Raw genomic sequence first — 115,343 nt, 5'->3', positions numbered from 1 at the left:
GCTCGCTTCCTCCTTAAAAACCTCACCGTCTGTTAGCTTTAAGCGCTGGGTTGACTCTTCCAAGTCCACGATCAGAGTCCGGATTTTTCCGAACCTTTCTTTCACGACTGCAATTTCGCCATCATAAACCTTTTGCCCATGATCGATGAGAATCATGCGTTCACATAGCTTTTCAATATCCTCCATGTCATGGGTTGTTAAAATAACCGTGATTTTACGCTCATTATTAATCTCTTTAATAAACGTCCTCATTTTCTCTTTGGCTACGACATCCAGCCCGATAGTCGGCTCATCCAGGAAAAGAATTGGCGGATCATGCAAAAGAGAAGCAGCGATATCAGCTCTCATTCTTTGCCCGAGCGAAAGCTGCCGGACAGGTGTATTCAAAAATTCATCCAGCCCCAATATTTCAGTAAAAGTGTCCATATTTTCTTTGTATCGTTTATTGGAAACCTGATAGATTTCCTTGAGCAGCTCAAATGATTCTATTGTAGGCAGATCCCACCAAAGCTGTGTTCTCTGTCCAAAAACAACTCCGATATTTTTGGCATTTTCCTGCCTGTTTTCATAAGGGATAATGCCATTTACCTTAACTCCCCCTGAGCTTGGCACCAAAATACCCGTCAGCATTTTAATCGTTGTGGATTTCCCCGCACCATTCGGTCCAATATAGCCGACCATTTCACCTTTTTCGATGGAAAAGCTGATATCCTTCACTGCTTCCTTTTTAATATGCTCCCGTTTCACAAGGCTCTTCATAGCCCCAAGAAGACCTGTTTCCCTCTTGGCAACCATAAAGTCCTTCATTAGATGTTCAACCTCTATAATCGGCATTTTAACCCTCCTAATCTATGTTATGAACCTGTACTCTTATATCGCTTCAATCCCAGCATCCAAATATAATAGGCAATGGCAAAAAAGACGATTCCGACAAGCGGCGATAAGTAACCCATATTATGAGGGAAAAATGGCGTTTCTTTTTCCAGAAGAACGGCAGCAGGGAAATAGTTCACAAAGCCAAAGGGAACCACAAAGGCTGTAAACCATTGCACAGCCTTTGGATAAATAACCAAGGGATAGTTGGTTAAATTTCTGGCGGGATACATAGCCACCCAGTAAAACTGCTCTGATTTGGTCGTCCAAAACGCAAGGGCGGAAATCATCACCAGCAGCCCTCCCTGGATGAGTATGCCCCCAACAACTGATAGCAGTAAAAATAAACTTTTTCCTAATGTCCAATCCAGCTGAAGCTCAAAGCTGACCCAAATAAAGATCACGATACTGAACAAAAATTGGGCAAAGGAAGCAACATCAAATTTCATCGCCATGAAATGAAAAAACGGATTGATTGGCCTGACAAGAAAGCGGTCAAATGTGCCATTCAGGATGTATGTATCCAGGCCTCTAAAGTGAAAAAATAAAATAATGCAGAATCCCCAAGATAAAATAGCGACTGCAAATAAAAACAGCATTTCGTAAAAATTCCATGAACCCAATTCCTGAAACTGATAAAGCATAATCCACATCGTCACGGCGGTGCCTGCATAAGAAGTAAGCAATCCTACAATTCTCATGACAAAGGCAAAACGATACTGCAGCTGAGCCCGTACACCAGCGGAGATGAGTTTAAAATATAAATCGCAATATTTCAGAACACCCACTCTCTATCCCCCCTGTACAACCACTTTGTGTGATGCCCTGTTCCAGACCAGCCTTAACAGCAGATAACAAACGGCTACCCAAAATAACTGAACTCCAAGGGACAGCAGAATGGCGCTTCCGGAGATTTTACCTATAAAAATGGCGTTTGGTATGTAATAGATTCCTTGAAACGGCAAATAAAGCGCCATTTTCTCAAGCCAGCCCGGAAAAAACCAAAGCGGGATGATCGATCCGGAAAGAAGGGACATCGCAAAATAAAAGATATCGACTATGCCGCCAGTTTCGACCAGGAAAAAGGAAAGCAATCCGAACGACATCTCTATACAATAACGAATCAAAAACCCAATAAATGCTGAAGCAATAAACAATACCCAAGTCTGCCAGCTGTCCGGCAAAGTCAAATCCATAAATATAAACAGGACTGTATATAAGGGAAGCAGCGCTGTAAGAATATAAAACGCGACACTTCCAAAGTCCGCAAACAGATAGCGCAGGGGTACATCAAATGGCCTCATTAATTCCAGGGAAATATCCCCTGTACGAACCTTCTCCTGAATATCCCAAAGCGGGGTACCCGCTCCATTTACCCCTGTTAAAAATTGGCTGACTACAATATAGGTCAGCATCGCCTCAAAGCTGACACCGCCCGCTTCTTCTCTTCCTGCATATAAAGCAGTCCAAATGGAACCCCACATAAGCAGGAATATAAGATTGGAGCCAAGCCTTGACCAGACATCGAACCGATAAACGGCCGAACGAAGAAAAGCCTTCTTCGTGAATGTCCAATATAAACGGAACCTAAACATTCACCCACCCGCTTTTTGATTATTTTGATTATTTTATATTTTAACATAATATGGGAGATGAAAATATGCTTGTTGAAATAATCTATTTTGTGTTTAAAAAGGAGGGAAACGGTGGAATTTAAGAGAAAGGAGTTGGCTTTTTAGAGGTTATGAATTAAAATAACTTTTGGTTTATAAATATTAAGTTGAAAAGGTGAATTGTATTGATTGATGCATCCAGAAAGAAGTACACATCTTCTGAAATATTAAAGTTTGTTATTCCATCCCTTATTGGAATCAGTTTTTTTATGGTTCCGCTAAAATATAACGGGGAAATTACCATCCCGATCGCCATTTTTTCAGGCTGGGTCCAGGAATGGCTCTCTGCTTATCTTCCTGAAATCATGACTTTTATTATTGTTTTGACCCTTCTTGGTACCCTCTTCGCTAAGTTTTTCAAACCAGCTTTCATCGAAAGAAGCCCTTTCTTAAAGAACTTATTCGATGTTCCGGCAATTTGGTTTGCTGCAAGAATACTGGGAAGCATTTTTGCGGTTATGACTTTATTCCAATTAGGGCCTGAACAAGTTTGGTCTGAATATACAGGCGGCTTACTGTTAAATGATTTGCTGCCGATTCTGTTCTCGGTCTTTTTATTTGCAGGACTTTTTCTGCCCTTGCTTTTAAACTTTGGCCTGCTTGAATTTTTCGGGTCACTATTAACAAAGATTATGCGCCCTGTCTTCAGGCTGCCAGGAAGATCATCCATTGATTGTGTCGCTTCCTGGCTTGGAGATGGAACGATTGGTGTTCTTTTAACAAGCAAACAATATGAAGAAGGCTATTACACGAAAAGAGAAGCCGCCATCATCGGCACAACCTTCTCAGTCGTATCTATTACCTTCAGCCTTGTGGTCATCTCACAGGTTAATTTAGGTCATTTATTCGTGCCTTTTTATTTGACTATCACGGCCGCCGGATTCGTTGCAGCAATTATTAGTCCAAGGATCCCGCCATTATCCAGAAAGCCGGATACGTATTATAACGGCCAGGAAGGCGGACTGGATGAAACGATCCCTAAAGGCCACACTCCAGTTAGCTGGGGAATCTCCCAGGCTGTTGAAAAAGCAAAGGGCAATCAGAGTATAAAGTACTTTTTCGAACAAGGTGCCAAAAACATTCTGGATATGTGGATGGGCGTGGCACCGATTGTCATGGCACTTGGTACTCTTGCACTTATCATTGCGGAATATACACCCGTATTTAAGTATTTGGGCATGCCATTTATTCCAATCCTGCAGCTCATGCAGGTCCCCGAAGCAGCTGCAGCTTCAGAAACCATGATTGTCGGATTTGCTGATATGTTCCTTCCATCTGTTATCGGCGCAGGGATCGAGAGCGAAATGACTCGCTTTATCGTTGCCTCCGTTTCTGTTACACAGCTGATTTACATGTCCGAAGTAGGCGGACTGCTTCTCGGTTCAAAAATCCCGGTTTCTTTAAAGGACTTAATCATCATTTTCCTGGAAAGAACCATCATTACACTGCCAGTTATTGTCCTGGCTGCACATATTATTTTTTAAATAGGAAAGGGTATCCCGGCATGAGGATACCCTTTTTTTTGTGCAGAGGCCCGCTATAAAGCACTTTGCAATGTTTATAAGCCAGCAAATACTTCCTGGTAGTTTTCGCTCCAGTCAATCAGCAAAGTAAAAACCAACATTCAGCTTTGCTTTTTAGAAGCATTGGAAAGAGCGGATTCTTCTTAAATCAGTTCCGTAATAAGTCCAGCGCCACCCTCTCCAGCGCCAGCCTGCTACTGATGTCCGTCCGACATATGTCGGGAAGAACCAGAAGCTGCTCCCATTTTGGAGCCATACATAGGTATTGCGAAATAAACAGCCTCTTATTGCGCCCGGATCAACTGCAAATGTTGTGGCCTGCTGCATTTGCGGAGTAAAACTTGGAGGCGGCGCTGTTGGCGCTCCCCCTTGCTGCTGTCCCCCGCCCCCTGGCGGCCCCGGCGGCGGTCCTGGAGGGCCAAATCCGCCGCCTGGTCCTCCTCCTGGAAATATCCGATCATCATAGTAATAGCCTGTCGTATAAGGATAAAACGGATAATTTGTATAATCCATCAATTTATAACTCCTCTCCATTTCCCTCGGTGTAATGTATGCCTATTGCCCAAAATCGTGATTACGTGCTAGACCTTCTCGGAAATCATCAGCAGTTCAGAGCGGATCTTATCTTTAATTTTGTCGACAACTTCAAAATTCATGGCCTCAATATAAATTTTTTCCAATGTGTCACGCTGGGTTTTTGCTTGTGCGAGGTAAGATATCGCTTCACTCATTTTATTTTTATAACGGGTGCTGATGTCTTTAATCTGTTCGGCATATATCTCATCTGTGCCTGAGTTGATGGTGATCTCATACATATCAATAATTTCGTCACCATCTCTATCCGGAAAATATTCGTGAGGTGCCGTGCTATCGAAAATAGCCAAACCAAGCTCTCTCACAATAATCATATCCAGGCTGTGCGGGTCAAAGCCGCAATGGTAGACTTCAATATCAAATCCGCGGTTTTCAGCTTCTGCGGCCAGCTTTTTCAGCATGGTTGACTTTCCGGAGCCCGGACGCCCTTTTATGAAGTACCTTTTCTGAATATCCTCAGTAAGGTTTGGCACAAAGTCCACCGCACCTGTTGGTGTAGCTGCCCCTAAATAACGATGCTTAACAGATGGTGTTTTATTTAATTTCATATTTCCATAGAAGGTCTGAATCAGCTTCTTAGTTAGTTGATCTGCCTTTTGAAAGTTCATATTTTCGATGTAGATTTTTTCCCATTCATCATGAATTTTCAGCGCTTTGGCAAATGTTTCGTAAGCTGTTGCAAATGAGCAGCTAATTTGGCTTGCCAATGAAGTGATTTCTTCTTTCTTACCGGCCAAGGCCCTGGAATCCCAGGCTTCTCCCAGATTGATATACTCATCAACTGCGCCCGGTGCTTTAGGTTCAATAACATGCGGAGCTGTCCCATCAACGATACCAGCTTTTAAAGCTGGAATGATGACCCCGTCGATTGAATGATTGTCAGATGAGCAATGAATGTATTCAAGATCATAGCCTTTTTCAGATAATTCTGCTCCAATCGCTTTCATCAGAGAAGATTTCCCTGTCCCAGGCCCGCCTTTTAAAATAAATAGACGGTCAAGCCCTTGCAGGTTGGAATCAAATAAACTGTGGAATCCCCGCGCAGTATTCCCGCCGGCAAAGTAATTTAATGTCTTCCCAGCCACTCTTACACTTCCTTTCGAAATGCATTTTCATCTTACAGTATGCAAAGGGAGAGGGATGGGTGAATGCCTATGGGAAAAAAGCAGAGAGCTGCTCTATTTTGTTGGTTGATGGTTTATTAGAAGGAGATGGCGATATACACGAAGGTAAAGGGTAACATCAAGTTTTTAATAAGCTGTCTTCGTAAAGATTTATGCTTTTTGAAGGTAAATGTGTTTTAACCACCTGAGTTGATTGTAGCGGAGGGCACTTGATCCTCGAAAATGCATTCGCATTTTCTTCGTGCGGTGTCTATTCAAGGAAGTTTATTCAATGTCCTGCGGGAAGAGAGGGAAGTGCGAGACCCCACAGGCGAAGCCGAGGAGGCTCGCAACCCTCCCCGCGGAAAGCAAGTGCCCGCAGCGGAAAGCAACGGGCAAAATTCCTAAACAAAAACAACAACTTTTGAGAAAAGAGCCTAAAAAAAGAGCGCTAAATCACAGCGATTTAGCACCCTTTACTGCATTTTTTATTCATTTTTCACAAGATCCTCGAGTTTTGCTCCTATCACTTGCTGTAAATCTCCTATTTTCAGCTCCATTTGCATGCCAATCTTACCGCCGCTGACAATGATGCTCCCAAGTTCAGAAGCTTTAGCATCAACATAGGAAGGATATTGCTTTTTCATCCCGACTGGAGAACATCCTCCGCGGATATAGCCGGTAAGCTTCTGGATATCTTTAACCGGAATCATCTCCACCTTTTTTTCACCTGCAGCCTTTGCAGCCTTTTTCAGATCGAGTTCATCTTCAACCGGAATGATAAACACATATACCTGCTTGCTTTGCCCCTGAGCGACAAGTGTTTTATAAACTGCCTTAGGATCTTTTCCAATTTTCTCTGTAACCGAAACCCCGTCTATCTTTCCATCCTGACTGTCGTAGGTGATTAATTCATAATCCACCTTCTGCGCGTCCAGAATACGCATCGCATTTGTTTTCCCCTTAGCCATACCTGCGCCTCCATTGCTTATTTTCCTCATTTTAGCACTTCCCGCCACATTCAAAAAGCATCAGGTGGGATTTGTATCTGGCAGCCCTGGGCGCCCAATCGAAACATATTGAATTTCGTGCTTTTCCGTTTCTTTGACAGAGTAGCAATTTCGGCCATCAAAGAGGAGGGGATCTTTCATGTGCTCACGGTATTTGTAAAGGGGGAACTCTTTGATTTCCTTCCATTCGGTTACGATAAACGCCATATCTGCTTCTTGAATGGCCTCATCAATTGAGGACACATAACTGAGCTTGTCACCGAAAAGGCACTTTCCCTTTTCCATGGCGGCAGGATCATATACCGCTATATTCGCACCTTCATCCAGTAAATCACGAATCAAATCCAGAGACGGAGCCTCCCGGATATCATCTGTATTTGGCTTAAAGGACAAGCCAAGAACAGCAGCTCTTTTTCCGGACAGATTACCTACCAGATTTTTTGCCTTTCTGTATAACGTTTGCTTTTGTCTGTTGTTCACTTCCATAACTGCTCTGAGCATTATAAAATCGTAATCAAATTGGAGGGCCATTTGTTCCAATGCCTGAGTGTCCTTTGGAAAACAAGAGCCGCCATATCCAATTCCAGCATTCAGAAACTGGTTTCCGATCCTCTTATCCATTCCCATTCCAGCACTGACATCCTCGATATTCGCTCCGGATATATCGCATAAATTCGCAATCTCATTGATAAAACTGATTTTTGCAGCTAAAAAAGTATTGGACGCATATTTAATCATTTCCGCACTTCGAAGATCTGTCTGCACTACAGGAATGTTAAACGGCTGATATATTTTCTCTACAATACTTGCAGCTCTCTCATGTCTTGATCCAATCACTATACGATCGCCATGAAAGGTATCGTATATACCAGAGCCTTCACGAAGAAATTCAGGGTTTGAAACCACATGTACAGTCAAGCAAGGCATAACTCTCTCCATAATCAATGCTTCTATTCGTTCATTTGTGCCAATTGGAACGGTGCTTTTTATCGCTACTGTTACGTCTTTTTGAATGTACTCTGCGATGTCCAAAGCAGCTTGCTCAATATTAGCGGTATCCGCAGAACCATCTGCCTTCTGAGGTGTACCTACTGTAATAAAGATGCAATCAGCCTCTCCATAAGCCAAATAGGCTTGATCCGTGAACAATAGACGTTCTTTATCCCTGTTTCTGCTGATCATTTCTTGAAGCCCCGGCTCGAAAATGGGGCACCTGCCTTGATTTAAATCCTCTATTTTTTCTATATCCTTATCGAAACAGATCACAGTATGTCCAACCTCCGCCAAACAAGCGCTTGTGACCAGACCTACATATCCTGCCCCGGCAATGGTGATGTTCATGAAAAGACTCCTTTATCACTCAATAAAAAACAGGATTCTCATATGAGGATCCTGTTTTTATATTACTATTTTATACGATATACGCGCGCTTCATAAGGCTTGAGATTGAAAGAATCAAAATCCTCATGCTTTTCAACAGCGTAGTTATTCAATAAAAGCTGGTCAAATGAAAGCATAAATTCTGATTTAAAGCCTGCTTCCTTGGCTGAAAGGTTCGTAATGACCACAACCTGATCAACTTCGGAAGTGCGGGTATAGGCATAAATCTGCTTATCTTCTTCAAGCAATAAATCATATTGCCCGTAAGTGAAGACGTCATTTTCTTTTTTCAGGCGAATCATTTTTTTATAAAAAGAAAGGATGGAACCTTCATCTTGGGATTGTACCTCCACGTTGATATTCGTGAAGTTCGGATTTAGTTTCATCCATGGCTGGCCAGTTGTAAACCCTGCATTCTCCTTTGTGGACCACTGCATTGGCGTACGGCTGTTGTCACGGGATGATGCCCAAATGATCTCTATGATTGCCTGGTGGGCCATGCCTTCTTCTTTTTTAATGCGGTACAGATTTTTGACTGCCACATCATCATAATCTTCAATAGATGGAAAATGAACATTTGTCATGCCAATTTCCTGCCCCTGGTAAATAAACGGTGTTCCCTGCATTAGGAAATACATGGCACCCATTGATGTTGCACTTTGGTGCCAATATTTATCATCATTACCCCATGTTGAGACAACACGCGGCTTATCATGATTCTCGATGAATAAGGCGTTCCAGCCATCGCCTTCAAGCCCTTTTTGCCAGCGGGTAAGAACTTTTTTAAGCTCTACGATATCAAGCTCCGGGTTTGTTTCTGCATCCCAAAGTCCAAGGTGTTCAAATTGGAAGATCATATCCATTTTGCCTTTTTCTTCACCAACCCAAAGGTCTGCTTCATCAACCGTAACACCGTTTGCTTCGCCTACTGTCATAACGTCATAGTTAGCATAGGTGCGGTCTTTGAATTCCTTTAAGAATCCATGAATGCCTTCCTGGTTCATATGCATATCGAAGGAAGAAACATACTTTTTCTTCTTCGGATTCGGCATGTCAGGGAAGCCTGGGCGCTTTTTAATATGGCTGATTGCATCGATTCTAAAACCATCGATGCCCTTATCAAGCCACCAATTAACTGTATCATAGAGCGCATCGCGGACTTCTTTTTTCTCCCAGTTCAAATCAGGCTGTCTCGTAGAGAAAACATGCAGGAAATATTGTTCCGTTTCCGCATCGTATTCCCATGCGGATCCGCCAAAAATGCTTTCCCAGTTGTTTGGCTCCTGGCCCTTTTTGCCGTCTCTCCAAATGTACCAATCCCTCTTTGGATTGTCTTTGGATGAACGGGACTCTATAAACCAGGGATGTTCATCGCTTGTATGGTTTAAGACAAGGTCGAGAATCAGCTTCATGTCGCGCTTGTGGACTTCGTCAAGCAGCTGGTTGAAATCCTCCATCGTACCGAAGTCTTCCATGATATCCTGGTAATCTGAAATATCATAGCCATTATCATCATTTGGAGATTTGTACATCGGGCAAATCCAAATGACATCTATACCTAAACCTTTAATATAATCAAGTCTTTGAATGATTCCCTGAAGATCGCCAATTCCATCTCCATTTGAATCCTGGAAACTGCGCGGATATATTTGGTACCCGACGGCTTCCTTCCACCAAATCTTCTGCATATTAACACCCTCAATTTATTAATGATTTCTTTGGAGTGCGCAAACGTTTGCATTAAGCGGTATAAAAAAAGCTGCTTGCTATCAGCATTTGCATACTACTACAGTAAGTGTAACGCTTACAATGTATTTTATCAATACCCTTTTCGAGACAAAATTGGGTGGATTTTAAGAGAAATGGTGCTATTAAAACACAATAAAGCCGCAGCTTTTCTATCCTGCGGCTTGCTAAACGAATTAAGCTGGCTCCAATTGCAGCTTGTCCCAATAAGGCTTTAATGAGTGGTAAATAATCTTCTGCATAAAAGCCTTATCCATTTCCGGAAGGAGCTTTTCAGCAAACTCCCAGGCGTTCTCTTCTATCTTTAGGGCTATTTGGTAACGTTCCTGCTCTGTCAAGCATTCGTCGAGCCGTTCAGCCAATTTTTCGAGTTCCTTATCCTCAGCATGGCCAAGTTCATGTGCAAATACAAAAGCAAAGTAATCCAAAAAGTGTTCACCCGAAGAAAATAACTGATAACACTGGTTTTTAATCTCTTCAATGTATAATGTAATTGTGTGCGATCCCATGCTGTACTTGCCGCCAGCTAAACGATTTCCCGGAAAATGATCTTCCAGCTTAACATCCACAAGGCTCCCTGATCTCTCCAGCAACTCCCGAACAACTAGATCCAATCTCTCTTTTTTCAATTCATACACCTTTCTCTATGAGTGTTCAAATAGTGTGCAAATAGATTTACCCGACTTTTTGAACAACCCCCAATAGCTTATAGGCTATTATATGAGAAAAAGGTCAGAAAATAAACCAAGTTATTTACCCTTTCTTAAAGAATATGAAACCTTTATCAGGAAAAAATTAATGTTTTTCCTGCATAAGCGATTTATGAATCCAAATGGCTGCCTGCGATCCCTCTCCCATTGCAATTGTCACTTGTTCAGAGTGGGCTGCGACATCTCCTGCTGCCCAGACGTTTTTTATATTCGTCATCTTTGATCGGGCATCTGTTACAATATGCTTATTTTCCAGGCGTTCGACTCCCAGCTGTTTGGCTAGGCCTGATTTTACCTCGTTTCCTCCAAAGGCAATAAATCCCCTCTCACCTGTTACTTCTTTTCCACTTTCCAGCATAACACCGTTAAATTCGTCACCAACTGCAAGCACCTTTTGAATAGATTTATCAAGATAATTAATATTTTTGCTTTTCATTTTCTCCATTAATTTCTGATCTATCTTCGCTTTTTCATGATTAATAAAAATAAGATCATTCGTCCAATAGGATAAAGTTAAAGCCATATTAGCCCCTGCATTTCCTGATCCGAGCACAATGGTTCGTTTGTCCTTCACCTCATATCCGTCACAATCAGGGCAAACATACACGGAGATACCCAGGCACGGCATTAATTCAGGGAAGGGGGGGATGCGGTCCATTACCCCTGTTGCGAGCAATATCCGCTTGCCGGTATACTTGTTTCCATTTGTGGACTTAACTTCAAAACCTTCTCTAGTCTTTTGAGCCTGCTCAACCTTTTCGAAAGCAAACTCCACCCCAAGGCTTTCCGCGTGTTTTTTCCCAATTTCCCGTAATTCCTGGCCGCTTACACCATCAGGATAGCCCAAAATATTATGATAGCTCCTGCATATGGTGGAGCGTCCATCATTTGAATCAAGAACCAAAACTCTATGCTTATACCTGCCCAGCTGAATAGCAGCCTGCAGGCCAGCAATCCCGCCGCCAACAATCAGACAATCATAAGCCAACTCTATTCCTCCTTTTGTGCCGAATAGGCTGTACCTGTAATTTACCCGGAAAAATTACATCTAAATACAAAAAAGGGAAGTTTCAGTCAATATCCGAAACTTCCCTTTTTTTATTTATTCATATGTGCAAGAAAGCCGCCAAGAAGTGTATCCAAATCTTCCTCGCTTTCCTCTTCAGGTTTATCCTCTGTCTGTTCTTGCTGTTCTCTTCTTGCTTTTTCCCAATCAAAATCAAGCAAGTCGTCATCATTATCCGCAAGCGATTCAGAATGGTTTTCTTCTAATGAAGCAGCCGCTGAATCATATGGTTCAAGATCATGCATGGGCTCCTCCTGCAGATACAACGCCTCATCCAGATTAGAAGACCTGCTGTTCAGGGAGGCAAGCAAAGACGTAGCCCGGACTGGATCAGTAATTAGCTGATAAAGAATGCTGCCCAGCAACGCCTCTGAATGCTCATGCTTTAGCCAATCCCTTTGAACCTTGCTTAGCCCCTTAGGAAGGGGGATGGTAATGGTTTCCCGATCCTTATTCTGGGAACCGCTGACCCCCTGCATTACATACTCCGCAATTTTGCTTGAGAAATTCCGTCTTTCCGTTTCCTTCAGCTTTTGCAAATGCTTCAAAATATGATCAGGTGTATCAGAAGGGACACGAAAGGATATCGATTGTCCTCTCTTTATTTCAGAAGAGGAAGCTTTTTTCATGAAGTATCACCCTAGTTGGCTTTAACAGGTTTTTTGTCCTGGTCTGCCTTTTCTTTATTCGTTCTTCTTGTAAAATCAGAGATCAGCTTATAATAAGCATTTGCCATCATCCAGATGCTTTCTTTTTCATCCTCGAAGAAGTCAATATTATAGCCGTCCAGATTGTTATTTAACGTTTTCAGGTAATCTTTTAAAACGATTGAACCGCCGCCTACAAAGTAGCAGATTTCTGTTTGTGAATTCTTTTGCCATACATTGCGTAGCAGGCGATACTGCTTCTTAGCCAGGTCAAGAAGGATGCGGTCTGTAATATCATGGACGCTTGTCCGGCTTCCTTTTACCATGATGTGGTTGCGGTCATTCTTCTTCGTAATGATCTCAACTACATCTCTGCGGCTGTCGAGCTCAACGCCGTGCTTTGATCTGATTTCTTCGCGGATGGATTCAAGTGCCTCTGAAACACCAAGGTTAAATCCCTGCGCTTTGTCATCATCCACATTGCGGTTTTTAATTACAGCAATATCGGTTGATAAACCGCCAATATCCTGGATCAAAATGCGCTTATCAATTAGATCCTTATTAATAATGTTCAGGTTATTGTCCATTACAAGGTTAATGTAAGCCGCAAAACCTTCAGGATAAACTTTGACTTCATCAAATTTGATGTTTACCTTTAATCCTTGATATTTAGGTGTAACAAGGAACTCAACCTGATGGACAGATCCAAGTAATTTTGAACGATAGCCTGCATCTTTTCCTTCCTTAACTTCACGCAATGGAAGGCCTGTCCCAAGCGTATAGTTTGAATCAATAACATTTCCTGATTTTTTAAAGCCTGTTGAACCCTCTTTCCTTACAGCATCCAGTGCCAATGCGGCAAAAAGCATTACCAATGTCTGATCTTCCTCAGACTTGCTGCTTCCCGGATCAAGCTCAGTAGCGTTGTCACTTTTTGTCGCCAAATGGCCGACACGATAAATTGCATTATTCTCTTTCAGGGCAGGGGAGTGGACTCTAATATGTATACCTTCTAATGGATCCTTGCTGTCCAGCTCTTCAATTCCAATAACCGGTCTATCTTCAACATCTCTTGCAATTACATTTGGTATGTTTAATTCTGCATCCATTTTTCCAAATATCGCTTTTATAGAATCGTTCCCTACATCAACTGCTGCAATTCTTGAATTACTCAATTCACTCAATCCTTTCATTCTCTTTATTAGAGGTGTTTATTTAAGAGTAATCCAGATTACTAGATTTTACAATGAAAGGAGATAAAAAGTAATGAAAGCGTAAAGACGTAAACAAAGTGTAAACTTTATCAAACTTGTTTACAAACTTCGATTACTTGTATACATTTCCGCACACATCTATATATACAGGGTTGCATACACTTTTGAATACAAGTTTACTTTTTTGTATGCAATTGCATTCATATTTGTATTCTTGTATGCATTTTTGTTTACAACCTTAATTTACAATTTTTCTTTCTGAATAAGCGTTATTTTTTGAATTTAATAAGTATTTACTAGGTTCCACGTTCTACTGAATTATTAAATAAGGAGCAGATCCGAATAGGGGAATTAATTTATTAATCAGATTTCTGATTAATCTTATTGCCTACTCATAAACTCGTATGAATAAATTACTAGATTGAACTCTTATGACGAATCCCCCTTCTTCCTGCTTATGCGAATACAAACAAAGCTGTCCTCTTTCTTTATTGATAAGCCTATTCCATAAAAGGATCAGCCTATACCAACACCCTTTCAATATCTAGCAAATATGAGAAAACATCATTTTTTTGGCACTTGTATCAAAGGACAAGTACTCCGAACCTTCAGGCCTCATCTTTGATTTGTTTTTTCTATAATAACTTCTTAATTATTCCGGAAGGCAAACCTGACATATGTCCCCTAATAAGCTAATTAGATTTAAATAAGATGGTGGGGTTAATTAGAATGATTCAGGAAGAGTACAGGTTGAAACTGGACATCGTTATATGTCGAACATTGAAAAAGCTAAAAACTTCACCTGAAGAAGCAGCATCAGTTGAAATATAAAGAGAAGGGGGGAGAGGTGTAATAAACACTTCAGCAAATGACCAGTCTAACTAGGGGGGATCTATCACTCCAGCTCATATTTCGCTTCTATAATATTTCGCTTCTATATTTGTTTGGTCGCTCACTATTTTTTCTTGCTTCTTATTTCCTACTAACGCTCATTTTTCATAATAGGAAATAAAAATGTGAGGACGCCTTGATTAACCGTTTTTCATAAAATATTATCTAGTTTTTAAGGATAAAGAAATAGTGGAACAGATACCATTTTTTGTTTCATAAGGGCTTCCTGTTATAAATCCTGCTTAGTCTTTGCAAAGGATACTGCACAGAAAAGGCGGGAGAGCATGGGATCTTTACCTTTAAAAAATTATCTACAAAAAGACTTTATCCAACTCCAGCTACTAAATATACACTTTTGCATACGTGTATACAAAGGCGCACACTTAGCTTTATACCAATAAGCATACGTTTTTGCACACTTGTTTACATTATTGAATACATTTGTATACATTATTGTTTACTTGCATACAGTTTTGTTTACGGTAAAAAAACCTACTGTTATATCTCCCTTTTTACATATGTTTTTTCTTGCTTAGCACTTTATTATAGAATGAATTTATTCAAAGAAAAAGGACGCCCGTTTAACAATTGCCAGACGTCCTTTTAAGAATTCATTCAAAAATGCATAAATAAATCTGCGCTTTGAGCTTCATTCAAAACCCATTTAATCGGGACCTGCTCAGCAGGGTAAAGAAATTCAAAATTATCATCAATATCTAAATCCACGACATACAGCTGAACACCCATTTCTACAGCAATCCCCAGCAGGTCATGTACAGACGAAACACCAAAGTCACTGACAGCATTTGAAAGATACTCCAGACCATGTGATGGTACGGAGATATATTTTTTATCCAATAGGTTGACGCCTTTGCGTGAAAAAGCCAAAAGAACTTCTGCACCTGAAGAGGCAGCACCAACAGCAACGTTTAGAGGAGGATAAGCTGTTTCCAATTCTTCATGCATGGCGAGTACAACTACCTTCTTTTGTTTCATTAAAATAACCTCCCATCAGTAACTTAGCACAGCATCAGCACTGTACGCGATATCCAGAAAAGTGGCAACGCCGGCAGTTTCTGCCCCTTCTACAAGCTCTAATCCATCTGCTATTAGAACATTCATCTGGCATCCATATAAGTGAATTCCTTTATTAATAGCCTTCTGAATTAAAGCAGCAATATCAGCGTCATGCGTTCTTTCAACAATCTTCACATATCGCTTATCTAAAACCCTTGCACCATCCAAGTCAAAAAAGATCGATATATCATGATCATTCTCTGCAAAATTGAGAGCTTCTTTTAACACAAAAGGAACATTGGAACTTAAGGAAACAAAATAGACTATTTTTTTGTTCGCCATATTCATTCCTTCTTTCTAACTCGATTAAAATACTATTTTTTATTGTAACCATATTTTAAAAAGTTACCTTCACACTTATTATACCCTATTGGGTATAATATAAACCAGAAAAATTGATTCTTATAACCATTTTATGCTTAAAAGTTGTGAATTCACCTTTAAAAGCAAAAGGCCACGCTTCTACGAATTTCATATCACCCTATTAAAAAAGAAAGTTATCCATTTTAAAGCACAAGAGTATTAGGTATAGAAATTAAATATCGTAAAATTATGAAAATATGATAAATTAAACTATTTAATAGTAAAAAATTCCTTTAAAATAGAGATATATACAAGGGAAGGGAGAACAGCTTTATGCACGGCTTAAGAATCTTCATTTTGTCACTTTTTTTTATCTCTATGGCCCTTGCTTTTTCCTCAAAAGGAATCATCGTCGAAAGCCCTGTATATTTAAAAGCGCTGATCATTTATTGGTTTTTTTCAAGCTTGTACCATCATTTGCGCATTCTCAGTAAAAACGGCAGTACCAGTATGGATTATGGAATCAATTACAGTTTATCGATCGGGTTATTTACCGGTCCTTTAGGTTTGTTTATATTTGAAAGCATTTACCGATTTACCGTTTATTTTAATAAAAAGCGCACGAAGACGGCTGATCCAGATGAGTTTGTTCATACGTTTTATAATATCGGTTCCTTTGTGCTAAGCAACTCGATTGCTTTTTACCTGTTCAGCTTTCTATATCCACTTCTCGAGCCAGTACCCTTTGGGTTTTGGATTGTTATGCTTATTCTGATAACCATCACATCCATACTTTCGGACACCTTCTTAATCACCATTTTCACTCTATTGGGAGATATCAAAACTAAACGGGAAGCAATTGATTTTATAAAAACTAGAAGTATACTCGATATGGGAAAAATAGCATTCACAAATGGTTTATTGCTGCTTTTCCTCCAGGAAGAAAAATGGGAAATGCTCATAAGCCTATTTTTCCTAAATTATCTAGTAAGCCGCTCATTCCTTTCAAAATCGCAAATGCTGCAAAATAAGATAGAACGGGATAAATTTGAACAAATGGCCTACACTGACTTTCTAACAGGAGTATACAACCGCGCCTTTATGGATAAAAAAATGTCCGAGCTGAATAAGACAGATGAGCATGTTGGCATTGTGGTAGCGGATATAGATAAATTTAAAAGAATTAATGATAGTTACAATCATGCTGTAGGCGACCATGCAATCAGGCATTTTGCCAATACATTAAAAAGCCATCTTTCCAAGGAAGATTATTTATTTCGAAGCGGCGGAGAAGAATTCACGATTTTTCTCAGAAACCGCAACTATGAGCAGAGCGTTTTATTGGTAGAGCAACTTCGCCAGGGAATTGAAAATAGCAGTTTTGAAGCTGAGTTTAAAGAGGAAAACATATCACTTTCCTATACTGCGTCATTTGGACTGTTTTTCTATAAAGTGAATGAGGAGCTTTCTATCGAAAAAGCATATGTTTATGCAGATCAGATGCTACTGAGAGCAAAGGAATTGGGAAAAAACCGGCTATCTAGCCGTAACGCTCAATCTGAACTATATGGTCATAAAGATGCAGTACTAGCAGAGGTATAATAGATTCTCTAATAGCCGCCGGTTTGGGCGGCTTTTTTATGGGAATAATAAGCTTGTTTTAGAAAAGCGAAAACATAATAATTATTCTGAAAAAATAAATTTCTAGATTAATTTACAGGATAATTCAATTATTCTTAGTAAAAAGTCAATAATAACCATGGTTACATAAAATTTTTTTTGACAATTGGAAACAACGAAAGATATTATAGAATAGCTAAAGGAGGATTATACATGACAGATAATAATAGGCAGAAAATTGTTGAAAGTGTGCCTCAAAAAGGTTTCTTTGGCCATCCTAAGGGCTTGTTCACACTTTTCTTCACTGAGTTTTGGGAACGTTTCTCTTACTATGGAATGAGAGCAATCCTTGTATTTTATATGTATTATGAAGTTTCAAAAGGCGGATTAGGCCTGGATGAAACAACTGCTCTTGCCATCATGTCGATCTACGGTTCACTAGTTTATATGTCCGGTATTATTGGCGGCTGGCTCGCGGATAGAATTTTCGGAACATCAAAAGCTGTTTTCTACGGCGGAGTGCTCATCATGCTTGGTCATATTGCACTTGCTATTCCGGGAAGCCTGGCCATGTTCTTTGTTTCCATGGTGCTCATCGTCTTGGGTACAGGACTTCTAAAACCGAATGTATCCAGCGTTGTCGGTGAAATTTACAGTCCCGAAGACACACGCCGTGATGCAGGTTTCAGTATTTTCTACATGGGTATTAACCTTGGCGGATTCCTTGCACCATTAATTGTCGGAACAGTTGGAATGAAATATAATTTCCATCTAGGTTTCGGTATTGCTGCAGTAGGTATGTTTTTTGGATTATTAGTCTTTATTTTTACAAAGAAGAAAAACCTTGGATTGGCGGGGACATTTGTTTCTAACCCTCTATCCGGTGATGAAAAGAAAAAAGTCTATACCCGAATTGGCTTAGGTGCTCTAATAATTGCGATCTTGGTTGCAATTGGAATCCCTACAGGACTTTTAACAGTAGATACTTTTATCGCACTCGTTGGTATTTTAGGTATTACCATTCCGATTGCATACTTCACCGTTATGTATCGCAGCCCGAAAACAACGGATGTGGAACGTTCACGTATTATAGCGTACATTCCCCTATTTATTGCATCTGTGATGTTCTGGGCAATTCAGGAACAAGGTTCAACGATTTTAGCTAACTATGCGGATAAGCGTACCCAGCTGGACTTCATGGGAATTGATATTTCGCCAGCATGGTTCCAGTCGCTTAACCCATTATTTATCATTTTCTTAGCGCCTGTATTTGCTTGGATGTGGGTGAAGATGGGCGAACGCCAGCCTTCTGTTCCGCAAAAGTTTTCATTGGGACTATTATTTGCAGGTCTATCATTCATCGTGATCCTGGTGCCTGCTTACTTGGGCGGAACCGATTCTCTGGTAAACCCATTATGGCTTGTGCTCAGCTACTTCATTGTCGTCCTTGGTGAACTATTGCTGTCACCTGTCGGACTTTCAGCAACAACTAAATTAGCGCCTGCAGCCTTCTCAGCACAGACAATGAGCCTTTGGTTCCTATCAAACGCTGCGGCACAGGCAATCAATGCACAAATCGTTAAATTCTACACACCAGAAACTGAAATGACTTATTTTGGTGTAATCGGTGCAGCTGCAATCGTACTTTCTATCATTTTATTCCTATTGAGTCCAAAGATTCAGGTATATATGAAGGGTGTACGTTAATACTCAGAAACATAGAAGCCAGAAGAGTGGATGCTCTTCTGGTTTTTTTGTGTTGTAAAAATATTTTCTGTGCCCTGATACTTCCGAAATCATATTAGATATTTAGCCCTAAAAAAACCTCAAAATTTGGTGTATCCCCACCTAAATTTTTATCGAAATTCGATATATTACTACTAGTTTTGTCGTATTGAATTCTTAATATTTACAATATTCAAAAATAAGACTATTATCTAACTGAATACATAGTAACAACCATAGGGGGAATTAAGTTGGCCAAGAAAAACCGAGCATTAAAAGTCTTTTCCAGTATTACAGCCAGCACGATTGTAGCTACCAGTTTATTTGCCGGAAGTATCGCAGGTGGGACATCAGCACCACAGACTGTCTCTGCTGCCACCAAAGTATCCGGGCCAGTTGATTTAGGTATTGCAAACGATGAAAGATTGATTGAAATGCTTAAGAAGGAGGGCAAACTTGCTAAGGATGCAAGCCCCGCAGAAGCTGATAAGGCATTGACGAAGTATTTGAAGGCAAAGAGCCAGTTTACAAAAACAAAGGATAGTCTCCCACAAGGATTAGGTGAACCTCCTAAATCTAAAAAAACCGAATCTAATGGACTAAAGAACGGAAACGGAAATAAGTTAGGGCAAGCTAAGAAGAATACAGTGGATCCTGTAGAGAACGAGAGCTATGACGGAGAGGTCCGTTCCGACAAGGTACTAGTATTGGCTATTGACTTCCCTGATTATGAAAAGAGTTCGATCACTAAAGAAGAGACCGATATGTGGTATGAGGATTATACGCATGAACATTTTCAGAACATGATATTTGGAGAAAATGGATATGAAGGTCCGAATGGCGAAAATTTCATCTCCATGAAACAATATTTTGAACAACAATCCGGGGGAAGCTATACAGTGGATGGTACTGTAGCCGGCTGGTATACAGCTGATAATCCTGCAGCTTACTACGGCGGGAATTACCCGGATGAAAATGGCAGTGATGCACGTCCACGTACTCTTGTATATGAAGCACTAACAAAAGCTGGACAAGATCCAAATGTAGATTTAAGTGAGTATGATGTTTGGGATCGTGATGATTATGATGGAGATGGCGTATACAATGAGCCTGATGGAATCATTGACCACTTAATGGTTATTCATGCCGGTGTTGGTGAAGAAGCTGGCGGAGGTTCTCTTGGGGGAGATGCTATCTGGTCTCACCGCTGGAACCTTGGCAATTTAGTTGCTGTTCCAGGCGGATCATCTAATAGCGATCGCTTCGGTGGTCTGTTAGGTGCTTATGATTATACTATTGAACCTGAAGACGGGGCCGCAGGGGTTTTCACTCACGAATTTGGCCATGATTTAGGGCTTCCTGACGAATATGACACTGTTTACAGTGGAGCAGGTGAAGCTGTTGCTTACTGGTCACTAATGTCGAGCGGAAGCTGGGCTGGCGACGTTCCAGGTACTGAACCTCCTGGGATGAGTCCATATGCAAAGGAAATGCTGCAAGCTCTTCATGACGGAAACTGGTTAAGCGGGAGTACCCTAAATTATGAAGAGGATATTACTAGTGAAGGTACCACAGTTCTTCTGGATGAAGGGGTTACCAAAGGTACAAACAACGATGCTGTTAGAATTGATTTACCTGAAAAATTAAATGTAATGAATACTCCTAAAGAAGGATCCTACGAATATTATGGCGGAAAAGGAGATGAAATTGACCATAAAATGGTGACAACTTTTGACTTAACCGGGGCTACAAATGCAACTCTGGACTTCGATGCCTGGTACAATATTGAGAAAGAATGGGATTACGCAATGGTCCAAGTCTCCACAGATGGCGGAAAAACATGGGAGTCTTTATCAAGTGACAGAACCACAAGTACGCTTGACACCAACGGCTACCCTGCCATTAAAGAAAACCTCCCAGGATACACTGGTTCAAGTAATGGCTGGATTCACGAAACAATTGATTTAAGTAACTATGCAGGGCAGGAAATTCAGCTTCAATTCCGTTCTATGACAGACTGGGCCACTAATTTAGATGGGTTCTTTGCTGATAACATCAAAGTTACAGCAGATGGAAATGAAATATTCTACGACGGAGCTGAAAACGAACCTCTTTTCACTCTGGATGGCTTTGAAAAGCATGACGGTAAATATACTACAAATCATTACTACCTTCTTGAATGGAGATCCCACAACGGAGTAGATGAAGGCTTGAAAAACATCCGCCGTGGGAACAGCTTGATGTCTTATGATCCCGGTCTAGTAGTTTGGTATGTAGATGAATCATACGACAATAACTGGACTGGAGTACACCCTGGAGACGGATTCCTTGGAGTGGTTGATGCTGATCAGCATGCAAACTACTGGAGTGATAATGCTGTAGGTTCTACACGCTATCAGCTTCATGATGCTGCATTCGGACTTGAGAAGACAGAAAAAATGTCCCTGGATTATACAGACTTATTAGGAGTGACTATGAAGGATAACTTTACAAAGCGAAATCCATTATTCGATGATAGTGCTGACTACAGCAACGCTGGATTAGTTGATGCAGGCCGCAAAGTGCCTAATAACGGATTAAAATTCCGTGTCACAGGACAAAGCGATGATGGAACAGTTGGAAAGGTGTTAATCTATAAATAAATATGATAAACCCTGCCTTTAGTTTATAAGGCAGGGTTTATCCTTTTACTTTCTCCACTTCCCCAGCAAAGGCCCATCTTCCCCATAAACAGGATCAAAATCCGGAACCGGTACATTCCGGATTTCCGCAAGGGCTTTTACCCGTTCTTCTGGATCACTTTTATACATATTCGGGCTTCTTCCATCCGGATAAGCACCGACAACTTCGAAATCAGCACTGCTTTCCAGCTTCTTATGGCCTGTCCCTGCCGGAAGCACAATCACATCGCCCTTATGCAGTTCAAAATGCTTTCCCTTACCGCCTCCAATCAGAACCGTTGCATTTCCTGCTTTTACGCCTAAAACCTCATGCGTATTGGTGTGATAATGATGATATTCATACACTCCGCCAGTCCAGCTCCCAGTCCAATTATGGCGGTTAAATGTGGTCTCAATATCAGCCGGATGATTTTTGAACACACCTTTATAAACGATGACTGGCAATGTCGGGTTATTTGGCAGTAGTCCGTCATCTTTTAGCATAAATGTTTGTACTTCCTGGTTCATAGGGTATTACCTTCATCCCGGCTATATCACCAGCTTCTGTTTAGATTACTGCTCTCAAAAGTGTTTCCGCCTTTAATCGTTCCATTTTGGAAGCCTTTATGAAACCATGATTTCCTTTGTTCAGAAGTTCCATGGGTAAAGCTTTCCGGAACGACATGACCCTGTGCTCTTTTTTGGAGGGTGTCATCTCCGACAGCGGTCGCAGCATTCAATGCTTCTTCCAGGTCGCCCTCTTCCAGATAACCCATCCCCTGGGCATGGTGTGCCCATACACCGGAATAATAGTCAGCCTGCAATTCAAAACGGACTAAATACTGATTGAATTTTTCTTCGCTCATCCGCTGGCGCAGAGGCATAATTTCTTCGGTTGTTCCTAAAAGGGTTTGTACATGGTGGCCCACCTCATGGGCAATTACGTAAGCCATTGCAAAGTCCCCTGGAGCCTGGAATTTTCTTTGCAGCTCCTCATAAAAACTTAAATCAATATAAAGCTTTTGATCACCCGGGCAATAAAAGGGACCTACAGCCGAGGATGCTGCCCCGCAGGCAGACTGGACACTCCCTGAATACAATACAAGTGTCGGCTCTTCATAAACTAATCCTTGTTCTTCAAAAATTTCTGACCATACTTCTTCTGTATCAGCAAGTACAACAGAGACGAACTGTGCAAGCTCTTTTTCCTGCTCTGTCTCTTCATATGGAACCGATGTCCCTGAGTCCATTCCTGCCATATTGCCTAAAAGCTCTCCTGGATTGCCTCCTAGAAAGGTAAATATTAATAGGATAATGATTCCTCCAAGGCCGCCGCCAACGAGCGTTTTTCCCCCGCCGCCCATGCCTCTTCGGTCTTCTACATTAGAACTCGCTCTTCTTCCTTTCCATCGCATGATTTATCCTCCTAATGAAAGTATCTATTATGATTGATTTCATTAGTGTATACCCGAAATTAAGTGATTTATTAACCTGCCAGTAATATTCTTAGGACAAAGCTCCATTTTCACTTTAGAAAATAAAAATAAGGTGCCTGTTCGCTAGACAGACACCTTTAAAAATTACATTTGCTCTATTGCTCCGGCAGGATTATACTGCTCTAAATCAATATCCACTTCTTCCCCCATTGCAAGCTTGGCCAGCTGTGCGCCTAGAAACGGCCCTGCGGTAAGTCCTGAAGCCCCAAGTCCATTTGCCAGGTAAAGGCCTTTAAAGCCAGGAACTTCGCCTATAACAGGCAGGAAACCAGGCGTATAAGGGCGGAACCCTACACGTGCTTCCCCAAATGTTCCATCAGCCAGACCGGGTGCAATAGTCAAAGCTTTATCGAAAATTTCATTTAAACCACCAGCGGTTACCCTTAAGTCGTATCCCATTTCATCCTCATGTGTAGCACCCACGACCACCCGGCCGCCGTCAAAAGCTAAAATATACTGATTGTTTGGCGGCATGACAACTGGCCATTTTCCCGTATCCTCACCTTCAAGCTGCAGGTGGACGATTTGGGCTTTTTGCGGCTTTACATCCAAATGTATGCCCAATGGTTTAAAAAGCTCACCAGCCCACGCTCCAGCCGCTACAATCACGTGTTCTGCTTCATAATCCTTTTCATTAGCTTTAACCCCAGTGACTGTATTTCCATCGCAAACCAGCTCAGCAGAGCCATAAACTAACTCAGCGCCATGTTTTTCAGCTGCTCTTAGGAGCGCCTCCCTTAGTTCGCGCCCATTGACGCGCGCCGCACCGCTAACATGGACCGATGCATATTCTTTAGCTAAAGGAGGAAACAGTTCAGAAGTCTGCTCCGGGGAAATCTGTACAATCTCTCCGATTTCGGGTGCATCTTCAAGCCTTTTAACCGCCCTCTCTTCCATTTTCCCAAGCTTATCAGGGTCTGTATGCAGACTGATCGCACCTACTTGCTGATACCCTGTATCCGTCTCGCCGTCCTCCTCGAGCTCTTTAATAAGCGTGTGATAATAGGCCGCCCCACCTTTGGCTAGAGCATACCAGGCCTTATTCCGCCGCTGGGAGAGCCAGGGGCAAATGATCCCAGCAGCTGCATCAGTTGCCTGCCCAGGGTCTTTACGATCAAAAACGGTAACGGCTTTGCCTGCCCTCGCCAAATGATAGGCAGTCGAAGCTCCAAGAATTCCCGCTCCTATGACAATGTACTTTTTCATATGTACTCCTTTTTAAAGCTATGATTATGCACTTATTTTACAGGAGTTAAAAGCAAGGTTCAAAATACACTTATACAAATAAAGGAGCTCACCACAATGTGATAGGCTCCATAAATTGTTTATTTCTTTTTAGATTGACCTTTTAATTTCACTTCATAAGTGAAATCAACTGGACTTTTATCATCGGAAGGCGCTGCATAGGATGTAATCATATAATTCTTTCCGTTTTGGAACAGCTGCCTCAGCTGCAGTGCATTCTCTTCCGTTACATTGAAAGGATCAACCGTTAGAACTTTATAGTTGGTTTTCGCACCTTTTTTATTTCCTACTTCTCTTTCATTAATAAAAGTAACTGTGTAGTTTACATACTGGCTCATTAATTCATTCATGGATTTGAAAGCGTCTGTGGAACTTCCGTCTTGGGTATAACCGATTTCCGGAATTTCAATATTGTCAATGAACCAGCCGCTGTCATTGTGTCCCCAGTCTGTTAAATAGCGGAAAGATACTAGTACCTTCTGGCCTGCATATTCAGTTAAATCAAAAGCTTCCTGCTGCCAATCCACATAATGTCCAGTAAAGCCTGGTACGTTTTCTTTAATTTTTGGATAGCCTTCCTCCACTACATCACTACGAGTGTTTTCGTTGGCAAGGCTTTTCCATGTGTTTCCTCCATCAGTTGAAACTTGGACTACTCCGAAATCCCATTGCTCTTCGATATCTATAAAGTTATCAAATTTCAATGTGGCAGTTTCAACACTAGAAAGATCTGCTTCAAAAATCAAAGCATTATCCGCTTCGTCTCCCGCATTGCCCCATAGAACCTGATTTTCTGAATCCTTTGGATCAGCAACCGATTCCCAAGGAGTTGGAAGGAAGTCAACACCATCAAAAGAAATAGTTCTAATCTTATCCTGGAAATCTAACTCTTTAAAATCTCCGCCCCAAGCAGGCACGCCTTCTTTTTCATAAGTTACAGCCTTGTCAAAGTCTACAGTCATGCCACGCTTTGTACCTTCTTGATCCACTTCAAGGTCACGCAGGTCAATGCTATCAAAATTGTAAACTCCATTGCCTGCTCTTTCATCATCCAAAGTCAGAGCTGTAATAAAGTTCTGATATAACTGAGTGAAATCGAGATTTGACCCATGTGCTTTTAATACCTCATTAACACTATCAATGCCCTGCGTTTCATTCAATGCTAAATCACGGATAAAGTCCTGGCCGAATTTATCGTTCATATACAAAGTAAATAGATAAACCTGTCCATAATCGGCAATCGTTTCAGGGCCAGTCTCTGCTGTTCTATGGTCATCCCAGTTTACTAATGAATTTTCCGGATGGTCTAAATAAAAGTTAATAGAACCGGCATCATGGCCATAACCTCCAAGATACTCAGAGAATGTGGACATACCTTCGTTAATCCACGTTTCTTCAGCACCATCATTGTCAGCATGAATTAAATGCTGGAGTTCATGAATCGTTGTTCCAAAGAAAGTGGATTCCAAGCGAGTTTCCCAGCTGTTTGTATCAATAGTAATGATATTTCTATCAATATAGTTTTCTAGTGTCTGCCAGAAGAAGCCGGCAACAAAGAATGGGTAAGATGGGTCATTATATCCCTCATCTATGATATTGTCCACTAGCATAATCACTTTATCGCTTCCCTCATAGTATCCGTCAGGAAGACCAACCATTCCCGGTAAAGGAGAATGAGAACCATCAAGGCTATCCGGTGTTCCAAAGAAAGAAGTCGCCTTAGGATAGATATTGCTGTCAAACTCATCTCTTAGCTTGTCCACCTGCTCCTGTGTCACAACATGTGCAGGGCGATCATCAGGGAAAGAAAGATCATTTGCTACCCATATTTCAACATTTTCTCCGACACTGCGGAGAGTAAATGTTTTGAAATCTAAGTCCCGATTTAAGAAATACTTAGATCCTCCATCATATGTAAAAGTACTGTCTTCTGAATCAGTTGAACTACTATCAGTTTCTTCAAAGTTTATTTGTGCTGATTGTTCCTTAATAGCTTTCTCAGCCTTCTTCAAAAATGACGGATCCTCTGAAAGACTGTTTAGCTTGCCATCAATATCAACGCGATCCCCATATCTTTCAACATCCCATTTCGGAACTATAGCCGCTTCCACTGTAGAAGGGTTTAATGCCAGTGGCGTTAATAAAGAAAGCGCAAGAGCTCCCGTTGATAGAACAGATAATAGTTTCTTCTTTTCCACAAAACGATCTCCTCTCCATTGAATTGTTAGAATTATCATAACATAGTGAAATTTAACTAATTAACAGCCCTTAGAACCATTTTTCCTAATTTCAGAATAGTAATATATACCTAATTCTAAGGATTCCGAACTTTACTAACGCTACTTATTGAGTTGAATCTTAAAATAAAAAAACTGCATAATGGGCTAAAAAACCCATCATACAGTTTCTCTTAAAACGGCTTATTTGGCTCATATGTCGGCTGCTGATTATTTGCCTGGTACTGCTGGCTTTTAGCTGCCGCATCCTGAACGTTTTCTTCCATGGAAAATTCGGTATCCATTCCTTTTTTAAATTGATCTGCCTGATTTTGAGCAGAAACCACCTGCTGTTCTTCAGTTACTTTATCCGGCTTCTTTGGCATCTATATCTCTCCTTTTTTCGGAAGTATAGATATAGATTTTCCCAAGCGCTAATCACTATGCATCCTTTTAGATTTCTACCTTGGTTCCAACGCCTTCCTGGATTGCTATTTCATAAAAATTCTGCAGCCACAGCGGGGTAAAAGCATGCGATTCCTGCTGATTTGAAAAGTTTATTTCTTCGTCATTTTCTCTGCCTGCAATCTTCCCGGCTGCCAATTCCCCTAGTTCACCGCGGAGCTTTGAGAAACTCCATTTTCCTTCGTTGGCAGGAATGATAAAACCCACGCTATCGATCTCATCCGTCACTAATTTAGAGCTTCTTTATTCACCGTATGCTTCCTAAGGTGAAAGTGCGGGATTGTTTTTGTTATAATCATATTACTTAGTGGAATTTGACATTTATGGAGTGAATACTTTGAATTCAAAAAAAGCACTGCCTCTTTTATTCGCCGTTATGTTTCTCGTTATGGTGGGGTTTGGAATCATTATTCCTGTTATTCCCTTTTATGCTGAAGAATTAGGGGCTTCGCCTACACAATTAGGCTTGCTGATGGCTGTATATTCCTTAATGCAGCTTCTCTTTGCCCCCATGTGGGGCCGCATATCCGACAGAATAGGCCGAAAGCCAGTCATCATGATTGGGATCTTCGGACTTGGATTATCTTTTTTCATGATGGCTTTATCTTCTGAGCTCTGGATGCTGTTTGCCGCAAGAATCATCGGAGGCTTCTTATCATCTGCCAACATGCCGACTGTCATGGCCTATGTAGCAGATATCACTTCCGAAGAGGACCGCGGAAAAGGGATGGGGATTATCGGTGCCGCTGTCGGTTTAGGATTTATCTTTGGACCCGCAATTGGCGGCGTCTTTTCCCGGGAAAGTCTGAATATACCTTTTTATCTGGCGGGAGCTTCCTCCTTCATTACATTTTTTCTCGTCATGGCCGTCCTAAAAGAATCCCTTTCACCGGAACAGCGGAGCAATCATTCTGCTAAACGGACTGGGTTATTAAAAGCGTTGAACGGATCTGTTAGCATTCTGTTTATCCTGCAGCTGTTTGTCTCTTTATCCCTGGCAGGCCTTGAAGCAACATTTGCCTATTTTGCTGCTGAAAAAGCAGGTTTGGGTACTGTTGAGCTCGGCTATATCTTTATGATTATGGGATTCGCAGGGGCCCTTGTACAAGGCGGTTTAGTAGGGAGGATGACGAAAAAATACGGAGAAGGAGCTGTAATCCAAATCGGTATTACGATATCTGCCATTGGTTTTGCTCTAATATTGCTGATAGACAGCTTCGCTACAGCAGCGATTTATTTGACTGTATTTGGTGTGGGGAACGGTTTTATCCGTCCAAGTGTTTCCTCTCTCCTGACAAAGACTTCCCAGACCGGGCATGGCAGTACGACAGGGCTGTTATCATCGTTTGACTCCCTGGGCAGAATTATCGGCCCGCCTTTAGGAGGCTGGCTCTTCACCATCAGCATTGGCTTTCCATATATATCAGGCATCCTGCTATCAGCGATTGCATTTGTCTTATACCGCGTCTATTCCGCTAGAGCAAGCAGCAGCCATACGATCACATCTTAATAAATATACAGAAGGGAGGCCGCATAGCCTCCCTTTTATTCTAGATTTTTTCTTTTTGCAATATCACCTGGATAACATGGCCAGTACCAGTATGTCCTGTCCCTTCCACTCTCTCCTGCTCGCCGTAAAAGAAATGGAGAACCTTATAGTCCCGAATCCATTCAAGCAGGTCTGCAGGATCATATACCATATCAACTCTTTTAGGACCGCCTGTTTGATAGCGAAGCTGGTCCTCTGAGTAAACCTCCAGCATGACAGTTCCTCCAGGCTTTACTACTGAAATCAGCTTTTCAAATACCGTTTTTTGATCCTTTTTAAAAAAGTGGCCAAAAACCATTATCGATGCATCATACTCTTCCGAAGGCACAGGATCATGGATTAAATCCTTCTGTCCTGTTTCTACTCTGACGTTATGGCGCTCCGCCAATTTTTCCGTTTTCTTTAACCCGCTTTGCGTATAATCCCAGGCTGTTACTTCATGTCCCTGTGTGGCAAGAAAAACAGCATTGCGTCCTTCGCCCTCTGCAAAAGCAACAATTCTCTTTTTATCCCCAAGCCGGTAAGCTTGTTCTCTAATAAACTCATTTGGCTCTTCACCATACACATATTCCTCAGCTCCAAACTTCTCTTCCCATTGATTTGCCATCTAATCACTCCTATTTTTTATCTAACCCTATTATAGCCTTACTATTAAATACAATAACCCAATAAGGTATTCTAGAAAGACTTATGGAAATCCTATTGTATAATGGAAAAAAGTCTTTACTGAAAAAGGGAGGAGTACGATGAAAGAGCTGACATCCATGGAAGAAGTTCAGGGATTCATTCAGAATCACGAACTGAGTATTATTTATGTATTAACGGACAGCTGAAGTGTCTGTCATGGTTTGCTTCCTCAGGTCGAGGAAGTATTAAAAGAATATCCACGCATTGAAGCTGGTCTTGTTAATGCGGGCAGGGTAACGGAAATAGCCGGTTTTCTGATGGCTTTTACAGTGCCTGTAATTGTTTTATACCTGGATGGAAGAGAGGTTTTAAGAGAGGCCCGCTTTGTTCCGGTAGAGAAGCTTCGGGAAGATTTGCAGCGGATATATGAAGGGGTTTTCGGTGAATAGCCAGAAAAAAAGGGACTGCCAATGGCAATCCTTTTTTCTGGTTATAGTCAATATAAATGGATATCATCTTTTTACTAATCCATAGACAGCTCATGTTCTATTTATTCTGTTAAGGTATCACACCAGCCCCGGATCAGGCTCTTCCCCCGGCTTCACTTTTTTTGCTTTTTTCCTTGCCCCGCTTTTTGCAGGAACCTCCTTTCTAAATTCCTTTAGAATGGCAAAGGACATGGCAATCAACACAAAAGTCAGCGGGAATGCACTGACAATTATGGCTGTTTGCATGGCATTCAATCCACCGGATAGCATCAGTACAATAGCTGATGCAGATAAAAATAACCCCCAGATGATTTTAACAATGTTAGGAGGATTCAAATCACCATTAGTTGTTTGCATACCCAATACGAAAGTGGCAGAATCAGCAGAGGTTACAAAGAAAGTGGTTATGAGCAATAGTGTTACGATCACGAGAGCACCTGAAAACGCCAAACGGTCGTATACAAAAAATAATGCTGTCTCAAGGCTTTGCCCAGAAATATTCACACCTTCAAAATACTCAAAATAAATCGCCGTTCCTCCAAAAATGCTGAACCAAAAAGCACAAACAAGCGTTGGAATAACAAGTACGGCAATCATGAATTCTCTCACGGTTCTCCCCTTCGATACCCGGGCTATAAAAGTCCCGACAAATGGAGCCCACGCAATCCACCATGCCCAATAAAAAATGGTCCAATCCTGTATCCAGGTTGCTTGCTCTTCATTAAAAGGAGCGAGCCTTAATCCCATGCTGGGCAAGTTTTGTACGTAACTTCCCAAAGTAGTTGTAAAAAGATCCAGCACAAAGCCTGTTGGCCCTAAAATTAAGAAGGTAAAAAGCAGAATAACAGCCAGCACCAAATTTGCATTGCTTAAATACTTTATCCCTCTTTGAAGGCCTGTACTTGCTGATAGGATAAACAGGACCGTTACGATTGCTATAATCAATAGCTGCACTGTAAAGTTATTGGGAACTCCTGCCACATAATTTAGTCCCCCATTAATTTGGGCTGCTCCCAGTCCAAGGGAAGCAGCTACTCCAAAAATCGTGGCAAACACCGCTACACTATCAACAATAATGCCAATGATTCCTTTTGCTTTGTTCCCTAGAAGAGGCGTTAACGTAATACTCATTAACCCTGGCTGTTTCTTTCGGAACTTATAATAAGCAAGGACAAGCGCTATAACAGAATAAATGGCCCATGCATGGAAACCCCAATGCAAATAAGTATATCGTAAAGCGACCCTTGCAGCCTCAGGTGTAGCTCCCTCACCAATCGGGGGACTTGTAAAGTGGGAAATCGGTTCGGAAACTCCAAAAAATAATAAGCCAATACCCATACCAGCACTGAACAGCATGGCAAACCATGTACTTCGTTTGAAATCTGGCTTATCATCATTAGAACCTAATTTAATTTTTCCATACTTGCTAAAAATCAAATACAAAGCAAAGATGAGGAAAAACGTTGCAGATAACTGATAAAACCAGCCAAATGTATCCAGAAAAAAGACTTTGGTTTGATCCATCACTTCACCTAATTGCTCAGGTGCAACCATGCCCCAAATAACAAATATGCTAGCAATAACGAGTGAAATCCAAAATACACTTGTTACTTTTTTCAATGCTGCCAACTCCCTTATACAATTAATTAAGATAATGTTAGGCTTCCCCCAATAAAGGAAAACCATGAATAAAAGCCCAAGCCTCATAACCGAATCTCTACATCAGCGAATATTTTTTGAACCTTCATTAAACTGGTTAAATAAAATGTAGTATTTGAACCGGAACACATTTATTAGCAGCACTGGAGCAATGAAAGTGGTAAATTTAAAATATTTTTCTGGCACCGTGACAATGATAAGTGATATTTCATTTGGGCAAAATGCGGAGGAAGAGGGTTGTTATAAACTAATCTCAGCCGATAATGGTGGCGGATCATTAGTAAACTTTATAGTGTCTCCTTCCACTTATTTTATCGACCAGGCAATGGTTACAATAGGAGACAGGGTAACAGGATATTATGATGGAAATGCACCTGTTCCTCTCATTTACCCGCCGCAATATCGTGCACTTGTCATGGTCAAACATAATCCCTATCAAAACGTAAAAGCAGACTATTTTGACTCACAATTAATAAGCAGCGATGGCCAGCTTAAGCTAAATATTTCTCCAATAACTCAGCCTGTATTAACAAATGGGCAAGCTTTCACAAAAACGATTGCCAACCGGAATTTAATTGTTATCTATGGCCCTTCCACTAAGAGCATTCCGGCCCAAACTACTCCCTATAAGATCATTGTTTTGTGTTTATAATTTATCTTTAATTTTTATATTTACGTAAAAAGGAGGACCAGCAACTGGCCCTCCCTTCTTAAAAATCTTTTTAGCATTTAGATTCTTCTACTCATCATCAATCTCGCCGTCACCAATTTCATCCTCTTCTTCAACATCTTCAACTTGTTCGCCTTCCTCTGGCTTTTCATCATTTCCGCAGCCTGCTAGCGTTAAGAAGGAAAGAGATAAAATAAACATCAATAAAAACTTTTTCATTTTTACACGCCTCCTTTTTCTTAGTATTTTCCAGGCGTCACATGTTATATGTAATGGTTATGACCTATTCTTTTGAATAATTGTGTTTGACTGAGAAAAAACTCTTAAAAGGCTGCAATGAAATGTTTTATTTAAAAGCTGTTTTCGTAAAGTTTGTTGCTTACAAACTAGTTTTAATTACTGAGTTGATTGGAGTGGAAGGCACTTGACTCCTGCGGGAAGAGAGCCTAAGTCCTTCTAGATGATCGCCTAAGGTTTTAACTGTAAATTAAGGATGTGTCATAAATGGATTTTTTTGAAGGACAGCAAACACTTACCACCATAGAGTGGGGGCTTAGGGCTGTCATTGCTTATTTCTTTTTAGTGATTGTTGCAAAGATCTTGGGCCAGCGTGCCATTTCCCAATTAAGGCTGCTTGATTTTGTTATGGCTTTAGTAATTGGAAATATTATTGCCCATCCATTGTCAGATGAAGAGCTTGGCCTTAAAGGTTCTGTTGTTACAACTATGGTGTTAGTTGTACTATATCTGGCTAGTTTATTCAGTATCCTAAAATGGCCGGTAATCAGAGGGCTGGTTAATAATAAGCCAATCAAAGTCGTACAAAATGGGGATATTATTTACAAGGGTTTAAAAAAAGCAAGAATATCAATTGATGTCCTTCTGGAAGAATTACGCGAGAAGAACGTAGACGATGTTAAAAAGGTGGCATTGGCGTATTGGGAAGCAAACGGAAGCATTTCTTATTTTTTAGACCCCCAATATGAACCCATAACACCTGATTACTTACAAATGAAGGCCGAACCATTCGATCTGCCAAGAATCATCATTAAAGAAGGAAAGATAGTTAAAAGAGAGTTGAAACATGTTCAAAAGGACGAGAGCTGGCTGATCTCCAATTTAGAAAGAGTATATCAGACTGAAATTAAAAACGTACTGCTTGCAACCATGGATAGCAAAGGCACTCTTAAGGTCTTTTTATATAATTGATTTTATAAAATGGCTTTTGTCATAAATTCACATCTTTACGTAACACTATTAGAAAGGAGTGGTTACAGTGCTTTTTGAAAGAAACCCCATGGATATAACTGCAACAGAAGTGTCTAATATTTGGGCATCATACTTAAAAAACAGTATGGAATTAAGGTTTTTTGAATACTTTTTCGTCTCAGCAGAGGATAAAAAAATTAAAAAAGTAGTTGAAAGGTTGCTGCATCAATCAAAAAAAAATCTGAATCAACTCGAGGCGTTTTTTAAGAAGGACAAGCTCACGATTCCTATTGGTTTTACTAATGAAGACATAAAGGTCGAGGCACCCAAATTATTTTCCGACACCTTTATATTATATTTTTGCCATGATATTACCCAGCTTTCTTTAAGTACTTATCCAAGTGCACTATCAGAGTGTATCAGAGAAGACATTCGTGATTATTTCCAAATCAGCATAGAATTTACCTTTAAAATACAAAATGAAATAGTAGCTCTCATGTTATCTAAAGGAATTCATTTGAAGCCTCCGCAAATAGATATTGATGATCGGATTGATTTCGCCAAAAGCATAAAATATCTCAATGGTTTTTTTGGAGGATCAAGACCTTTGAATGTTGCGGAAATTGCCAATATATCCAGAATCATACATAGGGCCCAGTTTTCAAAAATGGTTTTTGTCACTTTTAGTAAACTTGCTGTGAGTCCAGATTTGAAAACTCACTTTAGCAAAGGAAGAGACACGATTGAAAAAGTAATAGATTCTCTGCAGGAAATTTTTAAAGAAGAGAATATTGCACTTTCATCTTCAGGAGACTTTAAAATATTTGATGTGGAAATGTCGCCATTCTCCGATAAGCTGATGATGTTTTTTGTGAATACCTGTCTGGGGATTTTTTGTTTTACAATGGTTAACCAGGCTATGTCTTCAAGCTTAAGGTCAGATATAATTCTTAAACTTACTAAAATTACAAATGACATGAAAAAATATTATGGAAAAGGTTTGATTTTATCGATAAAGGAAAATTGGCTCGAACAGCCTCCACAGGCTGTCGATAGGAAGGTGTAGGCCTTAAAAGAAACATAGTAACAGAATAGATGAAATAAAGTGGAGGCTTCGGTGGCCTGCTCTTTTTTCTGCTTCTCATCATGAATGCCAAAGGTTTGCAGCAGCAAAGGATACGGTTTAACATAAAAAATTAGAAACACTTGAGGAGTGATTACGATTAAAATTGCCATAATTGGATTGGGTGACATCGCAAAAAAAGCATACTTGCCTGTTCTTTCTGAAAAAGAAGGAATTGAATTGGTGTTATGCACAAGGAATAGCGAAATTCTGAATGCCATTGCCAAAAAATATAGGATTAAAGAAAAAGCTCAAACCGTAGATGAGCTAATTACAATGGGAATCCAGGCCGCCATTGTAAGTACGGCAACAGAAGCCCATTTTGAAACAGCAGAAAAACTTCTTAAAAGCGGCATTAACACTTACATAGACAAACCCATCTCGATGAATTTTCAAGAGACTGAAAGAATTGTGGAGATTGCCAAAGATAAAGGCAAAATCGCAATGGTTGGCTTCAACAGAAGATTTATACCTAGAGTAAAAGAACTTAAGGAACACGGCAAAGCCAGTATGATTATCATGCAAAAAAATAGATTTGCTTCACCGGACTACGTAAGAAGATTTGTTGTCGAGGACTTTATCCATGTGGTAGATACCCTTAGATTCTTGATGGATACTCCGGTGAAGGATGTTAAGGTAGAGTACATAAAAAGTGGAGAAATGCTTGATCAATTGGTTATACAGCTTATTGGGGTCAGTTGTATTGCGATGGGCATTATGAACAGAAATGGCGGAGTGACAGAAGAAAAAATTGAATATACGACTGGACATCACAAATATGTCGTTGATAGCCTTGTTGAAACCACACACTATCATAATAAAGAAACGGAAATAACGAAATTCGGTGACTGGGAACCTACACTTTATAAGAGGGGATTCTATCAAATCACGGACCATTTTATTGATTGCGTTCAAAATAACCAGATTCCTGATCCATCTATTGAGGATTCTCTCGTTACTCATGAAATTTGTGAGCGGATTGTTGAGTATATAGGGTAAATAACAATAAAACCAGATGGCATGTTGGCGGCACCGGTGTCATCTGGTTTCTTGAGTTATAGATTGTATTAGAGCGCTATGAAGGATTGATATTATTTATGATACGGTTCACCGTGGTTATTTAAGAGGCAAAAAAATAAAAAATTTGAGCTTGGGATGCCAAGCTCTTTTTTCTACTACAATTCTAAAACCTACTTATTAAAGAATCTATGATATCAACCTCAATTAGAGATAAAGGTGAGTACAAGGGTTAAAAGATTTATGTTGTTATTTTCTATAGTCTTCATACGGTAAACCATCTTCATCGTAATCATCCCAATCACATTGAGTACTTAATTCCTCTTTACTTTTCTCTTCTTTCAAATCATATAAATCATCTTTTAATAAATCATCATTATAAGGCTCGTCTCTTTCATAATCTTCATAAGGCACGCCATTTTCATCATAACCATCCCAAACACTGCGAGAATCTAGATAATCCTCATTATCATAAACGTGAGTATTTTTAGGAGCAGCCCTAAAAGTTGCATCTTCCTTTTCACGTTCTTTTCTTTGTTTTTCTAGGTACTCAAGTCGTTCATTTGCTTTTTTATTTAGTTCCTCTAAGTCTGTATTGATATGCAGTTCTACTACGTATATACTTTTTGGATAATGAAAATTCGGTTTCGGTCTAAGAGGTTGTAAAGGATTATCATTTCTTTCCACTCTTTCCAGCTTAGCATATACTTTTATATTTTTTTTTCATTAAATCATGTATTGCATGTTTGTACGAACCTTCTCTAGCAAGGTCTGATTCAACATTTTTCACTAATGGTAAATAACCAAGTTTTAGATTAGTTTTATCAGTTCCAACTCTTGACTGAGATACTCTCGTAATCTTTCTACCGTTGCTGGATTTGTATCATATTTGGAACTATTGAATGGAGGCATGTTATAATCGCAAACTAATTTGATTGGTTCATCAATAGTTAGTGTTTCAAAGATACGTTCAGTATCTGGAGTAACTTCTTCTGAAAAAATATGATCAGCGTTATACCATGCATTTAATTTTCTTTGAGTAAATCTTTTATTAGCTTCTTCTTGTTTGTCTTGAATATAGCTAAAAATGGATTTCAACATTATCTTGAGATTCTCCTTATATATCAATATTAGTGTCCCCTAGAATATGCTAATTTATATTCTAGAAATTAACTTAGTGAACAAATGAAAAATAAGCAATCTATTTCGATAACCCCTTTAAACCTTCACCCAACTCTTTTATAACTCTTAATAATGTAACAACTTCTTTTTCTTTCAGAACCAATCGTTGACCTACTTTATAATTTAAATCATTGGATTGTTTAATATAACGCTCATCTACTATCCCATTATTATGTTCTAAAATATGTCTTCTCTGAAACATGAGATTCATGAAATTCAACTCTTCTTTTGATAACCATGTCCCATACCCACTTCCACAGTAATCATTAAATAATGTACTTCCCTTCTCTACTATTTGAAAATCGTTCACTCTAACTTTCTTTGTTGATAGTTTCATGAATCTTGCTTCAGCATATTTTTGAAAAGCAGAAACAATATCACCTAAGCTGCCCTCAAACATGGATCGACACATTGTTTCAGCTTTGTACTTTCCATACAATTCAGAGAACATAGTTAACATAGCTTGCTTGGATTCAATCATTTTTTGAATAGTATCTAAGGATTCATCAAAGATTTTCTCTGCTGCGTTATTGCCACAACAGGGGCAGAAATAAGCGCTTCCAATAATACTTGACCGAGTTCCACAAATTTCACATATAATTTCTATTTCCCATTCTTCACGTTGACCTATTGGATTATTCTGAAAGGTTATTTTTCTAGTAGGTTTATATGCGATTTTAACAAATTGATTGTTTCGCGTAGATTTTGAGAATTTGTTAAAAGTCTTATTTATTTCACCTTGGAAATAACTCAATGTACAGTTCTCGACTATTTTTTGTATTCCATTATATTGTTCATCCGTGAACCATGCATCTGATGGGGCGGTGTGTCCACACATTGGACAAAAGACCTTTTCATCAGTAACTTTTTCAACCCAATCTTCCATGTGAATTTTAAAAATATATTCGCATTCTTGATTGGGACATTGTCTATCATAATAACCTTTTTCATCAGATAAAACCTCTAATGGTATTTCCATAAATATAACCCCCTTATTAATACCCAATATGTATAGATAAACATTTTAAATAAATCTCTCTTATCTAAAATTTACCATAAATCCTACTAATAGTTATAATATGTACCTCAATATTTATTAAAAGCCATATACCTTATTGTGCTCCATAAATAAGAGCCACCAAAGATTTTCTTAGTGGCTTTTTCATAATCCATTTATTATAACGTTTAAATTGCATATGGTTCTTCCAAAAGTCTACTTTTTTGCCAAATCTAAAAACGTCCCGGTATCTTTAAGAAATGATAACTCTATAGCACCTACTGGCCCATTCCTATGTTTAGCAACGTTTACCTCAATTTTATTCTTGCTGTCACTGTTTCGATTATAATAATCATCTCGGTGTAGTAACAAGATGACATCTGCATCTTGTTCAATATTTCCTGAGTCCTTTAAATCGCTCATAAATGGTCGTTTATCAATCCGATTTTCAACATTACGATTTAGCTGGCTTAATAAAACGATGGGAATATTCAACTCTTTTGCAAGAAGCTTAAGTTCACGTGTTATCTCTCCTATTCGCAAATCATGTCTATTTATAGTAAGATCGGTTTTTATCAATTGGAGATAATCAATAATGACAAGACAATCCTTGTTAGGTTCTTTCCAAAGTTGGCTCCTTATATTAAGACTAATATCATATATTGATTGACTAGACTTATTGTCATTGTCATTAATAATCATATCCCATTTATCAATGATTCCTAAAGCTTGTTCTGCGCGTTCATGTTCATCTTTGGTTAATAAATCTCCACCTTGACGCAATAGCATTAAATCTACTCTCGCTAATGAACTTACCATTCTATAAATTAATTGTTTCTTAGGCATTTCAAGCGAGAAATAAATTACCTTTACATTATTTTTACAAGCATTCATTGCAAAGTTAAGCGCAAGTGCTGTCTTCCCCACAGATGGGCGTGCTGCTAAAATAATCAAGTCTCCATTTTGGAGCCCATCAGTCATTGTATTAAAATCTTTAAAACCAGTATCTATGCCACTAAGACCAGATCTTGGATTGACTATTTCATTATAGATTTCGGATATAACTTCCTGATTAGTAGTGTCTGTACTGTTTTCTTCAACAATTAATTCATTTAAGTTTTTAATTAATTTGGGGAGTAAATCAACGCTGGGATTTTTTTCAAATAAATTACATAATTTCAAAGATTTTCTGATCATAAAAGCTCTTCTCACTAGTTGTTGGTGAAACTTAAAAGTTACAAGACTCGGCACTGATATAGCAAGTTCCGTTAAATAACTCACACCTCCAATTCTTTCTCTTGATATGTCATCCATGTTTGAAATGATTGATACAATATCAACCGGATCCTTTTTGGTATTTAAATCTATCATTGTTTCAAAAATAATTTGATGCTTTTCCATATAAAATTCAAATGGTTTTAGAAATACTTCTTTTACTAAGTTCCCTTCCATCAGAATACTTCCTAAAACAGATTGTTCAGCTTCTATATTAATTACTTCATTTTGATTCGTCGCCTGTAACATTTAAATGTTTCTTCCTTTCTTCAATTTTTTTCAAGAAAGTATTTTCGGGTTTGCAGGTAACCTGAATTTGACTTAAAGTTGGTGGATATTGGCTGGAATAAACATGCTGCCTTAATTTATATAGCACCGGACCATAAGGCATTTTCATTAGATGCTCAATCCAGTAATTAAACTTATCCTCTGTAACATCAAAGTTTTGATAAGCGGATACAATCTCTTTAAAAATAAGAATAGCTTCTTGTTCAGTCATTTATTTTTCACTTCCTAAACTTCTTTTTTTGATTAATACATCTAAAATAGCTTCATTTTTATAAGATTTAGAAGGCTTATTACCTTTTTTTAATTTCTTTTCTTTTTTATTTGTGGATAATCGTTGGTCAACTTCTGGACGGATTTCGGACAACTGCTGGTCAATCTTGTTGTACATACTCCATTTATTAATTGTAATAATGCTAAATTTGTTTGTTGAATGGATAGAAATATAATTATTAGATTCAAATAATTTCAACCATCTCCACAAAGTCCTGCCACTTACCTGATACTTTTTTTGCATATCACGATTAAATTCATTTTCTAGAGAATCCCTGCCTGTAACAAATTGTCCAGCCTCTAAGTTCACTAATTGGTTATCAATCATTATTTCTCGTTCTTTATACGAAGCCTTCATCAAACATAAGAGCCATAGACGGAGTTTCCACGGATCTTGCCAAACTGCATTACTCGTCAGCTTTCGGTAAAGCTTTACATAACCTTCATTCATTTTCTTGTTCCTTTCTAATTTAATTTCAAATATGTTACCTATGAAAATTCAATATTTTAATAGGAGACAAAAAGTTTTTATTTTCAGATTATTTATTGGGATAATAAATTGGATTTGGTAATTTAAGAAAGTATAAAAATAGTTTTCTTGAATTTATAAAAAGAGCCAAAATATGCAAGTGGTGTATTAAAAATTGCATATTTTAGGCTCTTTATTTTTATTCCTTATTTGTTAAAGTATCCATTACTTTAGGGGGGATAGTTGACAAAGTTATGTCTAATTATAGATTCTTACATATGAATAAATTGTATTGTATATTTTATAAAATTGTGGCACCCCTATGGGGGAGGAGGTATTGAATTGAGTCATTATACCTATTCTTTAATGACTACTTGCTTTATAATTAAAAATATTATCGGTATAAATTGGAAAGGACAAAAACATGATTGTACTAAAAATTATCTTCTTAATTATTCTAGCATTTGTGATGATCGCCGTTTATTGGATGTATACAGGACATAAAAAGAGACAAATTCTCTTCAATGGTAATTTAGAAAAATACTATCCCGCTAATCGCTTTAGTGAAAGCAAACGTGTAAAAGCGATAGAAGTGTTAAAACGATTTGATGATAAATACCATTATTATCTTTTTGGTTTTAAATCATTCTTTAAGCTTTATCCAAAATCCCCCTTTAAAAAAAGTAATGACATAGCAGAGGAAATGAAGTACTACAGAAGTGACTTCTTGAATGTTCACGAGCAAGCATTACAAATGATAGGTAAATTATTATTTGTAAAATATACCATTGAATGCCAAATTGAGTACTTCGAAGACAATATCGACTCAGCTGAAGATACAATTGATAATATAAAAAGGGATACTGAAATCAAAGAGTATTTTCCTGAACTTTATTCGATAAGATTAAATAATTTAGATAACTTTGTTCTTCATAATGAAAAGATTATTGACCATTTAGAAGAACAACAAGATAAAATTGAAGATGCTATTGATGAGTTAGAAGAAATAAAAAAGAAATCGTTCTTAAGACGGGTTGGTGAATTTTCTTGGAATATGCTTTCTGCACCAGTTAGACGCATTGTAAATTTAGCTGAAGGTATAATTACAAAAGATGATTCAAAAATCGACAAAAATTTAATTATGCTGATATTTGGAGCTGTTGGTATAGGTCTATTAGAGGAAGCAATCGATTCGTTTGATTTAATAGATGCGTCAGAAGATAATCTAATTAAACAATCTGTATCAGATATAAATAGCTCAAATGGATATCACTTTGTTGAGCCGCATACTCGTACCCTATCAGATGGCAATGTTATTTGGGTAGATGGAGATGGAGATACTTCAATAGATTTGGCCGTAGAAGAAGGCGGCGGATATTACCGTTCTAATCCCGATGGGAATCCAAATAATAACTTTAACAGTTAAATACAAATGCCCTTGCAAGCAAGGGCATTTGTATTTTTCATTTTGTATCTACTGACCTGTAACTTTTCTATAATTGTAAACAAACAACTATCTGCCCACATTTTAAATCTGCTATTTAAACTATTCCTGAGTATAAAAAAATATAATAGCTCCAATAATTAATATCTATAAAAATGATATTAATGGGTGGTGCTATTTAAAATGAAAGTAAAATATGATGTCGACATCAAATATGCTCAAGTAGAACAGTTATATAAAGAAGGAAAATCTTGCACAAAAATAGGAGAAATATTAGGATTGAACCGAAAGAAAGTATCAAAATATTTGCAGGAAGAACTAGGTTATAAGGTTAGAGTTATTGCAGGAAATCACAACAAAGAAGAGATTCACAAAAAGTACCTTGAAGGAGAACAATTATTCATAGATGGTATGTCAATAAATAGAATTTCAAAGCATTTAAAGATACATAAGAAAAGTTTTTCTAATTGGCTGCAGGTGGAAAGAGGACATACTGTTAAACCTAAAAGAGGATTAACAATCGAAGAAAAAGTTAACCAAAAGAACAAAATGGAGTATGCCGAACGGCTTATAAAAGAAGGTCATTCCTTTCATTTTGCTGTTAAAAAAACTAAAGTAAATTACTATAAATTTAAAAATCATTTAAAGGAAAAAGGATATGAACTGTCTTTTTTAGATAGAAAATATAATATATCAGAGAATATCTTTGAAAATATCGATACAGAAGAAAATGCATACTGGCTAGGGCTGCTATATGCAGATGCTTATGTAACAAATGATTGCAGGTACGTTTTAGAGCTTTGTTTAAAAGCTGAGGACTTAAATCATCTAATTAAATTCAGAGAATTTATGAAATCTGATCACCCGATAGTTCCTAAAGAAGTGAAATTAGGAGATAAAATATATAGAGCCTATAGATTTTCAATTTATAGTAAAAAGCTTGTTCTAGACTTAATAAAGCAAGGGTGTTTACCTCGAAAATCATTAATACTGAAATTCCCTTCATCAACTATTGTCCCAGAAAATTTAGTTAGACATTTTTTGCGGGGGTATTGGGATGGAGATGGAACGATTAGCTTTACTAAACTAAAACAACATGGGTATAAATATTGTTCAATGAGTGTAATATCTACAACAGAATTTGTTGAGAAAATTAGAAACACTTTAGACTTACCGAAAGTTAAGTTGAACCCACAAGGTAATGCCTATTCTTTGAGATATACCGGGGCTAATTTCCCAAGTAAGATCTTAGACTTCATTTATCAAGATGCATCAATTTATCTTCCACGAAAGTATGCTCACTATAAAAGTTTCTTATCTGCTAGGATCAAATTTGAAAAGAAACTAAGTGAACAAAAGGAACACAGGGTCTCAACATTAAATAAAGCTATAAATTTATTTAATAATGGGAAGTCAATTAGAGAGATAAGTACTATATTAAAATTTGAACGTGCTATGATATCAAGCTGGTTAAACTTAAACGGGATTAACGTACGGCTAAGTAGACCCTTTTCAAAAGAAGAATTAGCTATTCAAAAGCTAAGATTGTCACAGGGTGAAGAATTTTATCAAAAATACAATTCTGTATCAAAGGCCTCCAAATTAGCGAGCATTAATTACCATAGATTAAAGCTGTATTTAATTCAAAAGGGATACCCTTTGGAATTTTGATTAAAGAAAAGGCTCCTGATAGAATTACTAACAGGAGCCTTTTCTTTATTAAAATTTATGAGTAATCACCATTTTACCAGACGGGAAGACTACCCGATTGTTTTTATCAAACTCTAAAGCTTTATCAGCTTCAAAGATGAAAAAGGCATCACCTTCCTGCATTGCTTCCTTGTCAGCTTTAAACCGGATATCAAAAATTGCTCTTGCTTCATCTAGCGTTAAAGCATCAACCTCTGCGAATTGTTCATCTTTCTCCTTTGTTCTCAGTACTACATAATACGTTAGCATTTGATTCATTGGTTTCCCTCCATAGTTTTTTATAAAATAAAAACATCGATAAGAATGCTGCGATTTGTTTCGTCACACAACCTATCGATGATTTTTCAGTAGTTCTTAGACCCAAAAGATCACGTATTTAATTTTGTTTGAGCAAAAGTATAAAAAACAGATTACACTAATATTTTATCCAACACTTTTACCCTTTTTAATACTTCTCATTTTAATATTCATGTCTTTAAATCGACTTTTTATGACTCCTTACAGGTCTATTAAGGATTAAAGGTATATCCCTCACCTATCAAAACTTATAATAAGGATAAGTTATTGTTATAAAAAAACTCCAAAAAATTAAATTGGCTTATTAGGCAAGTAAATTTTTTAAACACGCTTAATAGGAGGAATAGGATGCTTATAGGAAAAATCAAGTTAGGTTGGGTGAAAATATGGCGAAAATAAACGATAGTAAAGAATACTGCCCTTACTGCAACACAAACTTACAAGGTGAACCAATACCTGAAGAAAATCAACCTCATTACGGGGGGGCGACTCATTTTGATCGAAAAATTGGAATATCAAGTATGGAAATGGACCGAGTGATTAAATGGCAATGTCCCGATTGTAAAGGGAAATGGGAACGAAAGTAATAAAATATAACAGGTTATAGGATTTGATATTAGGAAGGTGAATATTAAAAATGGACTTCCACAAACTGATGCTTTATGTAAATATACTTGGCATATGTCTGCCTGTTGCATTAACCTATTTAGTTATTGCTAGTATCATTACTGGACAACAAGTTTTTCCCTTAACAATAGTGGGGCTTGCTTTTGGCTATGCTATCATGATCAAACGAAATGTATTGTTTCAGGAACTATTGAATAAATGGTTTAAAAAGGATAAGTAACTCCTAGAACATGTAGCGAAGGATGTTATTAGAAATAAAGAGTATAACGGTGATGCTTTGCCCTATTTTCCAGATAAAAACATCACCGGAATTATATTTTTTATGGTACAACTATAAAATGCCAACCAATCCTTTTCCTCACTTATAACTTTTGCTGTACTGTGAATTTATCGGTCAGCATTTTCTTTATTTGTGTTGTCCTCTTTTTCAATATCTATAAAGTCTATTTTATAATGCTCTAACCCTTTTATGAGCAATAGATTTAATAACACATTAATTTTAAGCGATTTCTTTTTACTTTCATGTTTTATTGTTTTGTAGATTTCTTCTGATAAGAAGAATGTCTTTTTCTCCGTTAGTAGTTCAGGGTCTATATTTAAATATTCTTTGTACATTCTGTATTCATAATCTTCTTTATCGATGGTCTGCTTCGGTTTCTTATATTTTTCTTTATTGTTAATAAAAGGCCTATCAACTTCTAATGCATATATCTTACTCTTGACAGGTCTACAAAGTGATTCTTCTGCTGCGTTACCAAGATACTTCCACACTTTTTTGTCTCCCTCAAAAACTATAGCAGCATTTTTAACCTTTCTCTCTAAATCAAGTTCTCGAATTCCCAATTCAGCGGCTATTTCACTAATAGTCTTTCCAGTGTTTAATTCTTCAATTAAATCATATAATGTCATCATGTTCTCCTTTGATTTTTTAATCATTATAGCTATGATCATGATGCATTTTAATAGTATTCAGAAAGAAATTAATCTGAATTTAATCTAACTATTATCCAAATTAATTCCGATTCTGAATTGATTACTCTACAAATTATTCCATTATCCAGTAATACTAAGTTCAAAGTATTTGCAAATATAGTTTTCTTTTAATCATAGTTCTTTAAATCGTTACTTTTAATGGTCACTATTGGATTAACCGGTCAATACTTCTTTTGTTTTCATAAGCAATTCCTTAGTAAAGATCAAAATATAGTTACGATAGCTTAATGCCTTAGACTATTGATTTCTTAACCATATCGATACCTACAAAAAAAAGCAGGTTCAATATTAGATACGATTATTGGTATCCAACAATCCCCCTCACTTCTTTAAACAGTTTCACAATTACAATTGGGCATACTTATATATACCCAATTAAGGGTATGAACGACTTCATATGCCTTAAGCTTTATACTTCTTGCAATTTCAGGAGATTTCTTTTATTATCCACACCCTTCCTAGCCGACAAATATACTTTACAAGGGTCTAGGATAGCGTGAGAAATTGAACTTATTTTAAAGTAACCTCAATCCTGTTTTAATACGATAATTGCCAAACCACTACCTAGTCAAATGAGCTATGGAAAAAATATCTTTAATTATTTTAAAAAGCTCCTAGAAATGATCTAGGAGCTTCTGTTACTTTACTAAGAGTCATAAAAGTTTATATGTTTTCTCTAACTGTATTTCTTCTTGAATTTCCCCATTTTTTACAACGTAAATATAAACGAAAGGTTCAATACCGATATAATCATCGTAAGGAAACTCTTCTAAAAGGCTGGACAAAGATTCTGTTACTATAATAAACCGTATTTCTTCCTTTTGGCCCTCACTAGTAAAATCAATAAGACCAAAAGCATTTCTCTTTTGGATATTGAGTCTTCCATTTTGGTATTCATATTCTTTTACTTTTTGAAATACATCTTCTGGGATTACTCTGCCTGTCTGTATAGTAGGTTCTAGGACCAATTGGGCAATTCGTTTAATTGGTTGTAATTGTATGCTGCGCTCTCTTTCTATATCGTCTAATCGTTCACGGCTTCGTTCCTCTAGGTCTTCAATTTGTGTATATGTTTGATTAATTAAAGCACTATTTTTATTATCGAAATTGTTTTGCTCATACTGAAAAAAGCGATTTTGAAGAGTAGTCATTTGTTCCTCAAAAGATTTACGTAAATACACACTCTTTTTATTAACATAATCATCTCTCTTCATTTGGACCCCTTGCAAAAGCCTACGTGCTTGCATAATAGCCTCTCTCTTGAAAGATGTATCTTTTTCTATTCCATTTGTGTCTATTACTTCAAATGGCTCAGTAAATAAGCAGAATGGATCGATTTGAATCCACTCACCCGATTCCCGTTTTCCTAAAAGCATAAGAGAACGTTCTAACTCTCTTCCTGTCCCATCTACTATACTTACTTGATCTAACTCAACAGTAACTCGCTCATTTACATTTGCTTTAACACGACAAGCAGGAATGGCAACTTGCTGAACTTCAGTGCTTGCCAATTCTAATGCCAGTTTATAAAGCGGATGATCATTTTGTAATAAAGGTGTTTCTTCCGTTTCTTTTCGAGTGCTTAACGTAAAGCGAATCGATTCATCCGAATTCAATGGTATCCCGCGTTTTTTTGCTAATTCTCGGATATTTTTTGGAAAACGGTCAATTCTTCCTATTGTCTCATCAGAAGAAAGATGGAGACGAATTCGTGTTTCTTCAAACTGTGTTACTACAAATTCACTATACACTCTTGATGGCAAACTATTGATGGAAATCTCTTGGTATGCTCTCCGCATTCCCGGAAGGTCAAAGCTCTCCTCGTCCATCCTCTCTTGTTTGGCTAATTCTAATAGCCTTTTATGCTCTTCTGAGAGTGTTTTTTCCATACGTGCAATGAGTTCATCTAAGTTTTCCCTACCACTTATTGCCTGTTCCATTAAATCTGAAAGATCGACACCTTGTTCCTTTAATACATCACCAATAAAGTCATATACTAGCTCTTGTCCTAAGTCATTTCGCATTTGTTCCATTTTCTCTAGTAGACGAACCAAAACATCTCCTTCACGTGTATTGGATGCCACTAAGTTAAAGATGAATACTTCATTTTTTTGTCCTATACGATGGATACGGCCCATCCGTTGTTCGAGTCGATTGGGATTCCACGGTATATCATAATTAATCATTTGATTACAAAACTGCAAGTTGATTGATTCTCCACCAGCATCAGTAGCCAGCATAATTTGTAATTCATTACGAAACTTTTCTACTTCAGAGCGCCGCTGGTCCATCGAAAAATTCCCTACTATTTTTGCTATCTCTGGTACATGAGCTAGTAATTTCTTTTCTAAGTAATACAAAGTATCTTTTGATTCGGTAAAAATTAATATCTTTTCTTCTTTTGCTAACAGTCCGTTCTTTCCAAAAAGAGTTTGTTCTAATTCAATATATTTTCGTTCTACATCTTGCTGACGGATCCAATTTGCTTTTTCAACTAAGCGACCCAGTACGTCAATTTCGAGCTGCAATTCCTCTAAATTAAGTGTTTCGGTTTCTCCTTCTAACTGCATTTCCAATTCTTCTTGTTCATCTTCAGATAAATCTTCAAAGTCTTCACTATCGACTTGCTGAAATTGTTGCTGATTATATAAAACAGCCTCAAGTCTTTCTTTTCGACGTAATAATGAAAGATAAATGGCATCTAATGAAGAACTTAACCTGCGTTGAAGAATCATCATTGCAAATGCTACATTGGGTTTATTATTCTGTTTTGCCCGGTTAAAATGTTCGCGAACATATTCAGTAACTTCTTCGTAAAGCTCCTGCTCTTCAAGACTTAATTCAAATGAGATTGTTTTGGTGGTACGCTTAGGAAAGAGAGGTGTTCCATTGAAATTTACCATCGACTCTTTTAAACGACGAATCACAAAAGGATTACTTTTCTCATACATGGATTCTCCACTATTTAGACGGGAAAAGATGTCATGATCAACCAAACTCATTAAATGGCGAAAGTTCTCCTTATCCCCTTTATGCGGTGTAGCGGTGAGGAGTAAACAATGTTCTGTATGTCGCAATAGGGCCTCGCCTAGTTGATACATCTTTGTACGCTGAATTTTTTTCTTTTTTACACCGTGAGTATAGGCCGCCATCTTATGTGCCTCATCCACAATGACTAGATCAAATTGAGTTTTTAAGATTAGCGACTTAATTTCTTCTCTTGATGCCCAATATACAGAAGAAATTACTTTATCATAAGCTTCAAACGGATTGATTTCATTAGAATTGTTTAAAAGGGAGCGAGTAACAATCGTAAAGTCCTCTCCAAACTTATCCTTTAACTCTTCTTGCCATTGCTTTAAAACTAATGGCGGAACAAGGATAAGTATCCGTTCAGCACTTTGTCTTGCTAACAGTTCACGAATGAGCATTCCAGACATAATTGTTTTACCCGCTCCCGGATCATCTGCTAACAAATAGCGCACTTGAGGTGATTGCAACATCCGACTATACACGGCTTCAATCTGATGCGGCAAAGGAATGATTTTCTTATTCCCTCTTGCTCTTGATTGAGAGTATCTCTCGTCTGTTTTCAAAATATAATATTGTAGGTAATGTTGCAGACGATCTGGATTAAAGTTAGAATCCTCCTGATGAATCTTTTCCAATTGTTCCAACTGATACTGCTCCAAATATCTATCAAAATACTTGTTTGTACTCCTACCGATTGATTCAACCAAATACAGGTCATCATCAATTTGCTCACAATTTTTGATCTCCACAATCTCTGGCCAAAAAGGACCTTTAATAATTTCTCCGACCTTTAACAACGATTAACCCCTCCCTATGGAAAAACCCGTCAAGCTCTTTTGCAAGACAGGTTCTAACTTTTAGTACAATGCTTCGTACATTCGAATCGTAAATGTTTCTTCTTTATAAAATTCTATACTTTTATCTTGTACAGTCTCTATCTTTAACGTACATGGTTGGCCCAAAGTGTAATAAGTTTCGGCTAAATTAAAAATCAGCTTCTCTGTACGTTGAGGATTATCTCCAGTTAAGTTAAAAGTATATTCTATTTCATTTGATATCCGTTCATTGTCTATATAAAATGCCGCCTTAATCTTACGTGGTAAGTAATCACTAGAAATACTTTCTTCTTGATAAAAAGTGACAGGTACACGGAAGTTTGTAATCACTTTATCTAACATGGCGACACTTACACCAACTAATTCAGCACGATCCGTACGGCGGTACTCAATAAGCGGAATAATTCTTTCTTGCGGCATAGCTCCACCATGAATGAATTGTAATCCTCCTCCGCCAGTAAAACGGTTAATTCCCTTTGCTATTACGGCTTCTACTTCACTTAATTCTGATTGCTTATCGTTTAGCTTTACCGCTCCTTCTGGAATGGTTAATCCTTGTCCCAAAGCAAATCGACGATTTCCTTCAATAATGTTCCCATTTACGGCTTCTATCTTTACATCAGCTTCAATTTTAGGGTATTGGAATAAGAAACCGTGATCAGATGTGATAAAGATTCTTTTTGCTTGCAATCGTGAAAGCCGATCTATCGTACGTTCTAAATCCTTTATTGCTTTTTCCGCTGCTACATATGTATCTCGCTCAGATTTTTTCGAATCACCTATAGCATCGATCACATCATGGTATAAATAGACAAGACGTTTTCCTTTAAATTTGGAGTCAGCCTCCGTTTGAGTCCAGTTTTCAAACTCTTCCCAACGATAAGCAACAGCGTCTGGATTTACCTTCTGTAAAATCTTGGACCTGTTTACTGTACCGTTTGTCGGTTCACCATCAGCATAGACGATTTTATTTTCACCAATAGTCAGTTTACGGTGCGGTAGCAAAGAAGCCATTCCTAACTGCGTATATGTCGGAAGACTAGCAAGCATTGGCGATATACTAGCTTCGCCATTGACACGTTTATTTAGGTGATCACAAAGCTCAAAACCAACCTCATAGCGAAGTGCGTCCGAAATAATGACGAATACCCTTGTCGATTCCTTATCTAAGATTGGCTGTATGGTTCTTTTAAAGAATCTATTCTGCAAAGGAATTTTAGAAGATTGCTCATTAGCAAGTATATAATTTGTTTCATCACCTATTTTTCGTAAATAGACGTTTTCATACCAATTAGTAAGAACTTCCGCGATCGACTCTACATAATCTCTTTGCTCAAGTCTGGTATAAGCTTGCATAAAGTGACGATAAGCATGATCAATGGTGTGAAGTCTTGCAGCATATTGCCCATATAACTCTTCACGTGTATCATACCTTGTTAGGAACTCTTTGTATTCAGTTAATCGCACCGCCTCCAATAATGTCCGGTATAACCCAGCTATTTTGGATTTACGTCCCCAGTGAGTGTTTAAGCGATAAGAAATCCTTTCTTTCCAAGCTTCAAAATTTATTGTCTTATGCTGTAATTCTTCGATTACTTTTTCAATAAGTATTATATCAACTAACGGGAATGTTGTTGTCTTATCAAATCGATCAATAGATGTTTCTAGGAAGTGATTTCGTAAATGAAAATTACTTCCTATATTCCTTATATACCCTTCCAGTACCACAACTTCTTCTGCCTTCCCCCGCATCCAATCATCGATAAATAAAGCACAGATATTGGCACGAATAGTAGAATATTTTTCATCTAGTGACTTAATAGAAACTACTGCATCTCTTGAAAAATGGGAATATAATAGCTGTTCCATCAAGTGTCGTAACGTTCTCTGTTCATCTGAAAGATGCAACCCAAAATACTGCTCCAATAGTTCCCACATGCGGTTAATTGAGAATAACTTGCTAATTTTCTTATAGGTACTATTTTGGTCCTCTTCCAAACCATCAAGCAGGAGATTCTTTGCAATATATGAAATATGAGAAGAAGGTGAACTTGTGAGCACAGCTAGTACCGCTGTTTCAACCTCTTCTTCTTTAGGAGAAGGATTAACTACTTTATTTAATTTCCCTCTCCGTTCCTTACTATTAAAAAAAGCTGAATAACGGTTGGCCACCGTACGTAAAATTACATCTTCTACACCCAGCTGTTCTGACCAAATGGCAATTTGATCTGCTTTAAATTCAGATCCATAAAAAAGAATATCTAATAAAAAGTTCTCTTCATCAGCAGGTCTTGAAAAAGGAGCATACAATAAATATGACCTTTTAGGATGCACAATCTCTATTTCAATTTTCAAATTAAAAAAATTATTTGCAGTTATTTCTAGTACAGTTACGTCTTCATTTGCTAATGATTCTGTTAAAGACTCTACAGTTTCTTGTCCAGCAGAGTCATACCAAAAGACAACAGCTCGTTCTTTATTATTTTTCTCATCACGAATCCGCTCACGAACCAATTCAATTACATCCATTTTTTCACCTCTTTTTAACTGTAGTAAACAGACTCTAAATAGCTAAGTATATTTTACCAAATCAAAGGGAGTTTGCCGAAAATATAAAAGCCCACCGTAAGCCTCATTGTAAAAGTGACGGTGGGTACTAATACTTTGAAATTAATAATCCTTGTTATTTAATCTTTGCTAGTACTTTGTCAAATTTTTCATAATTCACTTTCACACCATCATCTAAATCAATGCTAATTTGTTCATTAGCATATTCAGCCAACTTTTTATCAAATCCAAGCAATTCCTCTAAACGTTTTTGAAATACTGTTTTCCGCTTCTCAAGGTCGCGTTTCTCAGTCGCAGTTAAACTTGGATTTACAATACGTAAATTTATTGCTGCAATTTCATTGTTATATTTAGCTTGAATTTCTTGTAGATGCTCAAAACGGATTGTTGCCATAGTATCGGCCTGATACCGGTGCATGTAAATTAGTGTACGTAACCCTTTTTGTTTTCCAGAATCGACAAGCCAATAAACAGGGCGTTTTTGATATACTTGGCAATGATCTTTAAAAAACTCATCTAAGAAATAACGGCGCAAACGTTCTTCTGCTGTTTCATTTCTTTTTAATACGAGAGATTCTGCTAACCATTGTAAGTTTACTTCCACGGTTTCTTCCCCAAAAATAATGGCCAAAAATTCTCGTAAACGAGCAACGATATCATTATCGAAATAATGTTCGTCTGTTATTTGAATTAAGCCAAATTTGTCGGGAATGAAATTATCAAATCTCTTATCAACCCATTCTCCTCCGGCATATACAAGACCTTCAATATTTAGTGAATATCTCCCCATTATGCAACCAATAAAATAGGATAAAAATGATTTTGAATCACTGATTCGTTCGCCCAAACGAATTGTAATATCCTTGCCCTCTACTTCTGGCGATACTTCATCTTCTAACCCATATAAATTAATAAAAATACTATTTAATTCTTCTTCGATTTTTTTTAGTTCGTGCATTTGAGCTTTGGTATGAGTTACCCATGTATCAAAAGTATCTTCTAGCCTATTTCTATCTTCCTTATATGATAAAAATGGATGCCTTTTAAAGTTCCAAGAAGATTCATAAGAGTCCCAATCCACTTTCGATATGTGAATTGCCTTATTTACTAACATTTTAATCTTAGTGTTAATTTCATCATTCTCATTAACTTTATAAGGTAGCCTTGCTATAATCCCTTGATCAAAGTTAATAGTTGAAGAAAGTTGTTGAGAAAACATAAATGAAATTTTAGAATTTAAAAATCCTAGTAGGGCAATTGTTTTGTCGTGATTATTTGAAAACACAGCCATGCCAGCATTACTGAACAAAAAACCAATAGGAGAAAATCGAACTGCAAGTTTTGAACTTGAAATAGCTGTCCAAGTGATACCATCACGGAAATAAAAAGACTCATTCTTTACTACAAACTCATAATTCCCATTTAAATATGGGTATCTTTTAATAATATATTCCTTAATTTCTTCTCCGTTGTTTTTCCAGTTAACCACATACTCTTGATTTCCATACCACTTTCTAAACGTTCCACCTTTGTTGAATGGGAACCATTTTTTATTGCTAACTAATGCTTCGTCAGCATTAGTACAATTAAAAGCAATAGAATCTAAACTTGTTTCGTGCCACAATCGTAAAAATCGTTCATTATCTGCTGTCGCCATTCCTTGTTTAGGGTCTGCAATATCAGAAAGTTTAGGGTTTGTTTCAAAAATTTCTCTAACTTTGTCTGTGGCCCAATATGCAAATGGTGTTCCCGGAATACTTTTAAAACCTTCTTGTTTTTTTATGTGGTTTCTTTTCGCCTCGAAAAATTTAGACTCTTTTTCTTTTAAAGAATCAACCTCACCTTGTTTATCAATTAACCTTTTATACGTTCCCTTAAAACCTTCCACATTGGTTTTTCGTAATACAAAAGTAACAGTGCCAAAATCAGAACCAAAAATCCCTCTACCTAGATGTATTAAACTAAAAAATAATGTATTATTTACAAGTTCATTTCTTAACTTCTCATAACTTGAAAGAAACATCCATGAAGGAATATTAATCATTGCTGAAATTCCATTGTTTTTCATAAACTTTAATGTTCTTTCCATAATTACTGTGCTTAAATCTTTCTTAGTATTATTGAAATTTTTCTTTAAGTAATTTTGAAGATTTTTATTCATACCTTTAGAACCCATATAGGGAGGATTTGTTACTACAATATCATACTCTTTAGATAACACTTTTTCTTGTTTTAATAAAGTTATGAATTGCGGTACTTGTTCATAAGCTTGATAGGTTTCCGTCGTCAACTGTACGTTTTCAAGCTCATCAACTCTTCTTATATATATATCCAAATTATATTCATTCGGAAGAAGTATTGAACCCTTATTTTTTGCATCATGAAACTTATCAATTATTGAAGAAATCTCTTTTCTTTCATTTTCATCATGCCCAAGCAGTTGTGCAAGACCTTCTTTGTGTAATTCATTAGATTCTTGTATCGAAAATAAATTTAGAGAAACTTGCTTTCTGAAAATTCTTCTCGATTTCTCTCTTGCCTTCATCATTAATGCAAATGAAGCCAACTGTGTAGCCCTATCATCGATATCTAGTCCATATAGATTCTTCTCTAAAATTATTTGTGGAATGTCACTATTAGGATATCCAGCCTCTTCATACATTTGATACAATAAATCAAACGCATATATAAGTATGTGACCAGATCCGACACAAGGGTCAATTATCGTAATTTCCTCTAAATTTATATTTTTATAACGAATTTTTTCTAATTTTTCTTTTACCTCTTTATCTTGTTCAGCAGGTTCTATATAATAGCGCAATTTATCTTTTAACGGTGAGTTAGGATTGGATTCTAACCACAATTGACCTAAAGAGTTCTCTACCATATACTGAACAATCCACTTCGGGGTGAAAAGTTGCGTTGCTGCAGGAATATCATATTTCTCTATCTTTTTATTCTTTTTTAATTTAGCAAACACTTTGTCTTTAGGCTCTGAATTGTAAAATTGATAAAGCCAACCGATTACTTCCACTTCTCTAAAGCTTTCTGTTAATTCATCATTTGAAACTAATTTATTGATAACCGACTCACTGTCTAATAAAAAGTCTGGAAGTAATAATTCAGTATAATCATTTATTTTTTCAAACATAAATGGCAAGATTGTGTTTAGGGCATTGCATTGCGCTATGAATAACTTACGATATGTCTCCTCAATCTCTCCCTTACGAAATAAGTCCTTAATCTGCGCTATGTCAATACCTAAATCCATTGTTTCAAATTCAGCTACGATATCAGGCTCCGCTCTGCCTGTGCTGCTTGATAATACATTTATTCGTTCGGGAAGGTATTCGTTCACTTCCATAAAACGGATCGAAATGATGCGGTTAAACCACGTGTATGCCACTTCCTCGATGAGGTGGTCATATCCCTTGATCCTTAGCTGCTTATCTAGTGATGTTATGCTCGATTTTAACCGTAAATCCTGTTCAGTATTATTTACGATTAACTTTCCGTTTATCTCCTGTATTTCTAATTCTTTGGTTACTGAGACTATTCCATACTTTTTTGCACGCAATGCTACTTTTTCAAGCAGGTCTCTCCTAGCAGAAACGGCAAAGTTTTTTAACTCTGATTTATTCATCTTCCATTACTCCTTCTATAAATAAAAACAGGTCTTAAAGACCCGTTTCTATTCAATCAATTTCCAACGTGTGGTCTTTTAATTCTTTTAGTAATGCAGAACGTAATTGATTAAGAGCCTCGTCTAAATCTTGCTGAGTTTCGATTTTATTACGACCATTAAAAAATATACGATATATCTCATTTGAACTTAGACGTTTACTTTTCTTCTCCCTTATCACGACTGGTATTTTTTTATCATCAGGCTCAACAACCGGTGGCTTTCTCAACTCTTCTTCCAGTTCTTTTGCTCTTTTTTCAATCCTAAATGCAATTTCATTTAACTGTTGTAGTAGCGCTCGAATGGTTACAAGACTGCCTTCTGTTAATATACTTGACTTAATTCGATAGAAAATGTTGTACTCGTTTTCAATATAACCAACAATAGATGGGATATTTTGATAATAATCTTTTAATTCCATTAAGTTTGTTTCCATGTGACCTACTTGTACCTGAATAGCCTGTCGTTGCTCGTTTACTTCATTTTTAATATTCTCTTCTAACTGACTAGTTAACTGTGGAAGTCTCGGTATATCACGATAAGGTTCTTGCTTTGTTAAAATGTCCGAAATTTGCTTTTTAATCAATTGGACATCTGTATTTTGTATAAGTGCTAAATCTCTCTGATATCTTTCTAAAATTTCAACTGCTTCATTAAAAACTGTAATGGGTGTTTTATTATAAAATCCTTTTAGTTTCTCTAAAACTCCAAACCACTCATCAATCTCTTCTTCAGCATTAATGAATTCTTTCACCATTTGCTCTGCATCTCTAATTTGCAAAAGCTTTTGTACCCCCATTGAAAGTGAATTTATCTCTCTCTCACCCGGGTAAGGATAATTTCGTGAACGCTGAGATTGACGCTTCAATCGAATTTCTTCAAGTGGTGATTGAAAGCGTTCTTTCAATTCAGCCTCTGCGGCAATAGCAAAATCTTGATACGTATCTCCTACCTCGGAACGACTAAAGAAATGTCTCATTAATGATATAAACCCTCTTCTTATTTTTAGATCCACTTCAATTTCTGGAATTACTCGTATTTTTTCACGTTCAGATACACGAGCTAGACGATCATAAAATTTGGAGTTTTCTGGAGTGAACTTATCATCCCCAAGAAATAATTTTACCTTTCCAGCATTCATATGAGCCAATATTAAGCCGATAATATCATACTCACTCCACCCATAAGGAATCGCGTGGTACTTTTCTATAATCGATTTTATGGATGGTGGTTTTTCATGCATTCTAGCAACATCTTCAAGATATTCTTTTAATTCATCAAAGGCTTTACGATTATTCATCGTTTCATAATCTATAACTTGTTCGGCAAGTTTCTTCCATGATTCTTTATACGTTTTGAAAGAGACTGGAACGTCCATATAATCAAGATACTTATACGTATTACTAATTAACATATTAAAGGCACTGCTTACTTGATTTTCAAATGAACCTTTATAAGAACGTTGTTGGCCTTGAATATAAAATAAGGCTTTATCACAAGCTTTTTTCAATAACTCTTCCGCTTTTTGTTCAAACTCCTCCACGGAAACTAGTTTCGCATCGTAAATACGATGTTGTGTTTGTGTTGTACTATTATTTCGTTTTAAATTAACATAGCGTTGTACCTGTTCAGAATACTTAATTGCTGCTTCTGCGGCAGCGACAAGTTCTTCGTCAAGGCATATCACCATTTGGCCTGAATTGGCTTTTAAGGCAGCTTCCATGTCAGACATATTTACAGAAAAGACTTGCAATGTTAATGGGTAGGACATATTCCCCTTGGAATAATTATCAAAGCGTTTATTAAAATCAAAGGGTGGAGTATCTTTTCTGTAAATATAATTTAATTTCGGATACATTTTCGAGAAGAATAATTTACCAAGTTGTTCTTTAATCTTAGTAGAATTAACTTCAACACTCCTGATTTCTTTATTAATCTCTTGTTCTTCATCGGATAAAAATGAATAAGTGCCATCAGCATGTTTTTCAATGAACATCGCTTGTTCCAGACGATTTAACGATTCTTTGACAGGGAGGTCGTTTTTATCATTGTTTATGGTTTCTAAAATTAGAGTAGCAATATTATTTGGTGTTGCCTTTATTTCATCTATACCTTTAATTAAATAAAGCACTTTTAAGACCGGGATATCTTCTGGTAAAATATTTTCAATATTTCTGGCGCGATCCTCAGCCCTACTGATAGTTCTTGTAATAGATGTTTCCAAGAAATTACGAATTGAAGGAAAAAACTCTTCTAATGTAACAAGATTGCCTATTTGTTCTCCAGCATTAAGTTTAGCCGCTTCTTGAAATGCTTTAAGCAAAGAGCGTTCACCGTGAGCTAGGCTTGTTCCACCTTCGCCATGAATTCTAATTTTATTAAATACCTTTTGCAGTAAATCTACCTGATATGGAATAAATGGATAAAGAGCTGCAAATTCTTCGGCTGATCGATAGCCTGAACGGAACTGGGTCGTATTAGGATCAAAAGATAAGCGGTTTCGAACAATCTGCTCAATCGGTTCATACGTCATTTTTAGTGTTTTATCTGCTGTATCTGTTTTTTCTAATATACGACGCTTAATGACTTCATCTGTGTTCGCACTCGATAAGTTAATGCGGGTAGCAAAGCGACCTTGAATCTTTGAAAAATCGTTTGTGCTATGAATATTTGCAACAGCTTTAATTTTTTCCTGTGAGGTAACAATGACCCATGCTTGGCCCATTGAAGTTCCGCCAATATCTTCAACGACAGTTTGTAAATTAAGCATTAAGTTAACATCGGTTCCTATATACTGTCCTACTTCATCCACCAAGAAGACGAGACGATAATCTTGACCACGGTGACGACAATATTCCGCAATTAGTTGAGAGAGCTTTTCAGAAGTCATACTGAAAGTATTCTTACTAATTTCAAAAAAGCTGTTTGCTGTTTCTTCGTCATATCCTGTTTCAATAAGCGCTTGAACAATTTTTTTACGGCGTATGACTGCCTTTAATCGAAAATCTTCCCATTCTGTATCATATAGACGCTTAATGATGTCTTTGAATGCTCCGTATTTTCCTTCTTCATCTAACTGACGCTCCATATCAGCAAGCCACAACGTATCTGAATAGCCTAAATGACGATTAAAAACACGCAGAAATACTTCTACAATACGTTCCTTGTTGGTTGCTCCTGATGAACTCATAGAATCAATATTGAATAGAATGGCATCTGAATCTTTTCCATCTACTTCTTTCATCCTTGATAATAAAATTTGATTGGAGGTTTTCTCAATAAAGTATTCGTATGGTTTTCTGCCATTCACTTCTTTTCCATCAAGCAAATAAGATAAAATTTTTAAAAAATGTGATTTACCTGAGCCGAAGAAACCACTAATCCAAACCCCAATATCTTTTGTTGGATTCTTATAAACTGCTATATAGTTTTCATAGAACTTTTGAAAGTATTCGGTCACCTCTTCAGTCATGACATACTCTTCAAGTTCATTTTTAATTGTATCTTGATCCAGCTGGCCCGCTTGAACTACGCCATTAATGGTCCGAAATATATCTTTCTTGAATATATCTTTCACTTGCATTTGGTTCTCCCCCTCTACGAAATTCGTGATAATTGATACTGATCTTCATTATGTAAAATACCAAAAAGTCTAAGCTCCAAACCGGTAAAGTATCCGGGATAGAAAAGAACAATGGGTTTTCGGAAAGCATGGTTGGACAGCTTTTTTAGTAACTGACTGGATCTAAGAAGGGGATGCGCATTGCCAACACCTGTTATGAATACAATTTCTGCATCATCTACTTGATCGATAAAAGACTCAACAATAACATCTTGATCTTCTAATACTGTTTGTAAGGCATGTACTAACTCTTCATATCCCTCTTCTTCACTAATCTCTATTAGTTCATTTAAATCGTCTTCAAAGAGACTGAGTAAGAATTTAAACAAATGAAGCTCCTTAATCTCTATTGAAGTTCGATTCAAAACCCCTTCAACGTATGTGCGAACAACTAGTTCATCCTCTGCCGGATAATCGAATACATAGTGCGGAATTTCACTGCCAATCCCTGTAGGTCTCGTAAAGCCTTCTTCATTTATTCTTCTTTCCATTTGTTTTAAGCGCTCATATGTGTCACTCATGTCTTTTTCACCTACCTTAACTCGCTTAATAAATACAGCAACGGATCATAATCCTTAGCATAATTTTTTAGATTTTTGCTTATATGTAAAGGATTAATTAGAAATGTATCTGCTTTTTCCTCCTGCAGCATTCCACTTTCTCTAAAGAACATTACTATTGAACTTTTTAACCTTTTTTTCGTTTCAGGCCTGAACCCAGCAACTTTTCCAGATTGTCCTTCTTTACGTTCAATAAAGAACTCAACATCTATAATCTGAATAGACGGCTTGTTATTATGATAATTGTACAAAATAACCTCATTAAAAAATTCATAAGGTAGCCGGTAGCATTTTAAATAGCTATATAAAAGGAGGGCTTTTTGATCTAAACGGGAGCCATCTATATATAGCTTTGATAATTCAAGGTTAAATGTTTCAGAACGACGATATACCATTTGAAATCTCTTCTTAATACTAGACTCGCTTCTTAATTGAAACGAATTATGTTCAATAATTCTTTCTAAAATTTCACTTCTTGATAAACCTGCAATTTTCAATGGAAGAACAATATTTATTTCATTTTGAAACCAGCCTTCGCTGGTGAAACCTGCTGAATATTCCATCATAAAATCTTTATCACACCTTCCATAGTGATGATTGTGAATCTAGCATAAAAGTTAAATATTTCCACCACTAATTATAACAGTTTAAACTACCAAAAAGAATGTCACCCATTATTGAATCAAGTCCTTTGGTTACTACCTGATACTGATATAAAAACTCTAAGTTATAATTTGCTACTTGGACGAACAAACGTTCACAAGGGGTTTTTTCATGTATGTAATCCTATTCTTTCATCACTTAAACCTTTGTTATAATTTTCTCTGCCTCACTTTTCTTCTTAGCCCTAACCAGTGTAGATACCGAAATCCCTGTCATACCTTCAACTTGTTTATACGAATGGTCTTCTAGTAAGGATAAGGCATGATTAACCTGCTGCCTTGAAAACTTTTTTGGTCTACCCTCTCGGAAATCAGGATTCTGCTTGGCCAATATTTTCCCTTCTTGAGTACGCTCTACAATCATATCTCTCTCAAACTCAGCAAAAGCAGAGAATATCGTGAAAATTAACCTCCCAGTGGGGGTATTTTCAATCACACCCATATTTAAAACGTGAACTTTAATATTTCGATTAAATAAGTCTTTAATTGTTTCCAAAGCATCTTGTGTACTTCGGGCCAAACGATCTAGTTTAGTTACGACCAATGTGTCACCTTCTTTTAGATTTTCCATAAGCTTTTGAAATTCTGGCCGTTTTTTATTTGTCCCTGAATACTTTTCAGAATATATTACATCACAGTTCTCTTTTTCTAATTGTTTTAGCTGAACTTGTAAATCCTGATGAATTGTACTCACTCTTGCATACCCATATTTCAACATAGTCACCTCTTTAGTTAAATGCAAGATTCATTTATGAATATAAGTATTGATTATGCTTAATACCCTTATTTTACAGTACCTGTAATGTATGTTCAATACTTTGAAGTTATGACTATATCATACCAAGGTTTAAAATTTGTTAAATACCATTTTGGATATAAAAAAGCCTAATTTCTACATTAAAATTGAGAAATTAGGCTTTTTTATATCCATTAAAGTCCCCGAGTGTTTTTACCGTTATTTTAGTACAGCACCGATAAGAAAATAAATAGAATTTCTTTTCGGTTATATCCGATATTATTAAGGGAATATACAAGAAGCTTAAAACCATCTGTATTAGAAATAAGGTACCACCAATTCGGTAGTATTTATTTTTTTTTAGATCGCATCATATATTTTTCAGCATGAGGTCTAATTGGGCCTGCCATATGCAAAGGCAATGACATATTTATAAAGTTCCTGTTTAATTTAAAAAATGGCAAATTAATTTTCTCAGAGACTTTTCTTGGTGAATATCCTATTATCTTATTATCTTCTGGACCTAGCACAGTAATTTCTTTCTCTAATTCACTATTAGAATGTCTGGTACTCTTAATGATTTTATTAATATATGTTAAGTGTACCTTATCATTAAAAAAGATGGTATTATAAGAATTTAAATATATTAGCTTGTTAATTTCATCTAATTGCTTGCCTTTATATACTTCAATTATTCCTTCTTTATTTTCAAAGAAATCATATAAAATATGGTCAAAAATACAAATACAAAGTTTTGGAGAAATAGGAAAAAATAATTGAAGTCCCATATTTGCAAGTCCATATCCTCTAATTTTATATTGTCTTTGAACATACATTTGATTATATCTCACAAGAGGATTGTCAGAAGTTATAAAATGCCTCTCACTCTTACTAACCATTAAAATTGCTTTTAAATCCATTATTATTGGATAAGTCTCTGCTATAGCCCTTATTGAATATAGATTAGGTATATTGAAACTTATCTTTGACTTTTCAATCGCTTCTATAGGTACTTTAAAGCTTTTATTCTTGTTTGCTTTCATCTTTAGGGAAATTTTTGCTTGCTTATCAATTAAATTATTAAATGAATCTGCCATCTTCAAATTTCTTGCTTCACACAATAATATAAATAATATTAGCAACGAATATTCTTGACTATTTTTATTCGGTATTTGTTCAGTAGCAATTATGTTTTTAATTATTTTTGAACATTCATTTTCGAGATCCATAAACATATCTTCAATAGTTCCATCGTCCCCATAAAGATAGTCTTTACAGGCTTGTTTTTTAATTGAAGCCTCTTTAACATATCTTTTATTTCCTATATTGTACATACCAATGCTTTTTTTATTATTAGAAAAATTCTTTAAATAAAATTGTGGAACAAAGTGATTACTAACTTTTTGCATACAAACTACTCCTAATTTTTTGTATATTACACAATTTTTAGTATAACAGAGTTCAAATCCTTACTTTACAAGTTATAAACGAAGCATTTTCCTTTTTTCTTAGCAAACACAATCCCTTCATGTGACGCATACGAAAAAACCTCAATCTAATTAGTTTATACCCTATATTATCAGAAAATTAAGATTTTATTTTCTTCTCTATAACTCTTAAAATATTAAAATTTCAAGGTACTATGTATTGCAACCAGATAGGTTGCCGGCGATCATTTGGTTAATCTAACCACATTTTAGAGGGATAATAAATGAATAGAAATATAAATTTTGATTATACAAGTCATTATGAATCCGTTTTACTCACTAAGGATGAAATAGGCAAAGTAAAGGCCGCAGAATTTATAAACTTTTTCTCTGATTTAGTACTTAAATATCATGATGATATTGAAAAGAAAAATATGGATGTGAAAAGAAAATGAAAAAGACAAAGGCGCTTGTATATGTACGTGTTAGTACTGATAAACAAGCTGATAATACATCTATTCCAAAGCAAATTGAAGAATTAGAAGAATATTGTGATGCACACGGGTTTGATATAGTTTGTGCCTATAAAGAAGAGGCGTCAGCTAAAGATATTGACGGTAGAGAAGAATTTAAAAAGATGTATAAATACTATATGGAAAATGAAGATATTGAATATATGATTGTGTTTAAATTAGATCGTTTATTTAGAAACTTTCTAGATTCTATTTTCTTTTGGGATCAAATAAAGAGAGCAAATAAGCATTTTATTTCACTTACGGATAATATAAATACCAAAGATCCAAATGCTAAAATGATGTTTTTGGTAAATGCTTTGAAAGCAGATATGGAAAGGGAAGATATCGCTTTTAGAACAAACTTTGGAATGGAAAAGAAGGCTGCTGCTGGTTATTTTAACGGCGGGAAAGTATTTGGTTATGAATCCGTTAGTAAGCGTCTTAGGGTTATACCAGAGGAAGCAGCGGTGATAGAATACATTTTTAATAAATACGTTTATGAACAATGGGGTTATAAAAAAATAGCAAGCAACTTAAACCTCCAAGGATTTAAGACAAAAAGAAATAATGACTGGACCATTAATGCTGTCAAAACCATATTAGAAAATAAAATCTACATTGGCTTTATCAAATGGAGAAACGAATATACAAAGGGACAGCATGAACCTATTATTTCTAAAGAACTTTGGAATAAAGCACAGGAGCTTAAAGCGAAGAAATCCTATACACCGACTAAGGTACATCCGGGAACCTTTCCACTTTCAGGGTTATTGAAGTGTCCTCAATGTGGTTCTTCAATGGTTCAGGGGAATAGTAGTGAAAAGTATAAGTATTACCAGTGTAATAAAAACAAGAATAGTGGAAGAAAAGCTTGCTCTGCAAATCTAATATCAAAGGAATACGCAGATGAGGCTGTACTTGCTAATCTAATTACCTATCTTGATAAACTAAATTTATCGTCATTACTGTTTACAATTATAAAATCCAATCTAGAAAGTAATCTTAAGTCCCTAGGCGATGAAGTCAATTTATTAAATAAATCATTAAAATCTATACGTGAAAAAATAAAAAATGCTGCAGATCTCTTTTTGGGCAATGATAATGATTCTAATCAAAATAATAACAGTACATTTTACTATCTCATTGGAGAATATGAAAAGGAAGAGGAAGATACTTTATCTCGATTAAATAAATTAAGTAAGGAAATTAACCTGCAAAACAACTTAAATATCAAAAATAATATTGAATATGTAGCTAACCATTTAAAAGATTTTATAAATATAATTTCCGAAGAAGAAAAGAAGTTATTATTTCACAGTATTATTAAAGAGGTGCATGTTACAAATGGACCAAAACCAAAAGATAGATTAATTAAAAACGTAATCTTTCACTTTACTGAAGATGAATTTAATGAGTATGGTCTATCTTTAAGGCATGCTAGTTGCTAAATCACCATCTATTGCAAGTGAAGGTAGCAGTCTATTTTATAATAGACTGCTATTGCTTTTAAATAAGTTAAGAAAATTAGAGTTTTTGTTATATAACTACTAAAACAAATATAACTTACAGTTCAGGTTTGACTAATATTATTTCATTAGGTTTAAGGCCAGTCCGAGTGTATAACTCAGGTATTTTTTCTCCTTCTAGCCCCGCTAAAATTAAAGCAAGCTTCCCTTGTTCAAAGGCATTTTGTACGGATTTTCCGAAGGCAATAGCAGAATAAAACTGTGCAGCGAATTCTCTTGCAGCATCATCGTAGACGGCTTCATTCATACCTATTGCACAGTCAATGTGTTCCGTTACAGCTTCTGCTTGTCCACTTGAAAAACAGTTATTAAAAATAACGAGTTTAATTGAATCAGACATTGTCTTCATTAATAGGGTAACCGCCTCTTTAGATAGAAGACTTGTAGACCCTTCCGTCGTTTCTAGTACAATATCATGGTCTGGAGAACCGTGACCACTAAAATGAATTATATGGGGTTTTACTTCGTTTATAGCTTGTAAAATATCATTGGAACGTACTGCCCATCGAGATTGTAAATTGATTGAATCCCGGTATTCAGAAGCACGAATCTTTTCGTGTATGAGACGAATTTCTTGATCTAATCTTAATGAACTTTGGTCAATAGGATTGGATGCTAAGAATAGAACGTTTATTTTTTCTGGAAGTGATTCGAAGTTAATTGAAATGGGATTGGAAGATATTTCTTGGCTAATTCTTTGTTGTTTTTTTAACTCATCTGTAATAGCTTTTGTATGTCTTAACTCAGCAGTTTTATTCTTCTTTAATTCTCTATCTTCTGAGCGCCGTAATTGATCTAACGCTTGATTTAAAGATTTAATTTTATTAGCTTTTTTTCCTTTAAGGTCACCTATTTTTTTTTGGGTATTAATCAGTTCTCTTTGTTTAGAATTAAGAGTCGAGGTACTTTTTGTACTCTGTATAGTTTTTAATGCTTTTGCCAACTTTTCTTGCTCTTTACCTATATCCTTTTCAATATTAGCAATCTCCTTTTCTAAACCCTGAACTTTGTTCCGATACATTGTAGCACTCATAATAGCCACCCCTTTACTTTGATTTTGAATATAAGTCTTCCATCTTTAGGACGAATATATTTAAAGCAATCGCTTTTTTTGAACCGTAGTTTAAATGATAAAAGAAACTACCGAAATAAATCGGTAGATCAAAAAGATAAATATTAATAGAATCGGTATTTGTACTGTCCTCCACCATGGACAATAAGATACCACCTTCCAGCTCCTTCGACAGAAATATTTACAGGCGTGCGAGTGTAGTGGCCGCCATAATACTTGAATTTCCGTCCAGCTTTATAGTGTTGGAAGTTGATACTATCCACCAGAAACACATCAGCAGCATGTTTCAATTGGACTTCAACTGACAAGGAATTGTTAGTGTCAGCAAATGGAATTTGAGCCAAGATAACCACCTCCTTAAAGAAAATTTTATCATAAATTGGAAATTAAGGGGTTATTTTGAAGAATGTCGTTCAATTAAATTAAAGACTAATTCTTTGTTAAAGAGAAGGGAGTAGAAACTGTTACACTTAAAAATATGGGCGTTCTAATGGTAAACACGTTGACATTAAGTAGTATTCTTATGACAATTCGTAAAGAATATGATGAAGCTATTTCAGAACCTTCATTTCTCCTTTCTAATATTTCATTGTAAAATCAACTTGAAGGAGGTAATGAGATGGATATAAAAAAAGTAGCTATTTATGTAAGGGTAAGTACTGAAGAACAAGCCTCGGAAGGCTATAGTATTAGCGCTCAATTACAAACTCTACGACAATATGCACAACTTTATAATTGGGAAATCGTCGACGAGTATGTGGATGAAGGGATTTCTGGAAAGAATATCACCGGCCGCCCTGCTATGCAAAGACTTGTAGCAGACGTTGAACAGGAAAAATTTCAGGCTGTACTTGTATGGAAAATATCACGTTTATCGCGGAATATGTTAGATACTCTTACTTTGTTAGACAAATTTGAAGATTACGGAGTAAAGTTTATCTCTTATTCCGAGAACTTTGATACCAGTAGTCCAATAGGCCGTCTAGTCGTTCAGCTGATGGCTTCTATTGCCGAAATGGAAAGAAATACATTGTCTGAGAACGTTAAACTTGGTATGAAACAACGAGCCTTAGAAGGTTCATGGAATGGCGGTGTTATATTTGGTTATGATTCTATTGAAAAGGAACTCGTAAAAAACAAAGAGGAAGCTGAAGTAGTTAAACTGATATACACTCTTTATTCCCAAGGAAAAGGTTTAAAAGCCATTGCAAATCAGCTTAATAAAAATGGGTATCGAACCAAACGTGATCGTCATTTTTCTATAAATGGAGTGGCAACTATTTTAGATAACCCAGTCTATAACGGAAAAATTAGCTGGTTAAAGGTTGAAAACTGGGATAAGAAGAGAAGAAGAGGCAGAAATGATAATCCCATTTTAGTAGAAGGTCAGCATGAAGCGATTATCAATGATGAACTTTGGAGTCTTGTTCAATCTCGAAGGAAAAGTAAATCGTTCAAGCAAAGACAATCCAACGAACCGTTTCTATTGAGCAAGATTTTACGCTGTCCTGATTGCGGACAAGGGATGGTACCTTCAATTACTACTTACACTTTAAGCGACGGTACCAAAAGAAAGCACAGATATTATGTTTGCAGTGATTTTCACAACAAGGGATCAGCAGCCTGTAAAGCCAATTCAGTTAAAGCATATGATGCTGAAAACGCTCTGTTCCAACGTATAGAGAGCTTTTTATCCAATAAAGAAAAGTTTGATGAAACTATTAACTCACTAACAAAACACTCAATTGAATCCATAAAAAAACTTAAAGAAGAACTGGAAGAAACTGATTCAAAGTTAGAGGAAACACTAGTACTTCAGAATAGATATCTAGAAGCTTTTGAACAAAATCTTTTTCCTGTTGCGGTTTTGCAAGAACGCTTACAGCAAGTGGCTATTGAAAAGAGTGCAATTGAACAAAAGAGGAATAATTTAATAACGGAAATAACTAAATTTGATACAAAAGTTATTCCTCCAGAATTGGTACATCTTCTCCTAGAAAAATTTGTAGAAGTCTATACGTCCTCTACTAGAGATAAACAAAAGCAATTACTACAGCTTTTGGTTAAACAGATCACCGTTGGACGAACAAATAATCATCGACGTCAAATTGATGAGGTTGAACTTGAATTTGATTTTACGGAAGTTAACCTTTCAAACACGTTTACACTTATCCACATGCTATATTTAGAAACAGAAAAAGAAGGCTTATCAACACCTTCTATCTCTGCTTCAAATGGCAAATATCCACCTTATCTTCAGATTTTTTTGCCTCTATTTATGGTACGGTTCACCCCGATTAATCCGAAATGCCCGATAAACCTGCTCCAGCAGGATTAGTTTCATAAGCTGATGGGGAAAGGTCATTTTTGAAAAAGAGAGTTTTTCATCAGCACGCTGGAGGACTTCCTGGCTGAGGCCGAGGGAGCCGCCGATGACAAAAGCAACTTTGCTTTTACCGTATGTAGCCAGCTTATCTAGTGAGTCGGCGAGTTCCTCTGATGATTTCATTTTGCCCTCAATAGCTAACGCAATGACATGAGCATCAGGGTGGATCTTAGAAAGAATCCGCTCAGCCTCTTTTTGCTTAACCTGAATCATCTCCGTTTCACTTAGTTCTTCAGGGGCCTTTTCGTCAGGAACTTCGATGATTTCCATTTTGGCATATGCCGACAGCCTTTTTAAGTATTCGTCAATTCCTTGCTTTAAGTATTTTTCTTTAAGCTTTCCTACTGTAATAATTGAGATATTCACAGCTCGTCCTCACTTTACAAACAAGATATCCACATAAGTTATCCACATGTCCACAATTTTCATCCACATCTTGTATGAGATCATTCGTTCGCTACAACATATATTGCGTTATTTTGACAATATTCACAGGTTGTTGATAACTTTTTTTCCTCTTCAATTTTTGTTAATTGCGGGAATGTTTCGTACTCATCAACGACTACATCTATTGCCAGATCAACATGTTCTTCACAACAGTAAATCATTTTACCCAGCTCTCCTTTCAAGCCGGAGCCTTCTTTTTTTAGCGCTCCTGTGGATAATTATTATTTTGCCTATGTATACAACTTATCCACATCTCATCTTAACAAAACAATAAAAAACAGGAAAGCGTATTCGCTTCCCCGTTTATTCTTTCCGTAATTGCTTAAAATGTCTCGCCGCTCAGTTTTATGGTTGTTTCCTGCAATTTGCCCTCTCGGTAAAACTTAATCTTCATTTGTTCTCCAACTGCTTTTTTCGTGTAGAGGTGCTGGCGCAGTTCGATGATATCTTTTATTTCTTGTCCATCCATCTCAACTATGACATCCATCTCTTTCAATCCGGCCTGTGCAGCTGGAGAGTTAGGTTCTACTTGCGTAATGGCAACCCCTGATTTAACATCCTTAGGCAGTTTCAATGCTTCCTGCTGATAGTAGCCAGGAATATCACTAACGGAAGTTAACTGAATCCCCATATATGGCCGCCTTACCTCGCCAAACTTTTCAAGGTCATCTATTACTGGCCGTGCATAGTTAATAGGGATTGCTAAGCCAATTCCTTCAACTGCATTCTGTGCTATCTTCATGGAATTAATGCCAATTAACTGGCCGCTGATGTTAACTAATGCTCCGCCGCTGTTTCCCGGATTGATGGCAGCATCCGTCTGGAGAACCTCTGCCTGCCAATCGACTGTTCCGTTTTGGTCAATATCAACTGGTACCGCGCGTTCTACTCCTGAGATAATTCCCTGAGTTACTGAGCCAGAGAATTGTCCAAGAGGATTCCCTATAGCTATAACAGGTTCCCCTGGCTTTAAAGTATCCGAATCCCCAAATTCAGCTACAGTCTTAATTTCCTTTGCTTCTACTTCAAGTACAGCCAGGTCAGTCCATATATCGCTGCCGACCAGCCTTGCAGGAATCTTTGTGCCATCTGGCAAACTTACTTCAAGTTCTTGAGCTCCTTCAACGACATGGTGATTCGTGACAATGAATGCTGTATTTCCTTCTTTTTTATAAATGACCCCTGAACCTGTTCCAGCAGGTTGTCCGCCGCCATTATTTTCGTTTGACCAAAATCCGGCTGTTTGGATGTTGGTAATGCTCACAACTGCATCACCTGCCTTATCGACAGCCTTGGTTACACCGGTCACCACATCAAGCGAGACATTTTGAACATTGGCATTGCCATTGTTGCCATCCGCATCTTCCTTTAACTCCTCATCGGGTTCAACCGTATAAGGGAGTACGTTATAATCGGATAGTTTAGGTACCGCAACAATGACAAGAATTGCCCCTAATATAATGCCTACAAGGCTGGCCAGAAAATATCCGCCTTTGTTGCCTTTTTGTCCTTTATAACGGTTCTGATGATCTTGATCATAATAACCCAAGCCGTACCAATCCTTTCTTTATAAATTACCGAAACGCCAGCTTCCCGCAGTGCTGGAAAAAGCCGTTTAAGATATGAATGCTAAAATTTATTCTTCCTTTATACCCAATATTATACTCTCTCGATTTTAAAAATCTAATTAAAAGGCACAAACTCAGGCAATCTTACGACTTTGTTCATACTTTTGTTTAAAATTTTTAAAAACAGCCTAATGAAAAAAAGGAATGCACAGCAGATCTAAAGATCTGAGCGCACTCCTTTTTTTTATTAAACTGCCGTTAAAATAGTTGGTACCTTGGGATCAGTATCGTAGAGATCGAACTGCTCACCTACAATGATGCCTCGGCTCTCAAGCGTCTGGGTAACCGACATTCTGGCCAGGTCCTTAATATTATTATCAAGACTCAAGTGGGCTAGATAAAAGCTTTTTGTGCGGTCTCCAGCCACTTCACTCATAGCAAGGGCAGCATCTTCATTGGATACATGTCCCACATCGCTGAGGATTCTTCTTTTTATGTTCCATGGATATCGGCACATGCGAAGCATCTGGACATCATGATTGCTCTCAAACACATAAGCCTCAGCATTCGAGATAAGGCCTTTCATACGATCACTTACATAACCTGTATCGGTAATTAAAACAAGCTTTTTCCCATCCTGATGGAACACATAAAACATGGGATCAGCCGCATCGTGGGAAACGCCAAAAGATTCAATATCCAGGGAACCGAAAGTCTTAACAGTTTCCATATCGAAATGGAACTTTTGGTCAACTGGAACTTGTCCAATTAAACTGTCCATTGCCTGCCAGGTTTTTTCATTGGCATATACCGGCAAATTATATTTTCTTGCAAGAATGCCTACACCTTTTATATGGTCACTGTGCTCGTGTGTCACTAAAATTCCTGAAAGCTTCCCCATATCCCGGTCAATCTGTTGAAATAAGGCTTCCATTTGCTTTCCGCTTAAGCCGGCATCAACCAGAAAGGAATGTTCCTCCGTCTCGACAAAGATCGCATTCCCAGTACTGCCGCTCGCGAGAACGCTGAATTGCAAAGACATTTTCTCTCACTCCACTAATTTTTTCTCTTCGTTGGTTAACTGAATAATCTGCCCCTCGAAGGCATGGACAAATAAGTTTTCCTCTCCATTAATGACGAATCGCCAAGCAGGAGTTAATACTAGAGATGAGCTTGAATGCACAAGAGTAAAATATCCGAGTTCCACATTGGTAATCTTGGATTTTGGCTGCAGCGAGCCATTTTCAGAAAGTGTTTCAATCGCCTTTATTGGCTGAATCACTTTTTCTCTTTCCTGCATTTCTTCAATATCCTCCAGCATTGTCTGCTTATAAGATACAATTTCATTTTCCTCATTTAAGTAGAAAGTTAGCTCACCATTTAAATTCATATAAAACATTTTATCTTCAAATTGCTGATAATAAGTCAGTGTATTGCTGTTTTTGCTCTTCTCCCAAAAACGATATTGGTCTCCATATAAAACCTTGTTTTTAATAAATGAATTCAATTCAGAAGGATTAAATTTCTCGCTGATTTTATAAGGTTCATTCAGGACTGAGTTAAGGACTGTTCCTTCAGTAATCGTTATCTCCTGTCCTTTCAGCTTCGTTTTTTTCGCTTCTTCCATTTCTTCGATATCAAAAACCATCGGTTTGGCGCTTAAATATCTGTCTTTTGGATTGTTTTTTGGGAGATCCACATCAAATTCAATTTCATCTGTCTTGAGCCGCTTTTCAAAAGAAGCCTGTGCCATAGGCTCATACTGGCTTGCATCCTTCAGTTTAAAAAACTCATACATTAAATAGATATCCAAAACCAGGAAGGTTAAAATAAAGATTGTTTTGATCTTACTCCAATCCATTATTCATACCTCCTGTTTCATCAAGTGAGATACTTTTCCATTCGCCTTCATAGAGATAAAACCAGGAAGGCTCTAACCGAACAAACATGTTTTGGGAGTCTTTGATCATTTTGTATCCCAATGCAATATCCTCCAAGTTTTTGGAATCAAACCCTTCAAGCTTTTCCAAGTACTTGATGACTGATTTCCCAGAACTTAAAGATACTTCAGTGGATTCTGTACGTAAGCCAAGCTGAAAGTTGCTTCGCAAATATTCCTCATTTTGTCCCCAAACTTGGCGAATCTCAGAAATCTTTGGATCATCGCTAAAAACCGGATAGCCCGAAGAATCATAAAGACGGAATGTTACCCGATGGCTAAGTTCATTCATTTCGGCAAATTGGTAATTATCCGTCCATCCAGCATGTTCGTTTACAAAATCAATGCTCTTTTTTAAAAGATCTGTAGACTGAATGGTTGGATTATTGCCGGCCGCCAGCTTTACATATCGAAGTGTATTTTTATCAAAATTCACTCGAAGCAAGCTAACATTATCATTATATTCTTCTTCTGACGGCTGATAGTTTTTCTGGACTACACTTGGGTCACTGAATAAAGCATTTTTATATTTTTCCGAGTCCAGCTCTTTTGACAAATACTGATACCTAGCCATTTTTGTGTCATGTGCTGGCAAGAACAGGGTTCTTGAACTTGAAACTGGATATGAAAAATACTCTTTGTACTCCGGACGGTACTTAAAGAATTTGTTTTTGAAATTCTGAATAAAAGATGCAGGTACATGGCTTCTATAGACCTGCTGGCTGTCTAAGGAAACGAAATAGACAATCCCATCTTCCTTTTGAGGTTCTTCAACATCTATTACTATTCGATCAAATTGAAAATTAGTGAGATCCTTATCGTCAACTTTGATGACGGTTTTATACAATTCTATCGGAATAGAATCAGGGTAAACAATGACTGCTTTCCCCTCATTATGAACAAAAGAGGGGATTCCATCTACTTGAGAAGTGATATTTTCAAAATCAGTAAAATTCCATCTGCTGATTTCTTTAATCGTTTTTTCTATTTCGCTTGGGCTAACCGTACCATAATGTTGGTTGCTGCCATGGTGAAACAGAAGAGTATCCGGTCTGACAATTTTGCTAACATCTTTTTTAGCTGCTATCGCTACTTCCTGTACCGTATTGGTCTGTTCCATTGTTTCGTAGTTTGGCTGGTACGTCCAAAGATTCCAGGTTAACAGCGCACTTGTCGCAACCAGGATGGTTAGTATGATGGTTTTAATATTTTCATATGTCATTCCCAATCATCCTCTTCCGTTCGAACATAAGGAAGGCTAAATGAAATCGTTGTTCCTTTTCCTTCCGTACTGGTTGCCCAAATCTCTCCGCCATGCGCTTCCACCATTTCTTTCGCAATGGCCAGTCCAAGACCCGTTCCGCCGAGCTTTCTGGTTCTCGCTTTATCCACTCGATAAAAACGTTCAAAAATCTTATCAATGTTTTCTTTCGGAATGCCCACACCCTCGTCTGAAACACTGACAATGATAAATTCATCTTTTTCTTCGATACTAAAGGTCACTTTTCCACCTTCAGGAGAGTATTTCAGCGCATTTGAAATGATATTATATAGCACCTGGGTCAGTTTGTCTTCATCTATTTCTACAAAAGCTGAATGGTCAGGAAGCCTTCTTTCAAAAGTTACATTCTGCTGTTTGGTCATTTCAAACCGGTCAATAATCCTGTTATAGAAGAAGATAAAATCAATCCATTCCTTTGTGAGCCGATAATCCTTGCTGTCCATTTTTGAAAGCTGAAGCAAATCATTTACAAGTCGGATCATGCGCTCCGTTTCATTTTGAGTGACATCCAGGAAGTTTGGAGCAATCTCTTCGTCTTTCCAAGCTCCTTCTGCAAGTGCCTCCAGATAACTTCTCATCGTAGTGAGCGGGGTTCGAAGTTCATGTGATACATTGGCCACAAACTCACGGCGTTCCATATCAATTTTCTCCTGCTCAGTAATGTCATGCAGAACGGTTATTAATCCATTTACAAATCCAGTTTCTTTTTGAATGACTGAAAAATTGGCACGCAGGATCAGTGTATTTGTTTTATTGCTATAATCCAGAATTACAGAATCACGTTCATTAAGGAGCTCCTCAAAGGTGTATTCCTCTTCTAGTCCAAGTAAGGAATCAATAGAAGAAGACAGCACCGTTTCACGTGAAACATTCAGCATTTTTGCTGCAGGCTCATTAATTAAGATCACGCGCCCTTTGCGGTCTGTTGCAATCACCCCGTCTGTCATATAGGAGAGGACAGAGGAAAGCTTGCGACGTTCTCCCTCCGTAGTTGCCTGGGCTTCCTGCAGCTTCTTTGTTAAGCTGTTAAAGGTAATGGCCAATTGGCCAATTTCATCATAACCATAAACCTTAACCTTGCGGGAGAAGTTTCCCTTAGCCATGGCAAGGGCTTGTTTTCTCATATCTGAAATAGGGCGTGTTATCGTCTGGGCTAAAAGAATGCCCAATACTGCTGTAATAGCCAGCGCGATTGCTGTACCAGTGGAGAAGATATTATTGATCTGCCTCATCTGGTCATAGATGTTTTCTATTTTTGCAACAAGATAAATGGCTCCGATAACATCCCCATTATTTTTAATAGGCGTTACGAGCACCCATACCCGATTGCCAAAGGGGTCAACATAATCCTCAGGTACCTGCTGAGAGGTTGCTATGGCCATTTTGATTAAATTATCAGTAGATCTTTGACCCACAACGCCCTGGTTGTCCGGGTCCGAAGTTCCCAATATTTTGAGCGTGTCTCCTTCAATGACACGGACCTCTGTAATATCAGTAGAATAGTAATCCCTTAGTAACCTGTGGACGTCTTCCTCCAATGTAGGGCCATCTTCATCCGGCAGCCTTTCCTTGGTCATCTGCTCTTCCAGGTAATAAGCAAGCAAATTAACCCGTTCCTGAATGGTATCTTTAAAGTTGTCCTTTAAAGTGGATTCCAGTTGCCTGACAAAATAAACGCCGATAATTTGCATGGCAACTAGAATGAGAAGGACATATATAATCACAAACTTTAGGTGAATGGATCGAAAAAAACCAACCTTTTGCATTTAAATTTTTACTCCTGTTCAGGATTCCGCAAGTAATAACCGACTCCTCGTCTTGTTACAATCCACGTCGGGTGGCTTGGATTATCCTCAATTTTCTCGCGCAATCGCCTTACAGTTACGTCAACTGTCCGGACATCGCCATAATAATCATAGCCCCAAACAGTCTGCAGCAAATGCTCCCTTGTCATTACTTGTCCAATATGCTTAGCCAAGTAATGAAGAAGTTCAAATTCACGATGGGTTAATTCAATCGTTTCTCCGCGTTTAGAAACCACATATGCATCCGGGTGGATAATAAGTGATCCTACCTCGATTTCATTTGTTTCTTCCTCTTCTTCTGACTTTGAAGCGATTTGCTGATGGCGCCTTAAATTGGCTTTCACACGGGCAATTAACTCTCTTGTGCTGAAAGGCTTTGTAACGTAATCATCTGCTCCGAGTTCAAGACCCAGAACCTTATCGATTTCAGAATCCTTTGCTGTTAGCATAATAATTGGCATATCATACTTTTTGCGCACTTCGCGGCATACTTCAATGCCATCTCTTTGCGGCAGCATGATATCAAGTAGAATTAAATCCGGTTTAATTTCCTCTACCTTGTCCAAGGCATCATTGCCGTCATATGCGCAAACAACCTCATAGCCTTCCTTTTTTAAATTGAATTGCAGAATATCTGCAATTGGTTTCTCGTCGTCTACAACTAGAATTTTTTTATCCATACCTATCTCCTTTTTCTTGCATCAATTATTTATTTTTGGAGCAGTAGAATTCAGTTTAAATCATATGTTCTCTACTTTACTTTACCATTTTATAAGTGGGAATTCATCTATTTGAAAAAGATGGCTTTTCTCCTGGACTGGACAAAATTCATTAGACCTGAAAATGAGGGCTGTACAGACTATTCTTAACTATAAAAGTCTCTAGTATAAAACTAGAGACTTTTAACATCATTTATTTACTTATATATTTTAGGGGATCTTCCATCTTTCCATTTTTATAAAGCTCAAAATGAAGATGAACCCCTGTAGAATCTCCAGTCGTCCCCATTACACCAATCTTTGACCCTTTTGAAACTGTCTGGCCAGCGCTTACACTAAGCGAATCCAAATGAGCATAAACGGTACGGAATCCATTATTGTGATCAATCACAATTTTGTTTCCATAACCACCATCCCAGCCTGCAGAAACGACTGTACCATTATCTGCTGCTTTGATCGTCCGGTCGCTTGGACGTGCAATATCAATTCCTTTATGCATTTTACCCCAGCGGTACCCCATCTTACTGGAAATATATCCGCCGACTGCAGGGTAGGCAAAACTTCCTTCACCTCTGGATGGAATTACCTTTGTTCCTTTAATGACAATATGCTTAACAGGTTCTTCAAGGACTTTTTCTTCTAATAACTCTTTTTTAATGGTTTGTCCATTTTCTTCCGAAATCAAATATGTTGCAGCACGTACACCATCTTTCCCTTCTTGCTTCACCTTTGTATCACCTTTAGGGAGGCTGCTGTCTTCAATTACTTCTTTCTCATAAGAAATCTCTTCTTTTTTGAAAACTTCTTTTTCAACAATAACCTTTACATATGGCTTATGGACGGTAACATTCAATTCTTGTCCAACTTTTAGGACTGAATCTCCCTTTAGTTCCTTGTTTAACTCTATTAACTGCTTCATGTCAAGGTTATGGGCATTTGCTATGCTGCTTAGAGCATCCCCCGCTTGTACAAGGTATTTCTTTTCTTCTAAAGTTCCTTTTTGAAGAAGTTTTACGGCTTCTTCTACACTAATAATCATGTCTGGCTTCACTTTTGCTTCTGAAAATGAAACATCCTCACTAAATCGAACGTCTAAAATACGTGTTTCATTTTCTCTCAGCTGTGGTAAAGGAGTATTAACGGAAGCTTTTCTTTCTTCCAGAGCCTTTAATTCTTTCTCAGGTACATAGGAAGCTTTAATTTTAGCAAGTACAGCTTTCGCCTGCTCTGCATTATTAACATAAGCGACAGCCTTGCCTCCAATGATCAGTGCAGATGATTCAGCCTGAACTTCAAGATCATCTTTTATTTCGTTCACTGCCTCTGAGTTATTAACCTCAGAGTTGGACTCAAATACTTGTTCAGGAATAAAAGACAGATCAGAACCAAGCGATAACTTTAAACCTTTATAAGAGCCTTCAAGCTCTTTAATTTTAGAATCGACCATGTTCACGATTATTTCTTTGTCCGAGACAGTTCCGATATACTGATCGTCCTTATAGACATAGTAAACGGTCATTAGCTTATCATCATTTGCCAGGGCAGAGGCTCCGCCTGCAAACGTTAAAGCTGCTGCTGCGAACCCAGTTGCAACTGTCTTATTCATTATATTTCTAAAGCTCTTAGCTGTATATTCTGTAGCTAAATTTAAACTCTTCACCCATTTAAACATTGTTACATCCCCCTAGACTACGGTAACAAACACACTTTCATTTAGTGCTATGTAACTACTAATTTATTTACCTAAATTTTTTCACAATATTTACTTTACCATATAGAGTATCAATTAGATTAATAGACTCTGTAATGTAACAAAAATGTATAATTACTGACATTTTGTTACTTTTATAGGGGATTAATTGGAAGGAATCAAGAATTTTTTGTCGAAATAGCGGTAAGAAAAATAGGAGAAAATCCCTATATATAAAGGTTTCTAGAGAATACGAAAGAGAAGAGAAGAAAAAAAGAAGAGACGTTAAACTTTTACACTGGATAAATAGTAGAAAACTAGTTATATTACAAAAATGTAACAAAAAAAGAGTATGAATGATTTCATACTCTTTTTTGGGATGGCTCAGGACGGAATCGAACCGCCGACACAAGGATTTTCAGTCCTTTGCTCTACCGACTGAGCTACTGAGCCTAATTAAAACTATGTAAAATAAATGGCGGTCCGGACGGGACTCGAACCCGCGACCTCCTGCGTGACAGGCAGGCATTCTAACCAACTGAACTACCGGACCAATAATAACCGCCAACAAGTTAGCTGGACTTGCCAGCCTTTTGCTGACGGTTATTTGCCATGACCCCTACGGGATTCGAACCCGTGTTACCGCCGTGAAAGGGCGGTGTCTTAACCGCTTGACCAAGGGGCCATATAAAAGATAAAATGGTGAGCCATGAAGGACTCGAACCTTCGACCCTCTGATTAAAAGTCAGATGCTCTACCGACTGAGCTAATGGCTCAAAGCTAATATTATTGCCTAAATTTTATTTGCAGATGTGCTCCAAAGCCCTGCGTTCTTTGTCGCAAATTTTAAAAGTTTGCTATTCGAGGATGACTCGCTTCGATGCTGCAAATTTTAAAATCCTCTACCGACTGAGCTAATGGCTCATATTAGATCGTCTCTGTGACGACGCTTTTTATAATATCATAGAGATTTATAAAAGCGCAATAACTTTTTTGAAAAATTTCTTATAAAATTATACTCAGTTAAACTTTCCTGTTGATTTCCGCCTGTTTCTGCTGCTATTAAAAAGCAATTATACCTCAATTATTACGTTCTATTCCCCAAAGTCAGATATTCTACTCCATAAATTTCACCATTTAATTGTTTTTCCTTATCGAGGCTCATTCTTTGTAAAAGAACAAACAAAAAAGCCCTAACTCACATTAGGGCTTTTCAATCATTTCTTAGTTCTGTCTCCAAGGGCTGCGGACAACGTTTGTTTGCGTGCGATCCGGACCTACAGAGAAGATGGATAATGGGATTCCTGTCAGCTGGGCCACACGCTCCAGGTAATGGCGGGCATTTACCGGAAGCTCATCCAGTGATTTGCAGCCAGTAATGTCTTCCGTCCAGCCTGGAAGCTCTTCGTAAACAGGCTCACATTCAGCCAACACTTTTAAGCTTGCTGGGAATTCTTCAATCACTTGACCGTTATGGCGGTAAGCTACACAGATTTTCAACGTTTCGATGCCTGTTAATACATCGATGGAGTTAAGAGATAGATCTGTAATTCCGCTCACGCGGCGGGCATGACGGACAACAACGCTGTCAAACCAGCCAACACGGCGGGCACGGCCAGTGGTTGTACCGTATTCACGGCCTACTTCACGAATCTGGTTGCCGATCTCGTTATCAAGCTCAGTTGGGAAAGGACCGTCTCCAACACGGGTTGTATAAGCCTTTGAAACACCAACTACATGCTTGATTTTTGTAGGACCTACTCCAGAACCGATTGTTACGCCTCCAGCTACTGGGTTAGATGAAGTAACAAAAGGGTAGGTACCCTGGTCGATATCAAGCATAACCCCTTGTGCCCCTTCAAATAGCACACGGCGGCCTTCATCCAATGCATCGTTTAGAACTACGGATGTGTCGCACACATAATGTTTAATTTGCTGGCCATATTCGTAGTATTCATCGAGAATATCTTCCATTTTAAATCCTTCTGTTTCATAGAAACGCTCAAGAAGGCGATTTTTCTCTTCAAGATTGCGCGCAAGCTTTTCTTCAAATACTTCACGGTCAAGAAGATCTGCGATTCGAATTCCATTACGGGCTGCTTTATCCATATAAGCAGGGCCAATTCCTTTTTTCGTTGTACCAATCTTGTTGGCGCCTTTGCGCTCTTCTTCTACCTCATCGAGCTTCAGGTGATAAGGAAGGATGACATGTGCGCGATTGCTGATGCGCAGGTTTTCTGTTGTCACACCTTTATCATGAAGATAAGCCAGCTCTTTTACGAGCGCTTTTGGATCAACAACCATACCGTTTCCAATCGTGCAAATTTTATCGCTATAGAATATTCCAGATGGAATTAAATGCAGCTTATATGTTTCGCCATTGAACTTGATTGTATGCCCCGCATTGTTTCCGCCTTGATAGCGGGCGATTACTTCTGCATTTTCAGAAAGGAAGTCAGTGATTTTTCCTTTTCCTTCATCGCCCCACTGTGTTCCAACTACAACTACTGATGACATAAAAAAGCACCTCCGGGAATCCCATGGTTTTAAAATTTCTATTCACTCATTTAAAATAGACTCTGTTAATCGGCCATAATTAAGTAACTCATTTCAACCACTTTAGTTTAACAAGGCAAAGTAGTATAGTCAATAAAACACGAACATTTTTAATAAAAATATAAAAATACGTTCGTAAAACCATGAAACTATGAAAATAAAAAAGGGCAAGCAGTTCATGCAAGCCCTTTTCCTTATTTATGCGCCAGGCGGAGCAAATGAATCATCAAATCGTTTCTCCAAGTTTACGAATTTATTATACTCTTTCACAAATGCTAGCTGCACCGTGCCAACAGGACCGTTACGCTGTTTAGCGATAATAATTTCGATAATATTTTTGTCCTCTGATTCTTTATCATAGTAGTCATCACGATATAGGAATGCCACAATATCGGCATCCTGCTCAATACTTCCGGATTCTCGGATATCGGACATCATTGGCCGTTTATCCTGTCGCTGTTCCACTCCACGCGAAAGCTGGGAAAGAGCGATAACCGGCACTTGCAGCTCACGTGCCAATTGCTTTAAGGAACGGGAGATCTCAGATACTTCCTGCTGGCGGTTTTCTCCGGAGCGCCCGCTTCCCAGGATTAATTGCAAGTAATCAATAAGAATCATACCAAGTCCATGCTCCTGCTTTAGACGGCGGCATTTGGAACGGATATCTGTAATTCGCACCCCAGGGGTATCATCAATAAAAATCCCTGCATTAGATAGGCTTCCCATTGCCATCGTAAGCTTTCCCCAATCCTCATCTGTCAGGGAGCCTGTACGAAGCCTTTGGGCATCAATATTTCCTTCCGCACAAAGGATACGCATAACAAGCTGTTCTGCCCCCATCTCCAAACTGAAAATGGCTACATTTTCACCCGTTTTTGTCGCGACGTTTTGGGCAATATTCAGAGCAAAGGCTGTTTTACCCACGGACGGACGGGCACCCACGATGATTAGATCGTTTCTCTGAAAGCCTGCTGTCATTCGATCCAGCTCGGTAAATCCTGTCGCAATCCCTGTAATATCGCCTTTGCGGTTATGCATTTCCTCAATATTATCGTAGGTACGCACAAGAACATCTTTAATATTATGAAAGGCACCTGCATTTTTCCGCTGTGCTACCTCCATGATATTTTTCTCGGCTTCTCCCAAGAGAACTTCAACTTCATCTTCACGGGTATACCCGTCCTGGGCAATCCCGGTTGCTGTCCTGATCAAACGGCGAAGCAATGCTTTTTCTTCGACGATCTTGGCATAGTACTCAATATTTGCCGCTGTTGGAACAGATCCAGCCAGTTCACTTAAATAGCTGACTCCTCCGGTATCCTCCAGTAGCTTTGCTGCACTAAGTTCTTCTGTTACAGTTACTAAATCGACCGCTTTTCCCTGGTCGCTCAGCTTGAGCATTACATTGTAAATCTTCTGGTGAGCCGCCCGATAGAAGTCCTCAGGTATTAATATCTCTGATGCTAACGTAAGAGAGGAGGGTTCAAGAAAGATTGCCCCAAGCACTGCCTGTTCCGCTTCTATATTCTGAGGCGGGAGCCGATCTGCAAATAAATCACTCATCTATTCAAACCTCCTTAAATTAAAAGCGTAAGCACCTTGCTCAGGGGTGATACCTCGAACCCCTGGGTGCTGAAGCTGGATAGTACCTTCTTAAAAGTAGAAGCGCCTAAATAACAGCGCTTATATATCTGGAATTTAAATTATTTATATATAAAATATAAGGGCTTTGGCTCTAAGTAAAATTATCATTCCTTTAAAAAATGTGACCAGCAGAAACTGATCACATTTTTACTCAACCCTTTTATTTTAACATGTTTATTCGCAAAATCTACTTCCAATATTAGTGTGTTCCCCAAAGAGGCTGTCTGCTATTTTTAGTTTGCCTCTTTTACATGGACATTCAATGTAGCCATTACTTCAGTATGAAGCTTAACTGGAACCTTTGTATAGCCTAGAGAACGGATCGCATCATCCATTTCAATTTTCCGCTTGTCAATTTTAATTTTATGCGTTTTTTGAAGTTCCTCCGCAATTTGCTTGCTTGTGATGGAGCCGAAAAGGCGCCCGCCTTCACCAGCTTTAGTAGAAAATTCAACTGTAAGCTTCTCCAGTGTTTCTTTTAATTTTTTCGCATCAGCAAGCTCTTCTGCAGCAAGCTTTTCTTCTTTTTTCTTTTGGGCATTCAGGCTGCTTACATTCGACTGGTTGGCTTCAACAGCGAGCCCTTGTTTAATCAAAAAGTTATGGGCATAGCCGTCTGCTACATTTTTAACTTCGCCTTTTTTTCCTTTGCCTTTAACGTCTTTTAAAAAGATAACCTTCATTCTTTTTTTCTCCCTTCAAAATATTCATCTATAGCCATTTTTAATCGGATTTCAACATCATCAAGCGTTGCATCATGCAGCTGGGTGGCAGCGTTTGTTAAGTGCCCTCCGCCTTCCAGGTTTTCCATGATAACCTGAACATTGATATCCCCGAGGGAACGTGCGCTCACACCAATCATGTTCTCTGAACGGTTCGAAATAACAAAGGATGCTACGACACCGTCCATTGTCAGCAGTGTATCAGCTGTCTGTGCAATCAGCACCTGATCAAAAACCTGGTCTGGCTGCCCTTTGGCAATGGCAATTCCATCCCGGTAGAATTGAACGGTTTCAATCAGTTTTGCACGCTTGATATAGGTGTCTACATCCTCTTTTAAGAACTTTTGGACAAGTACTGTATCCGCACCCTGCCCGCGCAGATAGGAGGCCGCATCAAACGTTCTTGAGCCTGTTCTTAATGAAAAGCTCTTCGTATCCACAATGATGCCGGCCAACAGTGCTGTTGCTTCGAGCATTTCAATTTTGCCGTTTTTCGGCTGGTATTCGAGAAGCTCTGTCACAAGCTCTGCTGTTGAAGAGGCGTATGGCTCCATATAGACAAGAAGAGGATTATGAATAAACTCTTCTGCCCTGCGGTGATGGTCGATCACCACAACATGTTCAATTTTATGGAGCAATTTCTCTTCAATCACCATGGAAGGCTTATGGGTATCAACCACAACAAGCAAGGTGTCATCTGTTGCCATTTCCAAAGCCTGTTCAGGGGTGATGAATTTCGAAAAGAGCTCTTCATTCTTTTCAATTTCCTTCATCATCCTTCTGACACCTGTATCCAATTCATTGAAATTCACAACAACGTAACCTTCACGCTGATTCATACGCGCCACTTTTTGTATCCCGATGGCTGCTCCTATGGCATCCATATCAGGACTCTTATGACCCATAATAATTACTTTGTCACTCTCGGAGATAAGTTCCTTTAAAGCATGCGAGATCACGCGTGCACGGACTCTGGTCCGTTTCTCAACAGGATTGGTTTTTCCGCCAAAGAATTTAACCTTTCCATTTGTCTGTTTAATAGCCACCTGATCGCCGCCTCGGCCCAAAGCCAGATCCAGGCTGGACTGAGCAAGAGAACCAAGTTCAGGAAGTGAGGAAACACCCGTTCCGACACCAATACTTAAAGTAAGGGGCACATTTTGTTTGGATGTTGTTTCCCTAACATCATCAAGGATAGTGAATTTTCCTTTTTCAAGAAGCTGAAGGATGTGTTCATTAAAAACAGCAATGAACCTTTCAGATGAAACCCTTTTTAAGAAAACACCATTATCCTGCGCCCACTTATTTAAAATCTGGGTAACAAGGCTATTAAGGCTGCTTTTTGTCTGATCATCCATACCTTGAGTTAACTCATCGTAATTATCCAGGAATATAAAAGCAATGACTGTTCTTTCTTCCTGATACATTTTTTCAATCTCTGTCTGTTCCGTTACATCAAAAAAGTATAAAAGGCGCTCTTCAGGTTTATGGATCACCCGGAACTTACGGTCGTGAAGTGTAATAATCTCTGTTTCTACCTCTTGTTTAATAAGTGGAACAAGCGAGTCCGCGACGTCATAAAGCGATCTTCCAACTAGCGTATCTTCATCGAAGCATGATGCTAAAAAGGGATTGGTCCATTCAATGTAATAATCATCATTAATCAGCATGATCCCGATCGGCATTTCCATAAGAGCTTCTTCGCCGACTTTTTTTACCCGGTAGGATAAGGTAGAGATATATTCTTCCGTTTCCTTCCTTTGTTTTTGGTCAAGCTGAAAAAGGTAGTAAAAAGGAAGGATGGCCAGAAACAGCCCTATAAGTGTAAAAAGCCAATTGTAGTACGCCAATATTCCGAGAAGCACCACTGTTATGCCCATCAATCCAAATATTGGATAGCGTATGGACCGCTTTTCTAAATACGAAGGCATGTTTTCAGCTCCTAAACAGTAGTGTTATTCATCACTTTTTTCCTAATTTGTGCCTTAAATCGAATCCTAAGTCAATTATACCTAATATCCTCACAATATAAAGGAGAAATGGGATAAGAAATGTAAATACCGTTGCTATGATTGGAACTGCTCTTGGAAACCCCTTTAAATGGCTGATGAAGAAAATAAAGGAAAGCCCTTGAATAATCATAAACAGCTGTAGGATAAACGCAATATTCACAAGTGCCAGGAACCAGTAGCTTCCTTCAGCAGGATTAAAAATAAACGATGCTACAATCGTGATTAGATAGTACCACAAGATGCTTTTGGGCAGGTTCATCTCCCTAAAGGGCTTCCAGCCTTCAACATTTATTCCGAACCTTTTAGCAATTGGGAAAGAAACCAGCTGAATGAGAAAAACAGAAATGACAGCCGTCATCACAAATAAGCTGGGGGTTAAGGTTTCAATCATTTGCAAACCAGCAGTAAACTGATCCATGACCGTATCATCCACATTCTGGCCCATGCCTTCCAGCATTCCTTTAGACATTGAGATGGACTCTTCCATTAACCCAATGCCTTCTTCAATAAAATTGATGTTAAATAAGGCTACAGCCGCTGCATACTGAAGCAATAAACTAGCAAGGAATACAAGCGTTCCCGCAATAAAAGAAGATGCCCTTCCTTTTTTTTCTCTGATAAAATCACCGATCACCGTTCCTGTCAGACCAAATGTCAATGCAAGCGGAATAGCCATAATGGAACCGATAATCAAGGAAAGCAGCACGCCGCCAGTTAAAAAAACAACCGCACTCATCCGATTGTTTTTAGCTGCAAACATAATAAATGGAAGCGCCAAAAAGAAAATAGAAACGGTACCGAGAATCGGCACATACAAGGAAATGAGAAGAAGCACAGCAAATGCAGCTAAAAGCACAGCGCCTTCCGTTAATTTATGTACATTATTCATTCTTACACCCCTTAAACTGCGTGTCCAAAAAGGAGGAAAAGGGTTAGTCTGTTTTTCCCGGCTTTTTGAAGCAGCTCCATAAATAACAACTCATAAAGTCTATTGTAGCTAGTATTAAAGACAGGTTCAACCTTGCTGTTTGAAGAGCCCGATTAAAGGCTGTCCCTGTATTATCTAAATCAAAAGAAAGGGGAATTACTCATTAGAAAAAAGAATCAAACTGATGCTGAATATGTTAAAGGACATATCCTTTTAAAACTAATAAAAAAGACACCGGAAAACCGGCGTCTTTTCAATAATTATTATTCACCTGATACGTATGGCAGTAATGCCATTTGGCGCGCACGCTTAATAGCAATCGTTAATTTACGTTGGTATTTAGCGTTAGTACCTGTTACACGACGTGGTAAAATCTTGCCGCGCTCAGAGATGAATTTTTTAAGAAGATCCACATCTTTATAATCGATGTGAGTGATTCCGTTTGCAGTGAAATAGCAAACCTTACGACGTTTTGCACGTCCGCCTCTGCGTCCTCCAGCCATGGTCATTTACCTCCTTTAGCTTTTTACTTTTTATTTATATCCGTTCGATAATCGGGCACTATTAGAATGGAAGATCATCATCAGAAATGTCGATTTGGCCGTCATTTGCGAATGGATCCTGATCCACACGAGTATAGCCGCCCTGATTACGATTATCCTGGCGTTGATTCTGATTGTTGTTATTTCCAAATGGGAAATCCTGGTCTCTCGGACCGCCGTAATTCGTATTGTCGCCTCTGCCGCCGCCAGAACTATTCTTAGGCTCAAGGAATTGCACACTTTCAGCCTGGACTTCCGTCACATAAACGCGCTTTCCATCCTGGCCTTCATAGCTGCGAGTCTGGATTCGGCCGTCTACGCCTGCGAGACTTCCTTTTTTAAGGAAATTTGCTACGTTTTCAGCAGGCTTTCTCCATACAACACAGTTGATGAAATCTGCCTCCCGTTCACCTTGCTGATTCGTAAAAGCACGATTCACTGCAAGAGTGAATGAAGCGACAGGTACTCCATTCGGGGTATACCGTAAATCAGGATCCTTTGTCAAACGTCCGACAAGAACAACACGGTTCATCATCAGAATCAACTCCTCTCGGTAAAAATGGCTTTATCTATTATTTTTCGTTTTTAACTACGATATAACGGATGATGTCTTCGCTGATTTTAGCTAGACGAGTGAATTCGTCAACTGCTTTTGATTCAGCATTAACGTTCATTAGCTGGTAGTAGCCATCGCGGAAATCATTGATTTCGTATGCAAGGCGACGCTTACCCCAATCCTTTGATTCAGAAACCTCCGCACCATTGTCAGTTAAGATTGTGTTGAAACGCTCAACTAGGGCTTTTTTAGCCTCATCTTCAATGTTTGGGCGGATGATGTACATAACTTCGTACTTTCTCATCACTTTCACCTCCTTTTGGTCTAACGGCCCTTCAAAAGGGCAAGGAGCAATATATTCATTACTCACAAGTTGAAATTATAGCACATTAATTATGTAAAAGCAATAACTGCTAGAGTTAATTGCTAGATGAAGTTTATTTGAGGAGATTTCTTCCGAAAGTAATTTTTGTCTGCATTTTTTTCTGCTTATAGATTCGTTTTCTCCGCACTTTTAGTCATTTATTCATAAGCATTATAAGTAAAGCCCCATAAATTTGAAAAGAGGGGCTCTTGCACATTTAATCTTTGGTCTCTTCCTGCTATATCGGTCACTTTCACATGTTTATCGGTCAGATTCCATTTTTATCGGTCACTTTTTGCATATATCAGTCAAATTATCATTTTATCGGTCAATTTTTGCAATATATCGGTCACTCCACGGTGTATCAAATTTACACTGCCCTCATGGTGATAATCCTAACCTGATATTACTTAATAAAAACTTTCCCCGCCTTGAAATCATAAAAAAAGAACCCCTAAAAAGGAGTTCTATCTTTCTTAAACATTAAAACGGAAGTGCATAACATCTCCATCTTTTACAATATATTCTTTACCTTCAAGACGTACTTTCCCAGCTTCTTTGGCAGCTGTCATGCTTCCAGCAGCGACAAGATCGTCATAGGAAACCGTTTCTGCACGGATGAAGCCTTTTTCAAAGTCGGAGTGAATCACTCCCGCACACTGAGGAGCCTTCATGCCTTTGCGGAATGTCCAGGCACGGACTTCCTGAACTCCGGCAGTGAAATAAGTTGCCAGTCCAAGAAGATTATAAGCCGCTTTGATCAGCTGGTCAAGGCCTGATTCTTCAATGCCAAGCTCCTGAAGGAACATTTCTTTTTCTTCTCCTTCAAGCTCAGCAATTTCAGATTCGATCTTTGCACAAATAACAATAACTTCCGCATTATCTTTTTCGGCAAATTCTCTTACCTTCTGCACATATTCATTAGAAGAAGGATCTGCTACATCATCTTCGCTTACGTTTGCTACGTAAAGCACAGGCTTGATGGTCAGCAGGTGAAGACCTTTTACAATCTTCATTTGCTCGTCTGTAAACTCGACAGTACGGGCAGGCTTATCGTTTTCGAACGCTTCTTTTAATTTTTCCAGAATTTCAAGCTCGATCACAGAATCTTTATCCTTCTGCTTAGCCAGCTTGCTCACACGGCCAATTCGCTTATCAACCGATTCAAGATCAGCCAGAATCAATTCCAGGTTGATGACTTCAATATCATCGATCGGGTCCACTTTCCCCGCAACGTGTGTAATATTGTCATCCGCAAAACAGCGGACAACCTGACAGATGGCATCCACTTCACGGATATGAGACAGGAATTTATTTCCTAGTCCTTCCCCTTTGCTCGCACCCTTTACGATGCCGGCGATATCCGTAAATTCGAAAGCCGTTGGCACAGTCTTTTTCGGCTGAACCAATTCAGTTAATTTATTCAAACGGTGGTCAGGCACTTCAACAATTCCCACATTCGGATCAATTGTACAGAACGGATAGTTCGCAGACTCCGCTCCCGCCTGGGTAATTGCATTAAACAACGTAGACTTTCCGACGTTCGGCAAACCTACAATACCAGCTGTTAAAGCCATCCAAGTCACTCCTCAATTTTAAAATTATCATCTATAAAAAATACGATTGTTTCTCATTTAAACAAGCCTCTAACAATTATAGATAGTTGCCGGAGAAATGTAAAGAAAAGGTGCCAGGCACCTATACCGCTTTGCTGAACTGGTAAAAGTACTTGTCACCCATTTTATATTTTCTTAATATTAACAAGGCAGTCATACAAAGTGCTGCCTAAACCGTTGTCGGATTCACGGCTGGACGTAAGATTATTGACAGGGCCGCCGAATTTTGTCCATATGCCTTCATCAATATTGATGGTATCCGGGTGGGCTTTTTTCATAATATGGACAAAGCCATTCATTTCACCGCGGTCATTCCACACCTTTACATAATCATTCTCTTGAAGCCCTAGCTTAGCAGAAATATTCTCCGCCACTTCTACCTTTGCCTTTGGTTCAGGCTTCAGCAAATGGTAGTGCTGTGAATGGTTGGAGCGAAGAGGGTGTATCGTCAATAATGTATAAGGGTATTTCTCAGCAAGTTCTTTATCTGTCCACTTTGTTTCTCTAGGAAGGGCCAGTGTCAGTTTGCTTTCGGAACCTTTTCGGAAGGCAGCTGATGAGGTGAACTCATACTTGCCGCTCGGTGTTTTAAACTGCCTGTCTGCCCAAGGCACCTTATCGACCGGAAGTTCCTTATGATACGATTCCCGTATGCCTTCAAGAGTGATACCATGCCCTTTAAGCGACTGGAGGCCCATACTGATAAATTCTTCTCTTGTAAAATCAAAATCGGCCCCGAAGCCAAGGCGGTTGGCCAGCTCTGTCCAAACCCATAAATCGGGCTTGGCCTCTCCTGGCGGATCAACAAGCTTAGGTCCATAGTTTACATAGTGATGATACATAGAAGAATAATAGAGATCTTCCTGTTCAAAGACAGTGGCAACCGGCAGCACATAATCAGCCACCTTTGCTGTATCTGTCATAAACTGCTCCATTACAACAACTGTATCCACAGATGCAAAAGCCTCTCGAACCCTTGAAGAATCAGGGACCTGGGTTAATGGATTACCGCAGGTTACGAAGATCATTTTTACTTCAGGATCTTTGGCTGTTAAAATCCCCTCAGCCTGTCTCATCATCGTGAACTGCCTTGAAGAAGTCTTGCGGTGAGGAAGGGCAAGGGATGCAGTATCAAAACTTTGGCCGACCTGTCTATTTGCATAGTTTGCGCCGCCGCCCGGAATGCCGATATTGCCGCTCACAGCAATTAAAGCATCCATTAGCCTGATGGTATTGCCGCCGTTTTCGTAGCGCTGCATGCCCAAACCGAAAAACGTGGATACAGGACGATCCCCGTACACAGCCGCAAGCTCGGTCATCACTTCACTTGGCACTTCAGTCTTTTCAGCAATTTCCTCCAGCGTTACATTGTTCAAAAGCTCATCCAAGTCTTCAAAGCCTACAGAATGATTTTCTATGAAACTCCGATCCTCTAGACCGAGCCGCAGCATCTCCTTCATGATGCCGGCCGCAAGCAGCCCATCCATTCCTGGTTTCACGGAGAAATATCTATCCGCTATTTTAGCAGTGGCATTATAGATTGGATCGATCACATACAGTTTGGTCCCATTTCTCTTTGCTTCCTGGAGCATTTGAAACAAATGCATATTGGTGCGGGCCACATTTCTGCCCCATATGACGATATGTTTGCTGTTTAAAATATCATCAGGCCCATGGCTATATGCATCTCCAAAATCCCAGCTCTGTGCTTCGATCCCGGCTCCCCAGCAAATGGAGCCCGTTAATTCGGTTACGCCGCCGTAACAGTTAAAAAAGCGCTGATCCAGGTTCGTCAGCAATCCTCCATTTGCGTAATCATGGCTATGCAGAACGGAAGCTGTTCCAAACGTATCCTTTAACTCTTTCATTTTCAGGGAAATATCCTGTAAAGCCTGTTCCCATGAAACTTGCTTAAACTCGCCATCAATCTTTTTTAAGGGGTAGAGCAGTCGTTCCGGTGAATTGGTTCTGCTCTCAAGCATTCTGCCGCGGCCGCAAATTTTCCCCTTTGTAATCGGATGGCCTTTATCACCATCCACTTTTATAACCTTTCCGTCTTCAACTGTTACATGAAAGCCGCAGCTGTCCCAGCAGTTAAGGGGGCAGGCTGACTTTACTTTATGCGCCAAGAACCTCATCTCCCCGTTTTTATTTATCTAACCTGGCTTATTCCTCATGCCTCACAAGAACTTTTTTCATTTTGCGGGAAAATTCTCTTCTTGGGATCATGACGCTGTGTCCGCAGCCTTCGCACTTAATTCTGATATCTGCTCCCATTCTAATGATTTTCCAGCGGTTTACTCCGCACGGGTGTGGTTTCTTCATCTCCACAACATCATGCAGATCAAATTCCTTTTGTTCCATTTTTACCCCTCCGAATTCAATTTTGGTTTATCCTGGGCAGGTGCTTCTTCATTCCGTGTATACATAACAAGACGCGGGAACGGAATTTCAATGCCATGCTCATCTAAGCAAAGCTTAATTTCTTTTCGCAATTGGCGTGCGATATAAAAATGCCTCATCGGCAAAGTTTCTGATACAACCCTAAGAACAACATCAGAAGCAGCGAGGTTTTGAATTCCTAGAATTTCCGGCGGTTTGACCATGTCTTCATATTTTTCAGGCAGCTTCTCGAATAAGTCCTGCAGCACGCTTTCCGCTTTATTAATATCTCCTTCATAAGCAATGCTGACATCCACAAATGCAATACTGTTATTCAGAGAAAAATTGGTCACCTGCATGATGCTTCCATTAGGTAGAATATGAAGCTCGCCGGTCCAGTTTTTAATTTTCGTCGTTCGAAGGCCGATTTCTTCAACGGTTCCCTCAAACTGATCAACCCGAATATAATCACCTACCGAAAACTGATCTTCAAAAATAATAAAGAATCCGGTAATGATATCTTTAACAAGGCTCTGTGCACCAAACCCCACAGCCAACCCCACGATACCGGCACCGGCCAAAAGCGCTTTTACATCAATGGTCAGTACGGACAGGATCATGATGGCTGCCACAAAGAAAACAACATATGTTAGCATATTTTCCAGAAGCTTGAGCAGGGTAGCTTCACGGCGTTCGGAGATCCTGAGCCTCGAAGGTGTTCTTACTTTAAAAATATTCCGGATGGCCAGCTTGCCGACCCTAATCAGAATACTTGTTATGATTAAGATTGCAATAACCTTAAGAAAACCTTCTCCAATTGTTACCCACGTTTTTTCATCGGAAAGCTTATCTATCATACTGTTAAACAGTTTTTCAATATAACTCATGGTTTCACCTGCTTCTTTTTAGTGAAAGTAAATAAGAAAGCTTGTTATTTTATATAACTTCAAATTGAACCCTCATAAATAGGCTATTCACTAGCTTGTATGAAATTATACTTTATCTTCCCTTACAGTGCGAATACCTATTTAAAAGCAAAATTATTTTATCAATATTCCGCTTTACTTTACAGTTTTTAGTTTTCCATAAAAGCAGTGCCTTCCTATAGAGCCATTGTTTAAGGAATAAATATTATTGGTATGTATAGATTACAAAAATTTTCCGTATACTGATAAAAACGTTTTATACTAAGGGCCGCCATTAACATAATCTCATCACTTTGAACCGGCATGGCAAGGAATAAAGAGGGAGTGGGACCTATATGAATTTCAAACCAAATTTGTTTGATAAAAAAGGCGGGGCTTCTGCCAGGATAGCGCACGAAGAAACAAACGCGGCTGCTAAATTGGCTGCTGAGCTGAAAAATATTTTACCTTCAGGCATCGGCAGCCGTCCCATCGTTTTTGTCTGTATAGGCACAGACCGTTCTACAGGCGATTCATTAGGTCCGCTTGTCGGCACACTCCTTGAGGAAAAGTCCATTTCTTCTTTTCACGTATATGGGACACTAGAAGATCCCATTCATGCCGTAAACCTGGAAGAAAAGCTGAACGAAATTAAGAAAAAACATTTTAATCCCTATATTATTGGCATTGATGCATGCTTAGGCCGATTAAAAAGTGTGGGAGTCATCCAAATCGGGGAAGGGCCTGTTAAGCCTGGAGCCGGCGTGAACAAAGATCTTCCAGAAGTAGGGCATATGCATATAACCGGCATTGTGAACGTAAGCGGCTTTATGGAATTCTTTGTTCTTCAGAACACGAGGCTAAACCTGGTACTGAAAATGGCCAAAACAATTGCCAATGGCATTTATGAAGCTAGTCTTACACATCAGACAGCACCAGCCTGGCCGGCATTTAAATGGGAATTGAATCGTGAACAAACACCATAAAAATTGAAAGAAAGCCATGGGAGCAGACTCTCATGGCTTTTTTGAAGAGTTTATTCTGTTTTGCTTTTAAGAAGAGCTTTTAACAGCGCCTAGAAATAAAGACCAGAAAAATAGATCAACGAGACAATGACCCCGGTTACCAATATCCCCGGCAGCAGGTTGGCTACCCGGATTTTTGTCAGCCCGGTTAAATTCAGGCCAATGGCAAAAATCATGATTCCGCCTGTAGCGGTCATTTCTTTTATAAAGCTATCCATCAGGATTTGGGGAACAACTCGGTCAATTTGTGTAGCAAAAAGGGCAATTAACCCTTCATAAATCATGACTGGAAAAGCTGAAAACAAAACGCCTATTCCCAAGGTAGTAGTGAGAATCAATGCCGTAAAACCATCAATAATGGATTTTGTATAAAGAACAGAATGGTCGCCTCTAATCCCGCTATCCAGTGCACCGATAATGGCCATGGCGCCAATAACAAAAATCAGTGTCGCTGTCACAAAGCCTTGCGAAATGCTGCCTTCACCCTTTGAACCAATCTTCTTTTCAAGCCAGTCGCCAAACCTATTCAATTTATCTTCCAATCCAAAATATTCACCAATTACGGTTCCGAAAACGAGGCTTAAAATAACTACGAGAAAATTCTCGCTCTTGAAGCCCATCTGGAGGCCAAGCACAATGACAGCAAGGCCAATGGCATGCATAACTGTTCCTTTCATATTCTCGGGAATTCGATGAAGCAATTTCCCTAAAAAGGTTCCGATAATAATTAACAAACCATTAACAAGCGTACCAAGCAGAAACATACTTTTCACCTTATCTATTATTATTTCGTATTTCGAATAATTATTTCATCAACAATATCACGGAAGGTTCATATAGACAATCATTTTTAAAAGAATCCTTCAAAAAAATAAACCATCCTGAAGATGGCTTAAGAATGGGTATCCAAAAGTTCGATAATACGCTCCAAGTCTTCTTTAGTGAAAAATTCGATTTCGATCTTTCCTTTGTTTTTGGATTGCTTGATATGAACAGTGGTTCCGAATCTTTCTCTAAGAGAGGATTCACGTTCCTTTATAAATATATCCTTTTGAACCTTAGGCTTCTTCGTTTCACGTGAAACATCATTCAACTGTTGTATCAGCTGCTCCAGCTGGCGGACATTCAAGCCATCTTTGATCGTTTTTTCGACCAGTGCCGGCAATTTTTCTTTCTTTCTTAATCCCAGCAGCGCGCGTCCATGTCCCATCGATATTTTCCCATCTGATATCAGTTCCTGTATTTTAGGAGGAAGAGATAGCAGCCGGATGTGATTTGCAATGTGCGGCCTGCTTTTCCCTAGGCGCTTGGCTAATTCCTCTTGGGTTACCTTCAGCTTATCCATTAAAAGCTGATAGGCTGCAGCTTCTTCTATAGGAGTTAAATCTTCACGCTGCAAATTTTCAAGGACAGCCAGCTCCATCATTTGCTGTTCATTTAATTCTTTCACAACAACAGGAACGGTTTCCAGATTGGCTTCTTTTGCTGCCCGATAGCGCCGCTCGCCAACAACAATTTCATAGCCCTTTATGCTTTTCCGGACAATGATCGGCTGGAGAATTCCATGTTCCATAATGGACTGCTTTAATTCTTCAATCGCTTCCTTTTCAAACACTTTCCGCGGCTGATAAGGATTTGGGCGGAGTTCTTTAATTTTAACCTCTTTTAACGTTTCTTCTTTTTCAGCTTCAATATTGTTAAAAAAAGCATTCAGACCTTTTCCTAAGCCTTTAGCCATTCGAAACCACTTCCTTTGCCAATTCTAAATATACTTCAGCTCCGCGTGACTTCGGATCATAAGTAATAATCGGTTCACCATGGCTCGGAGCCTCACTCAAACGCACATTGCGGGGAATAATGGTTTTATATACTTTATCCTGAAAATATTTTTTAACCTCTTCAATGACCTGAATGCCAAGGTTAGTACGGGCATCGAGCATGGTCAGCAAAACACCTTCAATTTTTAAATCATGATTCAAATGCTTTTGAACAAGGCGGACTGTATTCAAAAGCTGACTCAAACCTTCAAGCGCATAATATTCACATTGCACCGGTATAATGACCGCATCAGATGCTGTCAATGAGTTAATTGTTAAAAGTCCGAGGGAAGGAGGGCAGTCAATAATAATATAATCAAAGTTTGCTTTTACCTCTTCCAAAGCTCTTTTCAACCTTACTTCTCTTGAAATGGTAGGAACCAATTCAATTTCCGCACCTGCCAGCTGGATAGTAGCGGGAATTGCATATAAATTCTCAACCGATGTTGACTTTATTACCTTTGCTGCTTCCACATCGTCAACAAGTACATCATATATGCATTGGTCCACATCAGCTTTTTCAATGCCAATCCCGCTCGTTGCGTTCCCCTGGGGATCAATATCAACCAATAAGACCTTCTTTCCTATGTATGCCAGGCATGCGCCCAGATTGACGGAAGTAGTGGTCTTGCCCACTCCGCCTTTTTGGTTCGCTACAGCTATAATCTTGCCCACGGTGTCACCTGCTTTCATCATTAAAAATAACAGCCTCTATATCATTTATTTTATACTCTGTTAAACTAGCGTGTTGATTTCCGCTGCAGGCACTCTGCGAACTGCGGGTGTTCCGAAGCTCCTCGGCGTATTCGCGCCTTTGGGGTCTTTCCCTTTACTCCCTACTCCCGCAGGACTAAGCACACACGATTTTACCTCTGGAGGAAATGCGAAAACACTTTCGTGGATCTTATTCCTTCCGCTCCAATTAACACGGTGCTAAATCAAGATTCTAATAGGGTTAAATTTTTTGAATACCCTTTAATCACGTAGTCTATTTTATCACGAAAAAGGAGAGAGAATTATTTTTTTGTTAAAAATAAGAAGATTCTAACAGTCTTTTGGAATTAGAGTATTTCATGTGCATAGGACAATAGGAGACTTTAGGGGAACAGCAAAAAACGCGAGAATCCAACAGTTGGCCTGTTTGGTTTCCCGCGTTCATTTTATTTCTTTTTAGGAATTTTAATTGTAATTTGATAAAATTCATCAAATTCCTCTTCTTCGGAATCTAGATTGATGCCGCTGTCAGAAACCATGGAAAGAGATTGGCGGATGGTGTTGACGGCAATTCTCATATCCTTGCTGAAAGCTTTCCGCTTTGGCTTTGGCTTCGGATTTTTCTGTTCAAGAATCCTTACCACACGATCTTCTGTCTGCTTGACGTTTAGATTTTTTTCCACAATTTCCTGCAGCAAAGCAACTTGCTTTTCAGGATCTTTTAAAGGGATAAGCGAACGGGCGTGCCGTTCAGTAATCGACTTGCTTAATAATGCATCCTGGACAGGCTGAGGCAGTTTTAACAGCCTAAGCTTGTTCGCAACGGTTGATTGGCCCTTCCCAAGGCGCTGCGCCAATGCTTCCTGTGTCAGATTATGCAGCTCCAAAAGCTTCCCATATGCAACAGCCTCTTCAATTGGGGATAATTCTTCCCTTTGAAGATTCTCAATTAATGCAACTGAAGCGGTTTCTGTATCGCTGAGATTCTTTACGATTGCCGGGGCTTCTTCCCAGCCAAGCTTTTTCATGGCCCGATATCTTCGTTCACCAGCAATAATCTCAAACTGGCCGCCTTCAAATTCCCGTACAACAATCGGCTGGATAATGCCATGTGTATGGATGGTTCGAGAAAGCTCTTCTATTTTTTCATCATCAAACACCGTTCTTGGCTGAAAACGGTTGGGAACGATTTGGTCAATAGGTATTTTCTTAACTTCTTCTTTTTCGCTTAAGTCTTCAACTTCAATATCCAATTGTTCTTCTGCTGGTTTTTCCGCTGTAACTTGTTCTCCCTTTTCGCCTAGGCCAAAAAAGCGTGAGAAAGAATGCTTCATCACCCTGCACCACCTTTACGAAACTCCCTATTACATATTCTCTATAATAATGACAATTCCTGCCGAACTGTAACAATATAATATTTGGTAAAAGACAAATTAATCTATACCATTATGTCATACATTGCTGAAATGTGCACCCTACTCAATTGGTGTTTTATTGGGTGTACCCGGCTTCCTTGGATACTTTTTAGGTGTGCTTTTTTCCTTTTTAATGATCAAAATGTTGCGCTCGCTTTCTTCCTCTGGCAATGTGAAGGTATGAGCGTCAACAAGTTTTCCGCCTAAGACCGCTATCGCTTTCTTGCCGGCATCCAGCTCTTCTTTTGCACTTGCACCCTTCATGGCAACAAACAAGCCTCCTGTTTTAGCCAGCGGCAAACAAAGCTCGCTCAATACCGACAATCTGGCAACTGCCCTTGCTGTCACAACATCAAAGGATTCGCGGTATTCTTTATTTTGGCCAAAGGTTTCCGCGCGGTCATGAATAAAACGGACGTTTTCCAATTCTAATGCCTTTGCCAAATGCTCTAGAAAACCGATGCGTTTATTAAGTGAATCAACGATCGTAATATGTAATTCCGGAAATGCAATTTTTAACGGAATGCTTGGAAAACCCGCACCCGCTCCGACATCGCAAACTTTCAGCGGCTGTTTAAAGTCAAAGTAAAATGCTGCGGTAATTGAATCATAAAAATGCTTTAAATAAACATCTTCTTTATCTGTAATTGCTGTTAAATTCATTTTTTCATTCCATTCCACTAATGTGGAATAGTAGGTTTCATATTGATTTAATTGCCGAGGCGAAAGGGCAATCCCTTTCGCCGCCAGCATTTCTGTAAATTGTTCTATATTCATTAGCAAATCCTTTCCGCTATAAGACATGATCGGATTTATCCCGTACGAATTAGCTGCACCCTGCTTTTATTCTGCCGATACCCTGGCAATTCTGCCTTGTTCCAGATAAACAAGCAAAATGGAGATGTCCGCAGGGTTAACTCCAGAAATTCTTGATGCCTGTGCGATCGATAGAGGCCTAACTTCTTTCAGTTTTTGTTTCGCTTCGGATGCTAGTCCGTTAATGGCATCATAGTCAATGTTTTCAGGGATCTTCTTGTTTTCCATCTTCTTCAGGCGCTCCACCTGCTGGAGAGATTTTTCAATATATCCTTCATACTTGATTTGTATTTCAACTTGTTCCGTTACATCCGGATCAAGTGTTCCCTCAGCCGGCACAAGCCTTTGGATATGCTCATAAGTCATTTCCGGCCTCTTCAATAAATCAGATGCACGGATTCCATCCTTCAGCTCACTGCCGCCCTGGCTCTTGATCAGTTCCTGAACTTCACTGGTTGGTTTAATAATAATACCTTGAAGGCGATTCTTCTCTTCTTCAATGGCTTGTTTTTTCAACAGGAATTTCTCATAGCGTTCATCGCGGATCAGCCCAACCTTGTGCCCCAGCTCAGTTAAGCGCAAATCAGCATTATCATGGCGAAGAAGCAAACGATATTCAGCTCTTGATGTTAGCAGACGGTATGGTTCATTCGTTCCTTTAGTGACCAAATCATCAATCAGTACGCCAATATAAGCATCTGAACGGCTTAGGATGACTTCTTCTTTTTCCAGAGACTTTAATCCGGCATTCATGCCAGCCATCAGCCCCTGTCCCGCTGCCTCTTCATAGCCTGACGTCCCGTTAATTTGGCCAGCCGTAAAAAGATTTTTCACTTTCTTTGTTTCAAGGGTCGGCCATAACTGAGTCGGCACAATGGCATCATATTCTATAGCGTAGCCTGCACGCATCATTTGGACATTTTCCAATCCTGGAATGGTTCTAAGAATCTTCTGCTGAACATCTTCAGGTAAGCTTGTTGAAAGACCTTGTACATATACTTCCTGCGTATTCCGTCCCTCCGGCTCCAAAAAGATCTGATGCCGTGGTTTGTCATTAAAGCGGACAACCTTATCTTCAATGGATGGGCAATAACGAGGCCCTGTTCCTTTAATCATACCGGAGTACATGGGGGAACGATGAAGATTATTGTCAATCAGTGTATGTGTTTCTTCGTTTGTATAAGTCAGCCAGCATGGCAGCTGGTCAGTTATAAACTTTGTTGTTTCAAAAGAAAAAGCTCTAGGCACATCATCGCCAGGCTGTATTTCTGTCTTGCTGTAATCAATGGAATGGCTGTTAACACGCGGAGGGGTTCCTGTTTTAAAACGCACTAAATCAAACCCAAGCTCCTGCAGATGCTCTGAAAGCTTAATGGAGGGCTGCTGGTTATTAGGACCGCTGGAGTATTTAAGTTCCCCTAGAATAATTTCTCCTCTTAGGAATGTACCCGTCGTAATGACAACCGTTTTTGAAGAATAAACGGCACCTGTCTGGGTGATAACGCCTTTGCATTCTCCATCTTCCACAATCAGCCGCTCAACCATCCCCTGAATCATTCTCAGGTTCGGTTCATTTTCCAATGTTTTTTTCATCTCGTGCTGATACGTGAATTTATCAGCCTGGGCTCGCAATGCACGAACGGCAGGCCCTTTTCCAGTATTAAGCATTCGCATCTGAATATGGGTTTTATCAATATTCTTGCCCATTTCTCCGCCAAGCGCATCTATCTCCCTAACAACAATCCCTTTGGCAGGTCCTCCTACAGAAGGATTGCACGGCATAAAGGCTACCATATCCAAATTTATCGTAATCATTAATGTCTTAGCGCCAAGACGGGCCGAAGCAAGGCCTGCTTCAACACCTGCATGTCCGGCTCCGACTACTATGACATCATAACTTCCAGCTTCATATGTCATGATGCGGCCTCCTTTACTGCAATCATAATCCGCTATTGCGGCATTTTTCTTGTCTGAAAAATTATCTATTTCCCTAAACAGAACTGAGAGAATAATTGGTCAATCAAGCTTTCATGAACACTGTCGCCAATAATTTCGCCAAGAAGCTCCCATGTTCTCGTTAAATCGATTTGCACAATATCTATCGGCGTTCCCATTTCAACACCCTGCATGGCCTCATCAATGGCATTAAAAGCCTGATTTAATAGGGCGATATGGCGGGTGTTTGATACATATGTGATGTCCCCGGCCTCAATGGATCCTTCAAAGAAAAGGGAAGCAATTGCCTCTTCCAGATCATCTACCCCTTTATCCTCCAATAAAGAGGTCGTGACCAATTTATGTTCTTTAGAAAGTTCATGAACGTGGTCCATATTAATTTTTTGGTCTAGGTCCATTTTATTGACAATGACAATGACGTCCATGCCTTCGACCGCTTTAAATATATTTTCATCCTCTGCCGTTAACTCATCCGAATTATTAAGTACCAGCAAAATAAGGTCGGCTTCCTTTAATACCTGTCTGGACTTTTCGACCCCAATCCGTTCGACAATATCTTCAGTCTCCCGAATCCCTGCCGTATCCAGCAATCTCAGCGGAACACCCCTTACATTGACATATTCCTCAATTACATCGCGTGTTGTTCCCGGTATATCTGTTACAATAGCCTTATTCTCATGGACAAGGCTATTCAATAGAGAGGATTTACCGACGTTTGGACGTCCAACAATAACAGTGGACAGTCCTTCACGCAAAATTTTTCCCTGCTGGGATGTACGCAGAAGCTTTTCAATTTCCTTCTTTACATAAGAGGACTTTTCCAGCAGCATATGATGGGTCATTTCCTCTACATCATCATATTCAGGATAGTCAATATTCACTTCCACATGGGCAAGGATCTCCAGAATTTCCTGGCGGAGCTTTTGAATGAGCTTTGAAAGCCGTCCTTCCATCTGCCCGAGCGCCATATTCATGGCCCTGTCTGTCTTAGCCCGAATTAAATCCATTACAGCTTCTGCCTGCGACAAATCAATTCGGCCGTTCAAAAACGCTCGTTTTGTAAATTCACCAGGCTCTGCAAGAAGTGCTCCATTATTTAATAATAACTGCAATACACGATTGACCGAAACCAGACCGCCATGGCAATTTATTTCGATAACATCTTCTTTCGTAAATGTTTTCGGGCCTTTCATCGCTGATACCATTACTTCTTCTGCTACCTCACCTGTTTTCGGATCAATGATATGGCCGTAATGAATGGTATGGGAGGCTACATCCTTCAGACGCTTTCCTCCTACCCCTCTGAATAAACGATCCGCAATTTCAAAAGCCTGGTCGCCGCTGAGCCGGACAATGGCTATGGCACCCTCACCCATCGGCGTAGAAATGGCCGCTATTGTATCAAATTCCACTCTCTTCACCTCTCTTTTTTTTAGCTTTCATCGATCTATATAAGAATGACTATTATATCGATTCCCAAATTAATAGAATATCACATGCCTATTTGTTAGAAAAGCATCTCAAACCGTTCATTTTATGCTTGTCCACAGACAATTTCCTTTTGAGAAAAAACAATTATCCACACGCTCTATATTTAATATGCTCTATTTTAACTTATCCACATGTGAATAACAATAAAACCAATGGAGAATTAATATTTTAGAGAGGAATTGATTTTTTGTAAAAGGCTGTTTTCGTAAAGTCTACTGAGTTGATTGGAGTGGAAGGCACTTGACTCCGGCGGGAAGAGAGGGAGCGGGAGACCCCGCAGGCGTGAAGCGCCGAGGAGGCTCCCGTTCCTCCCCGCGGGTTCGCTGCGTGACTGGAGCGGAAATCAACGGGCAAGCTTTTTAGGCCAAAAACAATCTATACAAAAAGAGCCTTATAAAAAAACCCAATCCGTGAGTGGATTGGGTTTTTAAATCGTTCTTCCGGCTATCTTGTTCTGGCCGGGGCTATGACAATATGGCGATGTGGATCATTGCCGTCAGAATACGTTTTTATTCTCTTATTATGAACGAGAGCGGTATGGATCACTTTCCTTTCATAGGAAGGCATAGGTTCCAGCGCAATTTCCTTTCCCGTCTTCAAAGCCTTTTGAGCAAGCCTTTCAGCTAATTGAATCAGTGTATCCTGGCGTCTCTTCCGGTAATCTTCCGCATCCACAACCACATTTAAGAACTGGTCAGAAAAGCGATTGATGACAAGCTGTGTCAAGTACTGCAGTGAATTGAGTGTTTGTCCTCTTTTACCGATTAAAAGAGCAATTTTTTCACCGGATAGGATAAATTGAACATTTTTTCCGTCCTTTAATGTTTCAATTTTAATGGACACTCCCATTTTCTCACTGACTTCCTTGAGGAACTTCTCAGCTTCTTCAATCGGATCGAGCTTCTTAACAGCCTTTACGACTGCCGGGCGGGAACCGAAAATCCCAAAAACGCCTTTTTTACCTTCATCAACTATTGTTATCTCTGCGCGGTCTTCAGTTGTATTTAATTGAGCTAAAGCTGACTCTACTGCTTCCTTGACGGTCTGTCCTGTAGCAGTTACTTGTTTCACTTTTTGGCTCCTCCTGCATTTCCGGCCGCCGCAGCTTTCAGGTCCGGACCTTTAATAAAATAAGTTTGTATGATCATAAAGATATTACCCACTACCCAGTAAAGTGAGAGAGCAGCTGGGAAATTAATAGCAAAAATAACAATCATAATCGGCATAAGATAAAGCATCATCTTCATCTGTGCTGCCATTTGCCCTGTATGCTCAGTGCCGGCCATCATCATTTTTTGCTGAATGAATGTTGTGACACCTGCAATTAGCGGCAATAAGTAAATTGGATCCGGAGAACCAAGGTCAAACCATAGGAAATTATGGTTTGCGATTTCACGAGTACGTGTAATCGCATGATAGAAACCAATTAGAATCGGCATTTGAACGACTAATGGAAAACATCCTGCAAGAGGGTTAACCCCGTGTTTTTGAAACAATGCCATTGTTTCCTGCTGCAGCTTCTGCTGGGTTTTCTGGTCTTTTGAACTGTATTTTTCACGAAGCTTCTGCATTTCTGGCTGAATCGCCTGCATTGCTTTGGAACTTCTCGTTTGTTTAATCATTAATGGCAAGATTACCAGACGGATAACGATAGTAACAATAATGATTGAAAGTCCATAGTCGCCTGTGAATTCTGCTACTTTAATAATAAACAGCGAAAGCGGGTAGACAATATACTCATTCCAAAAGCCTTCGCTTTCAGACGTAATCGGCTGGTTGATTTCCGTACAGCCTGACAAAAGCGCCATAACAAAAACCAAACCGATTAATAGGAATATTCGTTTCTTCAACCGTTTTTTCCTCCTTATTGCTCCTTATAATTAAATATATTACATTTGCTTGTCCCCTAGAGCGGGACTCGCTCATATGTATCTCATTTTATCATCTTTTATAATGAAGTGCTTCATAATAAAGATAGATAAAGACTATTGATTTTTAGTATTTCCAAGTCTAGGTTTATTCAAAACCCGTGAAATCTTTAAAACATGGGTAAGGCTTTTTTTCACCTCATGGAAATCCATATCCGCAACAGGCTTCCTGGCGATGACAATCAGATCATACTGTGGCTTTATTTCTTCCTCCAGCTCTAAAAAAGCCTGGCGAATATATCTTTTAATCTGATTCCTCATAACAGCATTGCCGATTTTCTTGCTAACAGACAGCCCAATACGGAAATGGCCCTGTTCCTCTTTTTTCAATATATATACAACAAATTGACGATTGGCGAATGACTTTCCCTTTTTAAAGGCCTCTTGAAATTCTTTATTCTTTTTTACCCGAAATTCTTTTTTCAACGTCATCACCTACTTAGAAAAGCGTATGGCGACTTGGGGCTTCAGCAGGAAATTTCCTCTTTTGCCCCGGCAGCCATTATAACATTAATCTATACATGGAAAAAAAGACCACTGACGTTTCAGTGGCCTAAGCAGATAATACTTTTCTTCCTTTGCGGCGGCGGCGAGCAAGGACGTTACGTCCGTTCGGAGTGCTCATGCGGCTGCGGAAACCGTGAACTTTGCTTCTCTTACGCTTGTTTGGTTGATAAGTTCTTTTCATTATATGACACCTCCCTGAGGAATTGCTGTTAAAGACAGTCTTTCTAATTATATAGATGAAACTTGAAAATTGTCAACTATTCATCGTTAAGCTCTCTGCCTTCATTGGCAAAAAAATCTTTTCTAAGCCAGGCTTACATTCTCCCTGCACTTTTTCTCTTTTAGCAGATCTGAATGAACCCACTCAGAAAGTTTACCTTCTTTTCGCACGAATGTCATCCTAAAATTCGTTTTTTCCACGTTTTTCTCTTTAGCGCTGCTAAATTTGTCTGTTAATGGGCTCTCCACGCACTCGCTTTTCGCTGGCATTCCGCCGCTCTCAAATGCAATGCCTCTGTGGGATCCTCTTTTGATTCACTTTTCCCGCTGGTGTCCTTTTGCCATCCGTTTCAATTAACAACTGCTAAAGTCAACACTTTGCTTTAATTTTCACCAAAAATCCCTCTGTGGATAATTTTTCGACAGCATTTTCATTATCCACATCACATATTGACAAGTTTTTCACACAAACAGGGGCTGTGGACAATAATTATGCACATGATAGGGGACTTGTGGATAAAGGTTTAAAAAGCATTGCAACCATTAGGATTATCTGTTATCATTATTGTGTTTTCACACTTAATAAATCATAGTGCATATCTTCATTATCCACAGATTGTGGATAACATGTGGACAGGTTATCCAAGGGGTTTGTAAAAGTTTGTCCACAGACAGTGGATACTGTCGAAATTCCACTTTACTTCCTTATTATATAATTTTCCACATAAACAGTTTCGTATATTTATAAAATAGATGGTTGTACAGCTTGTATAACCTATAGTTTTTGTTGCACGAAACTAACGGCAAAGGAGGGATATCTATTGGAAAACATTGCGGATCTTTGGAATAACGCTCTTGCCAATATCGAAAAGAAAATCAGCAAACCAAGCTTTGATACTTGGCTAAAATCGACAAAAGCTCATTCACTTCAAGGCGATACTTTAGTGGTCAAGGCCCCGAATGAGTTTGCCCGTGATTGGCTGGAAGAGCGCTATTCCCAACTGATCTCCGGAATTCTTTATGACATTACTGGTGAAGAGTTAGGGGTAAAATTTATCATTCCGCAAAATCAGAGTGAAGAAGAGGTGGATCTACCGGTTCCGCCAAAAAAGAAAAAAACAGAGGAAGACCAGCCTGAATTGCCATTAACCATGCTTAATCCTAAGTATACATTTGATACTTTTGTTATTGGATCGGGTAACCGCTTCGCACATGCAGCTTCACTTGCAGTTGCAGAAGCACCCGCAAAGGCGTATAATCCACTATTTATTTATGGGGGAGTTGGGCTGGGTAAAACTCACCTCATGCATGCAATTGGCCATTATGTATTAGATCATAATCCATCTGCTAAAGTAGTTTACTTATCTTCCGAGAAGTTTACGAACGAATTCATTAACTCAATCAGAGATAACAAAGCGGGAGATTTCCGCAATAAATATCGAAACGTGGATGTTCTTCTTATCGATGATATTCAGTTTTTAGCTGGAAAAGAACAAACCCAGGAAGAATTTTTCCATACATTTAATACATTGCATGAAGAAAGTAAGCAAATCATTATCTCAAGTGACCGGCCGCCAAAAGAAATTCCGACACTTGAAGATCGTCTTCGCTCCAGATTCGAATGGGGACTTATTACTGATATAACTCCGCCTGATCTGGAAACGCGTATTGCGATTTTACGAAAAAAAGCAAAAGCAGAGGGACTCGACATACCAAACGAAGTCATGCTGTATATTGCCAACCAAATTGATTCAAACATACGTGAACTAGAGGGTGCGCTTATTCGAGTAGTTGCCTATTCCTCTTTAATAAATAAAGATATAAATGCTGATCTTGCAGCAGAGGCTTTAAAGGATATCATCCCAAGCTCCAAGCCAAAGGTGATCACAATCCATGAAATTCAAAGGGTAGTGGGTGAACATTTTAATGTGAAGCTTGAGGACTTTAAAGCGAAGAAAAGAACGAAATCAGTTGCATTTCCGCGGCAAATTGCCATGTACTTATCCAGGGAATTAACCGATTTTTCTCTTCCTAAAATTGGGGAAGAATTTGGCGGAAGGGACCACACAACTGTCATTCACGCCCATGAAAAAATTTCAAAAATGCTTCAGTCAGATTCTCAATTCGAGAAACAGATCAAAGAAATAAATGAATTGCTCAAGGTGTAACTGTGCATAACTTGACCTAACTTACACACAGTCTGTCCACATGTGGATAGGCTGTGTTTCCTTTCGAAAAACACAGTTATCCACATGTTAACAGGCCCTACTAGTACTTCTATTATTTTTTTATAAAATATATATATATTCATTAGGCCATTAAAATATGCTTGGAGGATTAAAAAAAATGAGATTTATAATCCAGCGGGATCGTTTGGTTCAGAGCGTCCAGGATGTAATGAAAGCTGTAACAAGCAGAACAACCATTCCTATCTTAACAGGTATTAAAATCGTTGCTTCAGAAGAAGGAGTCACACTAACAGGAAGTGATTCCGATATTTCAATCGAATCTTTTATTCCAAATGAGGAAGACGGAGATGAAATTGTTGAGATCAAACAGCCTGGTGCAATTGTGCTGCAGGCAAGGTTCTTTAGTGAGATTGTTAAAAAACTTCCTACTGACAGTGTTGAGATACATGTTGAAAACCACCTTCAGACTGTTATCCGTTCGGGTAAGTCCGAGTTTAACTTAAATGGATTGGATGCAGAGGAGTATCCTCACTTACCTCAAATTGAGGAAGAGAATGTTTTTAAAATCCCGACGGACCTATTAAAGGCGATGGTCCGCCAGACTGTTTTTGCAGTGTCCACCTCAGAAACACGCCCTATCTTGACAGGTGTAAACTGGAAGGTGGAAAACGGCACTTTAACCTGTATTGCAACAGATAGCCACAGGCTGGCATTAAGGAAAGCCCAAGTCGAAACAAATGCCAACGAAAATTATAATGTAGTCATTCCAGGCAAAAGCTTAAGTGAATTGAGCAAGATCCTTGATGACAATAATGATCTGATTGATATTGTCATTACCGAAAACCAAGTATTGTTTAAAGCCGAGCATTTGCTATTCTTCTCAAGGCTGCTCGAAGGAAATTACCCGGATACTTCCAGGTTAATTCCAACAGACAGCAAGACAGATGTAGTTGTTAACACGAAGGAATTCCTTCAGGCAATTGACCGTGCCTCATTATTGGCAAAAGAAGGACGAAATAATGTGGTCAAGCTTTCCACCATTGAAGGCGGAGTAATTGAAATTTCATCCAATACGCCGGAAATCGGAAAGGTTGTTGAAGAGGTCCAAAGCCAATCTGTTGAAGGAGAAGAATTAAAAATTTCCTTTAGTGCGAAATTCATGATGGATGCCCTAAAGGCCCTTGAAGGCTCAGAAATTACTGTAAGCTTTACTGGCGCTATGCGGCCATTTATCATAAAACCGTTAAATGACGACTCAATCCTGCAATTGATTCTGCCAGTTAGAACATATTAAGACTAATAATGGAGCTGCCGGCCGTTGCCGGCGGCTTACTTTTTTTATGCAAGAAATCATCTGCCGGTAGTTGGACGGATTAAAAAAGCTGTAAGTCCGGATAAGCAAAACGATGGCCAAAGGAGTCCGAATATCGGCAAACTGCAAGGGAATAATAAATATTAAAGGCTATAGCGGGTTTTCTTTGTGTATATGAGATTTATTTAGTAAAATAGAATATTAGATAACATTCTAGAAATTGTTGTGCTTGGTGCATGATAAACAGGATTTCTCCGCATAGCACATAAAGTCTGACAATGAGAAAGAGTGAATAATATGACGGAAGTACAAATCGATACGGAATATATTACATTGGGCCAATTCCTAAAAGCTGCCGATGTGATTCAAACTGGCGGAATGGCTAAATGGTTTTTAAGTGAGTACGAAGTTTTTGTAAATGGAGAACAGGATCAAAGACGGGGAAGAAAGCTAAGAACAGGAGATAAAGTCGAAATTCCCAATGTTGGTGAATTTACTATCGTTTAACTGGCTGTTTTTAAGCTCCTACCCTAAAAGGATGTAGCGTCTATGTATATAGAGCAATTGCTTTTAAAAAACTACCGGAATTACGAAGATCTGGAAGTCAATTTTGAGAATAAAGTGAACGTCATTCTGGGAGAAAATGCCCAGGGGAAGACTAATGTCATGGAATCCATCTATGTACTTGCGATGGCAAAGTCCCATAGGACATCAAATGACAAAGATCTTATTCGCTGGGATCAAGATTATGCTAAAATAGAAGGAAGGGTCCTAAGAAGCCATGGGTCCCTGCCAATGCAATTAGTGATAAGCAAAAAAGGCAAAAAAGCCAAATGCAATCATATAGAACAGCAGAAATTAAGCCAGTATGTCGGCAATATGAATGTTGTTATGTTCGCGCCTGAAGACCTCCATCTTGTAAAAGGGAGCCCTCAAGTAAGGCGTCGTTTTATTGATATGGAGATTGGGCAGGTTTCACCTGTCTATTTGCATGATATTAGCCAATATCAAAAAATCCTCCAGCAGCGAAACCATTACTTAAAGATGCTTCAGATAAAAAAGCAGACTGACCATACCATGCTTGAAATTTTGACAGAACAATTTATAGAAATGGCTGCCAAGATTGTTTCCAAGCGGTTTGAATTTCTTAGATTGCTTGAAAATTGGGCAAAACCAATCCATGAAGGCATTTCAAGAGGGCTGGAGACCTTGAAAATTCAGTACAAGCCCTCTGCAGAGGTATCAGAAGAACAGGATTTGTCGAAAATGGTTAAAGTATACGAAGAAAAATTTTCAAAAGTGAAAAGCAGGGAAATCGAGCGGGGTGTCACCATGTTTGGCCCGCACCGGGATGACCTTATTTTTCATGTGAATGGGCGCGATGTGCAAACATTCGGTTCCCAGGGCCAGCAAAGGACGACTGCTCTATCCGTTAAGCTCGCTGAAATTGAACTGATCCATTCTGAAATAGGAGAGTATCCCATTCTCCTGCTTGATGATGTCCTCTCAGAACTGGATGATTACCGTCAATCCCACTTATTGAATACCATTCAAGGGAAGGTTCAAACCTTTGTCACAACGACAAGCGTTGATGGAATAGACCACCAGACACTGAAAGAGGCAGCAGCCTTCAGTGTTGAAGCAGGAAGAATCAATAAGATTCAGTGAGGTGATCGCATGTACATCCATGTAGGTGAAGATGTGTTAGTCCGAGCAAGAGATATTGTGGCCATAATTGATAAAGAAAGCGCCATATCTTCCAAATATGCAGAAGATTGTTTAGAACGCCAGGATGATTCTGTTATTAACCTCGCAAAAGGTTCTTACAAATCTGTTGTGGTAACGACAGGAAAAATTTATTTCTCCCCGCTGGCTTCAGGTACGTTGAAAAAAAGATCGCATAAATTAAGTGTTCATGAATTTTAAAAAATTATAGTTTGGTGCATCTCTAAGTACAGCCAAGCTTTTTTATAGATTAGCGAATTTGGAATGCAATGGAAAGTGTAGGTGACCGATGTGGCAATGGAGCAAAAGGCAGTACAGGAACAATCCTATGATGAGAATCAGATACAGGTTCTGGAAGGTCTGGAAGCAGTTCGAAAACGTCCGGGAATGTATATCGGTTCAACAAGTGCCAAAGGCCTTCACCATCTCGTTTGGGAAATAGTCGATAATAGTATTGATGAAGCGCTGGCCGGATATTGTTCAGAGATCAATGTAATCATTGAAAAGGATAATAGTATTACTGTAGTCGATAATGGCCGTGGTATACCGGTTGGAATCCATGAGAAAATGGGCCGCCCGGCAGTTGAGGTTATTATGACCGTTCTTCATGCCGGTGGAAAATTTGGCGGTGGAGGATACAAGGTTTCCGGAGGTTTGCATGGTGTTGGTGCTTCTGTTGTAAATGCTCTCTCAACTGAATTGGAAGTGTTTGTCCATCGTGATGGAAAAAAATATTATCAAAAATTTGAGCGGGGAGTTCCAAGTGCTGATCTCGAAGTAATTGGAGAAGCAGACCATACTGGAACAACCATTCACTTTAAGCCTGACAGTGAAATTTTCACTGAAACGCTTGAATATGATTATGAAACGCTGGCAAACCGCATTCGTGAATTAGCTTTCTTAAATAGAGGATTAACGATCACGATTGAAGATAAGCGTCAGGAAAATAAGAAAAATGAATATATGTACGATGGCGGGATTAAATCGTACGTTGAACATTTGAATAGAACGAAAGAAGTTCTCCATGATGAGCCTATCTACATTGAGGGAGAACGAGAAGGCATTACGGTTGAAGTATCTATTCAGTATAACGATGGCTTCACAAGCAATATTTACTCTTTTGCCAATAATATTCATACGTATGAAGGCGGTACACATGAATCAGGCTTTAAAACGGCATTAACAAGAGTCATTAATGATTACGCCAGAAAAAACGGTGTCTTTAAAGAAAGCGATGCGAACCTTTCGGGCGAAGACGTCCGAGAAGGATTAACCGCAATCGTATCAATTAAACATCCGGACCCTCAGTTCGAAGGTCAGACAAAAACCAAGCTTGGGAACTCTGAAGTACGTGCTGCAACGGACACTATTTTCTCAGAAGCTCTTGAAAAATTCATGCTGGAAAACCCAACGGTAGCAAGAAGGATTGTAGAAAAGGGCCTAATGGCTGCGAGAGCAAGGCTGGCTGCCAAAAAAGCGAGAGAGCTTACGAGAAGAAAAAGTGCCCTTGAAGTTTCAAGCCTTCCGGGTAAACTTGCAGACTGTTCTTCTAAGGATCCATCTATAAGCGAAATCTATGTGGTTGAGGGTGACTCTGCAGGAGGTTCTGCCAAGCAAGGGCGTGACCGTCATTTCCAGGCAATCCTTCCTCTAAGAGGTAAAATTCTGAACGTAGAAAAAGCTCGTTTGGATAGAATATTATCCAATAATGAAGTCCGTGCTATCATTACTGCAATTGGAACCAGCATTGGCGAAGATTTTGATATCTCAAAAGCCCGTTATCATAAGATTGTAATCATGACTGATGCGGATGTTGATGGGGCACATATCCGCACATTATTATTAACATTCTTTTACCGATATATGAGACAAATTATTGAAGCGGGCTACATTTACATTGCCCAGCCTCCGCTTTACAAGATACAGCAGGGCAAACGCATTGAATATGCTTATAATGAGCGTGAACTGGAAAGAATCCTAGGCGAACTTCCAAGCCAGCCAAAGCCTGGAATTCAGCGCTATAAGGGTCTCGGAGAAATGAACCCTGGTCAGCTGTGGGAAACGACAATGAATCCGGAGACGAGAACACTTCTCCAGGTAAACCTTGAAGATGCCATTGAAGCAGATGAGACGTTTGAAATACTAATGGGCGATAAAGTAGAGCCGCGCCGTAATTTCATTGAAGAAAATGCGGTATACGTAAAGAACTTGGATATTTAAATTGCAGGCTGTGTTAATGCTCAATGTTGATTGGAGCGGTAGGCGCGAATGCGTCGGACCGCCCGCGGATAGCGAGTTTCTTGAGCGGAAATCAACAGGCCAATTTTACACAGTCAAATTGTAAAAGGGATCTTTCTGCACCAGGGAATTTCATAGTTGGGGTGCCATATGCGGTGCCTCCGCTTTCTTTCAGGATAGGGTTTCTCTATCCTGCTTTTACATAGTAGGTCTATTCTGGTTGTTTTATATTTTTATCCCTTCAGATTTATTTAAAATAAAAGCAAGAAGTGCAGGAGCTGCAGCCATCATTTGCTTCTGCAGAGTGAATTCAGCTACACCTAAATGATAAGTAACAAGTGGATGTCAGATCATCCCTAGTTTCTTCAAAGGAGGTTCCTTTAGATGGCCGATACACCTAATTCTCAAGTAAAAGAAATTAATATTAGCCAGGAAATGCGTTCTTCTTTCCTGGATTATGCCATGAGCGTAATTGTCTCCCGTGCCCTTCCAGATGTAAGAGATGGTTTAAAGCCGGTACACCGAAGAATACTGTATGCTATGCATGACTTAGGAATGCATTCCGATAAACCATTTAAAAAATCCGCCCGTATCGTTGGGGAAGTTATCGGTAAGTACCATCCACATGGTGACTCTGCTGTTTATGACACAATGGTGCGTATGGCTCAGGACTTCAACTATCGCTATATGCTTGTTGATGGTCACGGAAACTTTGGTTCTGTTGATGGAGATGCGGCAGCTGCCATGCGTTACACAGAGGCACGAATGTCCAAGATCTCGATGGAGCTTTTGCGTGATATCAATAAAGACACGATCGATTATCAGGATAACTACGACGGTGCCGAAAAAGAACCTGTTGTACTTCCTTCACGCTTCCCGAACCTGCTGGTAAACGGAACATCCGGGATTGCCGTAGGGATGGCTACCAATATTCCTCCACACCAGCTTGGAGAAGTGATTGATGGGGTTCTGGCAATCAGCCAGGAGCCTGATCTGAGTGTTCAAGAGCTAATGGAAATTATTCCAGGTCCTGACTTTCCAACTGCGGGATTAATTTTGGGGCGGAGCGGAATCCGCAAAGCTTACGAAACCGGACGTGGCTCTATTACATTAAGAGCTAAAGTCGAAATTGAGGAAAAGTCAAATGGGAAAGAAGTTATCATTGTTAATGAACTTCCTTACCAGGTGAATAAGGCTAAACTGATTGAAAAAATAGCAGAACTTGTCCGTGATAAGCGTATTGACGGGATTACTGATTTGCGTGATGAATCTGATCGAAACGGAATGCGCATTGTCATGGAAGTTCGCAAAGATGCAAATGCCAATGTTTTGCTGAACAATCTTTATAAGCAAACAGCCCTCCAGACTAGTTTTGGAATTAACTTGCTTGCTCTTGTAGATGGCCAGCCTAAGGTACTTAATTTAAAACAGTGTCTTCAATATTATCTGGATCACCAAAAGGTAGTTATTCGCCGCAGAACTGAATTTGAACTTAAAAAGGCTGAAGCCCGTGCGCATATTCTGGAAGGATTGAGGATTGCGCTTGACCATCTTGATGAGGTTATTAGTCTCATCCGCAGTTCCCAGACCACTGATATTGCACGCGAAGGCTTAATGACAAAATTCAATCTTTCTGAGAAACAGGCTCAGGCTATTCTTGATATGCGCTTACAGCGTCTGACAGGTTTAGAGCGCGAAAAGATTGAAGACGAATATTCAGCCCTTGTAGCGCTTATTGCCGAATTAAAGGCTATTTTGGCTGATGAAGAAAAAGTACTGGAAATTATCCGTGAAGAACTAAATGAAATCAAAGAGCGCTTTAACGATAAACGCCGTACTGAAATCGTGGCTGGCGGCATCGAGCAAATCGAAGACGAAGATTTAATTCCGCGTGAAAATATTGTTCTTACTTTAACTCACAAAGGTTATATCAAGCGTCTCCCTGTATCTACCTACCGTGCACAAAAACGAGGCGGCCGGGGAATCCAGGGAATGGGTACGAATGAGGATGACTTCGTTGAGCATCTCATTACGACTTCTACGCATGATACAATTCTTTTCTTTACGAATAAAGGAAAGGTGTATCGCGCTAAAGGATATGAAATCCCTGAATTCAGCCGTACGGCTAAAGGGATTCCAATCATTAACCTTCTTGGTGTTGATAAGGACGAATGGGTAAATGCCATTATTCCGGTGGAAGAATTTGCCGATGATTGGTTCCTGTTCTTTACGACAAAAAAAGGAATATCTAAGCGTTCACCGTTATCATCCTTTGCAAATATACGAAACAACGGCTTAATTGCCTTGAATCTGCGTGAAGATGATGAACTGATATCAGTTCGTTTAACTGATGGCAGCAAGGAAATCATAATTGGCACAAGCCATGGTATGCTGATCCGATTCCCTGAAGAGGATGTCCGTTCTATGGGAAGAACAGCTACCGGAGTAAAAGGAATTAGCTTAAGCAGGGATGACGAAGTAGTTGGCATGGAAGTGCTTGAAGACGACACTCAAATCCTGATTGTAACGAAAAATGGATACGGAAAACGTACTCCTGCGGAAGAATACCGCGTCCAGGGAAGAGGCGGTAAAGGCATCAAAACTTGCAACATTACCGATAAGAACGGAAGCCTTGTTTCCATGAAAGCTGTCACAGGGGAAGAAGACGTTATGCTTATCACAACAGGCGGCGTATTAATCCGCATGGCTGTCAGTGATATTTCGACAATGGGCAGAAACACGCAGGGTGTAAGATTAATTCGCATAAATGAAGACGCTGATGAAGCAGTATCAACGGTTGCAAAGGTTGAAAAAGAGGAAGAAAAAGATGACGAAGAACTAACAAAGCCTCTTGAAAATGCTGAGACCCTTTCTGAAGAAGAAGTTAATGGGAATGACGAGGAGTAATTTTTTTAGGAACACATTATTTGTGTTCCTTTTTTTTGTCCAAATAATGTAAAATAGTATAAAAGACTCATTACATTTGGGGTGTGGAAACGGTGCGTGTGTATATCCAGGAATTGCAAGAGGGCTGTATCTTATCAGAAGATGTTTTTAGTATGACCAATCGTCCGATCATTAGCCAAAAGACCGTTCTGACAAAAGAATTGCTTCATATTTTGAAGATATTTTTAATTGAAGAGGCTGTAGTTGAAAAAACATTAGTGAATGGGATGCCCTTCATTCCTGCTGAAGTAATTGAAGATGTCCAGAAAACCCAAGAAACAAAAGTAAATGATTCAAGCTTTTTAGATACTTTTTTAATAGGAGTTCAAAATTATAAAAAAGAATTTCTCGCCTGGCAGTCAGGAATGCCAATAGATATCGCAAAAATTAGAAATATAATGATTCCCCTCATTGACAAAATGGAGAGTAACCCTTCTGCAATTTTCTCCTTGCATCATCTTTCCACTAATGAAGGCTATTTGCATCAGCATTCAGTGGCAGTCGGAATCATAAGTGCATTTATAGGAAAGAAATTAAATTTTAACAAAGGGGAAGTTGTGCAATTGGCACTTGGGGGCTGTCTTGCTGATGCAGGCATGGCAAAAATAAATCCTGTTATCCTGCAAAAGAATACTTCGCTAAGCTCTGAAGAATTTGAGGATATAAAAAGGCATTCCACCCATAGTTTTAAAATGGTCCAAAATATTTCTCTCTTAAGGGAGAGTACGAAGATTGGCATGTTTCAGCATCATGAACGGCTAGATGGCAGCGGTTATCCTTTTGGTGAAGAAGGCAGTAAAATCAATCAAACTGGAAAAATAATTGCCGTAGCAGATGCCTTCCATGCTATGACCTCTCAGAGGCTCTACCGGCGAAAGCAATCCCCTTTCAAAGTGCTTGAGATGCTTCTTCAGGATAGCTTTGGAAAATATGATATCCAATCCATTCAGGCTTTGGGATCCGGCATAATGACATTTTCTATTGGCAGCCGGGTTAAGCTTTCAGATGGACAGAATGCTGAAATCCTCTTTATAGAAGAAAAATCACCGACAAGGCCATTAGTTAAAATAGAAGATACTGGGGAGATTATTCATTTAGAAAAAAACCGCCAGCTATTTATAGACGAAGTATTGAAATAGACCATTTATTTGCGGTCTATTTTTTATTAGATCTTTTTTATTGACTCTGTTAAATTTGCCTGTTGGTTTCATCACGAGGCACTCAGCGAACAGCGGGCGGTCCGACACTCCTGCAGGGTCTCCCTTTGATTGGCACTCCCTCTTGAATAAGCTTCCTTGAATAAACACCGCACGAAGGAAATGCGATAGCATTTCCGAGGGTCTTGTGCCTTCCGCTCCAATAAACAGGATGCTTAAAAACATCAATAAGCTTTAACAGAGCCTATTTATTAAGAGCTTATTTCATCTTTGGTTACTGATTAAATCACTTTCTTTTAAAAAACACTTGCAAATAGAATGTCTGGCTGATATACTAATTCAAGTCAGCAAGAGATGAACAACTTCATCAATAAGCTTTTTATAAAAACTTGTTGACATTGATTATCAGAAATGATATATTAATAAAGTCGCCTTGAGCGACGGATTGATCTTTG

Annotated in this window: 98 protein-coding genes and 4 tRNA genes (1 of these 102 running past the window's edge); 25 read left to right on the top strand and 77 right to left on the bottom strand. The window is 38.8% G+C overall.

From position 1 onward, the window contains the following. The 3 genes in view from J7I93_RS03940 to J7I93_RS03930 are tightly spaced (at most 20 nt apart) and all read right to left on the bottom strand, a layout consistent with a single transcriptional unit that may run on beyond the window. A protein-coding gene (locus J7I93_RS03940; RefSeq protein ID WP_214723502.1) for an ABC transporter ATP-binding protein crosses the window boundary here: on the bottom strand, positions 1 to 834 show its 5' portion. The gene continues 174 nt to the left of window position 1, outside the view; the window shows 834 of its 1,008 coding nt (coding positions 1-834); its start codon is at positions 832 to 834; its stop codon lies off the left edge, out of view. Positions 835 to 854: 20 nt separating this feature from the next. Continuing rightward, positions 855 to 1,661 carry an ABC transporter permease gene (locus J7I93_RS03935; RefSeq protein WP_214723500.1) on the bottom strand — a complete coding sequence of 269 codons (807 nt, stop codon included), beginning with the start codon at positions 1,659 to 1,661 and terminating at the stop codon, positions 855 to 857. A 3-nt stretch (positions 1,662 to 1,664) separates the two neighbouring features. Beyond that, positions 1,665 to 2,468, bottom strand: coding sequence for an ABC transporter permease (locus tag J7I93_RS03930; protein ID WP_214723497.1), 804 nt, complete (start codon positions 2,466 to 2,468; stop codon positions 1,665 to 1,667). A gap of 287 nt (positions 2,469 to 2,755) precedes the next feature. On the opposite strand from J7I93_RS03930, the gene J7I93_RS03925 reads away from it, so the two are divergent. Continuing rightward, entirely contained in the window at positions 2,756 to 4,030 is a 1,275-nt protein-coding gene (locus J7I93_RS03925; RefSeq protein ID WP_214723604.1) for a YjiH family protein, read from the top strand. A 153-nt stretch (positions 4,031 to 4,183) separates the two neighbouring features. Here J7I93_RS03925 and J7I93_RS03920 read toward each other — a convergent pair whose 3' ends face one another. The 11 genes from J7I93_RS03920 to J7I93_RS03870 all read right to left on the bottom strand — a co-directional run bounded on the left by J7I93_RS03920 (position 4,184) and on the right by J7I93_RS03870 (position 15,789). Beyond that, on the bottom strand, positions 4,184 to 4,582 hold the full coding sequence (locus J7I93_RS03920; RefSeq protein ID WP_214723495.1) for a hypothetical protein: 399 nt from the start codon (positions 4,580 to 4,582) through the stop codon (positions 4,184 to 4,186). Between the two features lie 68 nt (positions 4,583 to 4,650). Then, positions 4,651 to 5,748, bottom strand: a complete 1,098-nt coding sequence (locus tag J7I93_RS03915; protein WP_214723493.1) for a PRK06851 family protein — start codon at positions 5,746 to 5,748, stop codon at positions 4,651 to 4,653. A 506-nt stretch (positions 5,749 to 6,254) separates the two neighbouring features. Next, positions 6,255 to 6,737, bottom strand: coding sequence for a Cys-tRNA(Pro) deacylase (gene ybaK, locus J7I93_RS03910; RefSeq protein WP_214723491.1), 483 nt, complete (start codon positions 6,735 to 6,737; stop codon positions 6,255 to 6,257). 60 nt (positions 6,738 to 6,797) lie between these two features. Then, a complete protein-coding gene (locus tag J7I93_RS03905; RefSeq protein ID WP_214723489.1) occupies positions 6,798 to 8,117 on the bottom strand; it encodes a UDP-glucose dehydrogenase family protein in 1,320 nt (439 codons plus the stop codon). Between the two features lie 65 nt (positions 8,118 to 8,182). Further along, the gene (locus tag J7I93_RS03900) at positions 8,183 to 9,844 is read right to left on the bottom strand and encodes a glycoside hydrolase family 13 protein (protein WP_214723487.1); all 1,662 of its coding nucleotides are present in this window, start codon (positions 9,842 to 9,844) and stop codon (positions 8,183 to 8,185) included. Between the two features lie 234 nt (positions 9,845 to 10,078). Next, positions 10,079 to 10,540 carry a hypothetical protein gene (locus J7I93_RS03895; RefSeq protein WP_353050252.1) on the bottom strand — a complete coding sequence of 154 codons (462 nt, stop codon included), beginning with the start codon at positions 10,538 to 10,540 and terminating at the stop codon, positions 10,079 to 10,081. A gap of 157 nt (positions 10,541 to 10,697) precedes the next feature. After that, the gene (locus tag J7I93_RS03890) at positions 10,698 to 11,600 is read right to left on the bottom strand and encodes an NAD(P)/FAD-dependent oxidoreductase (protein ID WP_214723483.1); all 903 of its coding nucleotides are present in this window, start codon (positions 11,598 to 11,600) and stop codon (positions 10,698 to 10,700) included. 110 nt (positions 11,601 to 11,710) lie between these two features. Next, on the bottom strand, positions 11,711 to 12,307 hold the full coding sequence (locus J7I93_RS03885; protein WP_214723481.1) for a hypothetical protein: 597 nt from the start codon (positions 12,305 to 12,307) through the stop codon (positions 11,711 to 11,713). 11 nt (positions 12,308 to 12,318) lie between these two features. Next, on the bottom strand, positions 12,319 to 13,500 hold the full coding sequence (locus tag J7I93_RS03880; protein ID WP_214723479.1) for a ParM/StbA family protein: 1,182 nt from the start codon (positions 13,498 to 13,500) through the stop codon (positions 12,319 to 12,321). 1,545 nt (positions 13,501 to 15,045) lie between these two features. Beyond that, positions 15,046 to 15,426, bottom strand: coding sequence for a peroxiredoxin family protein (locus J7I93_RS03875; protein WP_214723477.1), 381 nt, complete (start codon positions 15,424 to 15,426; stop codon positions 15,046 to 15,048). Positions 15,427 to 15,441: 15 nt separating this feature from the next. Further along, positions 15,442 to 15,789 (bottom strand): DsrE/DsrF/DrsH-like family protein, encoded by a 348-nt coding sequence (locus tag J7I93_RS03870; RefSeq protein ID WP_214723475.1) that lies wholly within the window; start codon positions 15,787 to 15,789, stop codon positions 15,442 to 15,444. A gap of 354 nt (positions 15,790 to 16,143) precedes the next feature. On the opposite strand from J7I93_RS03870, the gene J7I93_RS03865 reads away from it, so the two are divergent. From J7I93_RS03865 to J7I93_RS03855, 3 genes are all read left to right on the top strand, one after another. Beyond that, positions 16,144 to 17,412, top strand: coding sequence for a GGDEF domain-containing protein (locus J7I93_RS03865; protein WP_214723473.1), 1,269 nt, complete (start codon positions 16,144 to 16,146; stop codon positions 17,410 to 17,412). A 231-nt stretch (positions 17,413 to 17,643) separates the two neighbouring features. Continuing rightward, positions 17,644 to 19,137, top strand: coding sequence for a peptide MFS transporter (locus J7I93_RS03860; RefSeq protein WP_214723471.1), 1,494 nt, complete (start codon positions 17,644 to 17,646; stop codon positions 19,135 to 19,137). A gap of 269 nt (positions 19,138 to 19,406) precedes the next feature. Beyond that, positions 19,407 to 21,797, top strand: coding sequence for an immune inhibitor A domain-containing protein (locus J7I93_RS03855; protein WP_214723469.1), 2,391 nt, complete (start codon positions 19,407 to 19,409; stop codon positions 21,795 to 21,797). A gap of 45 nt (positions 21,798 to 21,842) precedes the next feature. On the opposite strand, the gene J7I93_RS03850 is transcribed toward J7I93_RS03855, so the two are convergent. From J7I93_RS03850 to J7I93_RS03825, 6 genes are all read right to left on the bottom strand, one after another. After that, positions 21,843 to 22,343, bottom strand: a complete 501-nt coding sequence (locus J7I93_RS03850; RefSeq protein ID WP_214723467.1) for a cupin domain-containing protein — start codon at positions 22,341 to 22,343, stop codon at positions 21,843 to 21,845. Between the two features lie 26 nt (positions 22,344 to 22,369). Next, positions 22,370 to 23,230 (bottom strand): KPN_02809 family neutral zinc metallopeptidase, encoded by an 861-nt coding sequence (ypfJ, locus tag J7I93_RS03845; protein WP_214723465.1) that lies wholly within the window; start codon positions 23,228 to 23,230, stop codon positions 22,370 to 22,372. A 165-nt stretch (positions 23,231 to 23,395) separates the two neighbouring features. Beyond that, entirely contained in the window at positions 23,396 to 24,517 is a 1,122-nt protein-coding gene (locus J7I93_RS03840; protein WP_214723463.1) for an NAD(P)/FAD-dependent oxidoreductase, read from the bottom strand. 119 nt (positions 24,518 to 24,636) lie between these two features. After that, positions 24,637 to 26,754: an immune inhibitor A domain-containing protein gene (locus J7I93_RS25495; protein ID WP_214723461.1), complete on the bottom strand. Its 2,118-nt coding sequence runs from the start codon at positions 26,752 to 26,754 to the stop codon at positions 24,637 to 24,639. Between the two features lie 212 nt (positions 26,755 to 26,966). Next, on the bottom strand, positions 26,967 to 27,158 hold the full coding sequence (locus J7I93_RS03830) for a hypothetical protein (protein WP_214723459.1): 192 nt from the start codon (positions 27,156 to 27,158) through the stop codon (positions 26,967 to 26,969). Positions 27,159 to 27,225: 67 nt separating this feature from the next. Further along, entirely contained in the window at positions 27,226 to 27,444 is a 219-nt protein-coding gene (locus tag J7I93_RS03825) for a hypothetical protein (RefSeq protein ID WP_214723457.1), read from the bottom strand. A 130-nt stretch (positions 27,445 to 27,574) separates the two neighbouring features. Between J7I93_RS03825 and J7I93_RS03820 the strand changes: the two genes are divergently transcribed. Next, positions 27,575 to 28,747 carry an MFS transporter gene (locus J7I93_RS03820; protein ID WP_214723455.1) on the top strand — a complete coding sequence of 391 codons (1,173 nt, stop codon included), beginning with the start codon at positions 27,575 to 27,577 and terminating at the stop codon, positions 28,745 to 28,747. A 40-nt stretch (positions 28,748 to 28,787) separates the two neighbouring features. On the opposite strand, the gene J7I93_RS03815 is transcribed toward J7I93_RS03820, so the two are convergent. Further along, positions 28,788 to 29,393, bottom strand: coding sequence for a class I SAM-dependent methyltransferase (locus J7I93_RS03815; RefSeq protein WP_214723453.1), 606 nt, complete (start codon positions 29,391 to 29,393; stop codon positions 28,788 to 28,790). A gap of 241 nt (positions 29,394 to 29,634) precedes the next feature. Here J7I93_RS03815 and J7I93_RS03810 point away from each other — a divergent pair, with 241 nt between their 5' ends. After that, positions 29,635 to 29,862 (top strand): YbbN family protein, encoded by a 228-nt coding sequence (locus tag J7I93_RS03810; RefSeq protein WP_214723451.1) that lies wholly within the window; start codon positions 29,635 to 29,637, stop codon positions 29,860 to 29,862. Between the two features lie 117 nt (positions 29,863 to 29,979). Here the strand turns inward: J7I93_RS03810 and J7I93_RS03805 are convergent, their stop codons facing one another. Then, positions 29,980 to 31,521, bottom strand: coding sequence for a glycine betaine uptake BCCT transporter (locus J7I93_RS03805; protein WP_214723449.1), 1,542 nt, complete (start codon positions 31,519 to 31,521; stop codon positions 29,980 to 29,982). Positions 31,522 to 31,717: 196 nt separating this feature from the next. On the opposite strand from J7I93_RS03805, the gene J7I93_RS03800 reads away from it, so the two are divergent. Then, entirely contained in the window at positions 31,718 to 32,212 is a 495-nt protein-coding gene (locus J7I93_RS03800) for a hypothetical protein (RefSeq protein WP_214723447.1), read from the top strand. 87 nt (positions 32,213 to 32,299) lie between these two features. On the opposite strand, the gene J7I93_RS03795 is transcribed toward J7I93_RS03800, so the two are convergent. Further along, positions 32,300 to 32,449, bottom strand: a complete 150-nt coding sequence (locus J7I93_RS03795; RefSeq protein WP_214723445.1) for a YgdI/YgdR family lipoprotein — start codon at positions 32,447 to 32,449, stop codon at positions 32,300 to 32,302. A gap of 285 nt (positions 32,450 to 32,734) precedes the next feature. On the opposite strand from J7I93_RS03795, the gene J7I93_RS03790 reads away from it, so the two are divergent. The 3 genes from J7I93_RS03790 to J7I93_RS03780 all read left to right on the top strand — a co-directional run bounded on the left by J7I93_RS03790 (position 32,735) and on the right by J7I93_RS03780 (position 35,561). Further along, positions 32,735 to 33,439: a DUF421 domain-containing protein gene (locus tag J7I93_RS03790; RefSeq protein ID WP_214723443.1), complete on the top strand. Its 705-nt coding sequence runs from the start codon at positions 32,735 to 32,737 to the stop codon at positions 33,437 to 33,439. A gap of 67 nt (positions 33,440 to 33,506) precedes the next feature. After that, positions 33,507 to 34,505 (top strand): DUF3231 family protein, encoded by a 999-nt coding sequence (locus J7I93_RS03785; protein ID WP_214987687.1) that lies wholly within the window; start codon positions 33,507 to 33,509, stop codon positions 34,503 to 34,505. A 147-nt stretch (positions 34,506 to 34,652) separates the two neighbouring features. Then, on the top strand, positions 34,653 to 35,561 hold the full coding sequence (locus tag J7I93_RS03780) for a Gfo/Idh/MocA family protein (protein WP_214987690.1): 909 nt from the start codon (positions 34,653 to 34,655) through the stop codon (positions 35,559 to 35,561). Positions 35,562 to 35,828: 267 nt separating this feature from the next. On the opposite strand, the gene J7I93_RS03775 is transcribed toward J7I93_RS03780, so the two are convergent. The 6 genes from J7I93_RS03775 to J7I93_RS03750 form a co-directional block, all read right to left on the bottom strand. Beyond that, positions 35,829 to 36,266, bottom strand: a complete 438-nt coding sequence (locus J7I93_RS03775; RefSeq protein ID WP_214723441.1) for a hypothetical protein — start codon at positions 36,264 to 36,266, stop codon at positions 35,829 to 35,831. A 123-nt stretch (positions 36,267 to 36,389) separates the two neighbouring features. Next, the gene (locus J7I93_RS03770; protein ID WP_214723439.1) at positions 36,390 to 36,680 is read right to left on the bottom strand and encodes a hypothetical protein; all 291 of its coding nucleotides are present in this window, start codon (positions 36,678 to 36,680) and stop codon (positions 36,390 to 36,392) included. A 100-nt stretch (positions 36,681 to 36,780) separates the two neighbouring features. Further along, positions 36,781 to 37,740 (bottom strand): hypothetical protein, encoded by a 960-nt coding sequence (locus tag J7I93_RS03765; protein ID WP_214723437.1) that lies wholly within the window; start codon positions 37,738 to 37,740, stop codon positions 36,781 to 36,783. Between the two features lie 234 nt (positions 37,741 to 37,974). Further along, positions 37,975 to 39,282, bottom strand: coding sequence for a replicative DNA helicase (locus J7I93_RS03760; protein WP_214723435.1), 1,308 nt, complete (start codon positions 39,280 to 39,282; stop codon positions 37,975 to 37,977). Beyond that, positions 39,257 to 39,532 carry a hypothetical protein gene (locus J7I93_RS03755; protein ID WP_214723433.1) on the bottom strand — a complete coding sequence of 92 codons (276 nt, stop codon included), beginning with the start codon at positions 39,530 to 39,532 and terminating at the stop codon, positions 39,257 to 39,259. The genes J7I93_RS03760 and J7I93_RS03755 overlap by 26 nt, the downstream gene beginning before the upstream one ends. Then, positions 39,533 to 40,042 (bottom strand): hypothetical protein, encoded by a 510-nt coding sequence (locus tag J7I93_RS03750; protein ID WP_214723431.1) that lies wholly within the window; start codon positions 40,040 to 40,042, stop codon positions 39,533 to 39,535. A gap of 442 nt (positions 40,043 to 40,484) precedes the next feature. On the opposite strand from J7I93_RS03750, the gene J7I93_RS03745 reads away from it, so the two are divergent. Further along, positions 40,485 to 41,486 carry a hypothetical protein gene (locus J7I93_RS03745; protein ID WP_214723429.1) on the top strand — a complete coding sequence of 334 codons (1,002 nt, stop codon included), beginning with the start codon at positions 40,485 to 40,487 and terminating at the stop codon, positions 41,484 to 41,486. 201 nt (positions 41,487 to 41,687) lie between these two features. Then, the gene (locus J7I93_RS03740) at positions 41,688 to 43,175 is read left to right on the top strand and encodes a hypothetical protein (protein ID WP_214723427.1); all 1,488 of its coding nucleotides are present in this window, start codon (positions 41,688 to 41,690) and stop codon (positions 43,173 to 43,175) included. 48 nt (positions 43,176 to 43,223) lie between these two features. Here the strand turns inward: J7I93_RS03740 and J7I93_RS03735 are convergent, their stop codons facing one another. Beyond that, a complete protein-coding gene (locus tag J7I93_RS03735; protein ID WP_214723425.1) occupies positions 43,224 to 43,472 on the bottom strand; it encodes a hypothetical protein in 249 nt (82 codons plus the stop codon). Between the two features lie 676 nt (positions 43,473 to 44,148). Between J7I93_RS03735 and J7I93_RS03730 the strand changes: the two genes are divergently transcribed. Further along, on the top strand, positions 44,149 to 44,358 hold the full coding sequence (locus J7I93_RS03730; protein ID WP_214723423.1) for a hypothetical protein: 210 nt from the start codon (positions 44,149 to 44,151) through the stop codon (positions 44,356 to 44,358). 167 nt (positions 44,359 to 44,525) lie between these two features. Here the strand turns inward: J7I93_RS03730 and J7I93_RS03725 are convergent, their stop codons facing one another. From J7I93_RS03725 to J7I93_RS03685, 9 genes are all read right to left on the bottom strand, one after another. Next, positions 44,526 to 45,050: a hypothetical protein gene (locus J7I93_RS03725; RefSeq protein WP_251025716.1), complete on the bottom strand. Its 525-nt coding sequence runs from the start codon at positions 45,048 to 45,050 to the stop codon at positions 44,526 to 44,528. Between the two features lie 734 nt (positions 45,051 to 45,784). Continuing rightward, complete coding sequence (locus J7I93_RS03720) at positions 45,785 to 48,961, bottom strand: DEAD/DEAH box helicase (protein WP_214723421.1); 3,177 nt, start codon at positions 48,959 to 48,961, stop codon at positions 45,785 to 45,787. Between the two features lie 60 nt (positions 48,962 to 49,021). Further along, positions 49,022 to 51,529, bottom strand: coding sequence for a BREX-1 system phosphatase PglZ type A (pglZ, locus tag J7I93_RS03715; protein ID WP_214723419.1), 2,508 nt, complete (start codon positions 51,527 to 51,529; stop codon positions 49,022 to 49,024). A 154-nt stretch (positions 51,530 to 51,683) separates the two neighbouring features. Beyond that, positions 51,684 to 55,211, bottom strand: coding sequence for a BREX-1 system adenine-specific DNA-methyltransferase PglX (gene pglX / locus J7I93_RS03710; protein WP_214723416.1), 3,528 nt, complete (start codon positions 55,209 to 55,211; stop codon positions 51,684 to 51,686). A 52-nt stretch (positions 55,212 to 55,263) separates the two neighbouring features. After that, a complete protein-coding gene (brxC, locus tag J7I93_RS03705) occupies positions 55,264 to 58,833 on the bottom strand; it encodes a BREX system P-loop protein BrxC (RefSeq protein ID WP_214723414.1) in 3,570 nt (1,189 codons plus the stop codon). 14 nt (positions 58,834 to 58,847) lie between these two features. Continuing rightward, positions 58,848 to 59,393 carry a BREX protein BrxB domain-containing protein gene (locus tag J7I93_RS03700; protein WP_214723412.1) on the bottom strand — a complete coding sequence of 182 codons (546 nt, stop codon included), beginning with the start codon at positions 59,391 to 59,393 and terminating at the stop codon, positions 58,848 to 58,850. A gap of 11 nt (positions 59,394 to 59,404) precedes the next feature. Next, on the bottom strand, positions 59,405 to 59,998 hold the full coding sequence (locus tag J7I93_RS03695) for a DUF1819 family protein (RefSeq protein WP_214723410.1): 594 nt from the start codon (positions 59,996 to 59,998) through the stop codon (positions 59,405 to 59,407). Between the two features lie 235 nt (positions 59,999 to 60,233). Further along, on the bottom strand, positions 60,234 to 60,809 hold the full coding sequence (locus tag J7I93_RS03690; protein WP_214723595.1) for a recombinase family protein: 576 nt from the start codon (positions 60,807 to 60,809) through the stop codon (positions 60,234 to 60,236). Positions 60,810 to 61,180: 371 nt separating this feature from the next. Then, positions 61,181 to 62,239 (bottom strand): DUF4238 domain-containing protein, encoded by a 1,059-nt coding sequence (locus J7I93_RS03685; protein ID WP_214723408.1) that lies wholly within the window; start codon positions 62,237 to 62,239, stop codon positions 61,181 to 61,183. A gap of 302 nt (positions 62,240 to 62,541) precedes the next feature. Here J7I93_RS03685 and J7I93_RS03680 point away from each other — a divergent pair, with 302 nt between their 5' ends. Both J7I93_RS03680 and J7I93_RS03675 read left to right on the top strand, forming a co-directional pair. After that, positions 62,542 to 62,712: a hypothetical protein gene (locus J7I93_RS03680; protein WP_214723406.1), complete on the top strand. Its 171-nt coding sequence runs from the start codon at positions 62,542 to 62,544 to the stop codon at positions 62,710 to 62,712. Further along, positions 62,709 to 64,220: a recombinase family protein gene (locus tag J7I93_RS03675; protein WP_214723404.1), complete on the top strand. Its 1,512-nt coding sequence runs from the start codon at positions 62,709 to 62,711 to the stop codon at positions 64,218 to 64,220. Before J7I93_RS03680 ends, J7I93_RS03675 begins: the two co-directional genes overlap by 4 nt. A gap of 115 nt (positions 64,221 to 64,335) precedes the next feature. On the opposite strand, the gene J7I93_RS03670 is transcribed toward J7I93_RS03675, so the two are convergent. Together J7I93_RS03670 and J7I93_RS03665 are read right to left on the bottom strand one after the other, a co-directional pair. Further along, positions 64,336 to 65,331 carry a CHAT domain-containing protein gene (locus J7I93_RS03670; protein ID WP_214987694.1) on the bottom strand — a complete coding sequence of 332 codons (996 nt, stop codon included), beginning with the start codon at positions 65,329 to 65,331 and terminating at the stop codon, positions 64,336 to 64,338. Positions 65,332 to 65,474: 143 nt separating this feature from the next. Next, positions 65,475 to 65,714, bottom strand: a complete 240-nt coding sequence (locus J7I93_RS03665) for a DUF1883 domain-containing protein (protein WP_019157194.1) — start codon at positions 65,712 to 65,714, stop codon at positions 65,475 to 65,477. 275 nt (positions 65,715 to 65,989) lie between these two features. On the opposite strand from J7I93_RS03665, the gene J7I93_RS03660 reads away from it, so the two are divergent. After that, positions 65,990 to 67,708, top strand: a complete 1,719-nt coding sequence (locus tag J7I93_RS03660; protein ID WP_214723402.1) for a recombinase family protein — start codon at positions 65,990 to 65,992, stop codon at positions 67,706 to 67,708. Here the strand turns inward: J7I93_RS03660 and rlmH are convergent. The 25 genes from rlmH to J7I93_RS03535 all read right to left on the bottom strand — a co-directional run bounded on the left by rlmH (position 67,643) and on the right by J7I93_RS03535 (position 91,415). Further along, on the bottom strand, positions 67,643 to 68,122 hold the full coding sequence (rlmH, locus tag J7I93_RS03655; protein WP_214723400.1) for a 23S rRNA (pseudouridine(1915)-N(3))-methyltransferase RlmH: 480 nt from the start codon (positions 68,120 to 68,122) through the stop codon (positions 67,643 to 67,645). The genes J7I93_RS03660 and rlmH overlap by 66 nt on opposite strands. 80 nt (positions 68,123 to 68,202) lie before the next feature. Next, positions 68,203 to 68,364, bottom strand: coding sequence for a CxxH/CxxC protein (locus J7I93_RS03650; RefSeq protein ID WP_214723398.1), 162 nt, complete (start codon positions 68,362 to 68,364; stop codon positions 68,203 to 68,205). 161 nt (positions 68,365 to 68,525) lie between these two features. Then, positions 68,526 to 69,752: a S1C family serine protease gene (locus tag J7I93_RS03645; RefSeq protein ID WP_214723396.1), complete on the bottom strand. Its 1,227-nt coding sequence runs from the start codon at positions 69,750 to 69,752 to the stop codon at positions 68,526 to 68,528. Positions 69,753 to 70,018: 266 nt separating this feature from the next. Next, positions 70,019 to 70,813, bottom strand: coding sequence for an MBL fold metallo-hydrolase (locus J7I93_RS03640; RefSeq protein ID WP_214723394.1), 795 nt, complete (start codon positions 70,811 to 70,813; stop codon positions 70,019 to 70,021). Between the two features lie 6 nt (positions 70,814 to 70,819). Beyond that, positions 70,820 to 71,632 (bottom strand): two-component system regulatory protein YycI, encoded by an 813-nt coding sequence (locus tag J7I93_RS03635; protein ID WP_214723392.1) that lies wholly within the window; start codon positions 71,630 to 71,632, stop codon positions 70,820 to 70,822. Beyond that, positions 71,619 to 72,932 carry a YycH family regulatory protein gene (locus J7I93_RS03630; protein WP_214723390.1) on the bottom strand — a complete coding sequence of 438 codons (1,314 nt, stop codon included), beginning with the start codon at positions 72,930 to 72,932 and terminating at the stop codon, positions 71,619 to 71,621. Before J7I93_RS03630 ends, J7I93_RS03635 begins: the two co-directional genes overlap by 14 nt. After that, on the bottom strand, positions 72,929 to 74,758 hold the full coding sequence (walK, locus tag J7I93_RS03625) for a cell wall metabolism sensor histidine kinase WalK (protein WP_214723388.1): 1,830 nt from the start codon (positions 74,756 to 74,758) through the stop codon (positions 72,929 to 72,931). The genes J7I93_RS03630 and walK overlap by 4 nt, the downstream gene beginning before the upstream one ends. 8 nt (positions 74,759 to 74,766) lie before the next feature. Beyond that, a complete protein-coding gene (yycF, locus tag J7I93_RS03620; RefSeq protein WP_214723386.1) occupies positions 74,767 to 75,477 on the bottom strand; it encodes a response regulator YycF in 711 nt (236 codons plus the stop codon). 232 nt (positions 75,478 to 75,709) lie between these two features. Next, positions 75,710 to 77,188 (bottom strand): M23 family metallopeptidase, encoded by a 1,479-nt coding sequence (locus J7I93_RS03615; RefSeq protein ID WP_214723384.1) that lies wholly within the window; start codon positions 77,186 to 77,188, stop codon positions 75,710 to 75,712. 398 nt (positions 77,189 to 77,586) lie between these two features. Continuing rightward, a tRNA-Phe gene (locus J7I93_RS03610) sits at positions 77,587 to 77,659 on the bottom strand. Positions 77,660 to 77,682: 23 nt separating this feature from the next. Beyond that, a tRNA-Asp gene (locus J7I93_RS03605) sits at positions 77,683 to 77,759 on the bottom strand. A gap of 60 nt (positions 77,760 to 77,819) precedes the next feature. Then, positions 77,820 to 77,891: transfer RNA gene (locus tag J7I93_RS03600), tRNA-Glu, on the bottom strand. Positions 77,892 to 77,906: 15 nt separating this feature from the next. Beyond that, positions 77,907 to 77,982, bottom strand: a tRNA-Lys gene (locus tag J7I93_RS03595). A 448-nt stretch (positions 77,983 to 78,430) separates the two neighbouring features. Beyond that, a complete protein-coding gene (locus J7I93_RS03590; protein ID WP_214723382.1) occupies positions 78,431 to 79,723 on the bottom strand; it encodes an adenylosuccinate synthase in 1,293 nt (430 codons plus the stop codon). 237 nt (positions 79,724 to 79,960) lie between these two features. Continuing rightward, entirely contained in the window at positions 79,961 to 81,325 is a 1,365-nt protein-coding gene (gene dnaB / locus J7I93_RS03585) for a replicative DNA helicase (RefSeq protein ID WP_110063593.1), read from the bottom strand. Positions 81,326 to 81,639: 314 nt separating this feature from the next. Beyond that, a complete protein-coding gene (gene rplI, locus J7I93_RS03580; RefSeq protein WP_214723380.1) occupies positions 81,640 to 82,089 on the bottom strand; it encodes a 50S ribosomal protein L9 in 450 nt (149 codons plus the stop codon). Beyond that, positions 82,086 to 84,059, bottom strand: a complete 1,974-nt coding sequence (locus J7I93_RS03575; RefSeq protein ID WP_214723378.1) for a DHH family phosphoesterase — start codon at positions 84,057 to 84,059, stop codon at positions 82,086 to 82,088. The genes rplI and J7I93_RS03575 overlap by 4 nt, the downstream gene beginning before the upstream one ends. A 31-nt stretch (positions 84,060 to 84,090) precedes the next feature. Continuing rightward, entirely contained in the window at positions 84,091 to 85,029 is a 939-nt protein-coding gene (locus J7I93_RS03570) for a YybS family protein (protein ID WP_214723376.1), read from the bottom strand. Positions 85,030 to 85,331: 302 nt separating this feature from the next. Then, positions 85,332 to 85,571: a 30S ribosomal protein S18 gene (gene rpsR / locus J7I93_RS03565; RefSeq protein ID WP_144544623.1), complete on the bottom strand. Its 240-nt coding sequence runs from the start codon at positions 85,569 to 85,571 to the stop codon at positions 85,332 to 85,334. Positions 85,572 to 85,632: 61 nt separating this feature from the next. Next, a complete protein-coding gene (gene ssb / locus J7I93_RS03560) occupies positions 85,633 to 86,145 on the bottom strand; it encodes a single-stranded DNA-binding protein (protein WP_214723374.1) in 513 nt (170 codons plus the stop codon). Positions 86,146 to 86,182: 37 nt separating this feature from the next. Then, positions 86,183 to 86,470, bottom strand: coding sequence for a 30S ribosomal protein S6 (rpsF, locus tag J7I93_RS03555; protein WP_214723591.1), 288 nt, complete (start codon positions 86,468 to 86,470; stop codon positions 86,183 to 86,185). A gap of 536 nt (positions 86,471 to 87,006) precedes the next feature. Continuing rightward, a complete protein-coding gene (ychF, locus tag J7I93_RS03550) occupies positions 87,007 to 88,107 on the bottom strand; it encodes a redox-regulated ATPase YchF (protein WP_214723372.1) in 1,101 nt (366 codons plus the stop codon). Positions 88,108 to 88,271: 164 nt separating this feature from the next. Continuing rightward, positions 88,272 to 90,284, bottom strand: a complete 2,013-nt coding sequence (locus J7I93_RS03545; RefSeq protein ID WP_483297121.1) for a molybdopterin-dependent oxidoreductase — start codon at positions 90,282 to 90,284, stop codon at positions 88,272 to 88,274. A gap of 28 nt (positions 90,285 to 90,312) precedes the next feature. Then, positions 90,313 to 90,510 carry a DUF951 domain-containing protein gene (locus J7I93_RS03540; protein WP_214723368.1) on the bottom strand — a complete coding sequence of 66 codons (198 nt, stop codon included), beginning with the start codon at positions 90,508 to 90,510 and terminating at the stop codon, positions 90,313 to 90,315. Positions 90,511 to 90,512: 2 nt separating this feature from the next. After that, positions 90,513 to 91,415 (bottom strand): mechanosensitive ion channel family protein, encoded by a 903-nt coding sequence (locus tag J7I93_RS03535; protein WP_214723366.1) that lies wholly within the window; start codon positions 91,413 to 91,415, stop codon positions 90,513 to 90,515. A 374-nt stretch (positions 91,416 to 91,789) separates the two neighbouring features. Here J7I93_RS03535 and yyaC point away from each other — a divergent pair, with 374 nt between their 5' ends. Next, a complete protein-coding gene (gene yyaC / locus J7I93_RS03530; RefSeq protein ID WP_214723364.1) occupies positions 91,790 to 92,419 on the top strand; it encodes a spore protease YyaC in 630 nt (209 codons plus the stop codon). An 89-nt stretch (positions 92,420 to 92,508) separates the two neighbouring features. On the opposite strand, the gene J7I93_RS03525 is transcribed toward yyaC, so the two are convergent. From J7I93_RS03525 to rpmH, 11 genes are all read right to left on the bottom strand, one after another. Further along, on the bottom strand, positions 92,509 to 93,222 hold the full coding sequence (locus tag J7I93_RS03525) for a DUF554 domain-containing protein (RefSeq protein WP_214723362.1): 714 nt from the start codon (positions 93,220 to 93,222) through the stop codon (positions 92,509 to 92,511). 128 nt (positions 93,223 to 93,350) lie between these two features. After that, positions 93,351 to 94,196 carry a ParB/RepB/Spo0J family partition protein gene (locus J7I93_RS03520; RefSeq protein WP_214723360.1) on the bottom strand — a complete coding sequence of 282 codons (846 nt, stop codon included), beginning with the start codon at positions 94,194 to 94,196 and terminating at the stop codon, positions 93,351 to 93,353. Further along, a complete protein-coding gene (locus tag J7I93_RS03515; protein WP_214723358.1) occupies positions 94,189 to 94,950 on the bottom strand; it encodes a ParA family protein in 762 nt (253 codons plus the stop codon). The genes J7I93_RS03520 and J7I93_RS03515 overlap by 8 nt, the downstream gene beginning before the upstream one ends. 485 nt (positions 94,951 to 95,435) lie before the next feature. Beyond that, the gene (noc, locus tag J7I93_RS03510; RefSeq protein ID WP_214723356.1) at positions 95,436 to 96,323 is read right to left on the bottom strand and encodes a nucleoid occlusion protein; all 888 of its coding nucleotides are present in this window, start codon (positions 96,321 to 96,323) and stop codon (positions 95,436 to 95,438) included. Between the two features lie 141 nt (positions 96,324 to 96,464). Next, positions 96,465 to 97,181 carry a 16S rRNA (guanine(527)-N(7))-methyltransferase RsmG gene (gene rsmG / locus J7I93_RS03505; protein WP_214723589.1) on the bottom strand — a complete coding sequence of 239 codons (717 nt, stop codon included), beginning with the start codon at positions 97,179 to 97,181 and terminating at the stop codon, positions 96,465 to 96,467. A 66-nt stretch (positions 97,182 to 97,247) separates the two neighbouring features. After that, complete coding sequence (gene mnmG / locus J7I93_RS03500) at positions 97,248 to 99,137, bottom strand: tRNA uridine-5-carboxymethylaminomethyl(34) synthesis enzyme MnmG (RefSeq protein WP_214723354.1); 1,890 nt, start codon at positions 99,135 to 99,137, stop codon at positions 97,248 to 97,250. A 65-nt stretch (positions 99,138 to 99,202) separates the two neighbouring features. After that, entirely contained in the window at positions 99,203 to 100,588 is a 1,386-nt protein-coding gene (gene mnmE / locus J7I93_RS03495; RefSeq protein WP_214723352.1) for a tRNA uridine-5-carboxymethylaminomethyl(34) synthesis GTPase MnmE, read from the bottom strand. Between the two features lie 523 nt (positions 100,589 to 101,111). Continuing rightward, positions 101,112 to 101,738 (bottom strand): RNA-binding cell elongation regulator Jag/EloR, encoded by a 627-nt coding sequence (gene jag, locus J7I93_RS03490; protein ID WP_214723350.1) that lies wholly within the window; start codon positions 101,736 to 101,738, stop codon positions 101,112 to 101,114. After that, positions 101,735 to 102,517: a YidC family membrane integrase SpoIIIJ gene (gene spoIIIJ / locus J7I93_RS03485; protein WP_214723348.1), complete on the bottom strand. Its 783-nt coding sequence runs from the start codon at positions 102,515 to 102,517 to the stop codon at positions 101,735 to 101,737. Before spoIIIJ ends, jag begins: the two co-directional genes overlap by 4 nt. 135 nt (positions 102,518 to 102,652) lie before the next feature. Next, entirely contained in the window at positions 102,653 to 103,021 is a 369-nt protein-coding gene (gene rnpA / locus J7I93_RS03480; protein ID WP_214723346.1) for a ribonuclease P protein component, read from the bottom strand. A 127-nt stretch (positions 103,022 to 103,148) separates the two neighbouring features. Then, a complete protein-coding gene (rpmH, locus tag J7I93_RS03475) occupies positions 103,149 to 103,283 on the bottom strand; it encodes a 50S ribosomal protein L34 (protein ID WP_026584874.1) in 135 nt (44 codons plus the stop codon). Positions 103,284 to 104,142: 859 nt separating this feature from the next. On the opposite strand from rpmH, the gene dnaA reads away from it, so the two are divergent. The 8 genes from dnaA (at position 104,143) to J7I93_RS03435 (ending at position 114,870) form a co-directional block, all read left to right on the top strand. After that, the gene (dnaA, locus tag J7I93_RS03470) at positions 104,143 to 105,489 is read left to right on the top strand and encodes a chromosomal replication initiator protein DnaA (protein ID WP_214723344.1); all 1,347 of its coding nucleotides are present in this window, start codon (positions 104,143 to 104,145) and stop codon (positions 105,487 to 105,489) included. 178 nt (positions 105,490 to 105,667) lie between these two features. Then, the gene (gene dnaN / locus J7I93_RS03465) at positions 105,668 to 106,804 is read left to right on the top strand and encodes a DNA polymerase III subunit beta (protein WP_214723342.1); all 1,137 of its coding nucleotides are present in this window, start codon (positions 105,668 to 105,670) and stop codon (positions 106,802 to 106,804) included. A 315-nt stretch (positions 106,805 to 107,119) separates the two neighbouring features. After that, positions 107,120 to 107,329 (top strand): S4 domain-containing protein YaaA, encoded by a 210-nt coding sequence (gene yaaA / locus J7I93_RS03460; protein WP_214723340.1) that lies wholly within the window; start codon positions 107,120 to 107,122, stop codon positions 107,327 to 107,329. A 42-nt stretch (positions 107,330 to 107,371) separates the two neighbouring features. Further along, positions 107,372 to 108,490, top strand: a complete 1,119-nt coding sequence (recF, locus tag J7I93_RS03455; protein WP_214723338.1) for a DNA replication/repair protein RecF — start codon at positions 107,372 to 107,374, stop codon at positions 108,488 to 108,490. 9 nt (positions 108,491 to 108,499) lie between these two features. Further along, positions 108,500 to 108,748 (top strand): extracellular matrix regulator RemB, encoded by a 249-nt coding sequence (gene remB / locus J7I93_RS03450; protein ID WP_214723336.1) that lies wholly within the window; start codon positions 108,500 to 108,502, stop codon positions 108,746 to 108,748. Positions 108,749 to 108,844: 96 nt separating this feature from the next. Next, a complete protein-coding gene (gene gyrB, locus J7I93_RS03445; protein ID WP_214723587.1) occupies positions 108,845 to 110,767 on the top strand; it encodes a DNA topoisomerase (ATP-hydrolyzing) subunit B in 1,923 nt (640 codons plus the stop codon). A 402-nt stretch (positions 110,768 to 111,169) separates the two neighbouring features. Further along, positions 111,170 to 113,692 (top strand): DNA gyrase subunit A, encoded by a 2,523-nt coding sequence (gene gyrA, locus J7I93_RS03440; RefSeq protein ID WP_214723335.1) that lies wholly within the window; start codon positions 111,170 to 111,172, stop codon positions 113,690 to 113,692. Positions 113,693 to 113,784: 92 nt separating this feature from the next. Continuing rightward, positions 113,785 to 114,870, top strand: coding sequence for an HD-GYP domain-containing protein (locus tag J7I93_RS03435; RefSeq protein WP_214987696.1), 1,086 nt, complete (start codon positions 113,785 to 113,787; stop codon positions 114,868 to 114,870). Positions 114,871 to 115,343: the final 473 nt, after the last annotated feature.

The sequence above is a fragment of the Bacillus sp. ISL-47 genome (assembly GCF_018613175.1).
Lineage (GTDB): Bacteria > Bacillota > Bacilli > Bacillales > Cytobacillaceae > Cytobacillus.
This window is presented reverse-complemented; position numbering and strand designations above follow the sequence as displayed.

Coding starts and splice junctions, on each gene's coding strand:
- J7I93_RS03905 (WP_214723489.1), bottom strand. CDS start 8,117: ATGAACATCACCATTGCCGGGGCAGGATATGTAGGTCTGGTCACAAGC.
- J7I93_RS03860 (WP_214723471.1), top strand. CDS start 17,644: ATGACAGATAATAATAGGCAGAAAATTGTTGAAAGTGTGCCTCAAAAA.
- J7I93_RS03740 (WP_214723427.1), top strand. CDS start 41,688: ATGAAAGTAAAATATGATGTCGACATCAAATATGCTCAAGTAGAACAG.
- J7I93_RS03770 (WP_214723439.1), bottom strand. CDS start 36,680: ATGTTGAAATCCATTTTTAGCTATATTCAAGACAAACAAGAAGAAGCT.
- gyrB (WP_214723587.1), top strand. CDS start 108,845: ATGGAGCAAAAGGCAGTACAGGAACAATCCTATGATGAGAATCAGATA.
- rplI (WP_214723380.1), bottom strand. CDS start 82,089: ATGAAGGTTATCTTTTTAAAAGACGTTAAAGGCAAAGGAAAAAAAGGC.
- J7I93_RS03700 (WP_214723412.1), bottom strand. CDS start 59,393: ATGAGTGACACATATGAGCGCTTAAAACAAATGGAAAGAAGAATAAAT.
- J7I93_RS03795 (WP_214723445.1), bottom strand. CDS start 32,449: ATGAAAAAGTTTTTATTGATGTTTATTTTATCTCTTTCCTTCTTAACG.
- dnaB (WP_110063593.1), bottom strand. CDS start 81,325: ATGAGTGATTTATTTGCAGATCGGCTCCCGCCTCAGAATATAGAAGCG.
- J7I93_RS03755 (WP_214723433.1), bottom strand. CDS start 39,532: ATGACTGAACAAGAAGCTATTCTTATTTTTAAAGAGATTGTATCCGCT.
- J7I93_RS03535 (WP_214723366.1), bottom strand. CDS start 91,415: ATGAGTTATATTGAAAAACTGTTTAACAGTATGATAGATAAGCTTTCC.
- mnmG (WP_214723354.1), bottom strand. CDS start 99,137: ATGACATATGAAGCTGGAAGTTATGATGTCATAGTAGTCGGAGCCGGA.
- J7I93_RS03640 (WP_214723394.1), bottom strand. CDS start 70,813: ATGTCTTTGCAATTCAGCGTTCTCGCGAGCGGCAGTACTGGGAATGCG.
- J7I93_RS03650 (WP_214723398.1), bottom strand. CDS start 68,364: ATGATTTACTGTTGTGAAGAACATGTTGATCTGGCAATAGATGTAGTC.
- J7I93_RS03735 (WP_214723425.1), bottom strand. CDS start 43,472: ATGAATCAAATGCTAACGTATTATGTAGTACTGAGAACAAAGGAGAAA.
- J7I93_RS03930 (WP_214723497.1), bottom strand. CDS start 2,468: ATGTTTAGGTTCCGTTTATATTGGACATTCACGAAGAAGGCTTTTCTT.
- J7I93_RS03920 (WP_214723495.1), bottom strand. CDS start 4,582: ATGGATTATACAAATTATCCGTTTTATCCTTATACGACAGGCTATTAC.
- J7I93_RS03840 (WP_214723463.1), bottom strand. CDS start 24,517: ATGAAAAAGTACATTGTCATAGGAGCGGGAATTCTTGGAGCTTCGACT.
- dnaN (WP_214723342.1), top strand. CDS start 105,668: ATGAGATTTATAATCCAGCGGGATCGTTTGGTTCAGAGCGTCCAGGAT.
- yycF (WP_214723386.1), bottom strand. CDS start 75,477: ATGGATAAAAAAATTCTAGTTGTAGACGACGAGAAACCAATTGCAGAT.
- J7I93_RS03615 (WP_214723384.1), bottom strand. CDS start 77,188: ATGTTTAAATGGGTGAAGAGTTTAAATTTAGCTACAGAATATACAGCT.
- J7I93_RS03590 (WP_214723382.1), bottom strand. CDS start 79,723: ATGTCATCAGTAGTTGTAGTTGGAACACAGTGGGGCGATGAAGGAAAA.
- J7I93_RS03760 (WP_214723435.1), bottom strand. CDS start 39,282: ATGTTACAGGCGACGAATCAAAATGAAGTAATTAATATAGAAGCTGAA.
- ybaK (WP_214723491.1), bottom strand. CDS start 6,737: ATGGCTAAGGGGAAAACAAATGCGATGCGTATTCTGGACGCGCAGAAG.
- gyrA (WP_214723335.1), top strand. CDS start 111,170: ATGGCCGATACACCTAATTCTCAAGTAAAAGAAATTAATATTAGCCAG.
- J7I93_RS03900 (WP_214723487.1), bottom strand. CDS start 9,844: ATGCAGAAGATTTGGTGGAAGGAAGCCGTCGGGTACCAAATATATCCG.
- noc (WP_214723356.1), bottom strand. CDS start 96,323: ATGAAGCATTCTTTCTCACGCTTTTTTGGCCTAGGCGAAAAGGGAGAA.
- J7I93_RS03885 (WP_214723481.1), bottom strand. CDS start 12,307: ATGAAAAAAGCTTCCTCTTCTGAAATAAAGAGAGGACAATCGATATCC.
- J7I93_RS03675 (WP_214723404.1), top strand. CDS start 62,709: ATGAAAAAGACAAAGGCGCTTGTATATGTACGTGTTAGTACTGATAAA.
- J7I93_RS03525 (WP_214723362.1), bottom strand. CDS start 93,222: ATGTTTCTGCTTGGTACGCTTGTTAATGGTTTGTTAATTATTATCGGA.
- J7I93_RS03750 (WP_214723431.1), bottom strand. CDS start 40,042: ATGAATGAAGGTTATGTAAAGCTTTACCGAAAGCTGACGAGTAATGCA.
- J7I93_RS03875 (WP_214723477.1), bottom strand. CDS start 15,426: ATGAAACAAAAGAAGGTAGTTGTACTCGCCATGCATGAAGAATTGGAA.
- rsmG (WP_214723589.1), bottom strand. CDS start 97,181: ATGAATATAGAACAATTTACAGAAATGCTGGCGGCGAAAGGGATTGCC.
- J7I93_RS03695 (WP_214723410.1), bottom strand. CDS start 59,998: ATGATGGAATATTCAGCAGGTTTCACCAGCGAAGGCTGGTTTCAAAAT.
- J7I93_RS03540 (WP_214723368.1), bottom strand. CDS start 90,510: ATGGAACAAAAGGAATTTGATCTGCATGATGTTGTGGAGATGAAGAAA.
- J7I93_RS03790 (WP_214723443.1), top strand. CDS start 32,735: ATGGATTTTTTTGAAGGACAGCAAACACTTACCACCATAGAGTGGGGG.
- J7I93_RS03660 (WP_214723402.1), top strand. CDS start 65,990: ATGGATATAAAAAAAGTAGCTATTTATGTAAGGGTAAGTACTGAAGAA.
- J7I93_RS03815 (WP_214723453.1), bottom strand. CDS start 29,393: ATGGCAAATCAATGGGAAGAGAAGTTTGGAGCTGAGGAATATGTGTAT.
- J7I93_RS03850 (WP_214723467.1), bottom strand. CDS start 22,343: ATGAACCAGGAAGTACAAACATTTATGCTAAAAGATGACGGACTACTG.
- brxC (WP_214723414.1), bottom strand. CDS start 58,833: ATGCAAGTGAAAGATATATTCAAGAAAGATATATTTCGGACCATTAAT.
- rpsR (WP_144544623.1), bottom strand. CDS start 85,571: ATGGCTGGAGGACGCAGAGGCGGACGTGCAAAACGTCGTAAGGTTTGC.
- J7I93_RS03630 (WP_214723390.1), bottom strand. CDS start 72,932: ATGACATATGAAAATATTAAAACCATCATACTAACCATCCTGGTTGCG.
- pglX (WP_214723416.1), bottom strand. CDS start 55,211: ATGAATAAATCAGAGTTAAAAAACTTTGCCGTTTCTGCTAGGAGAGAC.
- J7I93_RS03685 (WP_214723408.1), bottom strand. CDS start 62,239: ATGCAAAAAGTTAGTAATCACTTTGTTCCACAATTTTATTTAAAGAAT.
- remB (WP_214723336.1), top strand. CDS start 108,500: ATGTACATCCATGTAGGTGAAGATGTGTTAGTCCGAGCAAGAGATATT.
- J7I93_RS03725 (WP_251025716.1), bottom strand. CDS start 45,050: ATGATGACATTATATGATTTAATTGAAGAATTAAACACTGGAAAGACT.
- J7I93_RS03830 (WP_214723459.1), bottom strand. CDS start 27,158: ATGCCAAAGAAGCCGGATAAAGTAACTGAAGAACAGCAGGTGGTTTCT.
- J7I93_RS03765 (WP_214723437.1), bottom strand. CDS start 37,740: ATGGAAATACCATTAGAGGTTTTATCTGATGAAAAAGGTTATTATGAT.
- yyaC (WP_214723364.1), top strand. CDS start 91,790: ATGAATTTCAAACCAAATTTGTTTGATAAAAAAGGCGGGGCTTCTGCC.
- J7I93_RS03670 (WP_214987694.1), bottom strand. CDS start 65,331: ATGAGTGCTACAATGTATCGGAACAAAGTTCAGGGTTTAGAAAAGGAG.
- J7I93_RS03570 (WP_214723376.1), bottom strand. CDS start 85,029: ATGAATAATGTACATAAATTAACGGAAGGCGCTGTGCTTTTAGCTGCA.
- ssb (WP_214723374.1), bottom strand. CDS start 86,145: ATGATGAACCGTGTTGTTCTTGTCGGACGTTTGACAAAGGATCCTGAT.
- J7I93_RS03745 (WP_214723429.1), top strand. CDS start 40,485: ATGATTGTACTAAAAATTATCTTCTTAATTATTCTAGCATTTGTGATG.
- ychF (WP_214723372.1), bottom strand. CDS start 88,107: ATGGCTTTAACAGCTGGTATTGTAGGTTTGCCGAACGTCGGAAAGTCT.
- J7I93_RS03520 (WP_214723360.1), bottom strand. CDS start 94,196: ATGGCTAAAGGCTTAGGAAAAGGTCTGAATGCTTTTTTTAACAATATT.
- J7I93_RS03730 (WP_214723423.1), top strand. CDS start 44,149: ATGGACTTCCACAAACTGATGCTTTATGTAAATATACTTGGCATATGT.
- J7I93_RS03865 (WP_214723473.1), top strand. CDS start 16,144: ATGCACGGCTTAAGAATCTTCATTTTGTCACTTTTTTTTATCTCTATG.
- ypfJ (WP_214723465.1), bottom strand. CDS start 23,230: ATGCGATGGAAAGGAAGAAGAGCGAGTTCTAATGTAGAAGACCGAAGA.
- walK (WP_214723388.1), bottom strand. CDS start 74,758: ATGCAAAAGGTTGGTTTTTTTCGATCCATTCACCTAAAGTTTGTGATT.
- J7I93_RS03635 (WP_214723392.1), bottom strand. CDS start 71,632: ATGGATTGGAGTAAGATCAAAACAATCTTTATTTTAACCTTCCTGGTT.
- J7I93_RS03545 (WP_483297121.1), bottom strand. CDS start 90,284: ATGAGGTTCTTGGCGCATAAAGTAAAGTCAGCCTGCCCCCTTAACTGC.
- J7I93_RS03870 (WP_214723475.1), bottom strand. CDS start 15,789: ATGGCGAACAAAAAAATAGTCTATTTTGTTTCCTTAAGTTCCAATGTT.
- J7I93_RS03575 (WP_214723378.1), bottom strand. CDS start 84,059: ATGCCTTCGTATTTAGAAAAGCGGTCCATACGCTATCCAATATTTGGA.
- recF (WP_214723338.1), top strand. CDS start 107,372: ATGTATATAGAGCAATTGCTTTTAAAAAACTACCGGAATTACGAAGAT.
- yaaA (WP_214723340.1), top strand. CDS start 107,120: ATGACGGAAGTACAAATCGATACGGAATATATTACATTGGGCCAATTC.
- J7I93_RS03925 (WP_214723604.1), top strand. CDS start 2,756: ATGGTTCCGCTAAAATATAACGGGGAAATTACCATCCCGATCGCCATT.
- J7I93_RS03680 (WP_214723406.1), top strand. CDS start 62,542: ATGAATAGAAATATAAATTTTGATTATACAAGTCATTATGAATCCGTT.
- pglZ (WP_214723419.1), bottom strand. CDS start 51,529: ATGGATGTAATTGAATTGGTTCGTGAGCGGATTCGTGATGAGAAAAAT.
- rpsF (WP_214723591.1), bottom strand. CDS start 86,470: ATGAGAAAGTACGAAGTTATGTACATCATCCGCCCAAACATTGAAGAT.
- rpmH (WP_026584874.1), bottom strand. CDS start 103,283: ATGAAAAGAACTTATCAACCAAACAAGCGTAAGAGAAGCAAAGTTCAC.